Source organism: Aliirhizobium wenxiniae (genome assembly GCF_019511445.1).
In the GTDB taxonomy this organism is placed as follows: Bacteria; Pseudomonadota; Alphaproteobacteria; order Rhizobiales; family Rhizobiaceae; genus Neorhizobium; species Neorhizobium wenxiniae_A.
Genome location: NZ_JAEUAN010000014.1, coordinates 1 through 114,302, shown reverse-complemented (window position 1 = coordinate 114,302; position 114,302 = coordinate 1). Strand labels below are relative to the sequence as shown.

General features: G+C 58.8%; 107 protein-coding genes and 2 pseudogenes (1 of these 109 running past the window's edge). 45 read left to right on the top strand and 64 right to left on the bottom strand.

From position 1 onward, the window contains the following. Positions 1–3,198, bottom strand: partial view of a response regulator gene (locus JNB91_RS17845; protein ID WP_220326855.1) — the 5' portion only. The gene continues 243 nt to the left of window position 1, outside the view; 3,198 of the gene's 3,441 nt are visible here — the first part of the coding sequence; the start codon lies at positions 3,196–3,198; the stop codon falls past the left edge of the window. A 325-nt stretch (positions 3,199–3,523) separates the two neighbouring features. Here JNB91_RS17845 and JNB91_RS17840 point away from each other — a divergent pair, with 325 nt between their 5' ends. From JNB91_RS17840 to JNB91_RS17820, 5 genes are all read left to right on the top strand, one after another. Further along, positions 3,524–3,724 carry a type II toxin-antitoxin system VapB family antitoxin gene (locus tag JNB91_RS17840; protein ID WP_220326854.1) on the top strand — a complete coding sequence of 67 codons (201 nt, stop codon included), beginning with the start codon at positions 3,524–3,526 and terminating at the stop codon, positions 3,722–3,724. After that, positions 3,721–4,104: a type II toxin-antitoxin system VapC family toxin gene (locus JNB91_RS17835; protein ID WP_220326853.1), complete on the top strand. Its 384-nt coding sequence runs from the start codon at positions 3,721–3,723 to the stop codon at positions 4,102–4,104. Before JNB91_RS17840 ends, JNB91_RS17835 begins: the two co-directional genes overlap by 4 nt. Before the next feature lie 102 nt (positions 4,105–4,206). Continuing rightward, positions 4,207–4,392 (top strand): hypothetical protein, encoded by a 186-nt coding sequence (locus tag JNB91_RS17830; RefSeq protein ID WP_220326852.1) that lies wholly within the window; start codon positions 4,207–4,209, stop codon positions 4,390–4,392. Between the two features lie 83 nt (positions 4,393–4,475). After that, positions 4,476–5,375 carry a helix-turn-helix domain-containing protein gene (locus tag JNB91_RS31455; protein ID WP_220326851.1) on the top strand — a complete coding sequence of 300 codons (900 nt, stop codon included), beginning with the start codon at positions 4,476–4,478 and terminating at the stop codon, positions 5,373–5,375. Positions 5,376–5,657: 282 nt separating this feature from the next. Then, the gene (locus JNB91_RS17820) at positions 5,658–6,494 is read left to right on the top strand and encodes an alpha/beta fold hydrolase (protein WP_220326919.1); all 837 of its coding nucleotides are present in this window, start codon (positions 5,658–5,660) and stop codon (positions 6,492–6,494) included. A gap of 575 nt (positions 6,495–7,069) precedes the next feature. Here the strand turns inward: JNB91_RS17820 and JNB91_RS17815 are convergent. The 6 genes from JNB91_RS17815 to JNB91_RS17790 all read right to left on the bottom strand — a co-directional run bounded on the left by JNB91_RS17815 (position 7,070) and on the right by JNB91_RS17790 (position 13,255). After that, positions 7,070–8,146, bottom strand: a complete 1,077-nt coding sequence (locus JNB91_RS17815) for an ABC transporter ATP-binding protein (protein ID WP_220326850.1) — start codon at positions 8,144–8,146, stop codon at positions 7,070–7,072. After that, positions 8,143–8,970 (bottom strand): carbohydrate ABC transporter permease, encoded by an 828-nt coding sequence (locus JNB91_RS17810; protein WP_220326849.1) that lies wholly within the window; start codon positions 8,968–8,970, stop codon positions 8,143–8,145. The genes JNB91_RS17815 and JNB91_RS17810 overlap by 4 nt, the downstream gene beginning before the upstream one ends. Next, a complete protein-coding gene (locus tag JNB91_RS17805; RefSeq protein ID WP_220326848.1) occupies positions 8,967–9,869 on the bottom strand; it encodes a carbohydrate ABC transporter permease in 903 nt (300 codons plus the stop codon). The genes JNB91_RS17810 and JNB91_RS17805 overlap by 4 nt, the downstream gene beginning before the upstream one ends. Before the next feature lie 127 nt (positions 9,870–9,996). Then, positions 9,997–11,229, bottom strand: a complete 1,233-nt coding sequence (locus tag JNB91_RS17800) for an ABC transporter substrate-binding protein (protein WP_220326847.1) — start codon at positions 11,227–11,229, stop codon at positions 9,997–9,999. Between the two features lie 74 nt (positions 11,230–11,303). Then, on the bottom strand, positions 11,304–12,209 hold the full coding sequence (locus tag JNB91_RS17795) for a sugar phosphate isomerase/epimerase family protein (RefSeq protein ID WP_220326846.1): 906 nt from the start codon (positions 12,207–12,209) through the stop codon (positions 11,304–11,306). Between the two features lie 11 nt (positions 12,210–12,220). Continuing rightward, entirely contained in the window at positions 12,221–13,255 is a 1,035-nt protein-coding gene (locus JNB91_RS17790; protein WP_220326845.1) for a Gfo/Idh/MocA family protein, read from the bottom strand. A gap of 127 nt (positions 13,256–13,382) precedes the next feature. Here JNB91_RS17790 and JNB91_RS17785 point away from each other — a divergent pair, with 127 nt between their 5' ends. Further along, positions 13,383–14,396: a LacI family DNA-binding transcriptional regulator gene (locus JNB91_RS17785; protein WP_220326918.1), complete on the top strand. Its 1,014-nt coding sequence runs from the start codon at positions 13,383–13,385 to the stop codon at positions 14,394–14,396. Positions 14,397–14,627: 231 nt separating this feature from the next. Here the strand turns inward: JNB91_RS17785 and JNB91_RS17780 are convergent, their stop codons facing one another. From JNB91_RS17780 to JNB91_RS17730, 11 genes are all read right to left on the bottom strand, one after another. Continuing rightward, on the bottom strand, positions 14,628–16,235 hold the full coding sequence (locus JNB91_RS17780; protein ID WP_220326844.1) for a GMC family oxidoreductase: 1,608 nt from the start codon (positions 16,233–16,235) through the stop codon (positions 14,628–14,630). Further along, complete coding sequence (locus tag JNB91_RS17775; RefSeq protein ID WP_220326843.1) at positions 16,232–17,644, bottom strand: FAD-binding oxidoreductase; 1,413 nt, start codon at positions 17,642–17,644, stop codon at positions 16,232–16,234. The genes JNB91_RS17780 and JNB91_RS17775 overlap by 4 nt, the downstream gene beginning before the upstream one ends. After that, positions 17,641–18,477: a shikimate dehydrogenase family protein gene (locus JNB91_RS17770; protein ID WP_223218241.1), complete on the bottom strand. Its 837-nt coding sequence runs from the start codon at positions 18,475–18,477 to the stop codon at positions 17,641–17,643. Before JNB91_RS17770 ends, JNB91_RS17775 begins: the two co-directional genes overlap by 4 nt. Before the next feature lie 30 nt (positions 18,478–18,507). After that, positions 18,508–19,317 carry a 3-oxoacyl-ACP reductase FabG gene (gene fabG / locus JNB91_RS17765; RefSeq protein WP_220326842.1) on the bottom strand — a complete coding sequence of 270 codons (810 nt, stop codon included), beginning with the start codon at positions 19,315–19,317 and terminating at the stop codon, positions 18,508–18,510. A 2-nt stretch (positions 19,318–19,319) separates the two neighbouring features. Next, positions 19,320–20,024: an ABC transporter ATP-binding protein gene (locus JNB91_RS17760; RefSeq protein ID WP_220326841.1), complete on the bottom strand. Its 705-nt coding sequence runs from the start codon at positions 20,022–20,024 to the stop codon at positions 19,320–19,322. Continuing rightward, positions 20,011–21,816: a branched-chain amino acid ABC transporter ATP-binding protein/permease gene (locus JNB91_RS17755; protein ID WP_430736308.1), complete on the bottom strand. Its 1,806-nt coding sequence runs from the start codon at positions 21,814–21,816 to the stop codon at positions 20,011–20,013. Before JNB91_RS17755 ends, JNB91_RS17760 begins: the two co-directional genes overlap by 14 nt. A 19-nt stretch (positions 21,817–21,835) precedes the next feature. Then, entirely contained in the window at positions 21,836–22,723 is an 888-nt protein-coding gene (locus JNB91_RS17750; RefSeq protein ID WP_220326840.1) for a branched-chain amino acid ABC transporter permease, read from the bottom strand. A gap of 98 nt (positions 22,724–22,821) precedes the next feature. Beyond that, positions 22,822–24,024 (bottom strand): ABC transporter substrate-binding protein, encoded by a 1,203-nt coding sequence (locus JNB91_RS17745; RefSeq protein ID WP_220326839.1) that lies wholly within the window; start codon positions 24,022–24,024, stop codon positions 22,822–22,824. A 46-nt stretch (positions 24,025–24,070) separates the two neighbouring features. Then, positions 24,071–25,816 (bottom strand): acetolactate synthase catalytic subunit, encoded by a 1,746-nt coding sequence (locus tag JNB91_RS17740; protein WP_220326915.1) that lies wholly within the window; start codon positions 25,814–25,816, stop codon positions 24,071–24,073. Positions 25,817–25,848: 32 nt separating this feature from the next. Further along, positions 25,849–26,850 (bottom strand): NAD(P)H-quinone oxidoreductase, encoded by a 1,002-nt coding sequence (locus tag JNB91_RS17735; protein WP_220326838.1) that lies wholly within the window; start codon positions 26,848–26,850, stop codon positions 25,849–25,851. Then, positions 26,847–27,911 (bottom strand): zinc-dependent alcohol dehydrogenase, encoded by a 1,065-nt coding sequence (locus tag JNB91_RS17730; protein ID WP_220326837.1) that lies wholly within the window; start codon positions 27,909–27,911, stop codon positions 26,847–26,849. The genes JNB91_RS17735 and JNB91_RS17730 overlap by 4 nt, the downstream gene beginning before the upstream one ends. 130 nt (positions 27,912–28,041) lie before the next feature. Here JNB91_RS17730 and JNB91_RS17725 point away from each other — a divergent pair, with 130 nt between their 5' ends. Then, positions 28,042–28,749, top strand: a complete 708-nt coding sequence (locus tag JNB91_RS17725; RefSeq protein WP_430736307.1) for a GntR family transcriptional regulator — start codon at positions 28,042–28,044, stop codon at positions 28,747–28,749. 106 nt (positions 28,750–28,855) lie between these two features. Here the strand turns inward: JNB91_RS17725 and JNB91_RS17720 are convergent, their stop codons facing one another. Then, on the bottom strand, positions 28,856–29,224 hold the full coding sequence (locus JNB91_RS17720; protein WP_220326836.1) for a PIN domain-containing protein: 369 nt from the start codon (positions 29,222–29,224) through the stop codon (positions 28,856–28,858). A 23-nt stretch (positions 29,225–29,247) separates the two neighbouring features. Here JNB91_RS17720 and tnpA point away from each other — a divergent pair, with 23 nt between their 5' ends. The 3 genes from tnpA to tnpC all read left to right on the top strand — a co-directional run bounded on the left by tnpA (position 29,248) and on the right by tnpC (position 31,600). Continuing rightward, positions 29,248–29,634 (top strand): IS66-like element accessory protein TnpA, encoded by a 387-nt coding sequence (gene tnpA / locus JNB91_RS17715; protein ID WP_145162235.1) that lies wholly within the window; start codon positions 29,248–29,250, stop codon positions 29,632–29,634. Next, a complete protein-coding gene (tnpB, locus tag JNB91_RS17710; protein WP_220326835.1) occupies positions 29,631–29,984 on the top strand; it encodes an IS66 family insertion sequence element accessory protein TnpB in 354 nt (117 codons plus the stop codon). The genes tnpA and tnpB overlap by 4 nt, the downstream gene beginning before the upstream one ends. 68 nt (positions 29,985–30,052) lie before the next feature. Further along, the gene (gene tnpC, locus JNB91_RS17705) at positions 30,053–31,600 is read left to right on the top strand and encodes an IS66 family transposase (RefSeq protein ID WP_223218240.1); all 1,548 of its coding nucleotides are present in this window, start codon (positions 30,053–30,055) and stop codon (positions 31,598–31,600) included. Between the two features lie 260 nt (positions 31,601–31,860). Here tnpC and JNB91_RS17700 read toward each other — a convergent pair whose 3' ends face one another. The 3 genes from JNB91_RS17700 to vapB all read right to left on the bottom strand — a co-directional run bounded on the left by JNB91_RS17700 (position 31,861) and on the right by vapB (position 34,082). Next, positions 31,861–32,973: a nucleotidyltransferase family protein gene (locus JNB91_RS17700; protein WP_220326834.1), complete on the bottom strand. Its 1,113-nt coding sequence runs from the start codon at positions 32,971–32,973 to the stop codon at positions 31,861–31,863. Positions 32,974–33,450: 477 nt separating this feature from the next. Then, entirely contained in the window at positions 33,451–33,852 is a 402-nt protein-coding gene (gene vapC, locus JNB91_RS17695) for a type II toxin-antitoxin system tRNA(fMet)-specific endonuclease VapC (protein WP_220326833.1), read from the bottom strand. Next, a complete protein-coding gene (gene vapB, locus JNB91_RS17690; RefSeq protein WP_220326832.1) occupies positions 33,852–34,082 on the bottom strand; it encodes a type II toxin-antitoxin system VapB family antitoxin in 231 nt (76 codons plus the stop codon). The genes vapC and vapB overlap by 1 nt, the downstream gene beginning before the upstream one ends. Positions 34,083–34,268: 186 nt before the next feature. Here vapB and JNB91_RS17685 point away from each other — a divergent pair. After that, positions 34,269–35,434: pseudogene (locus JNB91_RS17685) on the top strand (IS110 family RNA-guided transposase). A 267-nt stretch (positions 35,435–35,701) separates the two neighbouring features. Further along, positions 35,702–36,742: an IS110 family RNA-guided transposase gene (locus JNB91_RS17680; protein WP_220326831.1), complete on the top strand. Its 1,041-nt coding sequence runs from the start codon at positions 35,702–35,704 to the stop codon at positions 36,740–36,742. A gap of 164 nt (positions 36,743–36,906) precedes the next feature. Here JNB91_RS17680 and JNB91_RS17675 read toward each other — a convergent pair whose 3' ends face one another. Next, the gene (locus JNB91_RS17675) at positions 36,907–37,395 is read right to left on the bottom strand and encodes a DUF1214 domain-containing protein (protein WP_220326830.1); all 489 of its coding nucleotides are present in this window, start codon (positions 37,393–37,395) and stop codon (positions 36,907–36,909) included. 90 nt (positions 37,396–37,485) lie between these two features. Beyond that, positions 37,486–38,634, bottom strand: a complete 1,149-nt coding sequence (locus tag JNB91_RS17670; protein WP_220326829.1) for a DSD1 family PLP-dependent enzyme — start codon at positions 38,632–38,634, stop codon at positions 37,486–37,488. A gap of 87 nt (positions 38,635–38,721) precedes the next feature. Here JNB91_RS17670 and JNB91_RS17665 point away from each other — a divergent pair, with 87 nt between their 5' ends. The 7 genes from JNB91_RS17665 to JNB91_RS17635 all read left to right on the top strand — a co-directional run bounded on the left by JNB91_RS17665 (position 38,722) and on the right by JNB91_RS17635 (position 46,394). Continuing rightward, positions 38,722–39,891, top strand: coding sequence for an ROK family transcriptional regulator (locus JNB91_RS17665; RefSeq protein WP_223218239.1), 1,170 nt, complete (start codon positions 38,722–38,724; stop codon positions 39,889–39,891). A 220-nt stretch (positions 39,892–40,111) separates the two neighbouring features. After that, a complete protein-coding gene (locus JNB91_RS17660) occupies positions 40,112–41,380 on the top strand; it encodes an ABC transporter substrate-binding protein (protein WP_220326828.1) in 1,269 nt (422 codons plus the stop codon). Between the two features lie 67 nt (positions 41,381–41,447). Then, a complete protein-coding gene (locus JNB91_RS17655; protein ID WP_220326827.1) occupies positions 41,448–42,335 on the top strand; it encodes a carbohydrate ABC transporter permease in 888 nt (295 codons plus the stop codon). Then, positions 42,332–43,210 (top strand): carbohydrate ABC transporter permease, encoded by an 879-nt coding sequence (locus JNB91_RS17650; protein ID WP_220326826.1) that lies wholly within the window; start codon positions 42,332–42,334, stop codon positions 43,208–43,210. The genes JNB91_RS17655 and JNB91_RS17650 overlap by 4 nt, the downstream gene beginning before the upstream one ends. 51 nt (positions 43,211–43,261) lie before the next feature. After that, entirely contained in the window at positions 43,262–44,356 is a 1,095-nt protein-coding gene (locus JNB91_RS17645; protein ID WP_220326825.1) for an ABC transporter ATP-binding protein, read from the top strand. Between the two features lie 68 nt (positions 44,357–44,424). Next, the gene (locus JNB91_RS17640) at positions 44,425–45,372 is read left to right on the top strand and encodes an N-acetylglucosamine kinase (protein ID WP_220326824.1); all 948 of its coding nucleotides are present in this window, start codon (positions 44,425–44,427) and stop codon (positions 45,370–45,372) included. A 29-nt stretch (positions 45,373–45,401) separates the two neighbouring features. Beyond that, positions 45,402–46,394 carry an SIS domain-containing protein gene (locus JNB91_RS17635; protein ID WP_220326823.1) on the top strand — a complete coding sequence of 331 codons (993 nt, stop codon included), beginning with the start codon at positions 45,402–45,404 and terminating at the stop codon, positions 46,392–46,394. Positions 46,395–46,462: 68 nt separating this feature from the next. Here the strand turns inward: JNB91_RS17635 and JNB91_RS17630 are convergent, their stop codons facing one another. Together JNB91_RS17630 and JNB91_RS17625 are read right to left on the bottom strand one after the other, a co-directional pair. Then, the gene (locus JNB91_RS17630) at positions 46,463–48,757 is read right to left on the bottom strand and encodes a molybdopterin-dependent oxidoreductase (RefSeq protein ID WP_220326822.1); all 2,295 of its coding nucleotides are present in this window, start codon (positions 48,755–48,757) and stop codon (positions 46,463–46,465) included. Positions 48,758–48,778: 21 nt separating this feature from the next. Beyond that, on the bottom strand, positions 48,779–49,471 hold the full coding sequence (locus tag JNB91_RS17625) for an FCD domain-containing protein (protein WP_220326821.1): 693 nt from the start codon (positions 49,469–49,471) through the stop codon (positions 48,779–48,781). A gap of 168 nt (positions 49,472–49,639) precedes the next feature. Here JNB91_RS17625 and JNB91_RS17620 point away from each other — a divergent pair, with 168 nt between their 5' ends. The 6 genes from JNB91_RS17620 to JNB91_RS17595 are packed head-to-tail and all read left to right on the top strand — an operon-like array spanning position 49,640 to position 56,070. Further along, the gene (locus tag JNB91_RS17620; protein ID WP_220326820.1) at positions 49,640–51,127 is read left to right on the top strand and encodes an ABC transporter substrate-binding protein; all 1,488 of its coding nucleotides are present in this window, start codon (positions 49,640–49,642) and stop codon (positions 51,125–51,127) included. Positions 51,128–51,133: 6 nt separating this feature from the next. Beyond that, on the top strand, positions 51,134–51,973 hold the full coding sequence (locus JNB91_RS17615) for an ABC transporter permease (RefSeq protein WP_183820775.1): 840 nt from the start codon (positions 51,134–51,136) through the stop codon (positions 51,971–51,973). A 3-nt stretch (positions 51,974–51,976) separates the two neighbouring features. Then, positions 51,977–52,897, top strand: coding sequence for an ABC transporter permease (locus JNB91_RS17610; RefSeq protein WP_220326819.1), 921 nt, complete (start codon positions 51,977–51,979; stop codon positions 52,895–52,897). Continuing rightward, on the top strand, positions 52,894–54,243 hold the full coding sequence (locus JNB91_RS17605) for a M20/M25/M40 family metallo-hydrolase (protein WP_220326818.1): 1,350 nt from the start codon (positions 52,894–52,896) through the stop codon (positions 54,241–54,243). The genes JNB91_RS17610 and JNB91_RS17605 overlap by 4 nt, the downstream gene beginning before the upstream one ends. Beyond that, a complete protein-coding gene (locus tag JNB91_RS17600) occupies positions 54,240–55,223 on the top strand; it encodes a hypothetical protein (protein WP_220326817.1) in 984 nt (327 codons plus the stop codon). The genes JNB91_RS17605 and JNB91_RS17600 overlap by 4 nt, the downstream gene beginning before the upstream one ends. Before the next feature lie 25 nt (positions 55,224–55,248). Further along, positions 55,249–56,070 (top strand): sulfurtransferase, encoded by an 822-nt coding sequence (locus tag JNB91_RS17595; protein ID WP_220326816.1) that lies wholly within the window; start codon positions 55,249–55,251, stop codon positions 56,068–56,070. A gap of 49 nt (positions 56,071–56,119) precedes the next feature. Here JNB91_RS17595 and JNB91_RS17590 read toward each other — a convergent pair whose 3' ends face one another. Together JNB91_RS17590 and JNB91_RS17585 are read right to left on the bottom strand one after the other, a co-directional pair. Beyond that, complete coding sequence (locus JNB91_RS17590; protein WP_220326815.1) at positions 56,120–56,821, bottom strand: SDR family NAD(P)-dependent oxidoreductase; 702 nt, start codon at positions 56,819–56,821, stop codon at positions 56,120–56,122. A gap of 24 nt (positions 56,822–56,845) precedes the next feature. Next, entirely contained in the window at positions 56,846–58,690 is a 1,845-nt protein-coding gene (locus JNB91_RS17585) for an ABC transporter ATP-binding protein (RefSeq protein WP_220326814.1), read from the bottom strand. Positions 58,691–58,863: 173 nt separating this feature from the next. Between JNB91_RS17585 and JNB91_RS17580 the strand changes: the two genes are divergently transcribed. Then, positions 58,864–59,868 carry a 1-aminocyclopropane-1-carboxylate deaminase/D-cysteine desulfhydrase gene (locus JNB91_RS17580; RefSeq protein ID WP_220326813.1) on the top strand — a complete coding sequence of 335 codons (1,005 nt, stop codon included), beginning with the start codon at positions 58,864–58,866 and terminating at the stop codon, positions 59,866–59,868. Between the two features lie 125 nt (positions 59,869–59,993). Here JNB91_RS17580 and JNB91_RS17575 read toward each other — a convergent pair whose 3' ends face one another. From JNB91_RS17575 to JNB91_RS17555, 5 genes are all read right to left on the bottom strand, one after another. Continuing rightward, positions 59,994–61,316, bottom strand: a complete 1,323-nt coding sequence (locus tag JNB91_RS17575) for an NAD(P)/FAD-dependent oxidoreductase (RefSeq protein WP_220326812.1) — start codon at positions 61,314–61,316, stop codon at positions 59,994–59,996. Positions 61,317–61,346: 30 nt separating this feature from the next. After that, entirely contained in the window at positions 61,347–63,179 is a 1,833-nt protein-coding gene (locus JNB91_RS17570) for an ABC transporter ATP-binding protein (RefSeq protein ID WP_220326811.1), read from the bottom strand. Then, positions 63,179–63,997 carry an ABC transporter permease gene (locus JNB91_RS17565; RefSeq protein ID WP_223218238.1) on the bottom strand — a complete coding sequence of 273 codons (819 nt, stop codon included), beginning with the start codon at positions 63,995–63,997 and terminating at the stop codon, positions 63,179–63,181. Before JNB91_RS17565 ends, JNB91_RS17570 begins: the two co-directional genes overlap by 1 nt. A gap of 11 nt (positions 63,998–64,008) precedes the next feature. Next, on the bottom strand, positions 64,009–64,956 hold the full coding sequence (locus JNB91_RS17560; protein WP_220326809.1) for an ABC transporter permease: 948 nt from the start codon (positions 64,954–64,956) through the stop codon (positions 64,009–64,011). A gap of 118 nt (positions 64,957–65,074) precedes the next feature. After that, positions 65,075–66,604 carry an ABC transporter substrate-binding protein gene (locus JNB91_RS17555; protein WP_220326808.1) on the bottom strand — a complete coding sequence of 510 codons (1,530 nt, stop codon included), beginning with the start codon at positions 66,602–66,604 and terminating at the stop codon, positions 65,075–65,077. A 452-nt stretch (positions 66,605–67,056) separates the two neighbouring features. Between JNB91_RS17555 and JNB91_RS17550 the strand changes: the two genes are divergently transcribed. From JNB91_RS17550 to JNB91_RS17530, 5 genes are all read left to right on the top strand, one after another. Then, positions 67,057–69,108: a hydantoinase/oxoprolinase family protein gene (locus JNB91_RS17550; protein ID WP_220326807.1), complete on the top strand. Its 2,052-nt coding sequence runs from the start codon at positions 67,057–67,059 to the stop codon at positions 69,106–69,108. Further along, complete coding sequence (locus JNB91_RS17545; protein WP_220326806.1) at positions 69,108–70,748, top strand: hydantoinase B/oxoprolinase family protein; 1,641 nt, start codon at positions 69,108–69,110, stop codon at positions 70,746–70,748. Before JNB91_RS17550 ends, JNB91_RS17545 begins: the two co-directional genes overlap by 1 nt. A 160-nt stretch (positions 70,749–70,908) precedes the next feature. Then, on the top strand, positions 70,909–71,622 hold the full coding sequence (locus tag JNB91_RS17540; RefSeq protein WP_220326805.1) for an IclR family transcriptional regulator: 714 nt from the start codon (positions 70,909–70,911) through the stop codon (positions 71,620–71,622). A gap of 171 nt (positions 71,623–71,793) precedes the next feature. Beyond that, a complete protein-coding gene (locus JNB91_RS31185; RefSeq protein WP_262928013.1) occupies positions 71,794–71,922 on the top strand; it encodes a hypothetical protein in 129 nt (42 codons plus the stop codon). A 77-nt stretch (positions 71,923–71,999) separates the two neighbouring features. Then, positions 72,000–72,422: a hypothetical protein gene (locus JNB91_RS17530; RefSeq protein ID WP_223218237.1), complete on the top strand. Its 423-nt coding sequence runs from the start codon at positions 72,000–72,002 to the stop codon at positions 72,420–72,422. Here the strand turns inward: JNB91_RS17530 and JNB91_RS17525 are convergent. Then, a protein-coding gene (locus JNB91_RS17525; RefSeq protein ID WP_220326804.1) for an IS3 family transposase occupies positions 72,356–73,575 on the bottom strand; the annotation gives its coding sequence in 2 pieces (ribosomal slippage) (positions 72,356–73,236 and positions 73,236–73,575; 1,221 coding nt in all). The two genes, JNB91_RS17530 and JNB91_RS17525, sit on opposite strands and share 67 nt — an antisense overlap. Positions 73,576–73,694: 119 nt before the next feature. Here JNB91_RS17525 and JNB91_RS17520 point away from each other — a divergent pair. Continuing rightward, positions 73,695–74,015, top strand: coding sequence for a hypothetical protein (locus JNB91_RS17520; protein WP_220326930.1), 321 nt, complete (start codon positions 73,695–73,697; stop codon positions 74,013–74,015). A gap of 14 nt (positions 74,016–74,029) precedes the next feature. Here JNB91_RS17520 and JNB91_RS17515 read toward each other — a convergent pair whose 3' ends face one another. Together JNB91_RS17515 and JNB91_RS17510 are read right to left on the bottom strand one after the other, a co-directional pair. Further along, entirely contained in the window at positions 74,030–75,115 is a 1,086-nt protein-coding gene (locus tag JNB91_RS17515) for a Gfo/Idh/MocA family protein (protein WP_220326803.1), read from the bottom strand. Positions 75,116–75,127: 12 nt separating this feature from the next. Next, complete coding sequence (locus JNB91_RS17510) at positions 75,128–75,832, bottom strand: GntR family transcriptional regulator (protein WP_220326802.1); 705 nt, start codon at positions 75,830–75,832, stop codon at positions 75,128–75,130. A 98-nt stretch (positions 75,833–75,930) separates the two neighbouring features. On the opposite strand from JNB91_RS17510, the gene JNB91_RS17505 reads away from it, so the two are divergent. After that, positions 75,931–77,088, top strand: a complete 1,158-nt coding sequence (locus tag JNB91_RS17505) for an LLM class flavin-dependent oxidoreductase (RefSeq protein ID WP_220326801.1) — start codon at positions 75,931–75,933, stop codon at positions 77,086–77,088. A 2-nt stretch (positions 77,089–77,090) separates the two neighbouring features. Here JNB91_RS17505 and JNB91_RS17500 read toward each other — a convergent pair whose 3' ends face one another. The 7 genes from JNB91_RS17500 to bglB all read right to left on the bottom strand — a co-directional run bounded on the left by JNB91_RS17500 (position 77,091) and on the right by bglB (position 86,300). Further along, positions 77,091–78,188 (bottom strand): ABC transporter ATP-binding protein, encoded by a 1,098-nt coding sequence (locus JNB91_RS17500; protein ID WP_220326800.1) that lies wholly within the window; start codon positions 78,186–78,188, stop codon positions 77,091–77,093. A 9-nt stretch (positions 78,189–78,197) separates the two neighbouring features. Continuing rightward, on the bottom strand, positions 78,198–79,262 hold the full coding sequence (locus tag JNB91_RS17495) for a carbohydrate ABC transporter permease (protein ID WP_220326799.1): 1,065 nt from the start codon (positions 79,260–79,262) through the stop codon (positions 78,198–78,200). Then, entirely contained in the window at positions 79,262–80,266 is a 1,005-nt protein-coding gene (locus tag JNB91_RS17490) for a carbohydrate ABC transporter permease (protein WP_223218236.1), read from the bottom strand. Before JNB91_RS17490 ends, JNB91_RS17495 begins: the two co-directional genes overlap by 1 nt. Before the next feature lie 287 nt (positions 80,267–80,553). Then, entirely contained in the window at positions 80,554–81,822 is a 1,269-nt protein-coding gene (locus JNB91_RS17485; protein WP_220326797.1) for an ABC transporter substrate-binding protein, read from the bottom strand. Between the two features lie 55 nt (positions 81,823–81,877). Further along, on the bottom strand, positions 81,878–84,358 hold the full coding sequence (locus JNB91_RS17480; protein ID WP_220326796.1) for a hypothetical protein: 2,481 nt from the start codon (positions 84,356–84,358) through the stop codon (positions 81,878–81,880). 14 nt (positions 84,359–84,372) lie between these two features. Continuing rightward, on the bottom strand, positions 84,373–85,209 hold the full coding sequence (gene kduI / locus JNB91_RS17475) for a 5-dehydro-4-deoxy-D-glucuronate isomerase (protein WP_220326795.1): 837 nt from the start codon (positions 85,207–85,209) through the stop codon (positions 84,373–84,375). Continuing rightward, on the bottom strand, positions 85,206–86,300 hold the full coding sequence (gene bglB / locus JNB91_RS17470) for a beta-galactosidase BglB (RefSeq protein ID WP_220326794.1): 1,095 nt from the start codon (positions 86,298–86,300) through the stop codon (positions 85,206–85,208). Before bglB ends, kduI begins: the two co-directional genes overlap by 4 nt. A gap of 145 nt (positions 86,301–86,445) precedes the next feature. On the opposite strand from bglB, the gene JNB91_RS17465 reads away from it, so the two are divergent. From JNB91_RS17465 to JNB91_RS17460, 3 genes are all read left to right on the top strand, one after another. After that, positions 86,446–87,495, top strand: coding sequence for a LacI family DNA-binding transcriptional regulator (locus JNB91_RS17465; protein WP_220326793.1), 1,050 nt, complete (start codon positions 86,446–86,448; stop codon positions 87,493–87,495). 173 nt (positions 87,496–87,668) lie between these two features. Further along, entirely contained in the window at positions 87,669–87,803 is a 135-nt protein-coding gene (locus JNB91_RS31180; protein ID WP_262928012.1) for a hypothetical protein, read from the top strand. Between the two features lie 739 nt (positions 87,804–88,542). Continuing rightward, complete coding sequence (locus tag JNB91_RS17460) at positions 88,543–88,701, top strand: hypothetical protein (RefSeq protein ID WP_220326792.1); 159 nt, start codon at positions 88,543–88,545, stop codon at positions 88,699–88,701. Positions 88,702–88,816: 115 nt separating this feature from the next. Here JNB91_RS17460 and JNB91_RS17455 read toward each other — a convergent pair whose 3' ends face one another. The 5 genes from JNB91_RS17455 to JNB91_RS17435 all read right to left on the bottom strand — a co-directional run bounded on the left by JNB91_RS17455 (position 88,817) and on the right by JNB91_RS17435 (position 94,080). Then, positions 88,817–89,578, bottom strand: coding sequence for an amino acid ABC transporter ATP-binding protein (locus tag JNB91_RS17455; RefSeq protein WP_220326791.1), 762 nt, complete (start codon positions 89,576–89,578; stop codon positions 88,817–88,819). Continuing rightward, on the bottom strand, positions 89,578–90,684 hold the full coding sequence (locus JNB91_RS17450; RefSeq protein WP_220326790.1) for an amino acid ABC transporter permease: 1,107 nt from the start codon (positions 90,682–90,684) through the stop codon (positions 89,578–89,580). The genes JNB91_RS17455 and JNB91_RS17450 overlap by 1 nt, the downstream gene beginning before the upstream one ends. Then, positions 90,681–91,748 carry an amino acid ABC transporter permease gene (locus tag JNB91_RS17445; protein ID WP_346269359.1) on the bottom strand — a complete coding sequence of 356 codons (1,068 nt, stop codon included), beginning with the start codon at positions 91,746–91,748 and terminating at the stop codon, positions 90,681–90,683. Before JNB91_RS17445 ends, JNB91_RS17450 begins: the two co-directional genes overlap by 4 nt. Before the next feature lie 72 nt (positions 91,749–91,820). Further along, positions 91,821–92,846: an amino acid ABC transporter substrate-binding protein gene (locus JNB91_RS17440; protein ID WP_220326788.1), complete on the bottom strand. Its 1,026-nt coding sequence runs from the start codon at positions 92,844–92,846 to the stop codon at positions 91,821–91,823. A 37-nt stretch (positions 92,847–92,883) separates the two neighbouring features. Next, positions 92,884–94,080, bottom strand: coding sequence for a trans-sulfuration enzyme family protein (locus tag JNB91_RS17435; protein WP_220326787.1), 1,197 nt, complete (start codon positions 94,078–94,080; stop codon positions 92,884–92,886). Positions 94,081–94,188: 108 nt separating this feature from the next. Here JNB91_RS17435 and JNB91_RS17430 point away from each other — a divergent pair, with 108 nt between their 5' ends. Continuing rightward, on the top strand, positions 94,189–95,076 hold the full coding sequence (locus JNB91_RS17430) for a LysR substrate-binding domain-containing protein (RefSeq protein WP_220326786.1): 888 nt from the start codon (positions 94,189–94,191) through the stop codon (positions 95,074–95,076). Between the two features lie 267 nt (positions 95,077–95,343). After that, the gene (locus JNB91_RS17425) at positions 95,344–95,580 is read left to right on the top strand and encodes a hypothetical protein (RefSeq protein WP_220326785.1); all 237 of its coding nucleotides are present in this window, start codon (positions 95,344–95,346) and stop codon (positions 95,578–95,580) included. A gap of 289 nt (positions 95,581–95,869) precedes the next feature. On the opposite strand, the gene JNB91_RS17420 is transcribed toward JNB91_RS17425, so the two are convergent. The 5 genes from JNB91_RS17420 to JNB91_RS17400 form a co-directional block, all read right to left on the bottom strand. Beyond that, the gene (locus JNB91_RS17420) at positions 95,870–96,397 is read right to left on the bottom strand and encodes a GGDEF domain-containing protein (RefSeq protein WP_220326784.1); all 528 of its coding nucleotides are present in this window, start codon (positions 96,395–96,397) and stop codon (positions 95,870–95,872) included. Between the two features lie 195 nt (positions 96,398–96,592). Beyond that, on the bottom strand, positions 96,593–97,141 hold the full coding sequence (locus JNB91_RS17415; RefSeq protein WP_220326783.1) for a PAS domain S-box protein: 549 nt from the start codon (positions 97,139–97,141) through the stop codon (positions 96,593–96,595). Between the two features lie 268 nt (positions 97,142–97,409). Then, positions 97,410–97,568: a hypothetical protein gene (locus JNB91_RS17410; protein WP_220326782.1), complete on the bottom strand. Its 159-nt coding sequence runs from the start codon at positions 97,566–97,568 to the stop codon at positions 97,410–97,412. A gap of 36 nt (positions 97,569–97,604) precedes the next feature. Then, a complete protein-coding gene (locus JNB91_RS17405) occupies positions 97,605–97,901 on the bottom strand; it encodes a DUF982 domain-containing protein (RefSeq protein WP_220326781.1) in 297 nt (98 codons plus the stop codon). A 95-nt stretch (positions 97,902–97,996) separates the two neighbouring features. Continuing rightward, the gene (locus JNB91_RS17400) at positions 97,997–98,467 is read right to left on the bottom strand and encodes an Hsp20 family protein (RefSeq protein WP_220326912.1); all 471 of its coding nucleotides are present in this window, start codon (positions 98,465–98,467) and stop codon (positions 97,997–97,999) included. A gap of 285 nt (positions 98,468–98,752) precedes the next feature. Between JNB91_RS17400 and JNB91_RS31675 the strand changes: the two genes are divergently transcribed. Then, on the top strand, positions 98,753–99,271 hold the full coding sequence (locus JNB91_RS31675; protein ID WP_430736305.1) for a response regulator: 519 nt from the start codon (positions 98,753–98,755) through the stop codon (positions 99,269–99,271). Here JNB91_RS31675 and JNB91_RS17390 read toward each other — a convergent pair. Together JNB91_RS17390 and JNB91_RS17385 are read right to left on the bottom strand one after the other, a co-directional pair. After that, on the bottom strand, positions 99,169–100,113 hold the full coding sequence (locus tag JNB91_RS17390; RefSeq protein WP_220326779.1) for an alpha/beta hydrolase family protein: 945 nt from the start codon (positions 100,111–100,113) through the stop codon (positions 99,169–99,171). The genes JNB91_RS31675 and JNB91_RS17390 overlap by 103 nt on opposite strands. 39 nt (positions 100,114–100,152) lie before the next feature. Further along, on the bottom strand, positions 100,153–100,911 hold the full coding sequence (locus JNB91_RS17385; protein ID WP_220326778.1) for an SDR family oxidoreductase: 759 nt from the start codon (positions 100,909–100,911) through the stop codon (positions 100,153–100,155). Positions 100,912–101,009: 98 nt separating this feature from the next. Between JNB91_RS17385 and JNB91_RS17380 the strand changes: the two genes are divergently transcribed. From JNB91_RS17380 to JNB91_RS17365, 4 genes are all read left to right on the top strand, one after another. Further along, a complete protein-coding gene (locus JNB91_RS17380; RefSeq protein WP_220326777.1) occupies positions 101,010–101,909 on the top strand; it encodes an AraC family transcriptional regulator in 900 nt (299 codons plus the stop codon). A gap of 322 nt (positions 101,910–102,231) precedes the next feature. Next, entirely contained in the window at positions 102,232–102,435 is a 204-nt protein-coding gene (locus JNB91_RS17375) for a hypothetical protein (RefSeq protein ID WP_220326776.1), read from the top strand. 42 nt (positions 102,436–102,477) lie between these two features. Next, positions 102,478–103,458, top strand: coding sequence for an alpha/beta fold hydrolase (locus JNB91_RS17370; RefSeq protein ID WP_220326775.1), 981 nt, complete (start codon positions 102,478–102,480; stop codon positions 103,456–103,458). A 71-nt stretch (positions 103,459–103,529) separates the two neighbouring features. Further along, positions 103,530–104,546, top strand: a complete 1,017-nt coding sequence (locus JNB91_RS17365) for an NADP-dependent oxidoreductase (RefSeq protein WP_220326774.1) — start codon at positions 103,530–103,532, stop codon at positions 104,544–104,546. 35 nt (positions 104,547–104,581) lie between these two features. Here JNB91_RS17365 and JNB91_RS17360 read toward each other — a convergent pair whose 3' ends face one another. Next, positions 104,582–104,983, bottom strand: coding sequence for a winged helix-turn-helix transcriptional regulator (locus JNB91_RS17360; protein ID WP_220326773.1), 402 nt, complete (start codon positions 104,981–104,983; stop codon positions 104,582–104,584). Positions 104,984–105,098: 115 nt separating this feature from the next. Between JNB91_RS17360 and JNB91_RS17355 the strand changes: the two genes are divergently transcribed. After that, the gene (locus JNB91_RS17355) at positions 105,099–105,827 is read left to right on the top strand and encodes an SDR family NAD(P)-dependent oxidoreductase (protein ID WP_220326772.1); all 729 of its coding nucleotides are present in this window, start codon (positions 105,099–105,101) and stop codon (positions 105,825–105,827) included. 292 nt (positions 105,828–106,119) lie between these two features. Here the strand turns inward: JNB91_RS17355 and prpB are convergent, their stop codons facing one another. From prpB to JNB91_RS17320, 7 genes and pseudogenes are all read right to left on the bottom strand, one after another. Beyond that, positions 106,120–107,022, bottom strand: a complete 903-nt coding sequence (gene prpB, locus JNB91_RS17350) for a methylisocitrate lyase (RefSeq protein ID WP_220326771.1) — start codon at positions 107,020–107,022, stop codon at positions 106,120–106,122. Positions 107,023–107,037: 15 nt separating this feature from the next. After that, positions 107,038–108,567, bottom strand: a complete 1,530-nt coding sequence (locus tag JNB91_RS17345) for a tripartite tricarboxylate transporter permease (RefSeq protein WP_220326770.1) — start codon at positions 108,565–108,567, stop codon at positions 107,038–107,040. Continuing rightward, positions 108,567–109,007: a tripartite tricarboxylate transporter TctB family protein gene (locus tag JNB91_RS17340; protein ID WP_220326769.1), complete on the bottom strand. Its 441-nt coding sequence runs from the start codon at positions 109,005–109,007 to the stop codon at positions 108,567–108,569. Before JNB91_RS17340 ends, JNB91_RS17345 begins: the two co-directional genes overlap by 1 nt. Positions 109,008–109,018: 11 nt before the next feature. Beyond that, positions 109,019–110,011: a Bug family tripartite tricarboxylate transporter substrate binding protein gene (locus JNB91_RS17335; RefSeq protein WP_220326768.1), complete on the bottom strand. Its 993-nt coding sequence runs from the start codon at positions 110,009–110,011 to the stop codon at positions 109,019–109,021. A gap of 82 nt (positions 110,012–110,093) precedes the next feature. Beyond that, a complete protein-coding gene (locus JNB91_RS31450) occupies positions 110,094–111,308 on the bottom strand; it encodes a sensor histidine kinase (protein WP_346269361.1) in 1,215 nt (404 codons plus the stop codon). A gap of 34 nt (positions 111,309–111,342) precedes the next feature. Beyond that, the gene (locus JNB91_RS17325; RefSeq protein ID WP_223218234.1) at positions 111,343–112,074 is read right to left on the bottom strand and encodes a response regulator; all 732 of its coding nucleotides are present in this window, start codon (positions 112,072–112,074) and stop codon (positions 111,343–111,345) included. Between the two features lie 64 nt (positions 112,075–112,138). After that, a pseudogene (locus JNB91_RS17320) lies at positions 112,139–112,643 on the bottom strand (NAD(P)-dependent oxidoreductase). 147 nt (positions 112,644–112,790) lie between these two features. Here JNB91_RS17320 and JNB91_RS17315 point away from each other — a divergent pair. Then, complete coding sequence (locus tag JNB91_RS17315; RefSeq protein ID WP_220326766.1) at positions 112,791–113,297, top strand: response regulator; 507 nt, start codon at positions 112,791–112,793, stop codon at positions 113,295–113,297. Positions 113,298–113,876: 579 nt separating this feature from the next. On the opposite strand, the gene JNB91_RS17310 is transcribed toward JNB91_RS17315, so the two are convergent. Then, on the bottom strand, positions 113,877–114,302 hold a 426-nt coding region (locus JNB91_RS17310; RefSeq protein ID WP_220326765.1), incomplete at its 5' end, for a hypothetical protein.

The following is a 114,302-nucleotide window of genomic DNA, read 5'->3' as shown; positions in this document are numbered from 1 at the left end:
AGGCTGGGAGGCTTTCTCCAAAGCAGTGATTGCTTCCTGACCGTTGCGGGCAATCGTGACGATCGCGCCTCGGGGTTCGAGGATGTTGGTCAAAGCATACACGTTGCGGACATCATCTTCCACGACGAGAATGCGGCGGCCCTCGAGAATGGAATCGCGGTTTCGCGCCTTGCGGATCATCTTCTGCTGCTCGTCCGGTAGCTCTGCGATAACCTGGTGCAAAAAGAGGCTCACCTCATCTAGCAGGCGCTCTGGAGACTTGGCGCCTTTGATGATGATGGACTTTGAGTAGCGCCTCAGTCGCTGCTCGTCGTCCTGGGAAAGCTCACGGCCCGTGTAAACAATCACCGGTGGAAAAGCGTAGGCGCTTTCCTGGCTCAGAGTTTCAAGCAGCGAATACCCTGAGGCGTCGGGCAGCGCGAGATCGAGCACCATGCAATCAAATGTCTGGTCCTTGAGCAGTTCCAGGCACTCGGCCGCCGTCCCCGCCGTCACCGTCTCCACACCACGCGAACCTAGAAGTCTCGCGACGGCATCGCTTTGTACAGGATCGTCCTCCACGATGAGAATGCGACGCACATTCTGGGACAGCTTGTCTTCCAGCTTTTCGAGCACTTCGACCAGTTGTTCTCGCATGACCGGCTTGACTGCGTACCCGACCGCGCCCAGCGAGAAGGCGGTCTCCGTATGATCTTCAGCCGAGATCATGTGGATCGGAATATGTCGGGTCTCAACGTCGTGCTTCAGGCGATCGAGGACCGCAAGGCCGGACTGGTCGGGAAGGCCGACATCGAGAACGACGGCGCTTGGCTTATATTCCTTTGCAAGGCGCAGTGCTTCTTCAGCTGTGCCGGCAACCAGAGACTGGAAGCCCATTTCTCGTGAGAGGTCCCTGACGATCGCCGCGAAGGACGCGTCGTCTTCGATCACGAGAAGAACCCTCTTGGTGCTGCTCAAAGAGGCGCGGTCGTCTTCGACGGTAGGCGCCGGTCGAGCAGGATGGTGACGTTCTGGTCCAACCGGAGGCTGCGTTCCAACTGTCACTGGGTCAACACGAGGTGTCGTATCCCTCGGCACGACAAAAGACGGATCATAGGCCTCCGGCACAGTCACCGTAAACGTGCTGCCTTGTCCTGGCCGGCTGGTAAGATCGATGGAGCCGCCAAGTAGCCGCACAAGCTGGCGTGAAATGGATAGGCCCAAGCCTGTCCCGCCATATCGTCTGCTGATTGTGCTGTCGGCTTGGTGGAATGCATCAAAAATCCGTTGTTGTTGATCGGCGGCAATCCCGATGCCTGTGTCCGTCACGGCAAAGGAGATGCGTCCCACGCCCGCGGGCTCAATCGACAATGTCACACGTCCCGAACCGGTGAACTTAATGGCGTTCGAAAGCAAGTTCTTCAGCACCTGCTCCAACCGGAGCGGATCCGTCTCGATCGCGACAGGAATATCCGCAGCGAGTTCAACGGCGAAATCGAGATTTTTATCAGTCGCCAGCGGTTGGAACATCTGGCGAAGGTTATTGGCGACGCGTTCCACGACCACAGCCTCGGGCCTGATTTCGACATGGCCTGCCTCGATCTTGGAGAGGTCAAGGATGTCATTGATCAGATTAAGGAGGTCATTGCCCGAGGACTGGATAGTCTGGGCATACTTGACTTGGTCGGCCGTGAGGTTGTCATCTGGATTGTCGGCCAGCAACTTGGCAAGGATTAGCGACGAATTGAGTGGCGTCCTGAGTTCATGCGACATGTTGGCGAGGAAATCCGACTTGTACTGGCTCGCTTGCTCCAGTTCTCTTGCTTTGAGCTCGACCGAGGCATTGACACGTTCGAGATTATCGCGCTGCGCTTCCAGCTCTTGCGTCTGCTGTTCAAGCTGTGAATTTGTCTGCTCGAGTTCGGCCTGTTGCTGCTCCAGGCGTGTCTGGGATTCTTTCAGCGCACGACCTTGCTCTTCAAGCTCTTCGTTGGACACCCGCAGTTCTTCGCTCTGCGTCTGAAGCTCTTCGGACTGGCGCTGTGTTTCCTCTAGTAGGTTCTGCAATTCGCTTCGATAAGTGGCAGAACGCACGGCAATCGCAACGGCTTCGGACGCCCGCGCGAGAAAGGTCTCGACACGCGGGTCGACGGCGCGCAGAAAGCCGATTTCAATCACCGAATTGACGTCGCCATCAACTACGCCGGGGAAGATCGCGATGTGACCGGGTTTGTGTTGGCCGAGCGCCGAGCCGAAAGTAAGATAGCCGTCCGGAACCTCACCGAACACCATAGGCCGACCTTCCGCCGCTGCCTGACCCAAAAGTCCCTCGCGCTGACGGAAGCGGGCGGGTACAGTCGTCGCGTCAGGCACACCGTAAGCCGCCACACGCTGAAACTCGTCGCCGGTCCCGACGAATGCTGCCCCCGCGACACCGCCGACGTATCGCACCAGGAACTCCAAGATGCTGTTGCCCAATTGCTCGATCGGCTGGTCGCCCATCATAGCGGCCGCGAGCTCGACCTGGCCGGATTGCAGCCAGTCGTCGCGCCGGCGGGCAAACGTCGCGCGCCGGATCAGGAAACCGATGGCCATGGTTAGCATAACACCAAGCAGGCCAGATAATATCGTGCTCGCGAGTGCGGTTTGCTGGGCGCTCTTCATTTCGGCAATCCGCTGGACACGGGCCTCGCCCTCGCGTTGCGCCATAGCGGCAATCTGCGCCCGGATCGCGTCCATCTCCTCCTTACCACGGTCGGTATTCACGATTGCCATTGCGGCATCCAGCCCCTGGCTGCGTCTCAGGTCAATCGTTTGCTGCAACTCATCGAGCTTGCCAGCGACACGCCGTTTCAACGTCGCGAGCCGCTGCCCTTGCCCAGAATTGTCAGCCGTTAGTCGGTCTATGTCATCGAACTTGACGGGTATTGCCTGCAGCGCGGCATTGTATGGCCCGAGATAGCTATCGTTGAAGGTTAAAAGAAAGCCGCGTTGGCCTGTCTCAGCATCCTGAACCCGCGACAGCAATTCGTCGAGCGCCACAATTGCAACGTGAGTTCGGACGATACGTTGATTGCCATCATCCAAAGCCTGGAGATTATAGAACGACACCAGCCCGCTTATCACGAAAAAGACGAGAGTTCCGACCAATCCGAGAGCTACGCCGTAATCGAGCCCGAGGACGCCATTTGACAGGTGGGATGGGGAATTTTTGTTCATGGGGATCTCGGGCAAGTAAAACTGGCGGACGTTTATGCGTCATAGGCAATGCGGATGGAATTGTCGAACATTGATCTCGTCAAAGCCAGGGCTGTCTTGGCTATCTGTCCCGACCGAGGGGATGGCAGCGCTCATACATCCAACGGCAGTTCAGCTCATCTGTAAATAGGCCGGCAGACTAAAGACCGGAGGGGTGGCAAAGCACTAGGTCTCGATGGGGATCGAGCGGCGACCCGAGATGGGCCTGGTGGCAACGAGCAGCTCGAGAGGCGTAGATTATTGCACCAATTGGTGCTATGGGCGTGTCACCATTTAGGAGCTGCCTATGCGATCTACTATTAATCTTGACGACAACCTCATGGAACGGGCCAAGTCCCTTACAGGCACAAAGGAAACGGCGGCTCTCGTGCGTCAAGCACTCGAGACTTTGGTACGCGTCGAATCCGGCAAACGGCTGATCGCCCTTGGCGGCACTATGCCCGAGGCCAACTTAGCGCCTCGCCGCCGGAGCGAAGTGAGCAAGTGATCCTTGTCGATAGCTCGATCTGGATGGATCATTTTCGACACGGCGACTCGGAGCTGACTAAAATCATCGGAGATGATCGGTTACTTTGCCACCCTTTCGTTATCGGCGAACTGGCTCTAGGCAGTCTGCGTGATAGGGATGCGGTATTAACGTTTCTTGGAGCTCAGCGTGAGGCAGTGGTCGCGACCCATGCAGAGGTAATGACCGTCATCGACCGCTATTCGGTATTCAGCATGGGGATCGGCTATACCGATGCACATCTGTTGACTTCAACCCTCCTCGATCGCCGATCGAGCTTGTGGACGAGAGATAAACGTCTGACGGCTGCGGCTCAGAAGGTTGGCGCGGCACTATATCCTTCTGCGAATACTCCTCACTAGACCTCCAGCGAGGAGCTTTCGAGCGCTGATAGCTTAAGCTCTTGAGCGGATACGAACCTAAAATCCGTTCAGCGGGATTTCGAAGGCTCTGAAATCGTTCCAATGCGTCGTTGGATTTACGGCATCGAGCTGCGTGCGCGAAATGATCATGTTTCCGAGATACCAAGCTTTCATCCCGACGAATTACCCATTCAATCGCGGATCCTGCGGCTGCGTGGCGTCGAGTATCGGATCTACGAGCTTGGCCGTATCTTTATCGGGCCAATAGAGATCACGCATTTATCGTGATCTGGGCTCTTTTCGTAGGCGCATGGAATGATATTACTCGATCAGATTTGCGATTTATCAATTCGAGCCAGAGACCAGATTCCGTGACCACGGCCCTCGTCAGCAATCAAAGCATGGAGTATTTTCGCGCCAAGCAACAGGATGTCGTGATCGCTCCAGTGTTCGGGAAGTCCGAGATTTCGATGGCAAGGCTGTCTTGCATGACACCCGGACACGGGGTCATCGATCCGCCCGTCCATGAAGACGCGTTCTTCCTTGCCTTCAATCTTCTTGATTACGACGGTGATCTTTGGGTCGATGGAAAGAAAGTGGACACCAAGCGCTCAAAGAGCGGTAATTTCACCATCTATGATCATCGGCGGACATGGCTGGCCGACATGAAATCCTGTTTTGATGGTCTCGGCTTTCACATACCTCGCGCCGCATTGACTGCTTACGAAGAGGACTTGGGCGGTAAGCATATCGACACACTGCACGCAGCCCCCGGCAAAGACATCGAAGATGATATCGTTCGAGGACTGGTTCGTGTCTGCCTCCCTGTCCTCAGCGATCCGCGTGGTGCAATGCGGCTGTTTCAGGACCATGTTGCAGCTATTCTGACGTTCCACCTGTGCGCAACCTATGGCAACACGAGCATTAGAACACCCGTCCAGGGTTCTCTCGCTCCGTGGCAAAAGAAGCGAGCATTGGAAATGCTGGAGGCTGATCTTGCTGCCGATCTGCCGTTAGCTGCGGTTGCCGCAGCATGCGGTCTATCCCAGGGATACTTTACAAGGGCGTTCAGGCTTTCGACAGGCCACCCGCCTTATCGCTGGGTGATCTTGAAACGGGTAGAAAAAGCCAAAGAGCTTCTCCGATCGACCAACATCACGATTGCCGAAGTTGCGTTTCTCTGCGGCTTTTGCGACCAGGCCCATTTGACCCGGATGTTCACAGCTAAACTTGGCATGACCCCTGCCCAATGGCGTAAGAGCTCGCGTTAGCAGAGCGGACTCTTCTCCTCGACGTCGGTAAAATCCAAGTTTCATCCGTTCGATCCAATAAATAAAGCGCGGCGATCAGCATAAGGGTGCGGCACCCTAGCTCAGCAGACAGAAAGGCTCAGATCGCAGGACGCGAAAATGACTGAAACCTTACCTTACCTAACCCGCCGCAACGCACTTATCAGCGGAGCAGCGGCCGCAGCTTACGCGACCCTTCCGGCCGGGCTCGGATCAGCGGCACGTGCTGCATCCCTCAAACATTCCACTGAAGGAAACAAGACCATGGCTTATGTGACCACCAAGGACGGCGTTGAAATAATCTACAAGGACTGGGGTCCGAAGAACGCTCAGCCGATCGTCTTCCACCACGGCTGGCCGCTGTCGTCGGACGACTGGGACGCACAGATGCTGTTCTTCCTCTCCAAGGGTTATCGCGTAGTCGCCCATGACCGCCGTGGTCATGGCCGCTCGGCCCAGGTGGCGGAAGGTCACGACATGGACCATTATGCAGCCGACGCATTCGCCGTCGTCGAACATCTGGATCTGAAGAATGCAGTCCATATCGGCCACTCCACCGGCGGCGGCGAAGTTGCCCGCTATGTCGCCAGGCACGGCCAGAAGGCCGGCCGCGTTGCCAAGGCCGTTCTCGTCTCCGCCGTTCCGCCGCTGATGCTGAAGACCGAAGCAAACCCGGAAGGCCTGCCGATCGAAGTGTTCGACGGCTTCCGCTCGGCGCTCGCCGCCAACCGCGCCCAGTTCTTCCGCGATGTTCCGGCCGGTCCGTTCTACGCCTTCAACCGTGACGGCGCCAAGGTGCAGGAAGGCGTGATCCAGAATTGGTGGCGTCAGGGCATGATGGGCGGCGCAAAGGCTCATTATGACGGCATCAAGGCCTTCTCCGAAACCGACCAGACGGACGACCTGAAGGCGATCACCGTGCCGACGCTGGTCCTTCACGGCGAAGACGACCAGATCGTTCCGATCGCAGATTCCGCACTGAAGTCGGCCAAGCTTCTGAAGAACGGCCAGCTCAAGACCTATCCCGGCTTCTCGCACGGCATGCTGACGGTGAATGCAGATGTGCTGAACCAGGATCTTCTGGCATTCGTTCGAACCTAGAGCCCGAAAACGGACGACCGGCGCGATTCTTTGCGGCGGTCATCTGAAGTTAGGGTCGTGATGGGATCAGAACCTGTGATCCGATGTCGCTTCGCTTCCATCTCGTCCGAAGTTTTAAGTACGTTAGGGACGTATAAATCTCAGTTTTTGGTCGCTATCTCGTTGCCTGTGAAATCCACAATCCGTTTCAGCGTCTGCTGGCAACCATTCTCGAACATCTTCCTTTGTCTCGCTGAAGAGGTCTCGACCCGCTCTTTCGTACACTGGCGGATCGCCCGGCGCACAACCCGCGGGCAGATGACATCACTTATTAAAATTTGAGAGAAATGGATGGAAAATAGTGCATAACGGGTGAGAAGACGCGGCGACGGATTATGACTGGACGCACCACTATCCATGACCTCTGTCTTAGATATCTTGGACAATGAGGCATTTGGGCAGGTTTCAGAGTACATCGGGACATCAGGACAAAAAGCGCTATCGTCAAGCTGGAGAAACCTTAATCGGCCCCCGACATTACGCTGGACGAGGCTACTTTAAGCGACAAAGCGAACCCGCATCGGCGGCGAAGAAGATCAATCTCCACTCAACCGCTGCTCTGACGCTGCATCGAAGATATGCACGTTCTCAAGTGCAAAGCCCAGCCGGACGGTATGGCCGGCTTGAAGCGACGAACGCCCGTTCTGCACGAAGACGATCTCAGGCGAAGTCTGCGTCGTGACGAACGTTGTAGCTCCCGTCGATTCAATCGCAACGATCGGGACATCGAAGCCGAGCTGATCCGGCGGTGCGATCACAAGATGTTCCGGACGAACGCCGACCAGCACTTCCCGTCCGGGCTGTAGGGCGAGATCAAGATCGAGCATCTGGGTACCGGGCAGATCGAGAACCAAGGACCTGCCATTCTCACCAATTTTGGCAGGAATGAAATTCATCGCAGGCGAACCGATGAAGCCGGCAACGAAACGATTGGCCGGACGGTCGTAAAGATCGAGTGGCCTGCCCTGCTGTTCAATCACGCCTGCGCGCATGATCACCACATGGTCCGCCATCGTCATGGCCTCCACCTGATCATGCGTGACATAGACGGAGGTCGCGCCCAGCCGGTCATGCAGCGCCCGGATTTCCTTGCGCATATGCACGCGCAATGCAGCATCAAGGTTCGAGAGTGGTTCATCGAACAGGAAGGCTTTCGGATGGCGTATGATCGCCCGGCTCATGGCAACGCGCTGACGCTGGCCGCCCGAAAGCTCGCGCGGATAACGGTGCAACAGGTCCGACAGGCCGGTAATCGCCGCCACTTCCTCTGCCGCCTTTTTCGCCTGCGCCTTTTTCACGCCCTTGATGCGAAGGCTGTAGGTGAGGTTCTGCTCCACCGTCATGTGCGGATAGAGCGCATAGGACTGGAAGACCATGGCGAGATCCCGCTTTCGCGGCGGCATGTCGTTCATCCGCTCGCCTGCAATCACCAGATCGCCACTGGAGATGGTTTCGAGCCCGGCCAATGAGCGTAGAAGTGTCGACTTTCCGCAGCCGGACGGTCCGACCAATGCGACGAAAGCACCCTTCGGAATCGACAGGTTGATGTCCCTCAGCGCATGGTAGGCGCCATAATATTTGTTGATACCGGAAAGTTCGATTTGCTGGGTCATTTGAGGGCTCCCGATGTGAGGCCGGAGACGATGCGCCGCTGCAGAAGCACGAAGATCGCAAGGATGGGGGTTACGTACATCGTGGCGTAGGCCATGATGTTGTTCCATTCGCTGGTGTTCGGCCCCATGAAGGAATTGAGGCCGACGCTTGCCGGCTGCAGGCTGACATCCTGAATCATCGACTTCGAATAGACGAACTCGCCAAAGGCCTGCATGAAGATAAGGATGGCGCTGACGAGGATGCCGTTGCGGGCAAGCGGTAGGACGATGTTGAAAAAGGCGCCGACACGCGAATTGCCGTCGACCAGCGCCGCCTCTTCCAGTTCCATCGGCACCGCCATGAAGGTGGCGCGAACCAGAACCACGAAGAACGGCATGCTTTTGGCGGCTATCGCCAGAATGACCGCCAGCCGCGGATAATCGAGCAGGCCGACCTGCGTGAAACCGACGAAAATAGGCGTCACCATCAGCGATGCGGGCAGGACCTGCAGCATCAGGATCAGGAAAAGTCCGAGATCGACCCAGACATTGCGGTAGCGCGCCAGAACATAGGCGCAGCCGGTGCCGAGCACGGCGATCAGGGCCACGGAACCGAAGGCGATGACCGTCGAGTTCCAGAGATAACGCCCCAGGTTCCGGCTTTCCCAGACAAAGGCGAAGGTCTGCCATTGCGCCGAGGACGGCAGGAAGCTTGGCGGATTAGCGAACATTTCCGAGCCGCTCTTCAGGGACGTGACATACATCCAGTAGAGCGGGAACAGATAGATGGCCGCCATTATGAGCGCGATCATCAGCATCAGGCGATTGCGGGCGGTCTCGCTCATCCGCGCACCTCATGACGTGTGGAGCGCACATAAACGGCAGCGGCGAACATCACGAACACGGTCATGATGACGGAGATCGTGGCACCCCGGCCGAAATCATACTGGCGGAAGGACAGGTCCCACGCCCAGTATTGTGCGACATTTGAAGAATTGTTCGGTCCACCATCGGTAATGGCCGCGAACAGATCGAATTGCTGCAGCGTAAAAATCAGACCGAGCGCGATGATCGCGCCGATGGTGGAGCGCATCATCGGCAGCGTGATCGTCCAGAAACGCTGCCATGCATTGGCACCATCCATATCAGCCGCCTCGTAGAGGTCACCGGGAATGGCGGAAAGACCGACCGACAGCAGGATCATGTTGAAGGATGTGCCGAGCCAGATATTGGCGATGACAACTGCCCACAGCGAGAAATTCGGATCCGAGCGCCAGAAGATGTTGGCCGTGATCAGCCCGCTTTCGCGCAGGAAGAAATTCAGGACACCAAAATCGCCGGAGAGTATCCAGTTCCAAATTGCGCCGACGACAAGGCCTGGCATGACCCAGGATACAAGAAACAGCCCGCGCAGCCAGCTTGCACCCGGAAAACTCGTCCAGAAAAACAGGGCGAGACCGAAGCCGATGACAAATTGTCCGGCAATCGAGCCGACGACAAAGATCAGCGTATTGGTCAGGATCGGCCATGTTTCCGGCTGCCGGAACAATGCCACGTAATTGTCGATGCCAACAAAGGGCCGGATGAAGCTGCCGAGGCTGAACATGTCCACTTCCTGAAAGCTCATCAGGATATTGTAGATCAGCGGCAAGCCGGCCAGCGCGAACAGGAACGCGAAGGGCACGCCGACAAGCACGAAGTCGAAACCACGACCATCTCTGACGCTTGCTATAATCCGTCTCATCAAAACCTCATGTGATCGCTCGGAACCACCCGGCACGTCGCCCACCGGGGGCGTGCCGGGCAGAACCGTCCGGGAGGAAACGGGATTTTTGGCCCGCAACAGCGGAGATGGCGGGCCAATGGGCGTGTCACCCTTCGATCGACTTGATCTTTTCAGCCGCCTGATCAAGCGCTGCCTTCGGCTCCATCTGGCCGGTCAGTGCCGCTTGGATAGCATCCTGGATGGCCTTGGAAATCTTTGGCCATTCAGGTGACGGGCCGCGCGGCTGTGCATATTTCATCTGCTCGAGGAAGGTTGCTAAGGCCGCATCCTTCACCGCATTGCCGGTGGGCGGCACGGGCAGATCGGCACGCGCCGGGAGCTGACCGAAATCCTTGTACATGGTGGCATCCTTCGAGGCGAAGAATTCGAGCGCCTTGAAGGCCTCTTCCGGATGTTTGGAACTGGAGAAGATCGCCCAGTTGTAATCGCCCATGGCCGAGGAACGCTGTGCCCCGTCCCGCGGAACCGGCAGAAGCGCGGTGCCCCATTCGAACTTGGCGTCCGTCAGCATGCGGTCGATTTCCCATGGACCGGAAATCGCCATGGCGGCATTGCCGGCGTTGAAGGTCGCGGTCGAATCCCACTGGCTGCGGGTGAGCGTATCCGGCGAGGTCAGCTTCTCGTCCAGAAGCTGTTTCCAGGTGGTGAGCGCGCGCACCGCACCTTCGCCGTTGATGGTCTTGTAGGTGGAGCCGCCCATCTGCGCCCAGGGAAGGAACTGAAACGTCCCCTCCTCATTGGCCTTGGCGCAGAAGGTGATGCCATAAACGTTTTTGGACGGATCGTTGAGCTTGCGTGCGGTCTCGACCAGTTCATCCCAGGTCTTCGGCGGCTTTTCCGGATCAAGACCCGCCGCCTTGAACAGATCCTTGTTGTAATAGAGCGCGATCGTGTTGGTCGCCTTCGGCACGCCGTAATATTTTTCGTCCCAAGTGGCGGATTTCAGCGGCCCCTGGAAATAGTTTTCCGGCTTGATGACCGTCGATTTCTCGATCATGTCCGTCAGGTCGAGGAAGGCATCGCGAGAGGCAAACATGGCGTGGTTCGGATTATCGATGGCGATGATATCGGGCGCTTTGCCGGTGGAATAGGCGCGCATTGCTTCGCTCACTACATCGTCGAACTGGATTTGCCGGTACTCGATCTGGATGCCGTTTTTCTGTTCGTTGAATTCCTTGATCAGGTTGGGCGCCGGCTGTATATCGCGATCCAGCGACCACAACGTCAATTTCACGTCTTCAGCCCTTGCCTGAAAGCTGACGAGCGAGGCACATGTCAGAGCCAGTGCGATGGCAATCGAATGCTTTCGGATACCCATGGTTCTCCTCCTTTTCGGTTATCCTTGACGTCATGCCGCCGGCCGCACCTCCTCATGCGATCGGCGCATTTTCCTTATTGCGGATCAACGACAAAATTTCCGCCGCGTGCTTGTTTCAGGTGATTGAGCGCATGGACCTGACCGGTCATCTCCAGCGCATCACGATAAACCGGATCGTGCCAGCCCTCGATATCGATGGAGCCGGACCAGCCGGCGAGCCGCAGTTCCGAAATGATGTCCGTCCAGTTGCTGTCGCCGAAACCGGGCGTGCGCATGAAGACGAACGGATGTTTGCCAAAGATGCCGTGTTCGCGGATCACATCCCAGCGGATCGTGGCATCCTTGCCGTGCACGTGAAAGATCTTGTGCGCCCATTTGCGGATCTGCGGCAGCGGGTCGATCAGATAGACCATCTGATGGCACGGTTCCCATTCCAGGCCGATATTGTCATCCGGCGTCTCGTTGAAAATCAGTTCCCAGGCATCCGGATTATGGGCGATGTTCCAGTCGCCGGTCTGCCAGTTGCCATCCATGGCGCAATTCTCGAAGGCGATCTTCACCCCCTTGTCGGCGGCACGTTTGGCCAGTTCGCCAAATACTTCCTTGTATCGCGGCAGGCTTTCCGGCAGCGGCCGGTTGCGGATGCGACCGGTAAAGCCGGCCACGCAGGTGGCACCGAAATGATGGGCATTGTCGATGCAATCCTTCCAGCCCTGCAGGGTCTGAAGGTCGATATCGGTGCCCTCAAGCGGATTGCCGAACATGCCGATCGTGGAGATGGTGATATCCCTGTCACCGATCGCATCGACGCATCGTTTGCCAAGTTCGGCGATATCCTGACCATTGGTTGTCTGCCAGAAAAACGGCTCGAAACTTTCAAAACCCATGTCTGCGATCTGCGCAATACGCTCGGCCGCCTGCCCCTTGGTGGCGCTGACCATCGTGCCGACGCGGATGGAGTTGCTAAAATCTACGCTCATTATTCTCTTCCCTATGCTGCAAGCTCGACACTGCGCCCGAGCCGGGCGCTTTCGATGGCACCAAACACCATGGCGAGGCTCCGGATATTGTCTTCACCGGCCGTTTCCGGCGGCCTCCCCGTGCTCAAGGCGTTGAGGAAATCGGCGATGACGCTGGCATGCCCGTGTGTTTCCTCCTCCCGCGATGGCGGCGGCACGTCGACCGGTGAAAATCCGCGCAAAAGGCCATCATCACCGCCCGCGACAGAGGCCCGGAAACCGTCCTCACCATCCCAGGTCAACATGCCTTTCGTACCGACGATGCGCCACGCGCTTTCCCAGCTGGTCCGTTCGCCTTCCGCACACCAGGAGCCGCGATAGGTAAAAACGACATCGTCGGAAAAGCGGAAGACGGCGTTCGCCGAAGCGCCATGCGCATACCAGGAACCGGGCGGATTGGTTTCCAGGCAATAGACCGAAAGCGGCGTCTTGCCGGAGACATAACGGGCCGCATCGAATGTATGGATCGCCATGTCGAGCAGCAGGACATTGTCCATCTTCTCGCGAAAACCACCGAAATGCGGACCGATGAAAAAGTCGCAATGGATTGCCGTTACGTCACCGATGGCACCACTCTCTACCAGGCGGCGCATGCGGCGCACGCCCGATATAAAACGCCGGTTCTGGACGACGGAATGGATCTTTCCGGCCTGTGCCGCAGCCTTCAGGAGATCGGCGGCTTCCTCCATGGAATTGGCCATGGGTTTTTCGCTCAGCACGTGGCATCCCTGGGCCAGTGCCGCCGTAACCACCGTATGGCGCGCCGCTGGAATGACAACGTCGAAAACGATATCGGCTTCAGTCTGAGCCAGCACTCTTACAAGGTTTGTGCCAACAACGGCATCCGCAAGGCCGAATTCCTCCGCCAGTGCGCGGGCGACACGCTCATCAAGATCGACAAGACCCGCGATGCGGAGCGCCTCTCTCAGTTCCGGAGTGGATTGGACCGCGCGGAGCCAGCCTTTGGCCATAGCTCCGCATCCACACAAAACGACATTGTATGACACGAACACCTCCCAGACATTTCCGGTGCAGCACCTCCTGCAACGACCGTAAACGTTTACGGAAACTATGGACATGTCTGGTATTTTGTCAATACTGGTTCTCGGCAGAGCGATAAAAGGCGGCATTCGCATGAAGGGCATACGGCAACTCGCGGACCATCTCGACATCTCGATCGGCACCGTTTCGCGGGCGCTCAACGGTAAGGCGGATGTCAATCCGCAGACACGAAAGCGTGTGTTGGAAGCTGCTGAAAAACTTGGATATGTCGCCAATCAGTCGGGCCGTTCGCTGCGCAAGGGCTCGACCGGCGTGATCGGTTTCATGATGCAGACCGGGCCGGAGATCACCGGTCAGGGCGACACGTTTTTCATGAGCGTGTTCGACGGCGTCCAGACCGTTCTGGCGCGACACGATCTCGATCTCGTTGCCCTTCTCTGCTCGTCCTCAGAGGATCCGGATGCCTATCTGCAGCGCACGGTGGCACGCGGATTTGCCGATGCGATCATACTTTCAGCGACACGCCGCAACGATGCCCGTTTCGAACTGCTTGAACGGCACAAGATCCCCTTCATCTCGCTTGGCCGCAGCCTGACCGATGTGGGCCAACCGTGGATCGACCTCGATTTCGAGGGGATGGCCGAAGCCGCGATGGAACGGTTTATTCTCGCAGGGCACAAAGACATCGGCGTGATCTGGCCACACGGCGATCTCAATTTAGGTTATCTCTTCATCGAGCGCTGCCGCAGTATCCTTGCCGCAAACGGAATCCGCCTGCGCGAAGAGAACGTTTTTCGAGCAAAGCCCAGTGAAGCCGGCGGTTATGCGGTCGCCAAGGAGATCGCGGCTCGGCCTTCGCGCCCCTCGGCAATCGCACTCGTAAACGAGACATTGGTGACGGGTCTCTACAAGGGACTGGAAGACGCAGGAATACAGCCCGGCCGAGACATCGCCATCGTCGGCCGCCACAGCCCGCATACGCAATTCCTGTCGCCGTCGCTGACCGGATTCAGCCTTTCCCTTCACGAGCTCGGAATTGCGCTGGCCGAAACACTGCTGTCAGTGATGCCCGCATATCGGCAAAGCTACGGCGACCTGCGTCGCCGAATATGGCCAATGGTCATGATCGAGGGAGGTAGCGGTTGATCCGAAGGAAGAGAAGGAATGAAATCAATCCTCATCAACGAGTGAAATCGCGGAGATCGGAACAGCATAATTCCGTGTCGCGTATTCCGGCTGGAGAGAGATTATTCGGACCTGCTCGGTGATTGGAGGAGTGAGGTCGATCGCTCCTTCGAGATGATAGCTGTAGTTGAGTTCGTTGCTGAAAACCTGATAGTCTGAATGGAGTATACACCCATCGCGTTGCCTTCCGGTCTATTTTGCCTCCGAAAGGATCAGGTCAGCTCCCTTCTCGGCAATCATGAAAACGGCCGCCTGAGTGTTGCCAGAAACCATGGTCGGCATGATCGAGGCGTCAACAATGCGCAGCCCTTTCACACCGTTCACTTTCAGTGTCGGATCTGTGACGGCGACCGGGTCGCTGCCCATACGGCAGGTGCCGCAGATATGGTAGATCGTCTGACCGTTGGCACGCGCGAAGGCGAGCCAGTCCTCGTCGCTGCGACAATCTTTGCCGGGGCTCGTTTCGCTTTCGCGGAAACTGTCCATCCCCGGCTGTTCGACGATATGCCGGGCAAGCTTCATACCTTCCACAATAGCCGTTCGATCTTCTTCGACTGCGAGGAAGTTCGGGCGGATGACCGGTCCCATATCGGGGTCGGGTGAGGCGGCATGGATGGAGCCGCGTGACTGCGGCCGGAGCTGGGTGACGCCGATCGTCATCCCCGGATGTTTGTCGAGTATACGCTCAGCGGCATTGGCATAGCTTGCATGCATGAAGAAATACTGGACATCCGGCCCAGCCAGTCCCTCGCGGGTGCGCACGAAGCCATGCACCAGCCCGGTGCCGAGCGTCAGAATGCCTTTCCGGGTCGCGGCATATTGCGCAACCGCGCGCGCCAGCTGGAGGCCCCGCGTCTGCTCGTTGAGTGTGAAAGGCTGCTTTACGCGCCAGTTCATGCGGGTGCAAAAATGGTCGATATAGTTTTCGCCGACGCCTGCAAGAACATGTTTCACCGGAATGCCAAGGTTTTGGAGAATGTCAGGATTGCCAATACCGGAAAGCTCCAGCAGTTGGGGTGTCTGGGCCGCGCCAGCCGCCAGGATCACCTCGCCCTTTGCAACGAAGTGACGCTCTGTTCCACCGACCCGGGCGGTGACGCCGGTGGCGCGATTGCCGTCGAGATCGACACGCAGCACATGGGCATCGGTCAGCACCCTGAGATTGGAGCGCTTCATCGCTGGTTTCAGGTAGGCGTCCGCCGCACTCACCCGGCGGCCTTCCTTCTGGTTGACCTGATAATAACCGAACCCGTCCTGGCTCTCAGCATTATAGTCTGGATTACGCGGGTAACCGGCCTCTCCGGCTGCCGTGATGAAGGCTTCGCCGATCGTCGGCCTCAGTGCTACCGTCGTTAGCGGCAGCGGCCCGCCGCGAGCGCGCAATGGGCTTTTTGGCCCGTCGAAATCCTCTACCTTGCGGAAGAAGGGCAACACGTCTTCGAAACTCCAGCCACGGCAGCCCGCCTGCGCCCAGCCATCGTAATCCTGCTGTTGCCCGCGGACATAGATCATTCCGTTGATCAGCGTCGAACCGCCGAGCCCCCTACCCCGAGGTACCGAGATCACCCGATTGTTGGTCGCCTCTTCCGGCTCCGATTTGAAACGCCAGTTATAGACCGGATCGACGAGCAGCTTGGAAAAGCCAGCTGGTATGCCAATCCAGATGCTGCGCGCGGGACTTCCGGCCTCGAGCAGCAGGACCTTGTGGCGACCGGATTGTGTTAGCCGGTCGGCCAGCACGCAGCCGGCATTTCCACCGCCGACGATGATGTAGTCCCAGGCTTCTGGTTCTGGGGTCATTCTGCGCCTTCCTCGATCGACGTTTTCGGCAACAGCTTACCGGGATTGAACAGGCCGCCCGGATCGATCGCCTGCTTGATCGCCCGCGACAGGCGCTGTTCCGGCTCTGCCTTGGTGCGCAACCATTCGGCAAGCCGGTAGCGACCGATCCCATGTTCGGCCGAGATGGAACCGTTATGACGGACGACCGTGTCATGGACGGCGCGATTGACGGCCTCGTGATCCGCCGCGCCGTTCAGCAAGACATTGTAGTGAAGGTTGCCGTCACCCAGATGGCCGAAGACGTTGAAGCCGGCACCGGGGCAGCCTGCAGCGACGGCCTCTCCCGCCTCGATGAGAAAGTCCGCCATGGCGCCGAGCGGCACGGAAATATCGTGTTTCAAGCCGCCACCCTCGCGCGCTTCGGCTTCGGTGACGTGTTCGCGCAGCGCCCAGAGTGCCTGCGCCTGCTGGCGGCTGGCGGCAACGACGCCATCCAGCGCCAGATCTCTTTCAAAGGCATCCGTCAGCAATGTTTCCATGGCCGGTTCAAGCCCGGAGAGACTGGAAGATGCCTCCACCAGCAGGTACCACTCGCCCCCGGCGATCGGGCTTTTCAGTCCGGCATGTTTCTCGACGAGACCGATCGAGGTCGCGGAAATCAGCTCGAATGCTGAAAGCGCATCGCCAACCGCGTCCTGAGCCAGTGCGAAGAAGCCGAGCGCCGCCTCGGTATCGGCGACCGACAGCAGTGCGGTGACACTTTCGCGCGGTAAAGGCACAAGACGCAGAACCGCCGCCGTAACGATGCCGAGCGTCCCTTCGGCACCGATGAAAAGCTGTTTCCAGTCGTAGCCGGCATTGTCCTTGCGCAGATGACGCAGCCCGTCGACGACAGTCCCATCGGCCAGCACGACCTCGAGCCCAAGCACGAGCGCACGGGTCATGCCGTAACGCAGCACGTTGATTCCGCCGGCATTGGTGGACACGATTCCGCCGATCATCGCCGAGCCTTCGGCGGCGAGACTGACGGGCAGCAGACGGTTATGTTTTTCCGCCTCTTGCCTGACCGTCTGCAGGATGGCGCCGGCCTCCACCTCGACGGTCATGCTGACCGGGTCAAGATCACGGATCGCCTTCATGCGGCCAAGCGAAAGCACGATCTCATCGCCTTGATTTCCCGGTGTCGCACCGGCTGCCAGACCGGTATTTCCACCCTGTGGCACGATCGGCATCCCGTAGCTGCCAGCCGTTTTGACAATCGCGGCGACCTCTGCCGTGTTCGCCGGCCGCACGACGCAGAGCGGCGTGCCTTTGACACTCCGCTTCCAGTCCGTGGCGTAAGCTTCGACATCGGAAGCAGTCGTCAGAACATGGTTTTCACCACATATCCTACGCAATTCGTCGAGAAGCGGACGGAAGTCCGTCATGCGATTGCCCCCATATGCCGAGCCATCAGTTCGATCTGGCACTGAAGCATCGGCAGACCACGCTGGATGCGGCAGCCCTTGGCCTCCGCGGCGCTGAGAAGCGGCGTCATCACCGGGTCCATGATCGCATCGGCGACGACCTGATCCGGGGAGAGAAGCGAGAAATCAAGCGACTGGGCATCTTCCGACTTCATCCCGAGCGATGTGCCGTTGACGACGAGATCGTGGTCGGCAACCGATCGTGTATCGGTCGAAAATTGCAACGATGGATGAACCTTTCTTAGCCGACCAACCAACGCTTCTGCCTTGCCGACTGTTCGATTGGCGATCGTTAGGCGCCGCACACCAGCGCCTGCAAGGGCGAAGGCGATGGCGCAGGCCGCTCCGCCAGCGCCGGCCACAAAGGCCGCCTTGCCGGCGGGATCGAACCCGGTGACGTTCTTGAGCGCAACGACGAAACCGATGCCGTCTAGCATCGTGCCGATCATTCGCCCATCCGCTTCGCGGCGCACGCAATTGACCGCTCCGATATGCCGAGCTTCGTCGGTGATCTCGTCGCAGATTTCGAGCATGGCAGGCTTATGCGGCACGGTGGCGATGAACCCGCCGAAATTTTCCATCGCCGACAGGCCCTGGACCAGCGTCGCCAAACCCTCCGACTTGACGTGGAAGGGGATCAGCACCGCATCCAGTCCGTGATGACGGAACACTTCGGCCATCACCTGCGGCGTCTTCACATGATAGATCGGGTCCGCAAGGATGCCGTATATCCGGGTACGGCCGGTGATCTGATGGTCGGCTTTATCATGCATGTCGGCCCGCTCGATCTTCATTGGTGTGATGTCCATTTCGCCCGGCGCGGCTCAGGTCATGTATAGCCCACCGGCGACATCAATTGTCTGGCCGGTGACGAAGCTCGATTCAGGCGACGTCAGATAGATCGCAAGATCCGCCACCTCTTCCGGCTGGCCAAGGCGCGCGAGCGGCGTCATCTTCACCTGCTCGTCATTGATCTCCTTCGCCACCCCACGCACCATCGGCGTCTCGATACGGCCAGGCGCCAGCGCATTGACCCGGATGCCGAACGGCCCGAGCTCCGCCGCCAGATGTTTGGTGAAGCCAATCAGCGCCGATTTCGTCGCTGCATAGTGGCAGGCGACGATCGGCGAATAAGTCTTGCCGGCAACCGAGGACAGGTTGACGATCCAACCGCGCTCGGCATGCCGCATCGATGGCGTCAACGCTCGGATCGTATTGAAGGTACCCGTGAGATTTACCGCGACGACACGGTTCCACTCGGCCGGGTCCATTTCCCAAACCTTGTGGGCGACGCCGTCATGCTTCGGAGAAATACCGGCATTGTTGACGACTGTATCGAACGCTCCGCCCATTTTGGCCGCGGCCTTGTCAAGCGTCAACGATACTGCGTCATAATCGGCTACATCGAGCATCAGCGGCACACCGCTTCCGTAACCTTCCGTCTCGATCAGCCTGACCGTCTCGGCAATATCCGCCTCGTTCATGTCGGCCACACCGACCGTCGCGCCCCGGGCGGCGAAGCCGAGCGCGATTGCACGGCCGATGCCTCGACCGGCCCCGGTGACGAGGACACGTCGGCCCGCATGGCTTGGACGATTGGCGATAGATTGCGGATTTTCTTCTCTCAGCGGCATGATCAGATTCCCAGATATGCTTGGCGGACATGGTCGTTGGTCAGCAGCGATTCCGACGTGTCGGAGAGTACGATCTCGCCGTTCTCGAGCACGTAGCCGCGGTCGGAGGCCTTCAGTGTATTGAACACGTTCTGTTCGACGATCAGCACGGTCGTGCCGGTCGAGGTGATCGCTTCGATCACCTCGAACACCTGCTGGACGATGATCGGCGCAAGGCCCAGCGACGGCTCGTCGAACATCAGGATGCTCGGCCGCGCCATCATTCCGCGGGCGATCGCGACCATCTGCTGCTCGCCGCCGGAAAGCGATCCGGCGCTCTGCGAAAGCCTCTCACGTACCCGTGGAAACAGGGAGAGCACATGTTCCAGAGTTTCAGCCTGTCGGCTGCGGGCCTCCCTGCGGTAGGCACCCATCAGCAGGTTCTCCTCGACCGTCATGTCGGCAAAAAGCTGACGTCCCTCGGGGATGAGAGTAATGCCGAGATCGACGACCTCATGGGCCGGCATGCTAGTTATGTCTCGGTCTTCAAAGAAGATGCGCCCCTCTGTTGGCTGGATCAGCCCGGCGATAGTGCGCAACGTCGTGGTCTTGCCGGCGCCGTTTGCGCCGACGATCGTCACGACCTCGCCGCGTTTCACCTCCAGCGACACGTCATGGAGGATTGTCGTCGGCCCGTAACCGGCGTGAATGCCCTCAAGCCTCAGCATGGACGAAATCCTTTCCAAGATAAGCTTCAATCACCTGTTTGTCGCGCACAACATCTTGCGGTTTGCCCTCGGCGATGATCTGGCCCGAGCTCAACACGATCACCCGGTCAGACAACGACATCACCGCCTGCATCACATGCTCGATCGCGATGATCGAAACGCCGGTGTCGCGGATCGACAGCATCAGGTCGATGGCACGGCGAACATCCGTCTGGTTGATGCCGGCCATCACCTCGTCGAGAAGCAGGATGCGAGGTTTCATCGCCATGACGCGGGCGACTTCGAGGCGCTTAAGCCCTCCGATCGTCAGCCCTCTCGCCTCGGCATCGAGATAATGCCCAAGCCCCATCCGGTGTGCCGTCTCGCGCGCAACCTCGCGCGCTTCTCTCACATCCGAATGGCGATGGAAGGCGCCGACCATGATGTTTTCCTCCACCGTCATGGCAGCAAACGGCTGGACGATCTGAAAGGTGCGACCGACACCGATGGCGGCGAAATCGCCCGGCGTCACCGGCATCATCATTGATCCATCTTCCGAGCGTACCTTCACCGTACCACTGGAGGGTTTAAGGAAACCGGAGATCATGTTGAAGACGGTCGTCTTACCGGCGCCGTTCGGACCGATAAGGCCGAGGATCTCACCTTCCTTCAAGGTCAGGCTGACATCGCGTGTCACATGCAGCCCGCCAAAATGTTTGTCGAGATGATCGACAACCAGAATATCGTTTCCGATCGGCGGCCGGCTGGCGCGTGCAGCGGCTGCGATTGGCGCAGCCTGCGCCTTCTTCTCATCATTCTTGCCGTTGAAGAACCGCCCCGTCAGGCCGACGATGCCGTTCGGCATGAACAGCACGACCAGCACCAGCACGACGCCATAGACGAAACCGTGCAGGCCAAGCGCCTGTGCGCCGAGCCAACCGCGCGCAAGCTCTGACAGCGGGACGAGGAAGAGGGCACCGACCAGCGGGCCGAAGATCGTGCCGATGCCACCAATCAGTGCGAACATCGCGATCTGGATCGACGTCGTCAGCGAAAACACCGAGCTAGGATCGATGAACGTCAGATACATGGCGTGGAACGTGCCGATCATCGCCGTCAGTGCCGCCGAGGCGGCAACCGCGATCAGCCGCACCCTGACCGTACTGACGCCAGCGGCCTGGGCCGCACTTTCACGCTCGCGGGTGGCGACGAGATAGAAGCCGAGCCGGTGCGAGCGGATCCACCAGGCGACGCCGAGTGCCACCATCAGCATGCCGAAGGCGATCAGGAGCCCCGGCGTACGATCGCGAAAGACCATCCATTCCCAGCCGAATTTCAGCGGGATCATCAGACCGGTTGCGCCGCCGGTCAATTCGCGGAAATGCAGCGCAAGGACGCGGAACACTTCGAGGAATGCGATTGTCGCAAGCGAAAAGAACGGCCCGCGCAGCCGGAAACAGGGATAACTGATTGCAACAGCCACGACCATCGAGACAGCCGCGCCGACGAACATGCCGAGCCAGGGCGATATGCCTAGATTCATCAGGATGATCCCGGCATAAGCGCCGATGCCGTAGAAGATCGCATGGCCGAGCGACAGCTGGCCGGCATAACCGCCAACGATGTTCCAGGCGGTGGAAAGGCCGGCGAAGATGAAGATGGTGACAAAGATATGCGAAACGAACTGATCGCCGATCAGGATCGGGATGATCAGAAGCGCGAGCATGCCTGCGGTGAAAAGGCCGATCCGTTTCCAGGGCAGGGTATTCGGACGGGCTTGTGTCATGGCGGTGTCGAGCGTGCTGTCTGTCACGGTCTTCCTCATGGCGCCCTCAGGGCGAAACGTGTGAAAGGGAGAGGCGATTGCTGAACAGCCCCGAGGGTTTCAGGATCAGGATGAGCAGGAACACGCCGAAGACGACGACCTCCCTGACGTCCGATCCGATGTAGAAGCCGGCGAATGAATCGATCAGACCAATGATCATCGCGCCGGCAAAAGCGCCGGTTAGCGAGCCGAGCCCGCCAAGAACCACGACGACGAAGGCCGTCAGCACGAAATAGGTGCCTATATTTGGCGAGGTCGGATAAAGCGGTGCGACCATCGAGGCGGCAAGCCCGACACAGGCTGCGCCGATGCCGAATGTCAGCATGTAGATGCGGTTGACATTGATGCCCATCAGCTGCGCGGCGGCCCTGTTCTGCGCTACCGCGCGGATGGCGCGCCCTGTCTGGGTGCGTTTCAGGAAAGCCTGCAATCCGATCACCAGCATGATCGACACGGCGAGGATAACAAGCTGGCCCAACAGCACGCGCACCGGGCCGAACGTGATCGGCGTCCGAAGTCCGGATGACGGGGTGTTGGCGATGTCGGCACCGAACAGGAGCAAGGCCAGATTGATCAGTGCGGTAGAAAGGCCAACGGTTGCAAAAATCTGGATATGGTCATCCCGCGCCGACATCAGCGGCTGGATGATGAACCTTTGCGTCACAACACCAGCGACGAACAACAGGGGGGCCACGATCACCGAAGTGAGCAGCGGATGGATGCCGAGTTTGGTGGTGAACAGATAGACCAGATACATGCCCAGCATCAGGAATTCGCCATGGGCGAAGTTGACCACCTTGACGATGCCGAAGATCAGGGTCAGTCCAACGCTGACGATGGCAAACAGTGCGCCCAGCATCAATCCGCTGACAAGCACTTGCAGAAACGTTTCCATGATGCCTCCTCCGGCAAAACGCGGGCCGAGCGGCTGCCGGACCGAAGCCCGGCACCCTGTCGTCGGAGCGGTGCAAGCTGCTCCCCGAGACGCCCCGCTTAATTGGCGATGTTGAGCTTGCTGACGGCAGCGGCATCGGGATAAACGGCGACGAGCTTGCCGCCCTGCCACTGCATCCCCATCATCGCGGCGCGCTCATTCTGGCCGTTCTCACCGAACTTGATGCCATAGCCAGCAGCCGTCTGGCCGTCCGCAATGTCTATTGCCTTTACCGCTTCGACGATCGTGTCGGGCTCAAATCCCTCGGCTTTGCCGATCGATTCCATAAGCGCCTTGGCACCGACATAGTTGTTGAGCGAGTGGCCCGAGCGCGGCGCGATGCCGTACTTCTCCTTGTAGGCTTCGACGAAGGCTTCGAGACCTGGTGTCGCCTTGGTATTGACGAGGAACTGAGTGAAATCGACGTCCAGCACGTTTTCGATCACGTCATGGCCCACGGCGTCGGCTGTCGGCTGCATCGAATAACCGCCACCGCCGCCGATGACCGCGGCAGGCTTGTAGCCGGCCTCGTTCGCCTGCTGGAGAAAGAGAACGGAATCGTTCTGGTAGGAGGTCTGCAGCACCACATCGGCTCCGGCCTGTTTCAGCTGCAGCACCAGCGACGACATATCGACCGTTGCTGCCGGATAACCGGAAGAGAGCACGATGTTGAGGCCCTTTTCCTTGGCAAAGTCCGCCTGGTGTTTGGATACCGAGGTGCCATAGCTCGAATCCTCGTAGATGATGCCGATCTTGAGATCGCCTGGTTGCTTTCCGAGACCTGGCGCAACTTTTTCGACCACCATGTCGACCACCATCTCGCCCATGTCCTTGGCATAGGGATTGGTTCGGAACATATATTTGAGGCCGCGGCTCGTTACTTCGTCGGCAACGGCTCCGAGTTCGAAATAAGGAATGCCGGAAAGCTCGGCGACCTGGCTTGCTGCGATCGAACGTGCCGAGGAATAGGTGCCAAAGATGGCGGAAACCTTTTCCAGCGAGATCAGCCGGCGAGCTTCGCCGATTGCCTGGTTGTTATCCACGGCGTCGCCCTTGACCAGAACAACCTTTTCGCCCTGGATGCCGCCCGCAGCATTGATTTCATCGACGGCGATCTCCAGACCTCGTGCACTCTCCTCCCCGAGAAGCGCGAGCTGACCGCTGAACGGATAAAGCGCGCCGAACTTGACTTCGGCATGGGCTGCGGATGCCGACAGCACGATGGCTGCGGCGGTCATTTTCAACAAGTTCGGCAATTTCATGTTTTCCTCCCGTGAAAAGCCGTGATCTGCTGCAATGTGACTGTTGTCAGTAGTCCAGCGCCTCCTTGCCCTGGAAACTGGTGATCGGCGGATGCGCCCGTTCGTCGGTCACGACGTCGATAACGGTCAAGGTATCGGCCGCCAGCGCTTCCTTCAGGGCCGGCAGAAAGTCTTCTGGCCTCTCGACGCGCACGCCACGGCATCCGACCGCCTTAGCGATCGCGGCATGATCGACGGCCTCAAAATCGCAGACATCCGTGAAGTTGCCGAACAGGCTGAGTTCGGCGTGTTTCTGGTAGCCGAGGATTTGGTTGTTGAGTACGATCAGCACGACCGGCAGCTTCATGCGCCGCGCTGTTTCCATTTCCGACCAGACATGGCCGAACCCTCCATCGCCGGTGAGGCATATCACCGGCGCATCGGGATGCGCCGTCTTGGCTCCGAGCGCGTAGGGAAGCCCCCAGCCGAGTCCGGCAATGCCGCGCGGAGTGATGAAACGCTGGCCAGCCTTGCGGGCGGTCAGGAAGTTGGCAATCCAGATCGACGAGTAGCTTGCATCGGCAACGACGATGCTTTCCGGCGTCAGCACAGTATCGAGATCGGCCATCAGCCTTTCCGGGCGGATGGGCATCGCATCCATGTTCACAAGAGCCTTCATGTCGTCCTGATGAGCGGCACGACCTGCGGCGATCTTGTCCTCCAACCCCCTGCGACGGTCGGCAATAGCGGAAAGATCTTGGCTTTTCAGTGCCTCGGTCAATGCTGCAACGGTCAGCTTGGCATCGCCCGCGAGACGCAGCGCTTCGTAATTGCGGCCGATCTCGCCACCATCGATATCGAGATGGATGAATTTTGCGTTCTTCGGATAGAGCGACCAGCTGTCGGTGCCATTCTGGTTGGTGCGGTTGCCGACAAGCAGAACAACGTCCGCTTCTGTGACGAGGTCGCGCAGATGCGACGTACGTCCCCGCGGTGCCATGAAATAACCGACCACGCCGACGGAGAGCGGATTGGTCTCATCGACCGATCCCTTGCCCATCACCGTCGTCGCCACCGGAAGACCCAGAGCCTGCAGGGCCGCGATTTCAGCCGTCGCCTGCGAAGCATGCACGCCGCCGCCTGCAATGACGATCGGCCGGGCAGCCCCGGCGATCAGCTTGGCCGCCTCGGCAATGCGGTCTGGATCAGCAACCGTACGATCCAGCGGGAATGTGCCAAGCGTCGCATCGCGGCGTGGTGCAGCGGGGTCGATGTCCGGCCGTTCATCCAGCACATCAAGCGGCACGAGCAGGACGACAGGTCCGGGCCTGCCGGTCGCCGCAGCGGCGAAAGCCATGTCGACATAATCGTCTATACGCGCGGGATCGGCGATCCGGCGCACCCATTTTGCTACTCCGCCAAACAAGGCGAAATGATCCAGTTCCTGGAAGGCATTCTTGTCGGTAAACCGGCGAGCGACATCCTGCACGATAGCAACGATCGGGATCGATGCCTTCAGTGCTTCGGCAAGGCCGGGAACCAGTAGGGTCGCCGCCGGGCCGTTCTGCGCGGTCACTACGGAGACCTTGCCGGAGACGCGGGCGAATGCGTCTGCCATCGCAGCACCTGCGTTTTCGGTACGGTAACCGATCTGCCGGATGCCGTAGTCGGGTGCGGCGAGAAACAGGGCGGACGGAATGCTCTGCCCGAAAACCTCCTTCACGCCGTGACGGCTGAGGGCGGCGGCCAGAACATGCGCTCCGGTCATGTTGTTGGCGGCTGTCTGCGCCTCTGGTTTACTCATGACGTTCATACTCATTTCCTCTCCCTAAACAGGACATTGGTTCAGCCCTGTTCCTCCATGACGAGAACGATCTTTCCTGTGTGGCTGCCGCCATCCATCCGCGCATGGGCTTCGGCAACCTTGTCGAACGCGAAAGTGGAATCGATCAGCGGCCGCGCCTCCTCCCTGGAAAGCAGCGGCAGGACATTTGCCTGGAGCGCCGCAGCAAGCCGCGCCTTCATCTCGATCGGCCGAGCCCGAAGCGTCGATCCGGTCAGGGTGACGCGCTTCATCAGAAGCGGCAGCAGATCGAGCTCGGCTTTGGGTCCCTGCTGGAAGGCGATCTGGGCGATACGCCCATCCGCTGCGATCGCTTCGAGATTGCGCTGGATATAGCTGCCGCCTACCATGTCGAGAATGACGTCCGGGCCCTTGCCGTCCGTCAGCTCTTTCGAAACTGCAACGAAATCGTCTCGGCGATAATCGATGGCGGCATCGGCGCCGAGGTCGAGGCAGGCCTGGCATTTTTCGGCGGAACCGGCTGTAACGATTACCTTTGCGCCGAAAGCCTTTGCAAGTTTCAGCGCCGTCGTGCCGATCCCCGATGTGCCGCCATGAATGAGTAGCGTTTCGCCGCGCTTGAGGCCGGCACGTTCAAAGACATTGCTCCAAACAGTGAAATAGGTCTCGGGAAACGCGCCCGCCTCGACGAAGGACATGCCTTCGGGAATGGGCAACGCTGCGCCTTCCTGGATGATCGCCCGCTCTGCATAAGCGCCGCTGTGGACCAGCGCCATAACCCTGTCACCCGCCTTGAAACGCGTGACGCCCGGCCCGACCGTTTCCACCACTCCGGCAAGTTCGAGGCCCAAAACGTCGGAAGCCCCCGGCGGCGGCGGATAATTGCCTTGCCGCTGCATGACGTCCGGGCGGTTGATACCGGCTGCATGCACACACACGATCATTTCCCCAGTGCCGGGAGCATTCAACTCGCGTTCTACGATTGCAAGCACATCCGGCCCGCCCGCACCCTTGGCGATTACGGCTCGCGTCATTCCGCTCATGCGTCTTCCCCTTCGAATGTCACATCCTGTCCTTGCGGAAACAGCAGCACCTTCACCGCCTGTCGGCCGCGCGCCAGCTCGAATGCCTCGATGCCGCTCGATAGTGGACGCCGGTGAGTGATAAGCTTCGACAGGGCATCGGAATTTTCAGCCAGAAGTTGGATCGCTTCGCGCAACGCCCGGTCCGTCGTGTCATGGGCACCACGCAACTGCTTCTTCTCACGCACAAATCGCGTCAGATCGAGTTCCAGCGGTTTGGAATGGATGCCAGCGACGACTAAGATGCCTCCCGGTCGCAGGACAGCTAGGCCGTCGGATACGGAGCGAGCTACGCCGGTTGCCTCGATGACGCGATCGGCAGACTGGCCGAAGGCGTCCGCCACCGCCTGTTCGAGGCTTTTGTCAGCGAGATCGAAGGCATCATCGATGCCCATCTGTAAAGCCAGCGACAGGCGCAGCGGATCGCACAATCCGGCAATCAGCACCTTAGCGCCGCGGTGTTTTGCGACCCAGGCGATGCCGAGCCCGATCGGCCCTGGTCCGAGCACGACGACCCGCGCTCCCGGTCGGACATCAGCGATATCGACAGCGTTGACGCCCACTGCCAGCGGCTCGCTCAAGGCGGCGATGGAAAGATCGAGCTCGTCTGGAACATGCCGGCAATTGGCTACCGGCACCGTTACCATGTCTGCAAAACCGCCATCGCAATGCAGACCGATAATGCTGCGGCGGCTGCAGTTCTGCGGCTCATCGGCCAGACAGGAACTGCATTTGCCGCACGTCTTGGTCGGCCAGCAGACGACACGATCGCCTGGCGCGAAATCCGAAACATCCTTGCCAACGGACCGGATGACGCCGGAAAATTCATGACCGACCGTAACCGGCAGGTTCGCGGCCATGAATTCGTAACCCGGCGTCCATTCGTACGCATGGAGATCGCTACCGCAAATACCAGCAGCCGCAACCTCGATTAAAACATCACCAGCTGCTGGCGACATCAGGCCATCGAGCGGCACTAGCTCAAGCCCGAAGGCAGCCGCAGTTTTGCGGAGCGCAATCATGAACTTCCTCCAAGTTCATTCCCATCTACGACTGGCCTCCTCGCCCGTCGTTGTGTACGATTCCTCTTCGCACAAGCCGGAATTTGCTATATGTTATTTGTTATAACAGTATCTGCATGATGGGTGATAAGTGTCAAGAACCGCAATTGAAAATAACCTGATCACCGCATCCGAAGCCGACTGGGCTCAACCGATTGTGAAGGAAAACCTCAGCGATCGCGCCTATCTTGGTCTTCGGCAGGCGCTAATGCGTGGCCAGCTGAAGCCGGGAGAGATGCTGCGTCTGCGCCCGATGTCCGCGCGCTTTGGTATCAGCGCGACTCCTATGCGCGAGGCATTATTGCGGCTCGTCAGCGAAAAGGCTTTGACGCTAGATGCCCGCGGCACAGTAATGGTGCCGACCCTCACGCTTGATCAGTTGCTCGAGATTCGAGCGATCCGCATGGACCTCGAGGGCAGAGCGGCGGGGGCGGCAGCGACGGTTGCAAATGCAGAAGAGATTGATGCTCTAGAGAAGATTCACACTCGCATTTCCGAATGTCATGCATCTCAAGCATTCGTGGAGGCGATCGATCTCAATACCGAATTCCACCTGACGCTATGCCGCATGGGACGCTTACCGATCGTCTACGACATTGTTGAAACGTTATGGATTCGCTGTGGTCCAATCTTGTCGCATCTCTATGATGCCGGATTGCCGGACTGGGAGCCGCACCCTCACCGACGCATCGTTAAGGCTCTCCGCGACAAGGACGCGGAAGCGGCTCAGGCTGCAATGCGTGACGATATCGAGCATGGCGGCAAAGGCTTGTTGATGCACGCCACGGGCGGCACCTGAGGCGCGAACAGTGTGAGTTCGGAAGTAAGTTTGGATTAAATGATATGTAAAGGTCTTGAGCGGACTCGAACTTCCGACCCGCAGGTTCAGAGATTTCTTAGCTTGATCAATCAGTCTTGAAGAAAACTGGGAGATCTACCGCGACGTTCAAAGGTTCGAAGTGCCGCATATTCTCGGTAATAACCGTCAGATCGTATGCTCGAGCTGTCGCAGCAATAATGATATCGCCAAGGCCCGGGTTCTGGCCTCTCCCTTTGGCTTCATCCTCCATAGATCCAGCGATGCGAGCGACGACAGTATCCATCGGCAAGGCACGATCATCAAAGGTGCCCGTGATAAAATCCAGCCAGAGCGAAAGCCCTTTCGCCCGTTCGAAACCGCCACGGCGATAAAGTGATCTTAGACCTCTTTCAATGTAACCGGTGTCCCGCTCCCACGTTGTCCTCGCCGCTCTGATCTGTGATCGCCTATTCATGGACGAGCAACGGGAGTTTCTCCATGGATACTACATTGGAGTTTCTCACGGCCAGGAAGTCTGGGCGTGAGCCACAGCGGCACTGGCCGGACGAAGTGAAGGCCCAGATCGTTTCGGAGAGCCTTCGGCCCGGAGCGTTGGTGAATGAAGTTGCAGAACGCCACGGCCTGAAGCCAAACCACCTCTCGACTTGGCGAACGATGGCACGGCAGGGCAAGCTGGTTCTGCCAGCACCCGAGGATGCGGTGGAGTTCGCGGCGGTTGTCGTCGATCCACCCGTTGCGGAGCCGCCCCTCAAGAAAGCCAGCCGCCCTGAGATCATCGTCGGCGCTGTCACGATCAGGTTGGAAGAAGGCGCGTCCGCCGCCCGGATCGCCGCTGTCGCGCGTGCCTGTGCGGTTCCGGCATGATCTTTCCATCGAACCGGGTTCGGATCATGGTGGCGACCAAGCCCGTCGATTTCCGCAAAGGCCATGATGGACTGGCAGCGCTGGTCAGAAACGAGTTGCACAAGGACCCGTTTACAGGAACGATCTTCGTATTCCGATCCCGCAAGGCGGACCGATTGAAGCTGATCTATTGGGATGGCAGCGGTTTGGTGATGGCCTACAAGCGCCTGGAGGAGCATACGTTCACTTGGCCAGACATTCGGGACGGCCTGATGACCTTGGGCCATGCCCAGTTCGAAGCGCTGTTTGCAGGACTTGATTGGCGTCGAGTCCGCTCCGTGGAGGCACGTGCGCCAACCGCAGTCGAATAGATGCGTCACGATGACTCGGTTCGCAAATTCCGACAGCGAGGCGACCCCCAATTTGATAGACTTTAAGCATGTTGGATGCGGTCGATCTCCCAGACGATATTGCTGCCCTGAAGGCGATGCTGATTGCCTCCCAGCTTCGGGAAGTCCACAAGGACGAGCGGATCGAACGGCTTGAGAAACTGGTCGCCGCTTTCAAACAAGCCGCCTTTGGCCGCAAATCCGAGAAGGCCGATCCTGAGCAATTCGATCTTGCACTTGAAGACTTGGAAACGGTCATTGCGGCGATCCATGCCGAAGACGAGGCCGACAGCGCCCCAGGTAAGTCGCAACCCAAACCACGCGCCGCCAATCGGGGCTCTCTTCCCGCCCATCTTCCTCGTGTCGAAGAGGTCATCGAGCCGGATAGCTTGATCTGCAACTGTGGCGGCGGTCTGCATTGCATCGGGGAGGACGTGTCCGAGCGGCTGGATATCATTCCGGCGCAGTTCCGTGTCATCGTCACTCGTCGTCCCAAATATGCCTGCCGTGCCTGCACCGACGGCATATCTCAGGCTCCAGCGCCCGCACGATTGATCCACGCCGGATTGCCGACAGAGGCGACCATCGCGCATGTGTTGGTGTCCAAATATGCTGATCACCTGCCGCTCTATCGGCAGGCCCAGATCATGAGCCGACAGGGTATTGATCTCGACCGTTCCACGCTTGCCGACTGGGTCGGTCGCGCGGCATTCGAACTCCGCCCAGTCTTCGACGCTCTCCTCGCCGACCTGAAGCGGTCCACCAAGCTCTTCATGGACGAGACCCGTGCGCCAGTGCTCGATCCTGGCTCCCGCAAAACCAAGACCGGATACTTTTGGGCCTTGGCCCGTGATGATAGACCGTGGAGTGGCGGTGCTCCGCCCGGTGTGGCCTTCACCTATACGCCCGGTCGCGGGGGACTACATGCCGAGCGGATACTGCAAGGATTTACGGGCATCCTTCAGGTCGATGGATATGCCGGGTATAATCGGCTGATCGCATCGGATCGGGTTGGTCCCGACATCCGGCTGGCCTATTGCTGGGCACACGCCAGGCGCAAGCTGGTCGAGATCACTCGCACGGGCTCGGCACCAATCGCTGAGGAGGGTGTGAAGCGGATTGGTGAACTCTATCGGATTGAGGCGGAGCTGCGCGGTCTTCCCGCCGATGCTCGCTTGGCTAGGCGACAGGAACGATCAGTGCCATTGATCGCAGACATGCGGGACTGGCTCACGCATCATCGTGCTCGCGTCGCTGGCAAGTCGCCGCTTGGCGAAGCGCTTTCCTACATCGCCAAATACTGGGATGGCCTCTGCATCTTCCTGACCGATGGCCGGATCGAGGTCGACAACAATACCGTCGAGCGGACCATCAGGCCGATTGCGTTGAACCGGAAGAACGCTCTTTTTGCCGGACACGATACAGGTGCAGAGAACTGGGCGACTATCGCTTCGCTCATAGAGACCTGCAAGCTCAACGCTGTCGATCCATTGGCCTATCTGAGCGCCACCCTGACCGCTATCGTCGGAATGATGATACAAGCTGGTGATCTCAGGTTAATCGGTTCGAGTTCGCAGTTGTGTGGGTCTGGACGGTAAGGCTGCTACACTGGCCACGTGCCTCAAATGTGGGTTCACCTTGAGGCGATGCAATCGATCGACAACATCGCCGAGCGCGCCGGCTTCAGCTCGACCCGCCAGTTTCGGAGAACCTGGAGCCGCTTCAATGCGGCTGCGCAGCACCAAGCACGGGACGAGAGATCACGGGGTGGAGGCCTAATTTCGGTTTTGATGCTAGCGACTTAGTCTGGCATCACTTAAAACGGATAAGCCAGCTGTTCTGCGGAGTTTGTATAAGGTCAATCCTCATTATGATCGAGGCCGTATCGCTCTCTGGCTGCGGCTGACGCGAGCATCTCCTGCCCGTTCTTCAGATTGAACTCGGCGACCAGTCTTGCCTCTTCCGTCATCATTCCGATGCCTTCGATGATTGCCGCCTGCCATGACGGACCCCGTTCCCAGGCTTCACCGAATGCAGCGGCGACGAGATCCCGCCTGTAGAATTGTCGCATACCAAGTAGCAACAGCTCAGCTTGTCTGATGTCTTTCTGGCGTTTTGCTTCGCCACCGGCATCATTTTGGCGCCGACCTGCAATAATCATTTTATGGACGGCATATCGCTCGGGAGATGGGACAACGACTGTGATACCAGGACCATATAGAAGGATTGATCGCACCGGGTCCCGGATCAGGAAATCCATGAACCGTAATGGTTCAGCCGAGGCCCCGCCGAGTGCGGGCATCTTTGCCGGTTCGTCGGCATTTTCCTCGCTCCCTCTGTTCGTCGTTAGAAACTCGATGCGATAGCCGGCCAGATTTCGGAAAGCATTTGATCGCGGCGAACCAGAGATGTGGGGGACGGCTCGAAATGAGGGATCGAGATCTTGCAGGAGGTCGAGGATCGGGGGGAGCGTGTCCGAGACTTCCGCAGAAATCGCATAATCCTGGGCAATGTCAGCATCGCCGGTAAGGATAGAGGCCATTGGTAGACGGACACCCAGATAGGTTGAATAGCACTGGAACGCGACTGTTCCAACGAGGATACCTCGCAGTCGGAACAGGCCGGCTTTAGCGAGCGCCTCGACGACATCACCAGTGAAGGGATCCGGAGCGATCAAACCGACATCTCGTGTCAAAACGGACACGATCTTTCGGCGGCCCTTGTAGTCGGCTTTCTCTCTTTTAAAGTCTTCAGCCCGCGCCGAGATGTCGGGATCATCAGCAGGACCTACGTACTTTCTCTTTTGCCCGCCTTCGTCATTCGGTTGATCGAAATACCAGTATTTGCGATTATCGACTTTGACAGGGACGAAACGACCAACTGGTGGGAAATCCTCGGACCAGGCGTCGTCGAACGCTCTCTGTTGAAGCTCCGCGATCATCGTGCGGAAAACCATGTCGATTTGTTTCACGGCATTGCCCTTATATCATTTGTGCAATTCTAGTATAGTGAGGCTTGGCTTTCAATGTCTGAAATTGTGCGCTCCCAGAACCTCTTAACGAATATTTCGCGCGCTATACTAGTTTTGCGGAAGCAATATAGTTTGTAGCGTATGGCTCTTGGCAGGCATGTCGTCGGAGGTCCGGCAGGAGGGATTTCGACGTATCCGGACGCTTTTGACGGAATGTGCGCTTCCGCCCGTGAAGGTGCTTCCTATTCAACAGTTGCGTGACGCCTTGGCATTTCACAGCCCAGCCCGGGCAGTCGAAGGCGGTATTATCATTCGATGAGTTACACGGCCGATAATAGTCTGGGACCCGGTACGGGTGCAGCTATGAGTAAGCTTAGAGGAGGCTGTCTTGGTCTTGATGGGATCAGAACCGCTAATCCGGTAGATTTATGTCTAACCCAGTCAGATTGTAAAGCCAGTCAGGAACATCTCAGTGAGTTAGAGGATCCAGTCTTCGACGCGTAAGCCCGCCACGCGATCAAACTCGCGGCGGTTGTTTGTGACGACGATCAATCCGCGCGACCGAGCGTGTCCAGCTATAAGTTGATCATATGGACCAATGGGCGTTCCGTTTCGTGCAAGTTCAGCACGCAGCTGGCCAGTGTGAGTCGCCGCTATCTCGTCATAAGATAGCACTTCCAGGCGGGCGGCGAACCCCTCAACGACGGCCAAGTTGCGTTCTGAGATAGCCGATTTCTCTGCTCCATATATCAGCTCCATCAGGCTGACTGAACTAATACAAAGCTGACCGTGGTGGCGATTGAACGCATCTCGCATGTGCTCTGGTTTGTTCTTGATGGTGAAGATGCAGATGTTGGTGTCCAACATGTATTTCAACATCAGAATGCCTCACGCTCCTGCAGGGCAGGCTGATCACGTTCGCTCATGAAGTCGGAAGTCGCAGCGGCGCCGTCAAACCAGCTATCCCAGACCTCCCCGGCGGGGGCGATAATTCGAGTACGCCCAACCGCGACGATATCGACTCGCTTCACATCATCCGGAAGAGCGACTGCCTTTGGAAGCCGGATAGCCTGGCTACGATTACTCTGAAATACCGCACCCTGCTCCATAACTTACTCCTCTGGCATCTACAGATGGGATATACCGAAAGCTAATGCGCAGCCAAGGATATGTCAATGGGATATACATCGACACTCGATAGGCTTGCGTTGAAGCTCTTGAGATCCCATCAGGGGTGAGTAGCGGCCTGCACCGTGGCAGAGTGAGGTCGCTAGAAAACTCTCTGGAGGCCAATCATGCCGATGACAGCAGATCCAACTCAAGCACAGACCGCTACCCCCGTCGATCTTGGCGCAATTTTCGTCTCGTTGGAATTGAGTGAATCGACGTGGCTGGTGACAGCTCTGTCGCCAAGCAGCGAGAAGATGTCCCGCCACTCCGTTATTGGAGGGGATATTGCCGGCTTGTTCGCATGCTTTGCAGCGCTTCGTCAGAAAGCCGTTCGACGAAAGAACATACTTTACCCACTGGTAGTGATACAGGAGGCCGGACTGGACGGCTCTTGGCTGGGACGAGTGCTCAGCAAGGAAGCTTGGATCGAGGGCCACATTGTAGAGGCCGCATCAATTACCATGCCGCGCCGGCACCGCCGGGCGAAGACCGACCGCATCGACGGCGAAACACTGATCCGCGCATTGATGGCATGGAAACGTGGCGAGCCTCGCGCGTGCTCAATGGTCAAACTTCTTTCACCCGAGGAAGACGACAATCGACGGATTGGACGGGAGCGGAAAACTCTGATTGCGGAACGTGTCTTCCACGTCAACCGCATAAAGGGGCTGCTCTACACGCAAGGGATTCGGGATTACCAACCTGTCAATGGAGATCGCCGCCAACGTCTGGAAAAACTTCGGACTGGCGATGGTCGGCCGCTCTCAAAGCATTTGAAAGCGGAAATCTGCAGAGAACTCGATCGTCTCGAATTGTTGCTCACACAAATCAAGGCTGTTGAAGCCGAGCGAGATGCCTTGATCGTTCAGGATACGCCGGAAACGCCGAAAGAGGCGACCGCGCTTTTAGGCATCAAAGGAATAGGCCCAGAGTTCGCTACGATACTTTACACGGAAGGCTTGTTCCGACACTTCGACAATCGGCGACAAATCGCATCCTATGCGGGCCTTGCGCCCTCCCCTTGGCAAAGCGGCAACGTCAATCGCGAACAAGGGGTCTCGAAAGCGGGAAATCCGCGATTGCGGGCAACGATGGTCGAACTCGCCTGGCTATGGCTGCGCCACCAACCGAGATCGACCTTAACGCTATGGTTTAAGGAACGCATCGCGCGGAACGCCGGCCGCTTAAAGACGCCGATGATCGTTGCGCTCGCGCGTAAGCTGCTAGTGGCCCTGTGGAAGTATGTGAGCTTCGGCTCGTCATCGAAGGTGCAATCATGAAAGCCGCCTGAATGACAAACTGCGAAACACAGTTCTAATCCTCAGGGCCTGATCAGCCCTGACGGACCCAGGTGGACGAACCGGGAATCCTTTTGGCCTTGAAACGCCGATCTTGAGTTTGGTCCCGTTCTCCTGAGCCCGTACCCGTCGAAAGCGGGATAATGGTGCAGCCGCGTGAGAGCGGCGACCGTATGTGATGAGGTGGAACGGCCCGCTCCGACAGCATCTAGTGCTAAAACGTGGTCGTTGCTCGAACGCCACAAAGGAGGGACCGTTCCATGAAGCAAGTTAGCACAATCGGGCTGGATTTAGCCAAACACGTCTTCCAAGTTCACGGTGCCGACAATGAAGGTTCGGCCCTGTTCAATCGGAAACTGCGGCGCACGGAAGTGCTGCGCTTCTTCGAAAGACTGCCTCCGTGCATGGTTGGCATGGAGGCATGTGGTGGCGCGCACTATTGGGCGCGGGAGATTGCTCAACTTGGTCATGATGTGCGTCTCATTCCGCCGGCTTATGTCAAACCTTTCGTCAAGCGCGGCAAGACGGACGCGGCCGATGCGGAAGCCATCAGCGAAGCGGTGATCCGCAAGACCATGCGCTTCGTCCCCATCAAGACCGCCGAGCAGCAAGCGGATGCGATGGTCCTGAAGACCCGTGCTCTTCTGGTGCAGCAGAGAACGCAATCGGTTAATGCCCTACGAGCACATCTGGCCGAACTGGGCATCATCGCGGCCGGTGGCCTTGCCAACGTAGCGGCACTGATGACCATCGTTCGGGAAGCTGAAGATACCCGACTACCCACAGCGGCACGATTCGCCCTCACAGCTATTGTCGATCAGATCGACGCCTTGGCCATTCAGATCGGCGTGCTCGAGCGTACAATCGTTACGGAATCGAAGCGCGATGAGAGCATGCGTCGACTGACAACAATCCCCGGGGTTGGTGCCATAACCGCAGCGACGATCAAAGCCGTGGTTCCGGATCCCGGCGGGTTTAAGTCCGGGCGGCACTTCGCCGCTTGGGTGGGACTGACCCCCAGGCCTCATTCCAGCGGAGGCAAAGAGCGATTGGGTAGAATATCGAAAATGGGGAATCCCGAACTCCGTGTTCTCCTGGTCCTCGGAGCGACAGCCGTTCTGCGGATTGCCCGGAACGATGAAGAGGCACGACCTTGGTTAAAAGCGCTGCTTGCCAGACGTCCATTTAAGGTGGCCGCTGTCGCGTTGGCCAACAAAATGGCTCGCATCATCTGGGCCCTCTTGAATAAGGGCGGAATCTACGCCCCTCTGGAACCATCCCAAAATTTAGCGGCAATCTGAAGAGTATCAGGACTTATAACTGATCTGACCGGCGTCGGCCGACAGATGCAAGGTGCAACAGCAAACGATGAAGCCATGGGACGAAATTCCGGAACGAGCGAAGCCGCCAACCTCAGTGCACTCCAAAGTGCGTGGATGTGATTCAGCTCCTCGTTTCGCGGATCTCATCGAGGCCAGCGGTCACGCACCGCCCTCACAGGCCGTACCACGACTACGGGCGGCGGCGTCCACGAACCGTCGACAGTTTGAGTCTTCGGCCAGTAAGCCCGCAGGTAGAGTGAAAAATCCCCATTCGGCGCCGGAGGCCAATTGGCCTCGTTCTCTTTGCCTGGGGACCTCTCCTGGACATAGATGGTCAGCGACCCGTCGGGGTTCGTCTTCATGCCCTTGTTCTTGGTGGCAAGAAAAAACCGGGAGAGTTCGTTCGGGACGAAGAAGTGCTTGTCGTGGTAAAGCGTCAAAGACCAGAGGCCTTCGACGGGCGGCGTGGCGTCCTTGGCGAAAGTGACTATGTATGATTTCGCTCCGTTCAGCCGTTCGCCGTCTCCGCTGAGATCCTGATAGAAGTACTTGCCCACCGAAATAGTGGGGCAAGCTAATGCCGGGCAAGCGAGAACCACTCCTATCAATGAGCTTTTGATGAGATACGACAAATCTTATGCTGCCATTATCCGCTCGCGGCTCTTTTGCGCTCTCGATGGGAGGAGGACCGTCCAGCAGCAGCTACGAGCTACCGGATGCAGCTAGTAAACCTTGCCACGTGCGGTCACCGGCCAGAGTGTTTCCACCCTATCGTGCCGAACACCGACGAACCAATCGTAAAGATTACATGTGGGATCGCAGTGACCAGGGATTAGCCTTAGCTTCGAGTTCAACTTCAGGCGATGGCCGGGATCCTCAATCACACCGTGTTCGTCGGAAGCCGAAACATAGGCCAGATCGGGCACCTCGAACACGATCGGAAGCCCGCTGTCGATGGAATGAGCTTTCAAACCTGCATCGCAGACGGCGCGCCCCGGTTCGGGCTTGCTCATGATCGACGTTAGCACAAATAGAGCATGCTCGAAACCGCCGACCTGCATATTGTTTTCGCCTCGAACGCGGCCATAATGGGCATCCATGAATATGTAGGATCCGGCCTGTAACTCGTTATAGATGCCGGACTTACCTTCCAGGTAATGGCTCCCGGTTCCCGCACCACCGACGATATCGCATTCAATGCCATTGGCACTGAGAAGCTCGATCGTCTTGCGCGCGAGTTCCGTCGAACGTTCGATCGCAGCCCGCCGATTGATCGGGTCCTCGATATGCTGGGCTGGGCCGTTATAGGCCTGCAAACCGGCGAACACGAGCCTTTCGGCTACGGATACCTTTCGGGCTAACTCCAGCGCGGGTTCGCCCGGCTGCGTACCGCAGCGCCGTGCACCACAATCGATCTCGACCAGCACCTCAATCGTCACATCATTGGCGACGGCAGCGGCCGACAGTTCTTCGACATTTTCGGCATTGTCGACGCAGACAAGAATTCGTGCCTTTTTCGCCAGCCGCGCCAGCCGCTCGACCTTGCGTCGGCCACTCACTTCGTTTGCAATCAGGATATCGGTAACGCCTGATCTGATCAGGGCTTCGGCCTCTGACACTTTCTGGCAGCATATTCCGCAAGCACCCCCGTGAGCCATCTGATGGCGGGCAATGTCCGCTGATTTATGGGTCTTGGCATGGGCGCGAAGCCTGACCCCCATAGCCTCGGTATAATCGCGCATTCTCGTGCAATTTCGCTCGAAGGCATCAAGATCAATGATCAGCGCCGGAGTCTCGATATCCTCGATCCGATCACCTATCATTGCAGGTACGTCATAACCTACCTCGATTTGCTCTACCGCCTGTGTCATGTGCACGCCCAAAATGGTTGAATTGCCATAAGCAAGCTGATCGTGTAGCTATTTGTCAAGCAGCTTTACTTTATCGAAAGGCAAACGTTGAAAGTCGCGGGAACATCCGGCCAGATCAGTCGAAGTGGCTTCACCTCGAGCGCACGCGCGGTCTTTCGCATGCTGTTTTCCGAAGGGCAGGCGACTCGTCCGCAACTCTGCGAGGCATTGGGCCTTTCGCGCCCAACGATGTCGTCGTCCATGGCTGAACTTGACCGGTTCGGCTATGTGGAGAAGATCGGGGAAATCCAGGGCGCCGTCGGCCGCAAGGCCGCGATGTACCGCCTTGGGGAGAAAGTTGGTCACATCATTTCCGTCGACGCGGGTTCAACACATATTCGCCTGCGCGTGTCGACGCTCGACCGGCGCCTGCTCCACCACCGCACTTATCGGCTATCATCGAGCCAGCGGTATCTCGGAGATGAGATCAGTGTCGCGGTCGCCGAGGAAATCGAGGCCTCCCGCCAGTTGACGGAGGCGGCATGGGGTCCGCTCCGCGCGATCGGGATTGCCCTGCCGTCACGCGTCGTCAATGACGATGGCGATGCCAGAACCACGCGGCAGGAGCAGATATTCAGCCACTTTACTCCGCCTGCGGATGTTCCTGTTGTTCTTGAAAACAACGTCAATTGCGCTGCGATTGCCGAGCACAGCCACGGCGTGGCGCAAGGAAGACAGGACTTTGCCTATGTTCAGGTGGGCCTGAAAATCGGCATGGGCATCGTGTTACGCGGCCAGCTTTTGCAGGGCAGAAACGGCGCCGCGGGCGAAATCAGCCACATCGCATTTCCATTTGGGCCGAACGCGCTGCCTGCCAACGCAGCCGAGCTTGAATACTATCTCGGCACCGAGGCGCTGATGGCGCGCGTTCACCAAGCCTGGCCTGCGAATGCGGGGACGCCGCCGCAAGATACGGCACACTTGCTCACATTGGCCAGAGACGGACATGAGGCAGCCAATGCTGCAGTCGAGCGGCATGCCCGGGATATCGGCGCTGTCGTTGCGACCTGCGTGAGCATTGTCGATCCAGGTCTCGTCGTCCTGGGCGGTGGCATCGGCACAAGTCCGCTCATTCTTCCACATGTCCGCGATATGGCAAACCGTCTCAGTTACCCGACAGAGATCCAATCGAGCACGCTCGGGGCTGATGCGACAGTGCTCGGCATAGAAAAGCTCGCGGCAGAACATGCCTGCAATCTGATTCTGGGCGCCGAATAGCCACCAGCGACAACCAATCTGGTCTGATCAATATGGCCCGCAAGATAGGTGTTGCGCGGCCTAACACGCCTATTTGACCTTTTTGGCAAAAAAGCAATTGCGCATCTGGATTTGTTTGTTAGGCTACGTAACATAATCAAGAGAACAAACGGGACGTCTCGGCTTTCGCGACGCATCCCGAACCTGGAACAGCAAAATCAGCCTTATTCGGAGGGTAACTATGCGTGCCGTACGACTTCTCGCAGGGTGTAGTTTTTTCGCGATTTCCCTTGCTGCCACTACTGCCAGTGCGCAGACACCGGTGACATTGCAATATTGGGTTTATTCCGACTTCGCCCAGGGCGAAGCTCTCAAGCTCCAGCAGGAATTCATTGCAGAATTCGAAGCGGCTCATCCGGGCGTCAAGATCAGCATATCGGGCAAGGGTGACGATGATCTGACGACAGGTCAGGTAACCGGTGCTGCCAGCGGCAATCTCCCGGATGTGTTCATGAACGGCCTGGCATCCGGCGCGCAACTCGTCGAAGCCGGCGCGCTGGACAACATCTATTCGAAATGGATGGCGATGCCGCAGTCCTACCGCGACCAGTTCGACAAGGATGCGATCGCAAGCTGCATGCCGAAGCCGGACACCATGTATTGCCTGCCCTATACCGGCTTCGGCGAGATCCTTTTCCGCAATCTTACAGTGCTTCAGGAAGCAGGCATCGATACGTCCACCCCTCCCAAGGACTGGGCCGAATGGTTGGACCAGATGAAGAAGGTGAAGGCTGCCGGCAAGTTCGCCATGCCGGACCAGACCCAGGTGTTCAACTCGGTTGCCAGCACCTATGCGGTTGTTGGACCCGACAGCGACTGGGGCATCGACTTCGCCACCAACAAGACTCTTGTCAAACCCGAAAGCTATGCCAAGGCACTTCAGCTCTTCGTTGACATGGCGCCGCTGACCAGCGGCACGAGCCGTAACGATCAGGCAACCAAGGACCTGTTCATCACCAACCAGCTTGCATTTCATGTCGTCGGCCCCTGGGTAGATCCGACCTATAAGCAGGCAGCAACGGATTCCGGCCTGAAATACGACTTCGTGCTTGTGCCGGCAGCCAAGGAAGGTGATCATGGCGGGGTAAAGAGTTACGAAATCCTGTCTGTCGCTCCCGGCAAGAATGCCGATATCGCCTGGCAGTTCGCATCCTATGTCGCCGAAAAGAAACAGATGCTCCGCTGGGCCAAGCTTTTGTCACGCTATAACGGCAATGCCGCGGCAATGGCTGATCCGGAAGTGACGTCGCTGCCCCTTGTCGCGAAATCCGTCGAGGCGGTGAAATACGCACTCGAAGTCCAGCCGCCCTATTTCGTCGGCGCTTATCCCAACTGCTACAAGTCGATCGTCACGGACAATGCCGCCGCCGTCGCCGACGGCGACATGACGCCCCACGAAGGCGCCAAAGATCTTGTCGAGCAGCTGAACGACTGCATCGCCAGCAACTGATCTGGTTTGCTCAAGCACATGGCCGGTCCCATCGGGTCGGCCATGCCTGGTTCAGCGAGGTGCCCCGATGATCGCCAAGAAATACATACCCCATTACATGATGGTTCTGCCATTCATGTGTCTTTTCGCCGTCTTCTTTCTCTATCCGATCGCAAGCGGCTTCTTCTACAGTTTCCACGATTGGAACGCGACGACGACGGTCCGTTTCGTCGGACTGGACAACTATAGCCGGATCATCGGCTCGCGTGATTTCAACAAGGCGATGTGGAATCTGGCGACCTATATCTTTATCACCGTGCCGCTCGGGATCTTCGTTGCCTTCTGCCTTGCCCTTCTGGTCGACAGCTTCAAGGGCGCTTGGTCGAATATCTTCCGCAGCGCCTTCTTCATGCCCGTCGTTCTTCCGGCATTTCTTGCGGCAACCGTGTGGCGCTGGATCTACACGCCGAACTTCGGCCTGCTGAATATGATGCTCGGCTGGTTCGGTCTTCCCTCCGTGAATTTTCTCAATGACACAGGAACCATGCTCTACTCGCTGATAGCGGTCGATGTCTGGGTGTCGGCAGGCTTCAACATGGTGATCATCCTTGCCGGACTGAAAAATATTCCGAAAGATGTCTATGAGGCCGCCCGCCTGGACGGGGCAAGTCCACTCCAGCAGGTCCGCTACGTGACCATCCCGATGCTCTATCCGGTACTCTTTTTCGTCACCACCTACGGCGTCATTTCGGCCCTGCAGGTCTTCGATGTGCCGTGGCTGCTTACCGGCTCTTCATTCGCCAGCTATGGCGGCCGCTCCAATGCTCTGCTTTTCCCGGTTATGGACATGATGGGACGAGGGTTTGGCTCGCTCAAATTCGGCCAGGCATCGGCCTACGGGTTCATCCTGACGGCAATCATCATCCTGTTTACCGCCGCAATGTTCGTCTTTCGCAGGAAGGGTTATGATCAATGACCATTGATGCTGTCGCCGAAGCACCTGCCAGCCGGTCGATTGCCCTGGTGATTTCGCCTTGGGCCGTGCTCAAATGGATCGTCGCCATTTGCGTCGCCATCGTTGCGGTCTTCCCGATCTGGTGGATGATCAACGTGGTGTTTTCGGATCCCGGTACGCCGGTTTCACTCAATCCGCGGCTTTACCCGACGTCGTTCAGCGCCGGTTTCGGCAAGATCATGATGATCATGCGCGAAACCGATTACCTGAAGGCCTACTATGTCTCGATCGCCTACAGCCTGTTGACGATTGTCGGCGTGCTCCTGATCGGCTCGATGGCGGCCTTCGAATTCGCGCTGTTCAATTTTCCCGGCAAGCGACTGATGTTTGCGGTCGTCATGCTGTCGCTCATGGTGCCGACCGCGGTCTCCATCATACCGACTTATCTGCTCACCGCCGAACTCGGCTGGCTGAATACGATGCAGGGGCTGGTCGTTCCCGGCCTTGCATCCGCCTTCGGCCTGTTCATGCTGATCCAGTTCATGAAGACCCTGCCGAAGGAAATGCTCGAAGCCGCAAGGCTCGACGGTGCCAGCCACTTTCAGCTCTATCGCTATATCGCGCTGCCCCTGTCGAAGAATGCTCTTGTGACGCTGGCGATCCTCACCTTCATGAAGACATGGGGCAACTTCATCTGGCCGCTTATCGTGGCTCCCAATCCGGAGCTCTACACCGTCGGCCAGGTGGTCGGTCTGTTCAACTCCCCCTACTCGCATCAGACGGTCGACGTTGTCATGACGGCAAACCTGCTTGCCGCACTGCCACCGCTGATCTTCTTCCTGATTTTCCAGCGCAAAATCGTCGAGGGCATCGCGATGTCCGGCACAAAGGGCTGAGGCCGGAGATGCACCCGGCCCCCTACAACACCCAATCCCAAGGTTTGGAACATGGCTCAGCTTGAAATCGTGAACCTATCAAAATCGTTCGGCAAAACCGACGTGCTACGGAACGTCAACCTCGACATTTCCTCCGGTGAATTCGTTGTCTTTGTCGGGCCATCGGGGTGTGGAAAATCTACCCTGCTGCGCACTATATCCGGGCTGGAAGAGATCGGCTCCGGCCATATCCGGCTTGACGGGAAGTCGATGAACTCGGTCGATCCGGCTCATCGCGGCGTCGCTATGGTGTTTCAGTCCTACGCACTCTACCCGCACATGACCGCCTTCGAGAACATGGCCTTCAGCCTGAAGCTCGCAAAGGAAAAACGAGACGTCATCCAGGGAAAGGTGGCGAAAGCCGCAGGCATCCTGCGCCTTGAGCATTTACTCGAGCGCCGGCCGGGCGAGCTTTCCGGCGGCCAGAAACAGCGTGTCGCGATCGGCCGCGCGATCGTGCGGGAACCGAAAGTGTTTCTCTTCGACGAACCGCTTTCCAATCTCGATACCGAATTGCGCGTTCAGATGCGCGCCGAGCTGATCCAGCTTCATGCGAAGCTGAAAACGACGATGATCTACGTCACCCATGATCAGGTCGAGGCGATGACATTGGCCGACAAGATGGTCGTGATGAACGGCGGCATCATCCAGCAGTGCGGTCGCCCGCTCGATCTCTATGATGACCCGGACAATGAATTCGTCGCGGGTTTTGTCGGCTCACCGCGGATGAACTTCATGAAGGCGGAGGTCGTGTCCGTCTCGAAGGACGAAATTTTGGTCGACGGCGTCGGCGGCGAAGGCCGTTTCGCGATACCGTTCACGGGCTTTGATCCTGCGCTGCGCAAGATCAAGCTCGGCATACGAACCGAGAATGTGGGCTTCACCAATGGGCAGGCCGGCCAGGTGTCGCTACCCGCAAAAGTCGCCTTCGTCGAAGAACTCGGGGACGTCAGCCATATCCACACCGATCTCGTAAGCGGCGAACGGATGGTCATCCGAAGCTCCGGCAAACGTTATTCCGGCTCGGGCGACTGCTCCGCCGTTATCGACATCAAGGGACTGATGATCTTCGACGAAGCCGGCCAGCGCGTCCGGCCGGCTCGATAAGAGATGCTCTGCGCACAGAGCGGCCGCGAGACGACCATGCTGCGCAGGATCGCAGAAAGAGACATGCAATGAAAACAACGAACAAGGTCGCAACCGAAATCGGCATCGATATCGGCGGAACCAAGACCCACCTCCGACGCTACCTGCCGGACGGGACTGCCAAGGATCTGATCTTGCCCACCACCGAATGGCGGGTCCGCGACTGGACAAGCGATGCCAAGGCATTGCTTGCTCTCGTCGAGCGGTTTTCCGATGGCGCAACCATCGCCTCGATGGCCATTGGGGCACATGGATGTGACGATGCGGAAGAATGCAACGCGTTTCAGGTGGCCTTTGCCGAGCGCGTGAATTTTCCCGTGCAGGTGGTCAACGACGCCGAACTTTTGCCTGCCGCCTTTGATCTCTCCGACGGTATCGGTGTTGTTGCCGGCACCGGATCGATTGCGGTCTGCCGCAGCCCGGATGGCCGTATGCTGGTGGCCGGCGGCTGGGGCTGGGTTATCGGTGATGAAGGCAGTGCCTCGGGCCTGATGCGCGAGGCAGCCAGGGCGGTTGCCCTTTATCTCGACTATGGCGGCATCCCCGACGAACCTCTGGTTCGGGCTCTCTTCGCGGCGCTTGAAATCAAGTCCTCTGCACGCATCGGCAGCGCAGTCGGCAGGAGCGGTAGCGCCGCGCAGCTTGGCCGCCACGCCCATATCATATTCGAAGCGGCTGAAGCGGGGTCGCTCCTTGCACGGCAGGTTGTACGAGATGGCGCCAAGGAGCTTGCCGATCTGATCGCGCGGTTGAGGCACAATGGTGCCGGAGCGACGACAGTCGTGGCCGGCGGCAGCGTGATTGCATCCCAGCCCATGCTGTGGAGCGCCTTTTCCGAACAGATCACCAATCGTTTCGACGGCAGCGTGACCGCCAGATTGTTTTCCGGACCGCCTGTGGAAGGCGCATGTCGCCTGGCCGCGCGCCTCAACCCGGCAGCAACCAACACCCCTCGTCCCGTTTCCTCGTCTTCCTGAACCCTGCAGAAATACCGAAAGGACTATATATGAGCTATCGATCCACAATCGCACGGCAGCCGGAATCGCTTGCCGACAGCTTTGCCGCAGCCACTACAGAGCTTCAGAACCTCGATCTCTCCGCATTCAAGTCCGGGCTGATCGGGATCACCGGCATCGGTGCCAGCTATGCAGCAGCAACAGTGGTTGCGGGCGAGTTGACGCGCCGTGCTCGCCGGGCGATTCCGCTGCGTCAGGTCGACATGATGGGCGGCGACATCGTCGATGCGATCATTGCCCTGTCCCATCGCGGCCGCAGCGTTGAGACGGTCGATGCGCTCAATGCCAATCCGAAAGCGGCAAAGCTCGCCATCACCAAGGATCCGGAAAGCCCGCTGGCAATGGCGGCCGGCAAACATTTGATGATCAACAACGGATCCGACGCCACGCCGTCAAGCACGGGCTATACCGGCACACTGGCGGTTGCGGGACTGGTCGTCGATAAGCTCTGCGGAAGCATCACTGCAGACTGGAACGCAATCCCCCAGCTTGCAGCGGAAGTGCTGTCGAACGCCGGCCAGAAAATGGAACGTCTCGGCGAGCTTTTCCATGACCGCCGAGCCATCGATTGCGTCGGCGCAGGCGCGTCGCTCGGAACGGCAGACGGTGCTTCGCTTCTGATCCGCGAAGCATCCCGAATTCCGGCAGGTCCGTCCGAAACACGCCACTATCTGCATGGACCGATGGAATCAATGGACGGCAGAACCGGCGTCGTGGTCTTCGGTGATGGACGTGAACTGCAGATGGCGCGCCAACTCGAGGAGATCGGCTGCCCTGTCCTGCTCGTCACTGCAAACCCGGATATTCAGGACGGATCGCTTCTGACCGTCATGCGTGTACCTGAACAGGAAAACCACATCGCACGTGCCATCCTCGACATTCTGACGGCACAACTTTTTGCGGCCCAGCTCTCCGATGCTGCCGGCCTCACAGATACCAAGTTCCGCTATCCGCAGACGGACACCAAGATCAAGGCTGCATAGTCAGTCAGCGCGCGCTTATTGATGAGGCGCGCGCTTTCTTTGGACTCAATCGGCGCAGACGAATGCGGTTAAGGCCGAGTTGCCGCGATTGCCAGTTCCGGATGCTCAAACGCCTGTACAGAGGGCGCATAGTCATCGTCGATCTTGCGAAGCCGGACAAGACACGTTTGGGCGCTGCAGCCTTGAGACAGTGATGACGACGGCACATCCAGCGTCAGTGCGTTGGGATTGCCGTGACGCTCCAGATTGCGCTCAAAATCCATGTCAAACCATGCGCCTGTCGAAAGCCTGACCACACCCGGCATGATCGCATCGGAAATCACCACGGCCGAAATAAGCCGGCCACGCTCGTTGTGGATCTCGACGAGATCGCTCTCGCTAAGATCACAACGCTCGGCATCCGATGGATTGACCAGAACCGGCTCGCGGCCTTTAATCTTGCCCGCCTTGCTGTGAGGGCTTGCATCCAGCTGGCTATGCAGACGCCGCACGGGCTGGTCGGAAATCAGATGGAACTGATCCTCGCTCTGCCGATTGCCCAGCCATTCCGGCGGTTCGAACCATGTCGGATGACCGGGGCAGTCACTGAGCCCAAAACTGTCGACGGTCTCGGATAATATCTCGATCCTGCCGGAAGGGGTCGGAACCGGGTTCGCCTCTGGAGCGTCGCGAAACTCCTGCAGCATCACTACCGGCCGCGCCTCCGGCTGAAGGTCGAAAACACCCTCCTGCCAGAACTGGTCGAAATTCGGCATCTCGACACCCTTTTCGCGGGCATTCGCAGCGGTCACGCCATAGAGCCGTCGCAGCCAGCCTTCCTCGTCGAGATTTTCAGAGAAATTGACGCCCATGCGCAGCGCCAGTCCACAGAAGATATCGAAATCGTTGCGTGCCTGCGCATAAGGCTCGGAAACCTTGCGCATCGCCACGATGAGATCCTCGCCGCCGGATGACGCAATATCGTTGCGCTCCAGAGGAGTAGTGACCGGCAGGACGATATCCGCAAGCTTGGCCGTCGGCGTCCAGTAGGGTTCGTTGACGATGATCGTCTCCGGCTTCTGCCACGCCTTCAGCAGCCGGTTGAGATCCTGGTGATGGTGGAACGGATTGCCACCCGCCCAATAGACCAGGCGGATATCCGTATAGCGATGCTCCTTGCCGTTGTAGCTGAAACCCTCGCCCGGATTGAGCAGCATGTCGGTGATGCGCGCCACCGGAATGAACGCTTTAACCAGATTTTCGCCCTGAGGAAACGCTCCCGACTTGAAGCGGACATTGTCATGGCCGACGGAATTGAGCGCACCGTATCCGACCCCGAACCCGCCGCCCGGCAATCCGATCTGTCCCAGCATCGCCGCCAGCGTCACCAGCATCCAGAACGGTTGCTCGCCATGGACGGCACGCTGCAGTGACCAGGAGATATTGAGCATGGTTCGATGGCAGGCCATGTCTCGGGCAAGCGAAGCGATACGGTCGGCACCGACACCGCAGAGTGCGGCCGCCCATTCCGGCGTCTTGGCGATCCCATCCGCCTCACCCGTCAGATAGGCTGCAAAACGGTCATACCCGACACAATGGGTAGTGAGGAAATCCAGCTTCGCCAGCTCCTCAGTGTGAAGCACATAGGCCAGTGCCAGCATCATCGCGACATCTGTATTCGGCCGCGCGGCAATCCATTCGCTGTCGACCGGCATATTGTCGGAAACCGGACCGATATTGATGAACCGCGTGCCGTTTTTCTCCATAGCAAGCATGCCGGCCACCACGCGGTGCCGCCCTGCCCCGCCGGCCGACATTTGGGCGTTCTTGACCGGCACGCCGCCAAAGGTGACGAAAAGCTCGGTATGCTTGGCCATCACGTCGAAGGATGTATGCCGGTCCAGCAGGAACTCGGTCGAGCCGATTGCATGCGGCAGGATCACCCGTCCAGCGGCAAGGCTGTAATTATCGACCGACGACACGTAACCGCCGATCAGATTGAGAAATCGGTGGACCTGGCTTTGAGCATGATGGAAGCGCCCCGCACTTGCCCATCCATAGGAGCCGCCGAAGATGGATTCGTTGCCGTGGTCGCGCCGCACCCGGTCGAGTTCGGCCGCCAGAAGATCAAGCGCCGTATCCCAGTCGACCTCGACGAAAGGCTCGCGCCCGCGCAAATGCGGATTGGCGCCCGGCCCTTTCTCGAGCCAGCTCTTGCGGACCGCCGGCCTGCGGATCCTCACATCCGTCAGGTCCTCGGCCGCCATATGCATACCGATCGGAGACGGATCGGGATCCTGCGCAAAACCTTCAAGTCTCAGACCGGCCTCGTCGGCGCTTACTTCATAGACGCCCCAATGGGCTGCAGTGAATGTCTTACCCATTGGTGAAGTCCGCCTTCTCTCTTACTTGGCCGCAACCGGCTGCGCCTGCCGCCGCTGCAGAGCCTCGATGACGATCCGCGCTCCATCCTGGATCGCGTGTTCGATCGCCTCGCGAGCTGCCACCGCCTGCCGCTCATGCAACGCAACCAGCAGATCATCGTAATTTTGATGTTCTCCGGTGCCTGACTGAGTCTCCGGATAGAGATAGTTGAACCCTGGACCGGCCCTTAGCCACAACAATTCGATCACCCCGAGAAGCGTCGGCATCCGGGCAGCCGCATAAAGAACAAAACGGAATTCCTTGTTCAGCGTCAGGGCGAGATGCTGATCCTTTTCGGCCTTCGCGGCGAGATAGCGTGTGAGCAGATCCTTCATTGAAGCGATCTCTTCGGCGGTAATCTGCGAAGCGGCGTTGAACGCCGCAAGCCCCTCCACCGATTTACGGATCTCGGAAATCTCCGAATATTGCGCCACCGTCATCGTCGGCACCCGGAAGGATTGCGCCGGTTCAGCCGTCAGAACGCCGGAGGCAGCAAAGCGCACCAGCGCCTCGCGCACCGGGGTGATGCTCATGCCGAGCGAATCCGCCAAATCCTTGGTGACAAGCCGCGTCCCCGGCTCTAGCCGCCCCTCGATCAGAGCCGCACGGATTTCATCTTCAACATGGGTGACTAGGCTCCTTCGAGGCGCCGCATTGAACAAAGCTGTACTCACGTAGACCTCACCCTTGGAAAAATTGCCCGTTTTTTGGCACTCAATCGAAAATGCCCATATCTTGCCCACACAGAATATATCATATATCTTAGCATATAATAATAGCCCCCCCTGACGAATACATTGTCAGGATATCAGATACCAACTCCAGAGGAAGTGAAGGCCCCCATGAAAAGACTTGCTGCCATTGCGCTCGCTGCATCCATGCTGCTGCCAATCTCCACGGCCATCGCTTCGGCGGCCGATATTGTCGTTGGTCGCGGCGCCTCGACCACCGCGATGGACCCCGGCTTCCTCAGGGAGAGCGCCACGATCGTCGACAACATCTTCGACACGCTGGTTATGCGCGACAAGGAAATGAAGCTGGTCCCAGGCCTTGCTACGTCCTGGACAGCGATCGACGACACGACCTGGGAATTCGAGCTGCGCGACGGCGTGAAGTTCCACAATGGTGAAGCGATGGATGCAGAAGCGGTCAAGTTCACCATCGACCGCGTTATCGATCCTGCAGCCAAGTCTCCGACCGTATCCTATATCCGCACGGTCGAAAGCGTCGAAGTCGTCGATCCGCTGACCGTCCGCATCAAGACCAAAGGTGCCGATCCGCTACTGCCCACCCGCATGAGCCGCTATCCGGCCTATATCGTGCCGCCGAAATACGTGAAGGAAGTCGGCAACGACGTCTTCGCCCGCAAGCCGGTCGGCACCGGCCCTTACAAATTCGTTGAATTCGTTCCTGACCAGCACGTCATTCTTGAAGCCAACAAGGATTACTGGCGCGGGGCTCCGTCGATCGACAAGGTGACCTGGCGCGCCATCCCGGATGGCACGGCCCGCATCACCGCGCTTCTGACCGGCGAAGTCGACCTGATCGAAAACGTCCCCGTCGATATCGCTCCGATGGTCAAGGACAGCCCGGATACAGATCTCGTCCAGGTCAAGAATGGCGGCCTCACCATCTATCTCGGCCTCGTGATGAACGAAAAGCCGCTGGATAACGTCAAAGTCCGCCAGGCACTCAACATGGCGATCGACCGCCAGTCGATCGTCACCAACATCCTGCAGGGCATGGCATCGCCGCGCGGCACGCAGGTCGGCGCCGCCGACTTCGGCTACAAGGATCTGCCCGTCACGCCATACGACCCGGCAAAGGCAAAGGCCCTGCTGGCCGAAGCCGGCCTGCCGAACGGCTTCTCGATCAAGATGCAGTCCACCCATCGCTACATGAAGGACAGCGAAGTCGCCCAGGCGATTGCCCAGCAATTCGGCGATATCGGCGTCAAGATCGATCAGGAAGTGCTCGACTGGTCCGTCTACACCCAGCAGGTTCCGCGCAAGGGCCCGATCTTCATGCTCGGCTGGGGCTCCACCCAGACTCTCGATGCGGATGCCGCCGTCTACGCCATCTTCAAGACCGGAGAGCCCTATTCGACAGCTTCCATTCCGGAACTCGACAAGCTGCTCGATGAAAGCCGCTCGATCGTCGATCCGGCAAAGCGCGAAGCTGTCCTTGCAGAGATCCAGGATCTCGCCGCAGAGCAGGTGCCGGTCATACCGCTCTACCAGGAAGATGCCCTTTACGGTAAGGCTAAGTCGGTCACCTTCGAAGGACGTCCGGACGCCCGTATCCCGATCTTCGACATCAAGAAGCAGTAATCGCGCATGACACGGTTTTGGAATGTCAGGGACAACGCAGATGCGATATTTGCCACGTTCCTTCTGATCGCGGTTCTGGCGCTTTGCGTCCTCGTGCCCCTTCTCTGGCCGATCGACCCTGTGCGCGGAACCCTGACCGCGACATTCAAGCCACCGCTCTCCGTCATCGGCGGAGAGCTTCATCCTCTGGGAACAGACCAGCTCGGGCGGGATCTCCTCGCCCGTCTCGGGCTTGGAACGGCGATCTCGCTGTCGATCGTGCTTGCCGCCTCGGTCATCTCCGTTGTGCTCGGCACAACGCTCGGCATGATCGCCGGTTATTACCGCGGTTGGTTTGATATCATCATCATGCGCGCCGTCGACGTGCAGCTCGCCATCCCGTTCATTCTCCTGATCCTGCTCATCGTTGCCGTCATCGGCCCAAGCATGGGCAATCTCGTCGTCGTGCTCGGCGTGACAGGCTGGGCGGTCTTTGCCCGCGTCGCCCGCGCCAAGACGCTCGAAATCCGCGAGCTGGAATATATCGACGCCTCGCGTTCCATCGGCCTGTCCAACATGGTCATCATCTTCCGCCATGTCTTGCCCAATATTGTCGGGCCGATCACGGTGCTGATGACGCTCGATCTGCCGCGCCTCATCATCCTCGAAGCCTCCGTCGGCTTCCTCGGCCTTGGCGTGCAGCCGCCGACGCCAACGCTTGGCAACCTGATCGGCGAAGGCCGCTCCTTCATCCTGCTTGCCAACTGGCTGGTGCTCTATCCGGGCCTCGTCATCGGCGCGCTGGTGATCGGCTGCAATCTGATCGGTGACTGGCTCGTAAGACGTGCCGACAGCAGGAACGCATAAAACATGAAGACCTTGAGCTTTATCACCGGCCGCGCGCTTCAGGGCCTTGTCGTCATGTTCGGCGTCTCAGCCATTGTGTTCTTCGCGCTCTTCCTGACCGGCGACCCGGCAGCCCTGATGATGTCGCCCGAAGCTTCGCGCGAAGAGATCGAGGCTTTCCGTCAGGCGATGGGCTTCAACGATCCGATCTGGGTTCAGTATGGCCGGTTTCTGGCAAGTGCCGTGACCGGTGAACTCGGCATGTCACTGCGCTTCCAGCGTCCGGCACTCGATCTTCTGATCGAACGCTTGCCGGCAACAGCGCTTCTGGCCATGACCGCACTCGTCTGGAGTTCGCTCTTGGGCTTCCTGCTCGGCACGATCGCCGCCGTGCGCAAGAACAGCGCCATCGATTTCGCCATCCGGGTCATCTCGCTGCTCGGTCAGGCCATCCCGGTCTTCTGGCTGGCGCTGCTGCTGATCATCTTCTTTTCGCTGAAAATGCGCTGGCTGCCGTCGAGCGGCATCGGCTCGGCCTGGCACCTCATCATGCCGTCCATTGCGCTCGGTGCCTATTATCTCAGCGCCATCACGCGGCTGGTCAGAGCAAGCCTCATTGAGGTTCTGGGCGAAAACTACATCCGTACCGCCCGCGCCAAGGGCATCTCGTCCTGGCGGATCATCGTCCATCACGCACTGCGCAATGCGCTGATTCCGGTCATCACCGTGCAGGGCATGTATTTCGCCTCGCTGCTCGGTGGTGCGCTGGTGACGGAAATCATCTTCGCCTGGCCGGGCATCGGACGGCTGGCGGTCGAGGCAATCCAGAACCGCGACTTCCCCGTCGTTCAGGCGGTCGTTCTGTTTGCCGCAGCCGTCTTCGTCATCGTCAACTTCCTTGTCGATCTCGCCTATGTCTGGCTCAACCCGAGGATCAGACTGTGACTTCGGACGCCACTTTCGACGCAGCTCTGGACCTTACCCGGCAATGGTGCGCAATCCCGTCGGTTAAGGGCGATGAACGGCAGATCGCCCGGCAGGCGGATGCGGTCGTTGACTGGCTGAAGACCGAACTTGGTGCGACGATCGTCTCGGCGGCTTCCTCGAACGGCCGCCCCCCGTTCATCCACGCCCGTATCGATGTCGGCGCTGAAAAGACTGTCATCCTCTACAACATGTATGACGTCATGCCCGCTTCGCCGGAAGGCTGGTCGGTCCATCCGTTCAAGGGCGGCATCGTCGATCTCGAAGGCATCGGCGAAAGTTTTGTTGCCCGCGGGGCGGAAAACAACAAGGGGCCACTCGCCGGCATGCTTATCGCCGTCAAGGCGCTGGCAGATGCCGGAAAACTTCGCGTCAATGTCGAGATTCTCGTTGATGGCGAAGAGGAAAGCGGCAGCGGCGCGATACGCGATTATCTCGCCGCCCCGGATTGCCCGGTACGCAAAAGCGCGTCTGCGATCTTTCCCTCCTTCTGCGAATATGGCGGTGGCGCGCCGCGCGTCTATCTCGGCTTTTCCGGCATCGCCAAGGGCGAGGTGCGGGTCGAGGGCGGCGCATGGGGCGGCCCGAAAGCGGCCATCCATTCCAGCAACGCCCCGTGGATCGCCAATCCCGCAAGCAGGCTGGTCGAAGCCCTGTCTCTGATCGGCAAGCCGCCGACCGGCGAACTCGAAAAAATCGCGATCGACGCGGAAGCCGCCGGCATCGTCTCAGATCTGGCAAAAGCCTTCGACCCCGCCGCCGAACTGCGCTTCCGCAAGACGGAGGCTTTCTCTCTGGAAGGCGATGCGCAGACGCTTCTTGAGCACGTCCTGTCGACTGCATCCTTCAACATATCGAGCCTCGAAAGCATGCCGCTCGGCTCCGATGGCGTGATCCCGCATGGCGCGCGTGCCGCTTTCGAACTGCGCACACCGCCCTCGCTCAACCCGGCGGATTTCCTCGATCAATACCGGACGGCGCTCGGAAAGGCGCCAGGAGCGATCCTCACTGTTGCCGATAGCTATCCGGGCTTCCGTTTCCTCGCCGATGCGCCCGGCGTTTTGGCTCTCCTGAAAAGCTACGAGACCACCGCCAACGCCCCGCCGCAGATCTGGCCCTGGGCAATCGGCGCAGCACCCGCTTATGCATTTGCGCGCCATGCAAACTCCTTCCTGCTCGCCGGCGCCGGTCGCGGCGGCAATGCGCATGGCATCGATGAATTCATGACGCTTGAAGGCTTTCGACGCTTCATCCAGTCGATAACGCTCTGGCTCGAACACGTCGCAGACGAACCGGAGGCCGTGTGAGCACCATCCGCCATCTCTCTCGCAAGGATGCAATCGAGGCCGGTGCGCTGGATTGGGCGGCAGCGGTCGAGGATATCAAGGCCACGATCCGGCTTTTGCGCAGCGGCGAAGCCGGCATGGTCGCCGAAAGCGTCATGCCGCTCGGAGCCGACCCGCGCAACAAGGCCTATGGCCTGCCGGCCTTCGTCGGCGGAGCATTTAACGCGGCCGGTCTGAAATGGACCGTCCACCGCGCAGAACCGATCGGTGACCTGCCGAGCATCAGCAGCACGACCGTCATCAACCGCCTGTCGGATGGCGCACCGGTCGGCAGCGTCGAAAGCGCGCTCCTGACCTGCATGCGCACCGCAGCCGTCTCCGCAGCGGCGATCAACGCCCTTAAACCCGATGGCATCAGAACCGTTGCCCTGCTGGGAGGTGGCGCACATGCGCAGACCCATCTGGACATGCTGCTTGCCCTTTTCCCCGGCCTAGAAGCGATCCATCTCTGGAACCGCACACGATCAAACCTCGATCCCCTGATCGAACAGGCCGGGCAGATTTCCACCCGCATCCTCCGCCATTCCGATTGGCGTGATGCTCTGGCCGATGCGGATGTCGTCATCTGCTGCACGTCTTCACCGCAGCCGTTTCTGGACAGATCCGCCGTCCGGCCCGGTCGGTTGATCATGCAGATCGGCTTTCACGAAGTCATGTTCGAGACGATCGCGGCGACCGATCTCGTTACCGTCGACCTTTGGGGCGATTTTGCCGACAAGAGCGCCAAAAGCCTGTTCCAGATGTATCGCGTCGGTGAATTTTCGCCCGAGCGCGTTGCCGCCGACCTCCCGGCCCTACTGCTCGACGGCTGGCGACCACCGGCTGACGCATCGCTATATTTCTCCAGCTTCGGGCTCAACGTCTTCGACATCGCCTTTGCCGCGCGCGTGCTGGCCCGAGCGAACGACCTGAATATCGGCACTCTTCTGCCCTCCATCTGATACGCATTCCCGAAAGGATCCGGCCATGATCATCACCGCCGCCGAACTCATCAAGTTGCTGCCCGAAGGCCGCCTCGTACCAGTCGATGTACGCCCGGAAGCAGCATGGCGCGAAGCCAGTATTTCCGGTGCGGTGAGCCTCAATGTCTACGACTATTTCATTCCCGAAAGCGATGAGGCTGGCATAACCGGCATGGCCGCCGGCGCACGCGAAGCCTTTGATCGGCTGGGCCTCGGCGATGATCGCATCCCCGTGTTTTTCGAGGAACAGACCGGCATGATCTCCCCGCGCGGCCTCTGGTTCTATGAACTCGTGGGTCTCAAGGGCGGTCTCATCCTCGATGGTGGCATTCAGGCCTGGATGGAGGAAGGCGGCGAAACCGCACCGGGCACAGGAACGCCGGATGCGATCAGCCAGTCGGCAACCACGGGCCTGAGTTTTCACCGTGAACTCGTCGCCTCGACGGATGACGTACTGAACCACGCGGATCACAACGCCGATATCTTCGACGTCCGCCGCAAGACGGAATTCGAAGGTACATTCCACCACGCCTGCTGCGCCCGCCCGGGCCGCATCCCACATTCGCATTTCGCCTTCTACGAAGACGTGCTGAAGAACGGCAAATACCGCCCGGCCGAAGAAATCCGTCGGATCGCCGAAGAAGCCGGCCTGTCGCCGGATCGCGAGATTATCACCTATTGTCACCGCGGCGCACGCGCAGCGACTGCACTTTACGGCCTGAAACTCGCAGGTTTCGACAAGCTGAAAATCTATGTCGGCTCATGGCATGAATGGGCTGGCAATGCTGCCCTGCCGATCGAAATCGGTCCGGCCGAAGAGGTCTGACTAGCGCTAGGCCGGGCCGCATAAAGCGGCTCGGCAAACGACACCGGATTCAGTAACAGTCTTCGACGGTGTAATGGACTGGAATTTCGGCAATGCTCGCCGTCTTCGGCAGTTCGAGAACCATGTGCACGATCTTGGCAATGTCTTCCGGCTGCGTCAGCTCCGCACTGTCGCGGCTAGCCAGCGCATTGCCCATGTCGGTGGCGACAAAGCTCGGGCAGATGATCGTCGAACGAACACCATTCTCCTTGCCGCATTGGCGCAGGCCATGTCCGAGCGCCACCGCCGCAAATTTCGACATGGCATAAAGCCCGGAACCTGCGGATTTCACCCGCTTGCCGGAAAGCGAGGCGAGCGTCACGATCCGTCCGTTCGGCGCCTTTTCGAGATGCGGCCAGGCAAGCTGGCTGAGCCGCATCGGCGACTTCACGTTGACATTGAAAATCAGATCGAAATCGTCGTCGCCGGCCTCCAGCACAGTCTTCGGCGTCATGATCCCGGCATTATGCACCAGACCGTCGAGACGGCCGAAACGAGCGATCGTCTCCTCCATCCACGACCGTTCGCTCGCAGGATCGAGCGCATCGAAACGGCAGACAAGCGCGTTCGCATTGCGCTTGAACGATGAAGCTTCCGGGCTTCTGACCCCGAGGCTCACCGCCCAGCCCTCGGAAAGCAGCTTTTCCGCAATCGAGGCACCGATGCCTCGCGATGCGCCGCTGATCATTGCCACCCGGTTCGACACTGTCATTCTCACATTCCCTGCCAATTCACATCACGCCGCGGCATCGGCATTGCCCCACTCATCACCCCAGGACTGGACGAGATGCCCCGGCGAAACCTCGACATAATCCCGCTTCGGCGGAACATATGAGACCGGCCGGACCGGGCTCTTGATCTCTTCATTGCTCAAACCACGGCGAATGCCGCGACGGGCGGGATCCGGAATCGGAACGGCGGCCAAAAGCCGCTTTGTATAGGGATGCTGCGGGTTTTCGAAGATCGCCTGCCGCGGACCGATCTCGACGATCTCGCCGAGATACATCACGGCAACGCGATGGCTCATCCGCTCCACCACCGCCATATCGTGGGAAATGAACAGGTAGGAAAGCCCCATGCTTTCCTGCAGGTCGAGCATCAGGTTGATCACCTGCGCCTTGATCGACACGTCGAGCGCTGAAACCGCCTCATCCGCCACGATGATCTGCGGCGCCATGGCAAGCGCGCGGGCAATGCACAGGCGTTGCCGCTGGCCGCCGGAAAACTCGTGCGGAAAACGGCTGGCCATATCCGGCTGCAGGCCGACCTTCACCATCAGATCCGCTACCCGATCGCGGGCATCACTCTTGCCGGATGCAATCTTATGCGCCAGCAGCGGTTCAGCCACCGCATCACCGACCTGAATGCGCGGATTGAGGCTGGCGAACGGGTCCTGAAAGATCATCTGAATATGCCGGCGCATGGCGCGCATCTCGTCGCCCGTCAGGCCGAGTATCTCCTTGCCGTCTAGCTTCACCGAGCCGGACGTCGCGTCCTGCAAACGGATGATCGTGCGGCCTGTCGTCGATTTTCCGCAGCCGGATTCACCCACCAGCGCCAGCGTTTCCCCGGCCTTCAGATCGAAGGAGACGTTCTCGACCGCATGCACGCGGCCCGATGTGGAGCCAAGAAACCCGCTTCCGATATCGAAACGCGTCATCAGATCGCGAACCTGCAGAAGCGGCACCGGCTCGGCAGACACGGTGTCTTCCACCTGTGGCATCGCAACCGGTACGCCCGTATCGACATCCACCAGCGGGAACCGGGCCGGACTTGCTTCGCCCTTCATCGAGCCGAGCTTCGGCACGGCGGAGAGAAGCGCCTTGGTATATCCCCGCTGCGGCTCGGCAAAAATCTGTTCGGTCTCACCGCGCTCGATCGCCTCGCCCTTGTACATGACGAGCGTGCGATTGGCGATTTCGGCAACCACGCCCATGTCATGGGTAATGAAGAGAACGGCCATGCCTTCCTCTTCCTGCAACAGCTTGATCAGTTCGAGGATCTGGGCCTGGATCGTCACGTCGAGTGCCGTCGTCGGCTCGTCGGCGATCAGCAGTTTCGGGCGGCAGGCGAGCGCCATGGCGATCATGATGCGCTGGCGCATGCCGCCGGACATCTGATGCGGATATTCTTCGAGACGCTTGGCAGCGGAAGGAATGCGGACCTTCTCCAAGAGGCCGCGCGTCTCTTTCATCGCGTCCGTCAGGGAAAGGCCGCGATGCGCAACCAGCACTTCGGAAATCTGGTCGCCGATCGTCAGCGACGGATTGAGGCTCGTCATCGGCTCCTGAAAGATCATTGCGATCCGGTCACCGCGCACGTCGCGCATTTTGCGCTCCGGCAGCGTCGTCAGCTCCTGGCCCTCAAGCTTAACAGACCCTTCGATCCGGCAGGTCTCGGGCGCATAGAGCCGCATGATCGACATGGCCGTGACGCTCTTGCCGGAACCGGATTCGCCCACCAGCGCCAGGGTTTCACCCGCATGGATATCGAAGGACACGTCGCGCACGACGGGAAGCCAGACACCCTTGCGACGGAAGGAGGTTTTCAGGCCCGACACGGTCATCAATGGTGCGCTCATGGACGGGTCCTTTTTCTCCGAAATTCGGGTCCGGTGCAATAATTTGCCTCTTTATATTGCATGCCACAAATGAAAGCATCTTGCCAGTATCGATATAGGATATATTATATATCTATTGATCATTGCCGGTCGTGCACGACCCGCTGCACCCCGTGATTCAAAAGGAAATCTGCATGAAACTCGAAGCGATCCCTAGGCTCTCCCTCGGCTATCTGCCGACGCCGATCGAGAAGATGGAGCGCCTGAGCGCCGAGCTTGGAATTACGCTTTCGGTCAAGCGGGACGACTTCACCGGATTCGGCGGTGGCGGCAACAAGGTGCGCAAGCTCGAATACCTGATGGCCGATGCCGTCGCGCAGGGCGTCAAGGTGCTCATCACCACGGGCGGCCACCAGTCGAACCATGCCCGCATGACGGCTGCTGCTGCCCGCAAATATGGCATGAAGCCCATTCTCGTTCTGCGCGGCAACCGCCCCGATCTCTTCCAGGGCAATCTCCTGCTCGATCATCTCTTCGGTGCCGAAATCGACTTCCTCGATCCCGATGCCTATTTCACCGAGATCAACCCACGCATGTCCCATCACGCTGCTGAAGCCGAGGCGCGTGGCGAGAAGGCCTATATCATCCCGCTTGGCGGCGCGAGCGCACTCGGCGCCATGGGTTATGTCAACGCGGTCAAGGAACTCTCCGAACAATATGCCGCCGCCGGCACGCCCGCTCCGCGCTATCTCGTTGCTCCGGTCGGCTCCGGCGGCACGCTTGCCGGCCTGCATATCGGCTGCTCGCTCTATTGGCCGGAAACGGAAGTCGTCGGCATCGCCGTCACCGGCAGCGCCGTCCCGTTCAGTGAGCGTATCGCCGTCATGGCCAATGCCGGCGCAGAACTGCTCGACCTCGAAAAGCGCTGGACCGCTGACGATATCCGCATCGAAAACGATTATATCGGCCCCGGCTACTCCATTCCGTCGGATGCCGGTAATGCCGCGATCAAGCTCGCCGGCAATCGCGAAGGCATGCTTCTCGATCCCGTCTACACCGGCAAGGCCTTCGCCGGAATTATCGGTTGCGTTGAAAAGGGCAGCATCGCGAAGGGCAGCTCCGTTCTCTTCATCCATTGCGGCGGCTCCCCTGCCCTCTTCCCCTATGCCGGCCTGCTGACCAGCGATCTCGCCGGATAAATCATCGTCTCGGCGAAACGGATTGTGAAAGCCGGACACCCCTCCCCAACTAACCTCCCATATTGCCCGAACGGCTATGGGAGGACTTTTTTTTGCCCTGACGGGAGAGAAGGACCGTCCGTTTCTTAAGCGGCAATCGCCAGCTTTGGGCGAAGTCTCGAAATGTGGAAGGGCGCGGGGTCTACAAGCGTATCGCCGCCCATGACGATATCGGCCATCAGATGGCCCGCACCCGGCCCGATGCCAAAACCGTGGCCGGAAAAACCGGAGGCGATGAAGAAGCCCGGCGTCGAGGGCACGTCGCTGATCACTGGAACGGCATCCGGCGTCACATCCATCATGCCCGCCCATTCGTTGACGACACGCGCTTTGGCGAAGGCCGGATAGGCACGCGCCAGATTGGCAAGTGCCTTGCGGTTGAAGGATTTCGTCGGCAGCGGATCAAGCGTGCGGATCGTCTCGAAGGCCGTCTTATCGTCCAGCTGCCAGCGCCTCGGCATCACCAGCTCATCGACGAAGGATTTGCCGACACGCAGTTTCAGCTCCCGCCATGTCTGCACAAAGGACGGCATATATTCGAAGAACAGCCGAAAGCTGTCCGGCACGATATTGGCGATATTGGCATTGCGCAGCGCCACCGAATAATCACCATCCAGACGTTTTCTGTAGGCGAAATCACCGGCGCCGACCGGCATGTCGGAAATGCCCTCAATACCGGTGACGCGGGCAACCGTACCCATCACCTTCAGCTGCGGAAAATCGATGCCCATATTGCCGGCAAACAGCCGCGACCAGACACCACCCGCCAGCACCACCGACGAGCAGGTGATCCGGCCACGTTCTGTCACGACAGCGGAGATTTTTCCCGCCGAGCGCTCGACACCACGCGCCGCACATTGCGTCAGAATGTGAGCGCCGGCGCGTCTCGCCGCATTCGCCATGGCAACCGTCGCCAATGCCGGCTCGGCGCGTCCATCACTCGGGGTGTGAAGACCGCCGATCAACCCGCCCGACGATCCCGGCAGCAGCGCCTCGGTCTGCGCACCGGTCAGCATTTCGGAGTTCAGCCCGTAAGCCTTGCCCTTTTCATACCAGCCGCCCCAGATCTCCATGTCGCGCTTGTTGTAGCAGAGATAGGTGATCCCGGTGCGCCGCCAGCCGGTTTCCTCGCCGGTGCGCTCGTTCATCTGCGACCACAAACGCAGGCTTGCCATGGTCAGCGGAATTTCCGCCGGATCGCGGCCCATCTGGCGTGTCCAGCCCCAGTTGCGCGCCGATTGCTCGCCGCCGATCACGCCCTTTTCGACCACCGCGACGGAGACGCCGCGCTCCGCCAGCGTCAGCGCCGTGTTGATACCGATAATGCCACCGCCGATGACGACAACATCGGCATGTGCCGGCAGTTCGGCATCGCCTTGAAAAGGAGAAACGGGAATGGAGAGTGACATGGCCTTTGCCTCAATTGTCTATGCGAAAATTCAAGCCGCCCATTCCGGGCCGGCATCCTGCACCAGATGGCCCGGCGACACTTCGCGGTAGGTCCGTGCAGGTGGCACGTAGTCTCCGGGCCGCACCGGGCTGCGGATTTCGCTGTCGGTTATCTTGTGGCGATCGCGCCGCCGCGACGGATCGGGCACCGGAACGGCCTCTATGAGACGGCGCGTATAGGGATGAACAGGATTGGAAAAGATCGCTGCCCGTGGCCCGATCTCGACGATTTCGCCGAGATACATCACTGCCACCCGGTGGCTGATCCGCTCGACCACGGCCATGTCGTGGCTGATGAAGATGAAGCCGAGCTGCATCTCCTGCTGCAGTTCCAAGAGCAAGTTTACCACCTGCGCCTTCACCGAAACGTCGAGCGCCGACACGGCCTCGTCGGCAATGATCACGCTCGGCTTCAGAGCCAGCGTACGGGCAACGCAGATACGCTGCCGCTGGCCGCCGGAAAATTCATGCGGATAGCGTTTTGCAATCTCCGGCGAGAGACCAACGCGTGTCAGCAGCGAAGCGGCAATCTCGTCCTGCTCCTTTTCGCTCGCCAGCTTGTGGATGCGCAACGGCTCGGTGATCGCCCGACCGACCGTCAGGCGCGGATTGAGGCTGGCGAACGGATCCTGAAAGATCATCTGCACCGAGCGGCTGAGCGATTGCCGTGTGTCTTGGCGCATCGGCTTGCCGCAGATCTCCACCTTGCCCGCCGTCGGATGTAAGAGACCGGTGATCAGCTTGCCGGTCGTGGATTTGCCGCTGCCGGACTCCCCGACGATCGCCAGTGTTTCCCCGCGCGCAAGCGTCAGGCTGACATTCTCGACCGCATGGACACGCGCGGTAACCTTGCCAAAAATCGTCTGCTGCACCGGGAAACGAACCGACAGGTCCTTCACATCGAGCAGGATTTCCGACGTATCGACGGTGGATTTCAACACCGAAGCCTCGGCGGCAAGGCCGGTATTGATATCGTAGATGGCAAAGGGCTGCGGATCGCTTGAGCCGCTCATCGATCCCAGCTGCGGCACGGCGGAAAGCAGCGCCTTGGTATAGGGATGGCGGGCATTGGCGAAGATTTCGGTCGTCGTCCCCTCTTCCACCACATCGCCGCGATACATCACCACCATGCGGTCGGCGACTTCGGCCACCACGCCCATGTCGTGGGTGATGAAGAGAACGGCCATGCCTTCTTCTTCCTGCAACTCCTTGATCAGGTTCAGCACCTGCGCCTGGATCGTCACGTCGAGTGCCGTCGTCGGCTCATCGGCAATCAGCAGCGCCGGCTTGCAGGCAAGCGCGATGGCGATCATCACACGCTGGCGCATGCCGCCGGAAAACTGGTGCGGATATTCACTGTAACGACGCGCGGCGGACGGAATATGCACCTTTTCCATCAGCCGGATCGCCTCGACCTTGGCCTCCGACTTGGAAATGCCGCGATGGGCGATGATGGATTCGGCAATCTGCTCGCCGATGCACATGGTCGGGTTGAGCGACGTCATCGGCTCCTGAAAGATCATGGCGATCTCGTTGCCGCGCAGCGCCTTCAGGTCTTTCGGCGAAAGGGAGAGTAGCTCTTTGTCTCCGAGCCGGATCGAGCCCTCGATCCGCGTCGACTGCTGCGGCAAAAGGCCTAGCAACGACAGGGCGGTGACGCTCTTGCCCGAACCGGATTCACCGACGATCGCGACGGTCTCGCCCGGCGCAATATCGAAGCCGAGGCTGCGCACGACCGAGGTCCATCCATCCTTGTTGCGGAAGGAGATGTTGAGGTCAGAAATCGACAGGCCGGGCTTGGTTGCGGTTTCGGATATTGACATCACTGCCCCCTGATCTTGCTGGATTTCGGATCGAGCCTGTCACGCAAGTCGTCGCAGAAGGCATTGAGAATGAGGATCATCGCCGTCAGTGCAGCACAGGGCCAGACAAGCAACATCGGCGCCTGCGCCAGCGTCGCGCGGCCCGTCCCGATCATCAGCCCGAGCGACGGGGCCGGCGGCAGCACGCCAAGCCCGAGGAAGGACAGGCCGGATTCCAGCACCACGGTCACAGCGACGGTGAACGAGAACTGGACGATCAGCGGACCGGCGATATTGGGCAGGATGGTGGAAAACATCACCCGCGCATTGCTCGCCCCCATGCTGCGCACGGCCTCGACATAGTCCTGCGAGCGGACGGAAAGCACGCTGGCATGGGCGACACGGGTGAAACTCGGCACGAAGACGATCGCCAAAACCGGAATAAGCGTCACCGGTCCCGGACCGTAAAGCGTCACAGCCAGCATCGCGAGCAGCAGCGGCGGGAAACACAGTACGATGTCGATAAACCGCATCGCCAGCATTTCGGTCAGCCCGCGGGAATAGCCGGCCAGAACACCGAGCGCCGTACCGATGAAGCCCGCCAGAATGGCGGCGGCAAAGGCGACGATCAGCGAGTTTCGCAGCGCGAAGATTAGACGCACGAGAATGTCACGGCCAAACTCATCCTGACCGAACAGATGCTGAGCTGAGGGACCGGCAAAGCGGGCCGCGGTATCCATCGCAAGCGGATCCTGTAGCGGCAGAACCGGAGCGAGAAGACTGACGATGAGAAGCAGGGCCAGAAGATAGGCCGGGATCAGGCGTCGAGTGAATTTCAAGGAGGTTCCGGTCATTTGCGCACCCGCGGATCAGTCAGGCCGTAGAGAACATCGACCAAGAAATTGAGGCCGATGAAAAGCGCCGAGATCACCAGAATGACGCCGGTCACGGTCGGGTAGTCACGGGCATTGACGCCGCTGACCAGCATTCCCGACAGCCCAGGCCAGTTGAATACATATTCGACAAGTACCGTGCCGCCGAGCAGCGAACCGATCTGCAGCGCGAAAATGGTGATGACGGGAATCAGCGCATTGCGCAGGATGTGGTGGAGCACGATACGGCGATCGCCCAGACCCTTGGCTCGAGCGGTGCGCACGTAGTCGAGCGGCAGGACTTCCAGCGTAGAGGCGCGGGTGATCCGAAAAACGATCGCGGCAAGCCCGATACCGATCGAAAGCGACGGCATGAGTAGCAGCATCATGTGCCTGCCCGGCGCTTGCGAAAACGCCACGAAACCGCCCGCCGGCGTCAGCTTCAGCATCTGCGAGAAGACCAAGATGAGAAGCGTACCGAGCACGAAAACCGGAATGCCCTGGGCAAAACCCGCGACATAGGATGCCGCGCGATCGAACGACCTGCCTGTGTGAAGTGCAGCATAGATGCCGGCCGGAACTCCGATCACCAGACTGATCAGCGCCGCAAGCCCGATCAGTTCCAGCGTACGCGGCAGCCGTCGCGCGATTTCGGCAGACACAGAGCTGTCGTCAACCATCGAGCGCCCGAGATCGAAGGAGGCGAGGCCCTTCAGCTTCTCCACATACTGCTCGACGATCGGGCGGTTCAGCCCGAGGTCCTCGCGGATCATCTGGACCGTCGCCGGATCGGCCGAGCCGCCATCCTGCGACAGAAGCAGCTCGACGGGGTCACCGGGTACGAAGTGGATGGACATGAAGACCAGCGTCACGATCACCCATAACATGATCAGACTGGCAATCCCGCGTCTCAGAAACCAGAACATATAGCCCCTATTCTCTTTTCGTCACGGCACGGGCCGCCGCAATCATGCGGCCAGAGCCAATGCCATTACCGCTTCCGCCCAAGCCGGAAGGCAGGCGGAAGCGCTGGGGGAGATGGTGTCAGGCAAGCGCCAGCTTGTCGAACAGCGTTGCCGAGAAGGGCGACATCTGGTCCGGCAGCAGTTCGAGATTGCTGACAGTCTTGTTGCGCGCAAAGCCCGTCGCGCGATAAGCAAGACCGCAGAAGCTGGTATTGTCGCAGACGAGCTTGTCGACTTCGGCATAGAGCACGATGCGCTTGGCCTCGTCGCCTTCCTGGCGACCGCGCTGCAGCAGGTCGGAAAGGCCCGGCACCTCGAAATTGCGGCTGCGAAGGAAGGTTTGGGTCAGCGACGGATCGATGACGGTTGCCGCCGCATCCGGATCGAGCGTATCAATGCCGATGCCCTGAACCGCGAAATCGCCGACGCCGCGATTGCCCATCGTTACACGTGTTGCCCAGTCAGGCATGGTCAGGTTCACCTTGATGCCGATTTCGGCCAGATGCGACTGAACCAGGACGGCGATGCCGGAATGCATCGTGTATTGCGAGGTCGCCAGCAGCGAAACCTCAAGACCGTTCTCGTGACCGGCTTCCTTCAGCAGGGCCTTTGCCTTTGCCGGATCATAGGTCCAGTAATTGGCCAGTTCCTTGTTATAGTAAGGCGAGACCGACGGGCGCGGAACGCCGGAAAGCGGCGCGCCGCGGCCATAGAACACGGTGTTGACGATTTCCTCGCGGCGAATGCCGAAGGCAACCGCCTGGCGCAGCTTCGGATCCTTGAACACGCCCGAACCGTTGAAGCTCAGATACATGAACGCACCGGAAGCCATGGCGTCGAGCTTCAGATTGGAGTCCTTGTCGATCGTGTCCATCGCGCTCCACGGCACGTAGTCGATCAAGTCGACATCGCCTGCAGTGAGTGCCGCAACGCGCAGGTTCTCGTCCGCATAAGGGGTGATCTGAACATCCTTGAAGGAGGGCAGGCCTTCCTTGAAGTAATGTTCCGATGCGGCGAGCGAAATACCGACGCCCTTTTCCGTGGAAACGATGGTGAAGGGTCCGGCACCGATGCCCTGTTCCTGTGCATCGGTGGAGCCGGCCGCAATAATGGCGAGGAAGGGATAAGCCATGACCGAGGGAATGGTTACGTCCGGCGCCTTGGTGACGAGCTTGAAATTGCGGTCGTCGACAATCTCGATCGAGGCAATCTGGGTCACCGGATCGCGCATATAGGCACCGGAGCCTTCGGCCGCGATCTTTTCCAGCGTCCACTTCACGTCGGCTGAAGTAACCGGCTGGCCGTTGGAAAACTTCACGTCCTTGAGCACGAATGCCCAGGTCAGGTCGTTTTCGCGCGTCCAGCTTTCCGCCAGTTCGCCGACCAGTTGCCCCTTAGCGTCATAGGTAACGAGGTTGCGGTTGATCAGGGCCGAAACGAGCTGGCCCGCATAGCCGACATTGATCCACGGGCGGAAATGCGACGGATAGGTGGAGAGGCCAACCCGCAATGTCTTGGCTGCCGGAGCAGCAAGAAGCTGACCGGGAAGTGCTGCGGCGGCGCTGGAGATAGCGAGATATTTCAGGAGATCTCGGCGATTAACAATCATAGCAGTTCCCTCTTTTATGATCTGTCTGTTTCTGGCTTCAAGGCGCGGCGCGCATGTCTTCATGCTTTCGCGGATGCCTTGCTATCAAGCATCGACCTGTCTTGCCGCGCTCCCTACATCATCCATTCCACCCGATGACGAAGCTGCGGCATTGAGAAAATCCGAAAGGCTTGCGGCCGATGGTTTCCGTTGGCTCAAGCTAAGGACCAGAAATGAAAATCGTCAAGCTCAATTCCAATAAAAGGGCCAAATAATTGCCACAGGTCCGATTATAGGAATAAGAAATCTCACTCACAGCTAGCAATCATCAAAAATCTCTGTATCATTCCTATAATCGGTCCACTGAATATTACATGGTCCATTTATTGGAATTTAGTTGACAGTTTTTTTCTTCGGTTCTTACATGAAGGCACCTCGGGGCAACACGGCCTCAAAACAAGAAGGGGAACTTCATGGTCTGGCGCATTGGCGTGGATTCCGGCGGTACGTTTACCGATGTATGTTTGTTTGAAGAGACCACCGGCGAGGTGAAGATCTGGAAAGTCTCCTCCACGCCGGACGATCCGTCCCGCGGCATCACGCAAGGCGTGGAAGAAGGTATTCGTGAAGTCGGCACCACCGCCGCAGACGTTGCCTTCCTCGGCCACGGCACGACTGTCGCCACCAACGCGCTCATCCAAGGCCGCGGCGTAGAAACAGGCCTTATCACCACCGACGGTTTCCGCGATCTTCTCGAAATCGGTCGCCAGAAGCGCCCTGACCTTTACGACATCCAGGCCGACAAGCCGGATACGCTGGTCAGCCGTGATCTGCGCATCGGCGTCAAGGAACGTGTGCTGTCGAATGGCGAAACCGAGACTTCGCTCGATGAGGAAGAATTCCGCGCTGCCGTTCGCGAGCTGAAGAAGGCCGGCGTCAAGTCGGTTGCCGTCTGCTTCCTCTACAGCTTCCTGAATTCCGAACACGAGGCGATCGCCGGCCGCATTCTCGAAGAAGAATTCCCGGAAGCCTTCTCCGCACTGTCACACAGAATAGCCCCGGAATTCCGCGAGTTCGAGCGCCTGTCGACCACGGTCGTCAATGCCTATCTCGGCCCGGTAATGAAGGGCTATGTTAATGCGCTCAGCGGCAAGCTGAAGAACCTCGGCATTTCCGTCGCCCCGCAGCTGACCCAGTCCAACGGCGGCGTCATCGGCTTTGATGCAGCAGCCGATCTTCCGGTCCGCACCGTACTTTCCGGCCCGAGCACCGGCGTGGTTGCCGCACAGGCGATCGGCCGCATGACCGGCATCGAGAACCTCATAACTTTCGACATGGGCGGCACGTCAAGCGACGTGGCGCTTTTGACCGGTGGCAAATGCCAGGTCGTCAACGAATCCGTCGTGCACGGTTATCCGATCAAGGCGCCGATGCTCGACATCCACACGGTCGGCGCCGGCGGCGGTTCGATCGCCTATGTTGATAATGGTGGCTTCCTCAAGGTCGGCCCGCGCAGCGCTGGCGCTAATCCCGGACCCTCCTGCTACGGTCTCGGCAACCCGGAACCGACGGTGACGGACGCCAACGTGCTTCTGCAGACGCAGAACCCGAAATACCTGCTCAACGGCCGCATGAAGATCGATCAGGAGCTTTCACGAGCAGCCATCCAGACGCTGGCCGACAAGCTCGGCATGGGCGTTCTGGAAACGGCAAACGGCATTCTCGATATCGTCGCCGCCAACATGGCCAAGGCCATCCGCGTGATCAGCGTCCAGCGCGGCCATGATCCGCGCGAATACACAATGGTCGCCTTCGGTGGTGCCGGCCCGGTTCACGCCGCGCGGCTTGCCAAAGAACTCGGCATGAAGCGTATCCTCATTCCCCGCACGCCCGGCGTGCTTTGCGCGCTCGGCCTGCTGATGACCGATCTGCGCACCGATTTCTCCTCCACCCAGCTGACCCGCCTCGACGAGGCAAGCGCTGACGGGATCGGTGAAATCTACGCAGCCCTCGAAGCCAAGGCCTATGCCTGGTTCGATAGCGAAGGCATTGCCCCGCAGGCACAGCAGATCTCCCGCACGGTCGACGTTCGTTACGCCGGCCAGAACTACGAGATCTCCGTCCCTGTCCCGGCAGGCGCGGTCACGACCGCAACCTTTGCAGCGATCGAGGAAGCCTTCCTGAACGCCCATCGCCAGCTTTACGGCTTCATCGCCGAAGGCGAGCCGGTACAGATGGTGACCTTCCGCCTCGCCGCCAGCGGGCTTGTCGAAAAGGCACAGTTCCAGCCGGCAGAAATCGAAGGCCCGGATTCATCTGCGGCGATCACCGGCTCGCGCGAAGTCTGGATGATGGAAGCCGGTGGCTTCGTCACCGCGACGCTTTATGACCGCGCCAAGCTGAAGGCCGGCAATGTCGTCCATGGCCCCGCGATCATCGACCAGATGGATACCACCAGCGTTGTGCCGATGGATACGACCGCGACCGTCGATGCCTATCTCAATCTCATGCTTGAGGCGAAGTGATGCTGAACGTCAATCAGGAACAAACCACGGCCATCAACCCGATTACCGTTGAAGTGATTGCCAGCGCATTTGCTTCGACCGTCGAGGAAATGGGCGAAGCGCTCGTCCGCGCCAGCTATTCCACCAACATCAAGGAACGTCGCGACTGCTCGACGGCTCTCTTCGATGCCAATGGCGCGATGCTTTGCCAGGCCGAACACATCCCCATGCATCTCGGCAGCTTCATCGGCTTCATCCCCTATGTGATGAAGACGCCGGGTCTGGAAAACATCAAGCCCGGCGACATCTTCATCGGCAACGATGCCTATGAAGGCGGTGGCACCCACCTGCCCGATATCGTCATGGCGTCGCCGATCTTCGTTGAGAACCGGCTTATGGCCTGGGCTATCAACACCGCCCATCATTCCGACTTCGCCGATCGCGGCCACGCGCATATCTATCAGGAAGGCCTGCGCATTCCGCCGGTCCGTCTCTACAGGGAAGGCGTATTGCAGGAGGATATCCAGCGCCTCTTCCTGCTCAACTGCCAGGTTCCGCATGAGCGCGTTTCCGACCTTCGCGCCCAGATGGCGGCAAACCGCCTCGGCATCACCCGCGTCAACGAACTCTGCGAGAAATACGGTCTCGACACGGTTTTGGCGGCAGGTGCGGAGCTGATGAACTATGCGGAGCGCAAGATGCGCCTCGGCATCGCCGCCATTCCCGACGGCACTTATTCCTTCAAGGATCGTTTTGACAGTGAATCGCTTGTCGGCGAACTGGAATTCGGCGTGACGATCGAAGTCCGGGGTGATGAAATGCATCTCGATTTCGTCAGCCCACCGCAGGTCCGCGCCGGCCTCAACGTCGTCTACACCGCGCTTCTGGCCACCGTCTACTATGCGGTAAAGTCGATCGTCGATCCGACGATCCTCCCGAATGCCGGCCTTGCCCGCCCGATCCATGTGACTGCGGAAGAAGGCAGCCTGCTGCGCTGCGGCCACCCGGCGGCCGTCGACGGGCGCATTACCGCCTGCCAGCGTGTCGTAGACCTGATCCACGGCGCCTTTGCCCAGGTGATCCCGCATCGGGTAACGGCCGCCTCCAACGGCTCTGTCGGCGTCGCAAGCTTCAACGGCACAAGGCCCGACAAGAGCCTGTGGGTCTATCTGGAAACCATCGGCGGCGGTTCCGGCGCCCGCTGCAACAAGGATGGTCTGGACGGCGTACACGTTCATATGACCAACACCTCCAACCTTCCCGTGGAAGCGCTGGAGAACGAATACCCGATCACGCTTCTCCGCTATGAACTGGTGGATGGATCCGGCGGTGCTGGCACGTTCCGCGGCGGCATGGGTCTTCGCCGTGTCTACCGGGCGCAGGCCGATTGCCGCGTGCAGGTCATGGGCTCGCGCCTGATCTCGGCCCCATGGGGCATCGATGGCGGTCTCGAAGGTGCACGCGGTTACTTCTCGCTTAACGGCAACCGCGACGTTTTCGTTGATGGTTCTGTCGACCTCAAGGCCGGCGATCTTCTCGAAATCGTCACGCCCGGCGCCGGTGGCTACGGAGCCCCCGCTGGCCGTGCAAAGACCGAGGTCGAACGTGATGTGCGTGAGGGACGCATGACCGCAGGCGAAGCAGCCTCGCTTTACAGCTGACCTCATCCCGGTTGCATTTCACCCGGATTTGACAAGCCGGGTGGAAACGTTTCACAGCTTGAACTCGTATCGGCCTGCACTGTCGATGACCGTGCAGGCCGATACATTGCCTTTGGAGGAGTTGGAATTGAGCGCGGAAAAGAAATCGTCGAGCAACGTCATGCGCGCGGCCGAGATCCTGATGGCGCTCGGTGATGCCAATCCGCCGGGGCTGACGCTGTCCGATCTCGCGACGCAACTAGACGATGCCAAATCCGCCGTCCACCGGGCGCTCGTCGCGCTCAGCCAGTTCGGCCTAGTCGAGCAATCAGGAAGGCGCGGCGCCTATCGCTTGGGGCCTGGCATCTATGCGCTGGCAAACAAGTCGCACAGCATCAATGACATGGTAAACTTCTATCGTCCGGCGCTGATCAGCATCAGCGCCGAGACGGGACTGTCGAGCTACCTCATGGTGCGCTCGGGGCTCGATTCCGTCTGTCTGGATTTCGCATTGGGCACCCTTCCCATGCAGGCCATGTTTGAAGGTGTTGGAGGCCGTCTCCCCCTCGGCGTCGGCCTCGGTGGCGTCTGCGTGCTGGCGCAGATGGAAGAAGCTGCCCGCGACAGGATCATCGAGATCAATGCCGAACGCTATGGGCAATGGGGTGTCGATGTCGATACGATCATGCAGGAAATCACCATGCTGAAGACGGAGGGCTACGTCTTCGGCACGAGAAAACATAGCGGCGGTGGCGAGATAAAGACGATCGCCTTTCCCGCCGAAAAAGCAAACACATTCAACAGCCAGGCCGCTATCTCGCTTCTTTTGCCAACAGACACAGATAGCTCCGACTTGAAGGCCTTGGTAAAAAGCTTACAAGTTCGTCTTGATTAGGGTTAGGCTAGCGGAACGTGTGTTCGTTTCGAACTCACTTCGGCGGGTTTGGCATAAGCAGACATGCGCCGCCGACCAAGAGTATGGAGCAGGACAAAAACGTAGCTCGGACCAGAAGACCCATTTTGGCGCTTCCTTCTTGGCCTGTGACACCGCGTTTCACTGGAAGAGGTGAGGGGCGAAGCGTCTGACCTGACGCTCAGGCAGATGGCGATCCTGTTGCAGATTGGGAGGATCTCGCCCAATGGTCGTCGTCTGTCGATCGGCATCTTCAGCAGCTGCTGGCAGAAGGATACCTGACCAAGCTATCGACCGGCGTCTATCACCGGCCGAAGCAGACCGCATTCGGCAAAGCCCCCGCCGAGGATGGCGCGCTCGTGTCGGCCTTACTGAAGGATGACCGTTACCTCGTCACCTCGCCCAATGCCTATAACAGTTTGGGTGTCGGCGCGACGCAGCTCTATAACAAGACCATCGTCTATAACCATAAGCGCCACGGCAACTTCATGCTGGGCGGCCGAGAGTTCGAGTTCCGCAAAAAGCCAGCCTTCCCCAAAACCCTGACCAAAGAATTCCTACTGGTCGACCTGGTCAACAATCTCGACCAGCTAGCCGAGGACCGCGATCAGGTGCTGGCGCGCGTGAAAGAACGTGCCCTGCAGGGCAATCACGGTGCCCTCGCCCGTGCCGCCAAGGATTACGGCTGGAGTTGCCCCTTAAAAACCGGACAGGATCAGGTTTCGGTTTGGCGGTTTAAGAACTCACGAGGCGAGCGATACCCCAATGCCTTGTGTGGGTGAAGGGCATTGTAGTGTTCGAACCATGAAGGCAGTTGCGCGATGACGGTTATGGCGTCCGGCAATGGGTTGACCGAAACATAATCGCGCTTGAAGGTTTTTACGAAGGCTTCGGCCATTCCGTTGGACTGGGGGCTTCGGACGGGTGTTGAACACGGCTCCATCCCGATATCCATGAGCAGCGACCTAGTGTCTTTTGCAATGAAGCAGGAGCCGTTGTCCGTCAACCATTCGATTGGCTTTGGAAGGGTGTTGACGAGACCGAAGCGGTTCTCAACAGCCGTGATGACAAGGTCCTGGACGTCCTCGCTCTTGATGCCCTCGGTGGTCGCGACATGGGCGATGGCCTCGCGATCACAGCAATCGAGAGCAAAGGCAACGCGCACCTTCTCCTTGTTGTCACAGCCGATTTCGAAGCCATCTGAACACCATCGCAGGTTCGATTGCTCCACAGCCACGCGACCATCGTGACGGCGGGTATCGATTGCACCGGTGTGGCGCTGAAGGAGCATGCCGTGAACCTTCATCACGCGGTAGACGCGCTTGGCATTCGGCCATAGGCGGTTTTCGTTGCGGGCTTTACGGCGCAGGATCGCGTGAACCCGGCGATACCCGTAGGTCGGCATGTCGTCGATGATCGTCTTGATCTCATCCACCAGTTCCTGATCGGCGAGCGGCGGCCGCCCTCGGGTTTTGGAAGGACGTTGCTTCACACGTTCCGCGATGTTGGATCGGGCGACACCCAAGGTCTCGCACACCGCCGTCATCGCGAACCGTCCTTCGGCAGCGAGAGCGAGCGCAACAGGTGTTTTTTTGACCCTGATGCTATCTCAAGCGCTTCTTTGAGGATTTCGCCTTCCATCGTCTTTTTGCCGAGGAGGCGCTGAAGCTCTTTCACCTGGTTCTGAAGTGCCCTGTATTCGGATGCCGGGACGACCTCTTCCTGCGATGCCGTCGCCGTCAGCGCACCTTGTGTCGCTAATTTGCGCCAGGCGAACAACTGGTTCGGCTGAATGCCATGCCGTCGCGCAACGATGCTGACCGTGACGTCAGGCTCGTAGGTCTCCTGGACTATCGCGAGCTTCTCCGCTGTCGACCAGCGACGGCGGCGCTCAGGGCCGGACAGCACTTCTATCTTAGATATGTGACTGGTCATAATGGGCACATTACTCCTAACACTTAACAAGTGGGAGATCGTGTCCGGGGATTTAGGGGGCCACTACAACGGCATGGTGCGCACCCGCAAATTCTTCAACGCTCTCGTAGCGGATGCGCATGCCAACTGATTTCCTGCATAACCATAAGGATTTCGGGGCACTCCTGCGCATCGTCGCGGAGGAGATGAAAGTTGCGCCGGTGCTGGATCAACTGGTACGCGCGCCAAAGGGACGGCTTGGTTGTCCGGTGCACGGTCTAGTCATATCGCAAATCCACAGCGGAACACAGGTCACAACTCAGACCGACGCCATTGCCGAGCGGCCTTTTGCCTTTGCTCTTGATAGGACTCGAACTATTGACCCATTCGCCAAAGTGGCTAAGCATCCGAAAATGTTACCCGAGGGTGTCTATACAACTCGGGTTATTCATCTCGCATGAATCTGTGCTTCAGATCAAAACTCCACGACCTGACCAGTCATAGCGGCTTTTTGTGCCGCTAACCCCATCGCCACGGCCCATCGCCCATCGTCCACCGTCACCTCTACGGGACCCTCCCCTCTTACCGCGCGAAGAAAACGCTGATGCTGGTAATAGGTCGATCCGTTATGGTCACCGGCGTCCAGAAGTGTCGGATCGACTGGAATGTCGATCGCACGCGGACCCTGCGGTTCGCGCGGCGAGACGATCACTTTGGCAACCGGCGGGCTCCCGAGATGCTGCGGCCAGAAACGCCCCGGCCCCGGCACCTTGCATTCGATCTTGCCGTTCGGCCCGATGGCCGAAATCTCCTCCTGATAGCGCGATCCTTCAGCGAACATGCACAGTTCCAGCATCGCCCGGGCACCGGAGGCAAAATCGACGATCGCGTACCCATGGTCCCAGATATCTGGCCGCAGACCGTCATACCGCTCGTCGGCATGGTTAACTGCCTGCCCACCGGATGCCATGATGCGCACCGGATCGGATTTCAGGATCAGCCGCATCAGATCGAAGAAATGGCAGCATTTTTCCACCATCGTGCCGCCAGTGCGTTCATTGAACCGGTTCCAGTCGCCCACCTTCTTCAGAAACGGAAAACGATGCTCGCGAATGGTCAGCATGCGAATGCCGCTGGTTGCGGCTTCAGCCTCCGCGATCAGCCGCGCCACCGGCGGCATGTAACGATATTCCATCGCCACCCAGATCGGCGCCGGGTAGTTTTCACGCAAGGTCTCGATGCGGGCCATGTCACCGGAGCTGGTGAACAGCGGTTTTTCCACCAGAACCGGCAGCGGCCGGATCGCCGCGATTTCCTCCAGTTGACCGAGATGGAAATGGTTGGGACTGGCGATCAGCAGGCAATCCAACGCCTCGACGGCCAGAAGCTCCTTGACCGATCCGACCAAACGCGCGTTTGGAGCAAGCTCGGCGGCGCGCGCTCTCATTCCCGGATCCGGCTCGAAAATCGCTACCACCTCCGCATCCGGTAGCAGCGCCAGATTGCGCAAATGCTCCTGCCCCATCATGCCGCAGCCGATCACGCCATAACGCACTGCCATCTCTCCTCCCGATTATTTCAGCCGCGACACATAGCGAGCGACCGAATGGTCGATCCATGTCCGCGAAACCTCCGCCCGTTTTCCGTCCTGCGCCTCGCTGATGCGGAGCACCTGCACCGCCGGGTCTCCCGCCCGACGGCCAAAATTTTCCGGTGCCCAGTCCGGCACCGTATCAAGACCGATCCGATCCTCCGCCTGCACGATCCAGAGACCGAGAGCCTCGCGATAATAGAGGTAAAGCGACTCCGACAGGTCTTCCGCGGCAATGGTTTCGACATAATCACCGTCGAGCCAGACCTCTTCCAGCGCCGCCACCTTGCCGGACAGTTTGCGGATACGGCGGATGCGGTGCGCCTCTCTTGACGAACCGAATGCCGGCAGATCGGCGGGTTTTGGCAAACGCCGCACATCCAGGATATCAGCAGTCGGCAGGCCGCCGCTCTCCAGCAATTCCAGCCGGAACATCGCGTAAATACTTTTCGGATCGCTGACGGCGCGCACGTAATTGCCAGAGCCCTGCACCCGCACCAGCATGCCTCGCGATTGCAGTTCCGCCAGCGCCTTGCGCAAGGTGCCGGTGGCGATGCCGATCCGTTCCGACATCTCCCGTTCCGGCGGCAGCTTTTCACCGTCGATCAGCCGGCCGCTGGCGATGTCACGGATCAGAAGTTCGGTGATCTGCAGCCAGATTGGCAGGCTGCCGGATGTCTGCTGCATGCCCCCTCCCGTCGCGCGCAGCCAAATTGATACACTATTGATTTACATCAATCGCAATGTTACGCAACAGGCAATCGATCTCGGGGAGGAGAATTCCGATGACCGTTGTGCCCGTCCGATCCGCCGATCTCGATGCATCGGAAATTTCGTGGTTTTCCGCGCTGTGCTCGGATGATTACGCCTTTCTCGGCGTGCCGGATGGCACCCTGCGCTCCAGCTTTGAACACTGTTTTGAGATCGTGAAAAAGGCGGAGGTGCTTGGCTTTCGCAACATCCTCTGCCCCTCGTCCTATCAGGTCGGTCAGGACACGCTGAGTTTTGTCGCCGCCTGCGCGCCGATCACGCAAAACATCAACATGCTGGCAGCGATCCGTTGCGGCGAGATGCAGCCAATCATGCTGGCGCGCACCGTCGCCACGCTCGACCACATGCTGAAAGGTCGCCTTACGCTCAATGTCATCAGTTCGGATTTTCCGGGCGAAGTGGCCGACAGCGCCTATCGGTATCGCCGCAGCCATGAGGTGGTTGAGATCCTGCGACAGGCCTGGACGCGCGACGCGATCGACCACGATGGCGAGATCTACCAGTTCAAAAACGTCTCCACCGAACCCGCCCGCCCCTATCAGCAGAATGGCGGGCCGCTTCTCTATTTCGGCGGTTATTCACCTGATGCGCTGGAGCTTTGCGGGGCACAGTGCGACGTCTACCTGATGTGGCCGGAGCCGAAGGAACAGCTGGCGGAACGCATGCGCGCCGTGCATGCGCGCGCCGAAGCGCATGGACGCGTGCTCGATTACGGTCTGCGCGTGCACATGATCGTGCGCGACACCGAGCAGGAAGCGCGCGAATATGCGAACTATCTTGTGTCCAAACTCGATGACGAATACGGCAAGCTGATCCGCGAACGGGCACATGACAGCATCTCGCTCGGCGTGTCGCATCAGGCGCGCGCCCGCGAACTGGCTGACCAGTTCGGTTATGTCGAACGACATTTGTGGACCGGTATCGGCCGCGCCCGTTCCGGCTGCGGCGCCGCCATCGTCGGCTCCACCGATCAGGTCCTGTCGGAAATCGAGGCCTATCGGAATATGGGCATTCGCGCCTTCATCTTTTCCGGCTACCCGCATCTCGACGAGGCCGAGCATTTTGGCAAAAAGGTCTTGCCGCACTTAAAGACCTGCTCACTGCCGCATGCCTATGGCCGTGTACCGAAAGAGACGCCCGCCACGCCACTGGGGACGGGCGAACGCCGCTAGTTTTATTCACTGCTTCCCGGATGGGTGAACAGGCGGTGGCCATTGTCGTCGAAGACATGCAGAACCGGTTTCGACAGGTCGAAATGCACGGTATCGCCGGCATTCAGCTTCTGCTGGCCCGGCAGGACCGCCAGCAGCTTTTCCCCGCCGATCTCGCCATGCACGACGGTTTCCGATCCCAGCGCCTCGACCAGATAGAGTTTTGCCGTCGGATGCTGCGGATCATTGCTGACGACCAGATGCTGCGGCCGAACGCCGACCGTCACCTTGTCGCCGACATGCAGTTTCGCATGCCCGATTTTTAGCTCGGCGCGATGACCACCGGCGAACGACAAGGTCGCCGAACCGGCGGACACGGCCAGCACATCGGCCTTCAAAAAGTTCATGTGCGGCGCGCCGATAAAACCCGCCACGAACCGGTTGGCCGGCTCATTATAAAGCTCCAGCGGCGTCCCCACCTGCTCGATTTTTCCCGCGCGCATGACGACGATGCGATGTGCAAGCGTCATCGCCTCCACCTGATCGTGGGTAACATAGATCATCGTCGACCCCAGCCGCGCATGCAGCGCCGCCAGTTCTGCTCGCGTCGAAACACGCAATTCCGCATCGAGGTTGGACAGCGGCTCATCCAGCAGGAAGGCCGTCGGGCGGCGCACGATGGCGCGGCCGATGGCGACTCGCTGCCGCTGACCGCCGGAGAGCTGGCCCGGACGACGGTCCATATAGGCCTCGATCTCAAGCATCCGCGCCGCCTCAATGATGCGCTCGGTGATTTCCGCTTTCGGCATGCTGGAATTTTCCAACCCAAAAGCGAGGTTCTGGCGCACGCTCATGTGGGGATAGAGCGCATAGGACTGGAACACCATGGCAAGCCCGCGATCGGCCGCCGTCACCTCGTTAACGCGCTTGCCATCGATCTGGATTTCGCCGCCCGTTACTTTTTCAAGCCCGGCAATAGTGCGCAGAAGCGTCGATTTTCCGCAGCCGGACGGGCCGACGAACACAACGAATTCGCCATCCTTAATATGCAGGTCGATGTCTTTCAGGACCGCGAGTGCGCCAAACGATTTCTTGACGTCGGTGAGTTTGATTTCGCCCATCGGTGTCCCTTACTTCAGGCCGGTGCCGGCAATGCCGGTGGTGATGAAACGCTGCAGGAAAATGAAGACCAGCACGACCGGGATCATGGTGACGACGGTCATCGCCAGAATGAAGTGCCATTGCACATTGAGTTCGCCGGAATAGATGCTCAGGCCCACCTGCAGGGTGTAAAGCTCACGCCGCGACAGCACGATCAGCGGCCACAAAAAATCGTTCCAGCGCCAGACGACCGAAAAGATTGCCAAAACCGCCAGCGCCGGTGCCGTCAAAGGCAGCACAATGCGCCAGTAGATCTGCCATTCCGACGCCTTATCCATGCGCGCCGCGTCGAGCAACTCGTCAGGAATGGTCAGCATGTATTGCCGCAGGATGAAGACGCCGGTCGGTGTCGCCACCGTGGGCAGGATGACACCCCAGAGACTGTTGAACAGGCCGAGTGTCGAGATGATCGAATAGAGCGGCACCATGATCACCGACAGCGGCACCATCAGCGTGGCGAGGATGACCAGCATGGCGAGTGACCGGCCCTTGAACTCGTATTTCGATAGCGCGAAGGCCGCCATGGAATTGACCACCAGTGTGATGACAGTCGCCACCACTGTCACGAAAACCGAGTTCCAGAGATAGTGCAGGAAATCGAAATGCACGAAGGGTTCGGTATAGTTGTTGGTGGCAAACGACATGGTGCGCACCGGCGTGCGGTCGTTGATATTGACCTTGACGATCTCGCCCGGCGCCTTGGGATCGACCATCTGCGCCACCAGCCCGATACGTCGCACTTCGGCGAGAACCCGCGTCGAACCATCCGGCATTTTGGCATCATAGAGCATCAGCGGCTTGTCATAGCCTTCGATGGTTGCCTGGCTGGTGACATAGGGCAGGATCGTCGGCGGAAATTCGGCGAGCGCCGCCGGTGTTTTCAGCGAGGAAAACACCAGCCAGACAGCCGGGCCGAACATGATGATCAGCCCGCCGATCAGCCATACCCAAGTAAACACATCGGTCCAGTGCCAACCCTTGCCGCTGCCATGGGCGCCTCGCCGGCGCAGGATGAAATGCGCGACCTTTCCCATCAGCGTTTCCCCTTGTTTTCGCCACGCTTGCCGATGCCGAGCTGGATCAGCGTCAACACCACCAGCACCGTGCCCATCAGGATCGAGGCGGCGGCCGCCAGACCCGGATTGCGCAGCGCCGAGGCAAAGCCGGTTTCATAGATATATTGCGTCAGGAACAGCGTGCTGGTGCCCGGCCCGCCACCGGTCAGCACGTAGATTTCGTCGAACACCTGCACCGACTTGATCAGCGCCAGCACCACAACGACCAGAAGGTTCGGTGCCAGCAGCGGCAGCGTGATGCGCCAGAAGACGCGCGCCGGTTTTGTGCCATCCATTTCGGCGGCCTCGTAGAGATCCTTGGGGATCGCCTGAAGGCCGGCCAGAATGATCAGCGCATAAAAACCCATATGCGCCCAGAGCGACACGCCGATCGTGGCGGCAAAGGTCCAGTTGCGGTCGGTCAGCCACGTATATGGGTCCATGCCGAACTGATAGAGACCGAAATTAAGCAGCCCCTGCCGCTGCAGAATCCATTTCCAGATCAGGCCCACAACGACCGGCGACAGCAGCACGGGAAAGAAGAACACGGCGCGCCAGAAAGAGCGGGCGGCCAGCTCGCGGTTGAGGATCAGCGCCGTGATCAGCGCCGTCAGGATCATCAACGAGACCTGCAGCAACACGAACCAGAACGTGTTGCCGACGGCGGTCCAGAAGGCGTCTTCCTGACACGACATCGGATCGAGATAGTTCTGGCACTCGAACAGGCGCGAATATTGCGCCCCACCGACGAAATCGCGCTCGGAGAGGAAAAAGGCAGTCCCACCGGTCATCGAATAAACGAAGTTGATGACCAGAGGCAGCAGCACGAAGATGCCGAAAATCAGCATGTTCGGCGCAAGGAAAAACGTCGCCATGCCACCGATACCGGTCGCCTTCTGCAGGCGACGCAGCGGCGCATCGATGATGCGCATGACGGCATTTATGGGACCCAATAGCAGGCTGGCGAGAGATGGTGTGGTCATGCTGTTCTGGTTCTCCTCCATCGCCGTCGAATATTATTGCTTGGCCGTCTGCTGCCGGCATGTTCTCCGACCTGCGGCAACGCTATTGCAAGTGAAGCAAGTCCCCCTCTGGCCTGCCGGCCATCTCCCCCACAAAGGGGAAAAAACGCGCGGCAACCGCCTGCCTCAAATGTGCTTCGACGGACCGGCTGGGTTAGGCCCCTCCCCCTTGTGGGGAGGGGTCTTTTTAAAAGGAAAGGCCCTGCCACCTACAGGGAGAGAAGCTGGCCCATATGCTTTAGCAAAGACTACTGCCCCGCATCCTTCACCTTCTGGGCGATATCCGCATCAATGCGCGTAAACGCATCATCGATCTTCAGCTCACCCGCCAGTGTCTGGCCGATACGGGTGACGATCGCCGCATAAACCGTATCGGACCAGCGCCAGCCCGGCAGTTTCAGCGCCGCTTCGGATGTCGTCTTGGTCGATTCGACGAACACGTTCAGCGCGGCCTTGGCCTGCTCATTGTCCGACTTGAAATCGAGGCCGCCCTTGTCGACCAAGGCCTTGTGGCCGGGCAGGAACAGCGTGCGTTCGGAAAATTCCTTGACGATCTTTTCCTGCGCGAACCAGTCCATCACGGTCGCGACATCCTTCTGGTTCTTGGTGTATTTCACCGCAACCAGCGCTGCTCCGCCCGGCATGCCGGTGCAGGCCGCAGGACCGCAGGGACTGCCGACCGCGACCCAGTCAAAATTGTTGCCGATCTTGGTGGCAAGGTTCGCCACCTGCCAGGAACCGGAATAATAGAAGGCGAGCTGGCCGTTGATGAAATCATCGGCAGCAGCCCGATAGGTGCTGCCGGCGGCCGACACCCAAACATCCTTGCTGACAGTGCCGTCTTCAGCCCAGCCGACGAACGTGGTGAGATAGTCCTTGGCGCCCTTGTCGAGCGGCGCCGGCTTGCCGTCGGAGCCGATATAATTGGCGCCGTAGGAGAGAAGCGGCGCGGTGATGCGGTGGCCGGAACGGTCGATCGCCATGGCGAACGGCACCTGCTGGCTTTCCTGCACCCTCTTGGAAGCGGCAGCCCAATCTTCCCATGTTGCCTTCGGACCGGGGATCGGCACACCGGCCTGATCGAACAGCGTCTTGTTGGCATACCCGCCGGTCAGCGTGATCTGCGTCATAAAACCGGAAATCTGGTTGGCCCCGTCCGGGCGCATCCAGTCAGCCTGCAGGCCAAAATTGTCGTCCCAGTATTTGGCGTCCTTCACCAGCGGACGCAGATCCAGCCAGTGTTTCGACAGTTCCTTGATGGCGGTGACGCGGGCGATATCCGGCCCGTTGCCGGCCTCCAGCTGCACCGGCAGCTGTTCCTTGATGACGCTATAGGCAACGTTATCGAGAATGACGTTGATGCCGGGATTTTCCTTCATGAAACGCCCGACAAGGTCTTTCATCACCTCGCCTTCAACGCCATCGGAATACCACATGATGCGCACATCGCCGGCATGGGCCGCCGTCGAGGTGAGAAAAGCGAGCGCGAGGCCCGTAAAAAGCGGTCTGGTCTTCATGCGCATTTTCCTCCTCTGATGGACCAAGGCCTCCCAACCCGTCCATTGACCAATCTCAAGCGCCAAGCAGCGTTGCTTCGCCCTTTACGTCATAGTCTCCGCGCGTTATCACGCGGCCTTCAGCCTCCACCGTGCCATCGGCGCGGAAGGATACGCTACCATATTCCGGGTCCGCGACAACGAGTGTGCCGTCGCCCGTCCGTTCAACTTGCAGAGCGCCGAAGCGGCTTTCGACCGAGGTGAGATCACCGGCCTCGCAGACCCGCACGATCCAGCTTGCTTTCTGGCCATATTGGCGCAGTTCCGCACCGGCGGAGGGGCCTTCCTTCGTTGCCTCAAGATCGGAGCCCGCGCGCAAAAACACAGCGCCTTCACCCGAACGCGCCAGCGCCAGACTGCCCGAGACACGGCTTTCGTCGAACTCCGCCGCCGGGAACCAGGCATGGGTAAAATCCGGCTGTTCCTCGTAGGTTGTGAATTCCAGCACCGCGAGGCCACGATATTGCTGCACGCGCGGAATGGTACCGCAACCGCCCCAATAGGACGGGCGCCCATAACCGAACTGGATCGTCTCACCCGGATGATTGATCCAGATCGCCGCTTCCGGCTTTTCTCCAATGCGCAAATGCAGCACGGTTTCCTGATAACCCCATTCGTCCCAGCGGTAATGCACCGTGGAACCCATGGCGAAATTCCTGCCCTTATAATGATACAGTGCGGCAAAGGAATTTTCGCCCTGCGCAAACCGCCATTCCTGATGTTGATCACCCTGATGATCGGCAATCGCCGCAAACTCTTCCGGAATGACCAGCCCATGGTCGCGCAGGCACACCGCCATCTGCGGCAGGCAATGTACGCGGCGGCCATAACAACCCTTGCCCCAGAGCAGGCGGGCAACCGCCGAAAGCTCCAGCGAACGACCGGCGCAGAGCGTGTGTTCGTAGGAACGCCCCTGCGCCGCCGTCACCATGCCGTGATGCGCTGAACGGGCGATGATTTCGGCCAACCGCACGATGCCTGCCTTGGCGCGGTCAGCGATATCCTTGTCCGGCGAAAGCGCTGCCAGCGCCGTCAGGCCCTTGAGATCGATCGGGAAATACGGAGCCGAGTTGAACTCCGCCATTTCCCAATTCTCGAAATGATCGAGCCATGCCCGCACCCTCGCAGCACCTACTTTTGCCTGCTCAGCCCCCTTGCGGCCGGAACGGACAAACGTGGCCTCGGGGAGAAGATGACCGGCGAGATAGGCGGAGGTGTGGAAGAGCAGCGCGTGGTTTTCCGAAAAATACCACTGCACGTCATTGCCCGGCTCATCCATCCAGTAACGATAGTTGAGGATGGCGGCATCGATGCGCGCGCGGGTTTTCTCGTTGATATCACCGCCCCAGCGCGTGCGCGACCAGATCAGCGGCACCAGCGAAAAATCGGCGCAGTCATGGCAATCCTCGATCGACGGCAGGATTTCCTCGATCATCGCATCGGTATCAGCACCTCCACGACCACTCGCCAGCCGCGCAAAGGCGCGAACCGTATCGCGCTCGGAATAGTCCGACACTTCGGTAAGCGTATCCGCGATACGTTCAGCCAGCGATCCCGAGGCCTCGCCCTGACGCGCCGTATGGCAGATTTCCACGCCCACCGAACGCGAGGCGACAAACCCACCGGCATTCAGCGTCACACGCAGATGGCGGAAATCGGCTGGCGCGTTTTCCGATGGCCCGACATTGAGGCTACCGACACCCGCCGGCAGCTCGAAATCGTAATCGAAACGTTCGCGCGACATGAAATCGCCTTCGATGGCGACATTAACCTTGGCCTCCACCGGCAAGGTTTTGGCAAACAGCACGGTGATGTCGCCGCCAAGATAATGCTGGCGGTCGAGATGCATGCCATCCAGCGCTTCTTCCAGACTGTCCGCCACGCTACCCGCGACTGGAACCGGCAGGGCGATGTTCGCGGCGGGGCCGGAGAGGTAATCGAACTGGTAGAAATAACGGGCATCACGCTCGGCGAGATCATCGAAGAACAGCACGATCTCGTTCAGACCGGCAGTCAGGCGCAGTTCGAATTCCTGCTTGGCTTCGAGATTGCGGCTATAGGGCGCCATCCAGCCCACTTCCGAACCGTTCAGCCACAGAACCGCGCCGCCGCAGGTGCCGAGCCGGATTTTTGCCGTCCCCGCCTTTTCCGCCTCGATATAGGTGCGTGTCCATGTCGCGAGCCGCGTCGGGCGGAACCAGAAACCGGAGAGATCGAGCCGGGGCGAGCCGAAGGGCAGCCACCAGCGCAGGGCCTCAAACTCGCCGCGCACATCCGGCCGCTTGCCGCGAAAAGTCTCGGCAAAAATGGTGCGGCAGGGATATTCGTGCGGAATGAAATTTTTCACCTTGGTGAGGAAGAAGAACGGGTCCATCTCGCCCTTCATCGGCGCATCGGGCACGTCGAACCGTTCCTCGGCGATGCGGCCAAGCTGCCAGTAACGCACCGCGTCACCCGGCTTCAATGTCTTGCGCATCCAGTTCTGTTCCGGATTCATCTTCGCCTGCCGCCTTACCTGAGTTCGCTTAAGGCCACCGGGGCCACGTCGTTATATTCCTGGTTTTCGCCGGTCATGCCCCAGACGAACGCGTAACCATCGGTCCCTGCCCCCATATGGATGGACCATGCCGGCGACAGAACCGCATCGAGATTTTTGACCAGCAGATGCCGGGTTTCCTCCGGCCGCCCCATCAGGTGGATGACACGCTCTTCCGGCGCGAGATCGAAATAGCAATAGGCCTCCATGCGCCGCTCATGCAGATGCGGCGGCATGGTGTTCCAGACAGAACCTTCGGCCAGATCGGTAATGCCCATCAGCAGCAGGCAGGAGGGCGCCACCTGCGGATGGATATACATCCGCAGATTCCGCTTGTTGGAGCGTTTTGCCTCGCCGAGATCGAGCGGTTTCGATTCCGCTTTGCTGATCAGCCGGTGCGGGATATCCGCCCCGGCCGGAACCGAATTCATGTAAAACCGCGCCGGCCTGTCCGCCGAATGACTGGCGACCGAAATTTTCTGGGCACCCCGGCCGATATAAAGAATGTCGCGGTTTTCCAGCTCGAATTTTTGGCCATCGACCGTGATCGTGCCGGTGCCGCCGAGATTGGCAATACCCATTTCACGCGCCGACAGAAGATAGGGCGTGCCGATATCCTGGCCCGAACCAAATGTCAGCGACGCATCGAGCGGCACCGCGCCGCCGAGGATCAGGCGATCGACATGGGTATAGGTAAAACTCAACTCGCCCGGCTCAAAAAGGTCCTCGACCAGAAACTCCTTGCGCAACCGTGCGGTATCGAATGCCTTGATGTCATCCGGGCCGGCGCCATACAGAACCTTCATCGTCATGACGTTTCTCCTTCGACATGGCGCAGCGCCTCGGACAGGCACAGGATCGCCAGCGCCTGCCCGTAACCGGTCGGCTGGATCGGAATGTCGCGATAAAATTGCAGATCATGGCCCATGCGCGTGCCGTAAGAAACGTTCAGCACAGTGCCGCTATCATCGATATTGGCAAGCAGCGCATCGACGGCGCGCAAACCGGCCTTGCGCCATTCCGGCGTGCCGAGCCCCAGCCGATGGCCCTTGAGCAGGCCGTAACCGAAACCGGCCGTCGCCGAAATTTCCTCATAGGAGGTCGGATCGTCGAGCAGCGTGCGCCATGCGCCGGATGCCGTCTGCAATGCGAGGAGCGCATCCACCTGCGCCACCAGAACGCCGGTCAGATAAGCTTTCACGGCTGCCGGAATGTCGGCCAGATCGAACAGATCGAGCAGGCCGGCGGTGATCCAGGCATTGCCGCGCGCCCAGCGGGCCTCTGCGAAATTGTGGTACCCCTGAAACGTCCAGCCATGGAACCACAGGCCGGTCTTTTTGTCGGCGAGATAACGGGTATGGACGAGAAACTGCTTTACCGCCTCATCGACCAGCTCGGCCCGGCCACTGGCCTGACCATAGGAAGCAAGGAACAGCGCCACCATATAAAGCGTGTCGTCCCAAAGCTCGTCGTCATTGACCTTGTCGGAGACGTGATGCGCAAAAGCGCCTTCCCGCGTGCGGCCCATTTCGGTGACGGCGCGGTCCGCCCACGCATCCAGCACAGGCTTCCAGCGCGGATCGCGGGTTTCCCGCCAGAGAACGGAAAGTCCCAGCATCGGCGCCGTCGTGTTGACGTTCAGCTTCGGCAGACCCGCCTCAATGCGCGCGGCATACCAGTTCTCGATCAAAATCTTGAGGTCATCACGGCCGGTGAACTGCCACAGCCGGATCAGGCCATAAAGCCCAACTCCCTGCGGCCATTCCCAGCTGTCGAAGGAAATGTAATCGCCGGCCGAGCCATCGAGATTGGGTTCGTGAAAGCGACCGTCATCGCGCAGGCCGGTCATGCCGGTGACGAGCAAATCGAGTTTCTCACGGATATGCCGGGCTGAAAGGCCCATGCCTGTCTCCTCCTCATCCGATGCGTTGCGGCACCGGCTCCTCCAATCCGCTTCTCCCTAGCGGTGACGCGATGTAAACACTGGATTTGCGATTGCGCAATCTGAAAATTTTTTGCAGTCTGGTGACGATTACCGGAGAAGGTCGATGGCGGACGCAGCAATTCCCAACAAGCGCGGCAAGAAAAGCCGGCGTGTGCGGCTGGAAGATATTGCCGAAAAAGTCGGTGTTTCGCTGAGCACGGTGTCACGTGCTTTGACTGGTGAAAAGGGCGTGCGCGACGATATCCGCCAGCGCATTCGGGAAGCCGCGAAGGACGCCAACTACCCGATGCCGGCGCCCGTGCCGGGCAAAAAGATCGTTATTGCCGCCTCCAGTGCGGCGATGATCGATTATGTGCGCAACCAGTTCACCCTGCATGTTCTGGAAGGTGCCCGCGACCGCGCAACCATGCTCGGCCTCGACATCATCACCCGCCCTATCGCCGATGCCAGCGACGAACGCTCGGTTCTCGATGAGGCGGGCAGCGATCCAGACGTGACGGGCCTGCTGTTCCTGACGGTGGATGACGAACGCATTCTTGCGGCCACACGCGCCTTCGACAAGCCGGTCGTGCTGATCAATGGCGACGATCCGCATATGCGGCTGTCGAGCGTCACGCCCTGCAACCGTTCGGCCGCACAGCTGGCCACCGATCGCCTGCTCGATCTCGGCCACCGCCGCATTCTGTTCCTCATGCGCCCCGGTCGTCGCACGATCGAACGTCGCCAGGAAGGGTTTTGGGATGCGCTACGGCATCGCGGCATCACGCCGACACCGGACATGACCGTCACCGTCGATGACTGGCTGCCGGAACTGGCCACACAGGCGATCGCGGACCGTATCGCCGAAAAAGGCCTCGACTTCACCGCCATCCTGACGGCCGGCGACAGCCTTGCGGCCGGCGCGATGATGGCGGTGCAACAGGCGGGTTACAGCGTGCCAGACGATGTGTCAGTCATGGGCATGGACGACTTGCCGCAGGCCGCCTTTCTCAACCCGCCGCTGACCACCGTGCATATCCCCATGCGAGAAATCGGCATGACGGCGGTCGACCTCTTGCGCGATCTCTGTTCCGGCGTGCCGGCTTTGTCACGCCGCATCGAACTTGCCTGCCATGTGGTGGAGCGGCGATCGGTGAGCGCAGCGAGCTCCTAAGCTGCTTTGGAAGCCATTGAGCGAATATGCCAAGATAGATAACCACGCAGGCCACAGACGCCTGGACCGAAATGGAAGCCATACATTTCCGAAAATTGCATCCCATCCCGATAGGCCGCGACTTGCCTCGCCGGTCTAACCCCCGGAGTTCGTCCCTTGAGAAAGCTACGCTCGTGGCTGCGGCCCTCACTTTTGCCGCAGCATCGTCCGCACAGGCCCAAATCGATTTCGCCGACGTGCTCGGTCGCCACGTTTCGCTTGAAAAGCCCGCCGAAAGGGTTAGGCTCGGCTTCTTTTTCGAGGATTAGATCGCCATTACAGGCCCGGCCGCGATCGATCGCCTCAAGGCTGTTTCACTCAATTATGGGAAAGGCTATCGCCTGCCCAATACGACGCCTATATAAAGGCCTTCCCGAAGATTGCCTAACTTGTCGATGTTGGTGACGCGAGTGCCGGTGCGCTTTCGGCAGAAAAGATCATCGCCGCACGGCCTGATGTCGTCATTCTCTCCGCTGGCCAGTACAAATATCTCGGCTCTGCGGCCCAGACGATCGAGCAGGTCGGCCTTCCGCTTGTCGTAGTCGATTACAACCCCAGACCGTCGAAAAGCATGTCGCCAGCATTCTGATCATTTGTCAGGTCATGGGGACGGAAGATCGGGCACAGAAGCTGGCGAACCAGTAAAAGGACAAGATCGCCGACACCGTCGCCCGCGTCGCAAAGAAAACCAAGCCAAAAGTCTATGTGGAACTCGGCCAGAAGGGTGCTGGGGATACGGCAACACCTATGTCTGCTCAATCCGGAATATGTTATCTCGACAAAACCGGATGCGATCTTTCTGTCAGCTCTGAATCGTCACCGCCGTCGTCGGCGTGCCGGTGCTGTTCGCGCTGATCATGCGCAATAGCGTTGGAGGCATGCGATGAGCATATCCTGTTCACTTGAACTGCACGACATTCATCTCGCCCGTGACGGCTTGTCAACCTCGCGGACGACCGTGAGGCGCTGATTCAGTTCGTCGACAGATGGAACGATCACGAGGACGGGATGCTGAAGAAGGCCGAACGACCGGTCAGCATGCGCAAAAAGGTATCGGGCCGATTGCCGCCACTCGCAGAGATTGAGCAGCCGATGCGCAACACGTCCGAGCTCCTGACAGCAACGGCGGCGGCAATGGATGGTGCGAGCGGCGACCGTAGCGGCTGACAACCGCGCTGTAGATAAGCTTTATATAAGCTGTCACAGCGCTTTAATTTATTTGGCCACCCGCCATTTCCAACACCTCTCGGCTGGTGACAGAGCGGTGTTCTTCTCTTACGCCTTAATGTACGATTTGGCTCAGGAAATTCCTAGTTCGCTCATTGCTCGGCGTATCGAAAAACAGATCGGGCACGTTACTTTCGACGATCGCGCCCTGATCCATGAACACAACGCGATCGGCGACCCTTCGCGCAAATCCCATTTCATGGGTCACGACAATCATCGTCATGCCCTCTTCGGCAAGCGACACCATGGTGTCGAGGACCTCCTTGACCATCTCGGGGTCGAGCGCAGAGGTCGGCTCATCGAACAGCATGATCTTCGGCGTCATGCACAACGCCCGGGCAATAGCGACACGCTGCTGCTGCCCGCCGGATAGTTGGCCCGGAAATTTCTGCGCCTGTTCCGGGATCCTCACCCGCTCAAGGAATTGCATGCCTTTCTCTTCCGCAATCTTACGAGGCGTGCCTCGAGATAGGATCTGCGGCAACGCGCAGTTCTCAAGAACAGTGAGATGCGGAAAGAGATTGAAATGCTGAAAGACCATTCCGACATCGCGCCGGATCGCATCGATGCTCTTCAAGCTATCGTTCAAGGTCACGCCGTTGACGACGATCTCTCCTTGTTGATGTTCCTCCAGATGGTTGACGCATCGAATGAGGGTAGATTTGCCAGACCCCGACGGACCGCAGATAACAATTCGCTCCCTCGCATTGATCGACAGGCTGACGTCCCGCAAAGCATGGTAGTGACCATACCACTTGTCGACATTTCTGATCTTGATCGCGAGTTGGTCGATCGGATTGATTGACTTGAGCGACATCAACGATAGTCCTTCGCTTTGACGCGCAGTTCTAGCCAGCGCGCGTAATATGAGATGCCAACGCAGATCGCGAAATAGATCATGCCGACGAAAAGATAGGCTTCCGCATAGGGCGCCGGCCAAACCGGATCCATTGCTGCCGAGCGTCCCGCGCTCAACATGTCGAAGACGCCGACGATCATCACAAGGCTGGTATTCTTCACCATCACGATCGCCGTATTCGTCAGCGGTGGGATCACCTTCTGGATGGCCTGTGGCAGAACAATGTGCTGGACCGCCTTCCAATGTGGAATCCCAAGAGCCTTGGCCGCTTCGATCTGGCCGGCTGGGATCGCCTGCAGCCCCCCGCGTATCACTTCCGCAAGATAAGCCGCAGCAAACACGGTCAGCGCTGCAAATGTCCGGCCGAGTTTGTCAATCGTCCAGGTCGGCGGCAGCAGAAGCGGAAGCAGAATTGAGGCAACGAAGAGCAAGCCGACCAGGGGAAGGCCGCGGATCGTCTCGATCACGCCGACGGATAACAACCTCGGGATCGGTAGCTTCGAGCGCCGCCCGAGCGCGAGAAAAACTGCAAACGGGAAACCAAGGCCGAGTGATAGCAATGCCAGGAGCAGGGTGACGGGCAGTCCACCCCATTGGGACGTGGGCACGAACGGAAGACCCGCGACCCCACCCCACATCAAAGCCAGCATGACCGCGACGGCGCCAAGCCAACCAGCTGCCAGTTTCCGTCCCCAAAGCGACGGCGACAGAGACGCCAACACCATAACCAGGATGAGCACCATGACGATGGCGGGCCGCCACTGCTCATCCGGCGGATAGAGGCCGAAAAGGATAAAGCGAAGTTTTGCTCCGATGAATGCCCAGCAAGCACCTCCAGATCGGCACGCGCCTGGATCGTTGGTTGCCCACGTGGCGTCAATGACACCCCATTTTATCGCCGGAAATAGCGAGACAAATACTGCGATTGCTCCGACAGTCAGTGCAGCGCTCAGAAAGTCACTGAACAGCGTTTTGATAATAGGGGACCGCTTGCTTGCAGGCGCCGTCTGCGCTGGCCGGATTTCCGTTGAAACGTAAGCTTCGTTGATCGAAAGACTTGTCATCGCGTCACCAGAGCCACACGGGCATTGTACCAGTTCATGAACATCGAGACTCCGATGCTGATCGTCAGGAAAACCGCGAGCAGGATCGAAATGCTTTCAATCGCCTGCCCTGTCTGATTGATCACGGTTCCAACCACCAGTCCCAACTCGGGGTATCCGACAGCCAGCGCAAGCGTGGTGTTTTTGACTGTCGAGAGGTATTGCGAGGTCATCGGGGGGATGATGATCCGCAGAGCCTGGGGAATGATGATACGAAACATCGTGTGGCGCTCAGACAAGCCAAGCGCCCTACCCGCCTCCCATTGCCCTCGCGACACTGCTTCGATCCCCCCGCGGATAACTTCGCTTATGAACACCGAGGTGTAGAGAACAAGGCCGAGCATGAGCGCCGCGAATTCGGGCGACAAGCGCAGGCCACCGACGAAGTTGAAGCCCTTCAATTCCGGTACACTGACTGCCGGTTTGATCAGAGCAAGTGCAGCAATCACGATTACTACTACTGCGCTCCATCCCAGAGGATCGCGCAGTGTCGCTGAAAGTTGCCGTCGGAGAATGGCAAGGCCAACAATCACCGACGCCGCGAGTAGAAGAAAGACATTGCCATGCTCGCCGAGCGATAAAGATGGCAGATAAAGGCCGCGAAGCGACAGGTAGACGCCGGGCAGAGGATTGAATGCGAGCCGAGGTGCAGGCAGCAGTGTCGTTGCGAGCGCGTACCAGAAAAGAAGCTGGACGATCAGGGGCATATTCCTGACCCCGCCCACGAAGACCGCAGCGATAGTGGATGCTAGCGGGTTTCGTGAAAGACGAACGAGCGCAATCAGTAGCCCGAGAAGAGTTGCGGCGACGATCGACGTGAACGAGATCGCGGCAGTGTTCGCGACCCCCACAAGATAAGCCCACCCGAATGTATCGGAAGGGTCGTATGGCAGCACGCTTTCCGATATGGGAAAGTTCGCCTGTCGGTCCAGATAGTCGAAGCCGACGCGGATCCCGCGTGCAGCCAGATTGGAGGCCGTGTTCGACCAAAGCCAGTAAAGAAGACCGGCAAAACCTGCAAACAACAGGGCCTGCAGTGCGAGGTTTCGTGTGCGGCGGTTGTCCCAGAGCGTTAACAGCATGCCGGCCTCCGCGTTTTACTGGAAGGCCAACGGGAACATCAGGCCGCCATCCGAGAAGAGGCGATTGGCGCCGCGATCAAGCTTCAGCGGGCTGTCCTTTCCAACGTTCCGGTCAAACATCTCGCCGTAGTTGCCGAGCTGCGTGACAATGTTGGCCGCAAATTTTTCATCGAGACCAAGCGCCGAACCATTGCCGGGTTCTAGACCGAGAAAACGCTTAACGCGCGGGTCTTCGGACTTCTCCATCTCCGCGACGTTAGCTTGTGTGATGCCGAGCTGTTCACCAGCGATAAGCGCCTGAATCGACCAATTGACGATATCCAGCCATTGATCATCGCCATGTCGAACCGCCGGCGTCAGCGCGTCCATGAACCGCGTTGCCGGGAAGATAACGAAATCATCCGCGTTCTCAGCTTTTGTCGCACGGATCGAAGCGAGGGCTGCGGCATCCGTGATCAACGCATCGCATCGGCCAGAAAAGAAAGCCTGGCTGACGGCGGAGCTGTTTTCGAAGACGACCGGCTTCAGCCCGAGGTTATGCTCCTTCGACACATCATTCGCCACGACCTCAGTGGTCGAACCGGTCTGGACGCAGACGGACGCACCCGTCATGTCCTCGACCTTTGTAACGCCGAGCGATTTCGGCATCATGAAACCGGTGAACTCATAGTAGTTTGGTGTCGTAAAATTGAGACCATTGGCATCGCGACGCAGCGTCCAGGTAAAAGTCCGCGGCAAGATATCGATTTCGCCTGTCTGCAGCGCCGGTACGCGCTGCTGGCCACTCAATGGAACAAACTCGACCTTGTCCTTGTCATTGAAGATCGCAACGGCAACGGCGCGGCAGGTCTCAACATCGAGACCGCGCCAATAGCCCTTGTCGTCCGGCGCACCAAAGCCGACAGTTCCTTGGCTGGAGGCGCATTTCAGAAAGCCACGCGCTTTGACGGCATCAAGTGTCAGCCCTGCTAACGCCGGCGACAGTCCGGCACCAAGAATTGTGGAAAGCGCGAGACCAAGTACCAGAAGATGTGAACGCATTTTATTCCCCTTTTTTGTGTTGCGAATATGAGGTCGTCTAGCTTGCGCGTGCGATTGCTCCGCTTTCAGTGCGCGAAGAGATGTCAGCAAAGAATGCCTCGATATCAGTCTGCAGGTCGCCTGCATCCTCCAGTCCGACGCTGATCCGCAGAACGAGGTCATCATCGGCCCAGCCCGTAGCACTGCGATTTTGCCGCACGGGCATTGGAGCAACAAGGCTGCGCGTGCCGCCCCACGAGGCGCCGATGGCGATCGTCTTCAGGACATCGAGCGCGGCGGCAGCGTGCGGTACGGCCTGCGGCTTCAAGACGACACTGAACACACCGCTTACGCCATGGAAGTCGCGTTTCCACGTTTCATGACCAGGGAAGCCGGGGAGAGATGGGAAAAGAACGCGGTCGACCAAGGGGTGACGTTCGATCCACTCTATGAGTTTTGCGGCTCCGTCGGCCGCATGCTTCAACCGTACGCCGAGTGTCTCCATCCCGCGCAGCACCAGCTGCGCGTCATCCGGCGAAACTCCAATACCAAAACGACCAAGGAGCGACCGGATCGGCGTAATCAACTCTTCGCTTCGAATGGTGATCGACCCCATAAGCAAGTCGGAGTGGCCTGATATGTATTTGGTCAACGCTTCGGTGACGATATCTGCGCCAAGCGCTAGGGGCTTGTAGTTCAGCGGTGTCGCCCAGGTATTGTCGCAGCCGACCAGGGCGCCGTAACGATGAGCAACCTCTGCGATGGCTGGCAAATCCTGAATTTCCATCGTCGTCGAACCGGGGGATTCGCACCAGACAAGTTTGGTCCGATCGTCGATCTTGCTAGCGAGATCCTCGACCGACACGGGGTTATAGTATTCGACATCGACGCCAAAGCGGGCCAGATCTCGGTTCGCGAAATCGCGCACCGGTGGGTAGGAAGTGTCCGCGATCAGGATTTTGTCACCAGCATTCACAAACGGAAGTATTGCGATCGAGTTTGCGGCCTGGCCCGAAGGCACGAGAAACGTTCGTACGCCTTGCTCCAGAGCGGTTAGCTTAGCTTCCAACGTCCGCGTGGTCGGGGTGCCATAGAGACCATAGGTATATCCCTCATGACCGCGCTGCCCGCGCGTGGCATAAGCTTCAGCGCTTTTGAAGACGATAGTTGAGGCCCGGTGGGTGGCAACGCCGAGAGCTTCGAACCCCTCAGTTTTGACGTCCGGCGTAACGACACATTGGGTCAGATCTTTCATGAGGCTTCATCCCGAGCAATTTCTTTGCAGGGATTAAATCACGGGCATATCAATTCCGTCCAATATCATTATCCTCGAACTTCATTCTCACAGGTTATGGGGCAGGGCATGAACATCCGTGAAATTGAGGTCTTCTATGCGGTGATGACTAATACGACGGCGTCTCGCGCAGCAGAGGTCCTCCGGATATCCCAACCTGCCGTCAGTAAAGCAATTCAACAGCTTGAACGCGATATTGGCTTCCCGCTGTTCCGGCGAGAGCGCGGTCGGATGTTCCCAACCGCTGAAGCCAACATCTTCTTTAAGGAAGTCGAGGGATCGTTCACGGGGCTCACCAAACTTAAAAGTGCAGCTGCCAGGATCCGAGACTTCGGGTCGGGCGAGATCAAGGTTGCCAGCCTATCCGCACTTAGCACCAACGTTCTCCCGCGAGCCCTGAGTGCTTTCCAGTCCCGGCATCCCAATGTTGCAATCACGTTCCAAGCCCAGCTCTCATCGACCGTCAAGGACCTCGTTGCCTCTGGACAGGTCGACGTCGGGCTTGCAGCAGATGAGATCGAAACGGATGGCGTGGATGTCAGGCCGTTTGCACGCTACCGGGCCGCGATCGCGGTGCCCGAAGGTCATAAGCTGGATGGAGCGAGTGCTCTGACGCCCGAAGATTTGCAGGGCGAGCCGTTCGTGGCACTTTCGCCCGAAGATACCACGCGGAGAGCCGTCGAGGCGATATTCCTGGATCGAGGCGTCAAGCCAAAGGTTGTCTTAGAGACCCCGTATTCGACAACCATCTGCGCGATGATCCAGGCCGGCATGGGCGTGGGTCTGGTGAATCCTATGACGGCTGAGCCGTATATCGGCCGAGGACTGAAGATCATCCCGTTCGAGCCGGCGGTGTATTTTCGGACTTTGCTTGTCCTGCCCCAGAATAGGTATCCTCCGCGCATCGTGTCAGACTTCGTTGATGAGATAATGCGTCATTCGGTTTTCCAGCAGTAGTGCCGGCAATTGGAGGGCAGGCACGCCCACGAAAACAACTTAAGCCTTGATTGGATGTGAACCGGAGACCCGCGTCTCGGGATAGGCTAAAGTGTAGAAATTCCTGCCCAAGGCACTCGGCGAGCGTCACGCTGCCGAGATTTCCGCCACCGAATGGTGTGATGGAGTTCTTTGGAAGTCGACATGATCAAGATCCGAATGCGATCGTCTTGCAACCGAAAGGAGCAGGCATATTATGGGATACGAACAATCATCCGCAGTGACCCAATGAACCAGCATCAGCCGCTTTCTGAACGTTCCGAACTCTCCGGCCGCTACACCGACAACGGGACGACGGTCCTCGTGGAAATCTTCCGCCGCTCAGGCGGCGATGATTGGCGGATGGAGGTGACGAGCCTAGAAGACCAGCTTACCGACTGGAATGAACCATTCGCATCTGCTCATGAGGCGTGGGACGAGTTCATCTACGTCGTCAACACAGAAGGGATCGCAGTTTTCCTGTAGCGCTTCCGTTTTCAAAGAGGTGCAGAGTGGCGACTGATAGCGACGGGCGGCGGATGATTTTCGATCGGGTTCGCACAAAGGCCGCGGTGCGGGGCATGCCTATCGACGATGACCCAGAATTCCTGGCTTGGGTCGAGCTCTGGATCAGTGGCGAATACGAGATGTCCGAGTTGAGGTCTCGGTACAATGACCTCACAGCACGCCGAGCACAACAACTACGCCGTTCCGCTCACGACGCCAAGACGACTGACATTCTCGGAACAGATCCAGATCTCTGTCAAAGCACCGATCAGGACGCCGACTGAAACATGATGGTGTCCTTCCCGGCCGCCTTCGCATCGTACAGAAGCGCGTCGGCCGCCTTCAGGAGCTCGGACACCTCACGCTTTTCGCCGGTCCAAACCCCGCCGATGCTCGTGCGGACATCGGCGATCTTATCGTCAATCAAAAGAGGCTCCCTCATCCGCGCGACTATCCGTTCAGCTGCTGCCTCCCCTGTTGATCGATCGCCGGCGACAATAACGACGAATTCGTCCCCGCCGGTACGTGCCACGAGATCCTGGCTCCTGACGGCTGAAGTCAGCCGCTCGGCGGTAGATTGCAGGACGAGATCTCCCATTGCGTGGCCAGAGGTATCGTTCACCTCCTTGAACCCATCCAGGTCTAGCGCGAGGACGGCGAACCCGTCGGCAGACTGCAAGGCAGCGTAATTGATCGACAATCCACGACGGTTCAGCAGCCCGGTCAGAGCGTCTGTGCGCGCCGTCTCCTCCAGCATCTCGATCCGAAGGCGGTCTTCCGTAAAATCGATTGCCATCCCGACAATCTTGACCGGTCGGCCATCGCTGTCACGCAAAAGCCGCCGATCACAGCGCATCCAGCGCTCGCCGTGAACGGTGTCAAGACGATACTCGGCGACATTCTGATCGAGCTGACCGGCAATCAGCGGCGTAAGATCGGCTTGCGCCCCGTCGTTTACGTTGACCCTGTTGACATAGCGCTCAAGGTCAAGTCACGCCGCCATCGGGCCACCGATGAACTGAGCTAGCCGATCCGAGGTCTCAAACTTTCCTGTCAGGATGTCCATCTGCCAGAAGCCGCCGCGGACAGCTTCAAGCGCCAGTTCGAGCTGCGCTGCACGCTCGGCGAGCTGACGCTCATGCTCCTTGTGGCGAGTGATGTCTTCGATCTGCGATATGAAGCGAACGACCTTGCCCTCGGCATCGCGCATCGCAGCGACATGGATCAGCACGTGAACGACTTCTTCGAAAGGTCGCAGGTAACGCTTCTCAATCGTATAACCGTCCCGCTTTCCCTGCAGCACTTGCTGGAACAAGATCAGGTCCGCCTCGATATCGTCTGGATGCGTGAAGTCCCTGAAATGAGTGCCCAGGACTTTCTCGGTCGGAAGCCCAACCAACTTGGCGAAAGCCGCGTTGCCGCGAATGATGCGTCCTGCAAGATCGACCAGAGCAATCCCGATCGGAGCATTCTCGAAGGCGAAGTCGAACAGTGCCAGTCGGGTTTCAGGATCATCGGCCGTATACCTTTCCGCTGCCATCCTTCCTCCAAAGACAAGAGCATCACGGCGATAGGTGTGTTTTCGGAGATGATAATCAAGGTGACGGCCAGCATCGCCGCGCAATGAAAGGCAGCATTGCGCAGGCTCCTTGATGTCAGACACTGTCGCAATTATCTCGGCTACAGCGGGACATTATGCAGGAGTTGACAGTGGTCAGCCCTTATGGACTGATCAATTCAGGGAGGAGAATATGGATAGGAGGAGCCCGGGTCTTTCCGCGAGCGACATGCGCATACTCAGAACGCTGCTAGGCCGTTACGCCGCGCGTTACCACCTCGCGGGCCCAGAGCGAGACGATCTGATTGAGCGAATGTTTCAGGCTTTGGCGAGCAATCCGGACGTTTTCTTCGAAATCCCGGTCGAAAAAGCCGCCGCAGAGACGATGCACCGGATCTATAGCGGCCATGAGCAGTGAACCCGGCGAGGCTGTTGCTTCTGACGATCACGCCCCGCTGATCTTCGCGCCAGTGTCACGCCTGAGATGAGGCGGGACATCCCCGAGCTCGGCAAGCTTATTGTTCTGCTTCAGAAAAATACGAAAGTTCTCGCGAGCCGCATCGATCGGCCAGTGACCACTCGCCGCCTCACGACAGTAGCGAACGAGGGTGTCGTAAGCCAGGTTTCGCTTATCTCGGGGCCATTCGTCGAGAAAATCGAACACGTCATCCAGTCCGGTTATCTCCTGCACGAAATACCGGCGCTGTGCGTAGATCGGCTTGTCAAATTGAGCGAGCAACATAGCAACCTCCTTCGTGTGCTCGGCAAGGACAGATAACTGAAGCCGGCCCAGACGGGCCGGCTGATAGCAAGAGGCGTTTTATCTCGGTTAAGCGGTCATGCGACCTGGCGGTCGGCTCCAAGTCGAAGCGGCTCGCCGGCAGACGAAACGACGCCGATTTCGATCTTGCGCGGTTTCATGGCTTCGGGGACCTCGCGCTTCAGGGCAATCGTCAGCAGGCCATTCTTCAGATCGGCACCTTCGACCCTCACATGATCGGCAAGCTCAAACTTGCGCTCAAAGGACCGGCCAGCGATGCCGCGGTGGAGATATTCGCCCTGTAGTTCTTCGGCTTTCCCGCCTTTGATCACCAGGACGTTGCGCTCCTGAGTGATATCCAAATCGCCTTCGCCGAAGCCCGCCACTGCCATTGTGATGCGATAGTCGTCTTCGCCGGTTTTGACGATGTCATAGGCAGGCCAGGTTTCGATTGCGTTGAGACGCTGCGTATTATTGAGCAGATTGAACACGCGGTCGAAGCCGATGCTCGAACGATAGAGTGGTGCAAAATCAAGTTCAGTTCTCATAACCATATCCTCCGTAAAGCAACATGGAAGGAAGCAAAGTGCTCCCCTGATTAACCGGCTCCCTAATGGGCCGTCGGCGCTGGACGATTTGGTTTTTGAGTTTTTGTCGTTCAAGACCTGATCCGAAATTTTTTTCAGCTCTCCGGAGGTTATCTTGTTCGTTTGAAAAGCGATCCTATCTCGATTGCGATTTTCGACTTGGGAGCATCGGGATGGGTGACGCAATGACTGGGATGTTTTCAGACGCGGACATTGAGATTTTGGCTCCAAAACGCATCAATCAGAATGAGTCAGCCGGTTGCGTCTGCTGCTGCTGCCAGCGTCCGAGCTCCGCCATGGACGAAGACGGCTGCGGCATTTGCGACGAATGCTTGGCGCCGTGATCCTTCGAGCGAGACAAGCGTTGGAACCGATGCCACCTATGACAGTTCTGAGCGTACGATACCGTACACAGACAACAGAGGGTCATCTTGCATGCCCAAAGCAGATGCTATCCTTGTCGTAGAGGACGACCCGGTCCTGAGATTATTGCTGGTCGAGGAACTCGAACAAGCAGGATATGAGATATTTGCAGGTCAAAATGCTCAAGAGGCGATCAACGTCCTTGAAAACAATCCCGACATTCGCCTTATGCTCACTGACATCGACCTTCTCACTGAGGCCGAGGGTCTCCAACTGGCGAAGCAGAAGCCGAGCGCCTGTCAAAGATGCTTCTCCGAGACAGTGGCGAGCGTTGCCGCATCCTGGAAAAGCGCCGAAGTTGCTCGTTCCCACGCCCCGTCGTCTGCTTTGAGAGCCGTCTGAAGCCACGCAAGCGTCAGGCGCCGCGTCGCTTCCAGCACGTCTGGGGATTCTGTTTCTGTTTCCTTTGCGTCTAGTGCGGCGATCCCGCCTAGGCCGTGACCAACGCCGTGCATGGTCAGCATTGCTTTAGCGCCCGGCGCATCGTGAAACGCATCTGCATGCCACTCAGGGCCACGGGTGGTGAAATGCGGCTTATCCATATCACCACAGACAACCAGGCTGTGTGTCGTTAAGGTCGAGAAGTCGACATCGAAAAACGGAAACCGAGCAGCGTTCTCTTCGGTCATATCCTTGCCGCCGCGGCCCGGCGTTGTCAGGAGAGTGCCCGCCGAGATGCGAGGATCGGAAAAATCCTCACCATTGAGCTGCGCTCCCATCAGAAGTCCAACGGTATGGCCGCCAAGGGAGTGGCCAACGGCAGCGATGCGTAGATGATCCATCCGGCCAGCAACGGCGGGAGCCTGTCGCTCGATCTCGCGCAACTGGTCGAGGATTGCCTTTACCTCCTCAACACGCTCGCGCCAGAAAAATGGTGCGCCGGGAGAATCCTTCGGCAGGCCACCAACCCTCGAACTCGCGTGGGTCGGCTGGATCACGACAAACCCTCTCTCCGCCCAGAACTGTGCAAGTGGCGCGTAGCCGTCCTTTGAAGGGACATAGTTGGACGGGCCAAAACCATGTGAAAGAATCACGATGGGCAAGTCAGCGCCATTGGCTGGTGCTGTCAAACGCAGCTCCAGCGGCTGGCGACCGGGCATAGAGAGGCGGATCGGCGTGTAGGCAACGGTGAGCGTGGCTTCAGTGGTCGGAATATGCTTCGCGAGATTGATCAGATTGTTCATGGGTCTCGATCTTCAAAAGTGGATTTCGGATGGTGATATTCAGGCGAGCGAATGACCCGCTTCGCGGAACGAGGTTTCCGCGTCGGCGCCGGCGGGGATCTTCATCGGCGCGTCGATCTCTGTCACAGACCGCCAGACGGCCTCTGCAACAGCTTCCGGCGTAGTGACCTCAGTGCCCGAACGCAGCTTCTTCATGTAGTCGTGGACGAAAACTTCATAGGGCTCGGGGATTTCCATGCCCATGCGCGAGACGGCATTCTTGCCGAAGCCGGTCGTCGGTGCAGAGCCAGGTAGGACGATTTTAGCGCGGATGCCGAACATCGCCGCCTCGAGCGCGAGGCTCTCCGTGAAGGCATTGAGCGCCGCCTTGCTGGCGCTGTAGACCGAGAGAGCGGGCAACGGCCTTATCGTGACGGCGGAGCTGACGTTGACTATGACGCCTGAGCGCCGGACCCGCATCTGCGGAAGGACGGCTTTTGTCATCGCCATTGCGCCGAAGACGTTTGTCTCGAACAGTTCGCGAACCTTCGACATCTCCGAGCCTTCGAGCACATTGAGCATGCCGACGCCGGCGTTGTTGACCAGAGCATCGATCGTGCCGGCAGCTTCGACCGCCTCAGCAATGCTGTCCGCGCTGGTGACATCTAGCGGCAGGATTTCGAGCCTGTCGTTCGAAGGAAGAAGGTTGTTTCGCGGTGTGCGCATGGTTGCGACGACGTCCCACCCGGCGTCCAAGAATTTCTGTGCGGTGGCGAGGCCGAAACCGGACGAGCAACCGGTGATGAGGATCTTTGGCATGTTCCGTCTCCTGACATTTAACTCGGCTGAAGATGGACCTAGTCACCCGGACCTGCTATAGGCGTACGTCCAAAAGCGTTTAGCGGAAGTCCGAATTGATGACCGATCCGGTTGCTGAAGTTGTTTCCTTGTTGAAGCCGAGCCCGTCGATCTCAAAGCTGGTGACGGGCGGCGGTCGGTGGCTGGTTGAGCGCACGGAGCTTGGAAGCCCCTTCTACTGCGCGGTGGTCGAGGGCCGTTGCCTGATGACGATAGCCGGCCGTGAGGCCATGGTGCTGGCTGCGGGCGATTTTGTCCTGGTTCCGAAGATTTTCTCGTTCACGATGAGCAGCATGGAGGCGCCGCCACGGGGCGCACTTGCCCAGCGCCTGGAGACCAGCCCCGGTGTCTTTCGTCTGGGCGATCCGGAATGGCCGACGGAGATCAAGGCACTGGTTGGTCATTGTCAGTTCGGCTCGGATGACAAGGCCCTTCTCGTATCGCTGCTGCCGGAGGTCATCCATGTTCATGGTGAAGAGCGACTGATGGCTCTCGTCCGGATGATCAACGAGGAGACGAGGGCCGACCGTGCCGCGCGTGAGATGGTGCTCCATCGGTTGCTCGAAGTGTTGTTCATCGATGCAATACGATCGGCCGCAAGCGCCAAGGCACCGCCGGGTCTCCTGCGTGGCATGGCCGATCCATTGCTGGCGCCGACATTACGCCGGATACACGCAAATCCAGGTCGCAGCATTACGGTGGAGACGCTTGCCAAAGAGGCTGCCATGTCTCGTTCGACCTTCTTCGATCGCTTCCGCAAGGAGGTAGGCGTCGCGCCGATGGAATACGCAACGAGGTGGCGGATGGCCTTGGCGAAAGAGCTTCTTCGCGACGAGGTCGCGATGGCGGAAATCGCTGAACGCGTCGGCTATGGCTCGACGAGCGCTTTCAATGTCGCCTTTAGTCGGCATGTGGGGATGCCGCCCGGGGCTTATTCTCGCGCGATTGCTGCCACGTAAGCATGTATAACCTTTTGAAAGGCTGGCTAGCGAAGCTCCAGCAGCCGGCCGCGGGTCATGAACTCGTGACTGCTCCAGCAGCTTAACTGGTGGCGAGGCGGCCATCGCGTCGTCGATGCGATGAAGTCGATATACTTTCCGAAACATTGTTTACGCAAAGTGCGTAATTGACCGTAGATAACCCACGTATATCTTAAGCGAGCGATTGCGCCCGTTTCTGCGGATGAGGCCGATCAGGTCTCCCAATCGCCCTCGCAAGCATGGGCTGTGCACAGCACCCCCGCGCGAGGTCTATTCTGAATTGAACAAACTGGAGTGTCTTATGCATGCCTCGACATTAAGACGGGCGGTCACGCACGCGCTCGTCATGACGATCCTTAGCTCCACCGTGATGATCGCCGGTTCCACCGTTCCCGCCCTGGCTGTCGAAGAAGCGGCAACGTCCGGAGCGGTGATCTCCCATAAACCGCACAACATTTCACCACAAATCAAGGGACACGCACAGCTCATGGTCCACACCATGTAGTCGGTGTCCGGAGACCTCACAACGGCATCAACCCTCCTGTTGGTGCCGGACGGAAAGGCGGCACCCGGTGGATGGCCAGTAATTGCCTGGGCACATGGGACGACGACACCTGGCAATAAGCTATGCGCACCCAGCCTGACAGGTGAGCTTGATGGTGGCCTTACAAAGGACGGCTTCAATAGCGATTACCTGTTCGAAATCTCGACGCTTGTAAACGCGGGCTATGCAGTCGTTGCTCCTGATTTGGAAGGTCTCGGCGAAGCCGCAACGGTTCCTTACCCCTACTTCAGTGCCAGCAGTCTGGCGCGTTCGCTGATCAGCGGCGTGGTTGCCGCTCACAATGTCGACGGCAACCTTTCGAAGCAGTACGCCGCGGTTGGGCATTCTGACGGCGGTCACGCGGTCCTCGGCGTCGAAGCCTATGCCGATGAAGCCCCGCAGTTGGAATACATCGGAACGGCGGCAATAGCGCCCTACACCTCGATCGATGCTTTCGTCAAAGAGCTAGGCCAGCGAGCCGTAGCGAACCCTGAAAAGGCAAGCGACTATCGCCTTCTCCAGAACTTCAACGTCGCCCTCATGACGACTGGGTTGAAGGTGATTGATCCTTCGTTCAAGGCTTCATCCGTCATGGGCGCTGATCTTGAAGCGCAGCTGAAGGAATTCACGACACGCTGCTCGGTTCCTGCCATCGGTGGCCTGTCTAAAGCAATTGCCGCAAAAGGTGCGACCTTCGATGGCTTCAGACAAGATTGGGCTAGTGATCCGAAGATGGCCGCGTTTCTTACTGCGAACGACCCGGCTGCCAACCCGAACTTCCGCCTCAAAAAGCCGACCTTCATCTCGCTTGGCCCCGACGACTCCTTTGTCTTTTTGAACACGACGCGGGCGCTGGTCGCGCGATTAAAGGCAGACGGAACACCTGTGACATACAATGAGTATCCGCACACGGACCACTTCACCGTCATCCGTGCCGCGCAGCCTGACACCATGAGCTTCCTGAAGCAACTTTTCGCAAACTGAAACGCGATCGCGACCGCCGCACCGGAAAGAAACGCGGCGGTCTGTCACGACACACTTTGAGGAAGCCACCCATGTCACAGACCAACAGACGGATCGTGCTTGCATCAAGGCCGGCGGGACCGCCCAAGCCTGCTAACTTTCGTCTCGAAGAAGCGCCTCTGCCCGAGGTGCCCAATGATCACGTTCGGCTCGAAACCATCTACCTTTCGCTAGACCCGTACATGCGGGGACGCATGAGCGACGCCAAGTCCTATGCTGATCCGATCGCGATCGGCGACGTGATGGTTGGCGCCACGGTCTCCAGGATCAAACGGTCCCGCAACCTGAATTGGAAGGAAGGCGACATCTTTGTTGGCTACTCGGGTTGGCAGACCCATGCCATCTCCGACGGAAGCGATTTGCGGAGGATCGATCCGCATGCCGCTCCGATCTCTACCGGACTTGGCGTCCTGGGCATGACCGGCTTCTCAGCCTATGCAGGCCTGCGCAACATCGGGCGCCCGAAGCCCGGAGAGACTGTTGTCGTCGCCGCAGCAAGCGGAGCGGTTGGCTCAGTCGTTGGCCAGCTCGCCAGGATCGACGGGGCGCGCGCCATTGGGATAGCCGGGGGTGCTGAGAAATGTGCGTTCGTCAAAAACGAACTGGGCTTTGACGCCGCGATCGATCATCGTGATCCACACTTCGCGCAACAGCTCGCCGAGGCCTGCCCGGTCGGGATCGATGTCTATTTCGAAAACGTCGGCGGCGCCGTCTGGGATGCGGTCCTGCCACTTTTCAACAATTTCGCGCGTGTGCCCCTCTGCGGGATGATCTCCCACTACAATGACGAAGCGTTAGGCCCGCCATCCGTTGACCGGCTTCCTTCTTCCATGAAGGTCATCCAGCACAAGAGCATCACAGTTCGAGGTTTCATGAACGTGGAGTTCATTAAGCAGCAACCGACATTCTTAGAGGAAGCCGCTGGTTGGATCGCTGACGGCAGGTTGAAGTATCGAGAGGACATCGTGGACGGGCTTGAACATGCCCCCGCAGCATTCATAGGTCTTCTTGAGGGCCGCAATTTCGGCAAGCTGCTCGTTAGGGTCTAGGACCGCTAGTAGAAGGCAGCGCGATCGTCAGGGAGCTAGTCTCGCTGGCGATCGTATTCTATTTGCGCGCGCTCAAGCTCCGGGCCGTAGGTCATGGACCAGGCGTACAGCGCCTCGAACGGCTGCTGAAGCGAGCGGCCGAGCACGGTAATGGTATATTCGACGCCGACCGGCGTCGTCGTCGTCAGAACTTCACGGCGGATGAGCCCGTTGCGCTCCAGTCTTTTCAACGCTTCGGAAAGCGCTTTGTGCGTGATCCCGTCAAGGCGCCGCATGATCTCGTTGAACCGTGACGGTCTGGTGCATAATACAGTCAGGATCAGCACAGACCACTTGTTGGCGATCTGCTCCAGCACCGGCCGCGCCTTCTCGACGTCCAACAGAGCCTCAACCGAGACAGGCTTGGGCCGGCGAGGCATGCTGGCTTTGGTGGACATTCCTCCGTCATCCAATGACATAGGTATACTCCTCGATATCTGCTTTACTCATAGTGCGTAATTGACCGTAGGTATAGACATTATATCTAATCACATCATTATTGATGGAGTTAGCATGAACAGATTAGCAAACAAAATCGCCCTCGTTATCGGGGGCGTCGGTGGCATCGGCGGAGCCATTTCGCAGAGATTTGCCAGCGAGGGCGCACGGGTCTACGCGACCAGCCGCAAGGGTGGGGAGAACATTTCAGAGTCGGAGGGCTCGGGGAGTATCCGGGTCATTCAAGCGGACGCCAACGAAAAGACCGATCTTAAGCGCGTCATCGAGCATATCCGCTCGAAAGAAGGCCGCATCGACGTGCTTGTCGTGAACGCGGGCTTGTCCGAATATGCACCGCTCGAAGAGATTTCGGACGACCATTTCGATCGAGCATTTGGGCTGAACGTCCGATCCCTCGTGTTCGCAGCGCAGGGTGCGGTTGACCTCATGCAATCCGGCGGAACCATTGTACTCATCGGCTCAATCGCGGGCGACATCGGCACCAAGGGCTATGGTGTCTACGGTGCGACCAAAGCAGCAGTCCGTTCGTTTACGCGTACGTGGGCCAACGAACTTGCTCCCAGAGGCGTTCGCGTCAACGTCGTCAGCCCTGGACCGACCGACACCGCGATGATGGCAAGCGCGTCGCAGGAGGTGCGAGATGCACTGTCCAGCATGATCCCTCTTGGACGCATGGGGAGGCCCGAAGAGGTGGCCGCGGCCGCCCTCTTCCTCGCAAGCGACGAGAGCAGTTTCACGACGGGTGCAGAACTCGTTGTCGACGGAGGCATGGCACAGGTCTGACGCCAGCTCCACACCATGGTCATAAGGGCCACCAGACTCCTCCAGAGATGTGGTGTGCAGTGTCTCTGGAGAGACTAAGTTCATTATCGGCCGATGGCGATGAGAGCCGACCACAATTTTAGGTCTTGAGCGGACACGCGCCAAGAGCCTAGTGGTTTCAGTCCGTGATTTCTGTATATCGAGCGCGGGACTGCGCTTTCCGGCAGATCCTCCCAACGCCCTGGCAATGGCCTTCTCCGCTTCGAAGTCCACGATGGTCAAATTCTTCCCTGTTGGGACGGGCTGATAATCACTATGGGAGCCTGGTTGGGACGATATTCGCGTCGAGCGCCTCATAGCCCTTCAGATCAAGCAGATTATAGAGTTCGGCTCGAGTTTGCATCGAAGCGAGAAGGTGGCCAGTCGAGCCTAGACGGGCGATCTCCGCGAACAGTGCGTCTTGCGACTTGTTGGCAACCCGCAGCGATGATACCGGCCAGATGACAATTTTGTAGCCTATGGCCTGCAACCGTTGCGCCGTCATCGGTGGCGAGCGGCCAAACTCCGTCATGTTGGCAAGCAGTGGCACGTCTCCCATCGCCGCTACGAACTCCGAGAACATCGCCTCGGACGTTAACGCTTCGGGAAATATGGCATCGGCACCTGCCCGGACATACAGACGCGCCCGGTCTATCGCTTTGTCGATGCCTTCGTCGGCAGCGGCATCGGTGCGGGCAACAATCAGCAGCGAGCGCCGGGCCCTGGCGGCGGCAGCAACCTTAGCTGCCATATCCTGCGGCGTTGCCAGCTTCTTGTCGTTGAGATGCCCGCACTTCTTTGGCAGGATTTGGTCCTCGATCTGGATGGCGGCAGCCCCGGCTTCCTCAAGACGACGAACAGTGTTCATGACGTTGAGCGCTTCGCCGAAGCCCGTGTCTGCGTCCACAAGAAGCGGAAGCCCGGACGCCCGAACGATCTGCCGTGTAAAGAACAGTACATCGTCCAGGGTTAGAATACCAAGATCTGGCAGGCCCATGGAGGCGCTCATCGCCGCGCCGGACAGGTAAAGTGCCTGGAAGCCGCTCGCCTTTGCCTGCAACGCAGCTAGTCCATTGTGGGCACCAGGCATCCGGACGATTTCGGGGCCGTCAAGCATCCGACGCAGCCGAAGACCTGACGGCACGTCCTCATCGGGTGAAAGAACAAGATACGACATGCGGTAGCCCTTCTCTTAGTCCGTCTCAACGATCGTCTTGTGGCGCCAGCTTCTAAACTTCGGCATCAGCATGGGGACCAGCAGAACACCCGCAGCCATGATCCAGAGCGTTATGGATATCGGGCTTGACCAGAGGATGGACACATCGCCAGCCGACAAGGACAGCGCTCTGCGAAGGCTTTGCTCAAGGATTTTTCCCAGTACCAACCCGAGGATCAGGGGCGCCATCGGCACGCCGACGCGGCGAAGGAAATAGGCTCCGACCCCGAGCGCGACCATCAGGACGAGGTCGAATGTCGTCGATTTCCCCGAATAAACGCCGATCGCACTGACCACGACGATGAACGGGACAAGGACCCACGCCGGGACCGATAGCATCTTCGCAAACAGCCCGACGAGTGGGATGTTTATGGCAAGCAGTATGATGTTGCCGATGAAGAGCGAGGCAATGAGGCCCCATACGAGGTCGGGCTGCGACCGGAAAAGGGCCGGTCCGGGGGTCAAGTTGTAGAGGGTGAGAACACCGAGCATGATCGCCGTGGTTCCGGAGCTTGGGATGCCCAATGTCAGCATCGGAATGAAGTTGCTGTTCGACGCGCTGTTGTTGGCGGCCTCAACTGAAGCAAGTCCACGGAGGTCACCGTTACCGAAATGGCTGCCTTTCGGGTCGCTTTTTTCCACAACACGCTTCTCCGTGGTGTAGGCGAGAGCCGATGCGACCGTGCCGCCAGCACCCGGAAGGATACCGACGAAGAATCCGATCAGGGACCCGCGTAGCGTCGCCATGTTGGTGAAACGCAATTCAGCGCGGTTAAAGAGACTGCGGCCGAGTTGCTCGATGCGGATCGACGCGCCGCCGTGCATCGTGTCCAGCATGATCAGCAGTTCGCTAATGGCGAAGAGGCCGATGACGACGGTCGCAAACTGAACGCCGTCTGCGAGGTTCGGCGAGCCGAATGTGTATCTGTAGACGCCGGAGTTCGCATCGATGCCGATCGTCGAGATGGCGAGCCCGAGCATGATCGCCAGCAGCGCCTTCACGGGCTGGTCAGTAAGCAGGCCCGTCAAGCAAGAAAAGGCGAAGACCATCAACGCAACATATTCCACCGGTCCAAAAGCGAGCGCCCAGCGCGCGAGCACGGGTGCGGCGAGCACGATACCGAATGTCGCAATCGCCGAGCCGACAAACGAAGTCCAAGCCGACAGGGACAGCGCAATTCCCGCCTTTCCCTGCCGCGCCAGCGGATAACCTTCGAGCGCCGTCATGACGGCCGAGGCTTCGCCGGGGACGTTAAGCAGGATGGCGCTGATGCGGCCGCCGTATTCGGAGCCGATATAGATGGCGGCCATCAGGATCAGAGATCCCTCAGGCGGCAGTCCAAGCGCGAAGACGACCGGGACAAGCATGGCGACGGCGTTGATCGGACCAAGTCCCGGGAGGACGCCGACCATTGTGCCGACGATGGCCCCCAGGGTTGCAAGAAGAAGATTGGTAGGAGCCAAGGCAACACCAAAGCCATGGGCAAGAAAGCCGAGAGTGTCCATCAGATGATCCCTCCAAACGGACCGACCGGTAAAACCACATCGAGAACGCGGTCGAATAGAAGATAGGAAGCAAGGCCAAGAACCACCCCTGTCACCGCCCCCTGCCACCACTTGGCTCCGAAGATCATAGCAATCGGAACCATGAAGATCGCCGTCGAGATCACGAAGCCGAGAGGCTGGAACAGAACCGTATAAGCCAACAGCGACGCGGAAAGCGCAGCAATCGCCATTCCGGAGCCGGCCTTGTGAGCCTGATCAGGCTCTTCGGGCTTCAGCAGCAACATGATGCCGCAGATGGCTATCACCCCCGCGGCCAGAAGCGGGAAGGCCCGGGGACCGACAGGTTCATATGCGAACGGTGCCTGAAGCCCATAGCCGAAGGCGAGCATCAATGCTGCGACCGCGAGTGCGGTCGCTCCCAGGAGACGGTCGGTATTCATGGCAACTGCCCTTACTTGGTGGCGAGACCGAATTCGGTCGCAAGCGTCTTGTATGCAGCGACCTGCTTCTGGACGAAGGCTGTCGTCTCTTCGCCTGTCATGGGCAAGGGCAGGAGGTTACGCTTCTGAAGAGCGGCCTCGTAGCCAGGTGCCTTCATGGTCGCGGCAAACGCATCGGACCACCACTTGTAGTCCGCGTCGCTGACATCAGGTCCGACATAGAAACCACGCACGATCGGCCATTTAATATCGAATCCCTGTTCGGCGGCGGTCGGCACTTCGGCAAGCTTGCCCGGCAATCTTTTCTCGGAGAAGATCGCCAGAAGCTTGAGCGGCGCGCCGCCGTCGATGGCTGCCTGGCTGTCCCCGACGTCGTTCATGCAGACATTGACATGGCCACCCTGTAGGGCTGTTGCGCAGTCTCCGCCGCCCTCGAAGGCCACAAATCGCATAGTCTTGTAGTCGATGCCGGCCGCACGTGCCGTCATAGCCGCCTTCATCCAGTCCTGGCTGCCGATCGTGCCCCCGGCGCCGATGATGACCGACGAAGGATCCTTCTTGATCGCCTCCATCAAATCCTTGAGCGACTTGTATTCGCTATCGTCCTGTACGACGACCGCGCCATAATCCGTGCCGACGCTAGCAACCCAGCGCACGTCCTTCTCAGTATAGGCGCCGAACTTGCCCTGTGCGAGGTTAAGGAGCGATCCGGCCGAGAAGGCGACGATCGTTCCTGGTTCTGCACGACGCTGGCCAACTATCGAGTTGTAGGCGACCGCTCCGATGCCGCCCGGCATGTAGGAAACGCGCATCGGCGACTTGACGGCACCAGATTCCTGCAACGACGCCTGGGCAAGCTTGCAGGTGATGTCGAACCCGCCGCCCGGCTGAGCCGGAGCAACGCATTCGGGATTCTTCGGTTCGGCATGCGATGTGGAAGGCGTGACTGAGAACGCAGCCGACGCGAGCGCGGCCGCAAAAGCGGCGCGGTAAATAGAAGTCATAGTTCTCTCCTCCATATGACGTGTGCAGACCTCCAATCTGCAACGCATGTTTTAACCTACCCAAGCTTTCAACTGGCTTTCATCAAGTCGCCGGAAGCACAATTCGTACGATAAGCCCCGATCTGTCCTGGCGGTTTTCCGCCGTCATCGTGCCTCCATTTGCCCGAGCTACGGTCATGGCAATTGCCAATCCCAGTCCGTTGCCGCTTGATTTGCGATTTCCACTCCGGAACCTGGTGCCCGCGAATGCGAGTTCCTCCGCATTCATTCCGGACCCCTCGTCAATCACCTCGATAGTGCAGCTGTCGCGCTGATTTTGCACGGTGACAGTGATCAGCGTGCCTTCCGGCGCGTATGTAATCGCATTGTCGATGATGTTCATGCAGGCTTCTTGCAGCAGCCCCTCGTTCGCCCTAACGTGAACAGGTTCGTCCGAAGCTTCCAGCACGCATTCCATCCGTCTTGCGCGGATCCTTGGCCATAGCATGCGTATAGTGTCGGCAGCAATCTCCGTGACGTCGAGCTGCACTTGGGGATAGATATCTGTTCCTTGCGACGTCCGCGCCTTGGCGAGAGACAGAAGCTGGTTGGTGGTTCTGATGGAGCGATCGAGAACGTCGCGTGACGCGTGCAGTGTCTGATGGACGTCCTTGAAGTCCGTTTGATGCAAAGCATAGTCGATTTGAGTTCTGAGGATCGCCATAGGCGTCCTGAGCTGGTGCGACGCGTCGTCGAGGAACCGGCGTTGCTGCTCGGCCTCATCAACCGTCCGCTGTATCAACCGGTTCATCGCCTGCACCAGCGGCCTTACTTCCAAAGGCAGTGACGCAGCCTCGACCGGTTTGAGATCGTCCGGGTCCCTTGCATCGATCGTTTCCCGCAATCGGTTCAAGGGCTTCACCGCCACATAGACACCAATACCAAGAAGGGCAGTGAGTACGACAACAACAAGAAGATCGCGCAGCACCGCCCGCAATATCAACTCGTTCTGGAAGGAGGTCCTTGAGACCTTCGTTTCCGCCACCTGGATCGTGACCTGCGTGCCGTCGCGTTTCGAAGGATCGAGCGGCCGTGTTAGCGTCCCGATCCGAACCTCCTTCCCGAAGTATAAGGCATCTTCGAAGCTGAGCTCGCCACTCCTCGAACTTCGCGCCTTTGGCAGCAGGACGTCTCCAATCTGCACGAAGCCATCGCTTGTCGAGATGTTGAAGTAGACAGCACCCTGAGCCGTCAGCTGGAAGAATTCGAAGAGGTTGTAGGGAAGCTCTACGCCCACCCCTCCGCTCTCGGTGGAAATATTGCCGTTGACTTTTCACTAGGCGAATGCCCGGTCATGTCCCGGCCTCCTCCAGAACGTAGCCGATACCTCTCAAGGTTTTGATCTGTGCCGAGCCGGCAAGTTTCTTTCGAAGTCGATGCGCGATGACCTCTATCGCCTCAAGCTGTATTTCGGCATCGTAGGAGAACATGCGGTCGAGGATTTTCTGCTTCGACATCGGTTCGCCGGCATGCTGGATCAGTATCCGGAGCATCGAATGTTCTCTGGGTGTCAATTCCAGGGCGGAGCCTGCAAGTGTGAACCTCTGTTCGGATGAAGAAAACGACAGGTCTCCGCAGGTGAACATCCCCGCGTGGCGGCCATGGGCGCGGCGCACCAATGCAACGAGACGTGCTTCCAGCTCCTCGATTGCAAAGGGCTTGGCCAGAAAGTCGTCGGCACCTTGGTGCAGACTGTCGATCCGCTCGGTTAACGTGTCGCGTGCGGTCAGGATGAGAGCCGGTGTGGTGTCCCGCCTAGCCCGCATAGCGGACAGAACCGACCGGCCATCCATAAAGGGCAGGCCGAGATCGAGAATGACGATATCAAACTCCTCGTTACGCAAGCGAGCGTCAGCGGCGCGACCATCTTCCGCCCACTCGATGATGAATTCGTATCGCTGGTTCATCGCCTTGATGAGCCATTGGGCCAGCTCAGCATCATCTTCCACGAGAAGGATTTTCACATGAGCCCCGAGGCGACGTTTCGATGCCTCACTTGAAGCAGCGGTCTTGTAAATCGTCAAGTCACGGCTATCCCTCGTCTACCGCTCAATTGATCATTTCGACGACGGGACGTGGTATGGCGGACTAAGTTCTTGAAATGGTTCGAACCGGTGGCCCGTTGTTTTGATCCAAGGGCTTCAGGAAAATCCCGCTTTTCATATTCGAGGGCTCGGTCGCCCTAAAGGGTTCTAATCGGAGCTCGTCGAGCCACGCCAATAGATTCTCGGCAGTCTCCCGATAGAAGATCCTATACGAACGCTCGGTGACAAAGCCGATATGCGGAGTTGCAATGACATTGGGAAGCGATAGCAGGCGGTGTCCCGGACGAACAGGGCCGTCATCGAACACATCAAGAGCAGCGCCACCAATCGAGTTCGTCGCCAAGGCTTTCGCAAGCGCGTCCTCGTCGACGCGGGCCACGCGACGTGTTCACCAGCCAGGCTGTTGGCTTCATCATATTGAGTTTGTCGCGACCTATGATGCCCCTCGAGCCATCGGAGAGGACGAGATGGAGGGTGGCTCGGGTCGATGTCAGTTCCCAAGAAGCTGATTTGGTGCCTCTCAGGGTAATTTGCAGACCGGCAGCCACGGCGACGCTGCGTTAAGCTTTTGGTTAAGTCCCTGCTTTGCGAGAGATTGCCCGCCTCTTTTTTGCACAACGAATATCTGAAAAGAGGAAGTTGAAATAAGCTGATCCTGAATTAGTTTTTGCAGATAAATTCTGCGGAGGGGTCAGATGAAAGACAAGTCACTAATCAGAAGTCAGAAACTCATTGGCCGGATTATCGACCAGCGTAAACGACGACAGTATCAGTCGGCTCTTGCGGAGCATCTCCAACATGTTGGTGCCTTTAAAAAGCACGCTTCGATAACGGAACCAGATGAACTCAACCTTCGAGGCCGGCGTGTATTGATCGCAGAGGATAGCTACGAACAGGCTCGCGAATTGGCCGACTTATTGAGGTCGATGAGGATCGAGGTGGTCGGACCTTTCCCTCGAGCGCGGGAGGCACTCAAATATCTCGAGCATGACCAGATAGATGCTGCTGTGCTGGACATCTTCCTTGCTGAAGGAAACGCTCTGGGCTTGGCAAAGGCTCTCTGCGAAACGCATATACCATTCGCGTTTCTCACGGGCTACCAGCGAGAGGTGATCCCCGCAGAATTTCGGGACGTACCTTATTACTGCAAGCCCTGCAGCAGCAAAGAAATAACCTCTTTCCTGAGTTCCGCTATTCGGTGACCGCAGACGGTTTCACGAAGATTGTCTATCCCGATTGGAGTGTTGAACCCGGTGGTACTCCACAGGCAAGTTGCTTGACCGCAACAAGGAGAAGCCGTTGAAGAGCGCGTGTGCTCAGCCTAAGAAATAGTAATATTCCTCCAAGGAACTATCGGGCCTCGTCCCAGTTGGTGGACACTGTCAAATTCGACCGCAGTGACTAGCTCCTAGCAATCGGTGCGCAAACGGCCTGCTTCAATCTGATAGTATCGCTTCTTTTTACTAGGGGGAGTTGACATGTTGCTCGGAAGCGTAAAGCTAGAGACCGCAATTTACCGTCTGACTGACGAGGAAAGGCGACTATTTTTCAGGAATTTGAAAAAAGAGGTCGCTCGCATCTTCTGCGAACTGGATCCGGCAGCAAGATCATGATGGTCAATCTCCGCGCGCAAGCTTGTTGACGTCCTGGAATTTTTTGAAGCTGATCCCAATGACACGCTCGCCTGTACCATAGAGCAAGCGGTCCACCTCGCATGTGAATTCATCGCACAGGTTAGTCTTAGAACCCGCGCTGGGTTTTGCACCACAGTGCACTGAGATTTATATCGTCGCATCGGATCTTCGCTCAATCTGACCTAGCCATCTTTCAGAAACGAACAAAGGCGACTGGACTGGCAAGTTTCTCGCGTAAACCACCATCGTCTTGCCGTTCCCCTGTTCGGGCGAGACGTCAATCGTTGCTGTGTATTGGCACAGGGCCTTGATTTCGCCCATCCACGCCATGCGAAGGCACTCATCCGTTCGATCGGCGCCGACAATCGAACGCTGCAGGCCACGCGATGCCGCCCGCGCGTAAAATGTGTTTGCAGTGCGCATCGTTGATATCTGTGCGTCTAGATTGACCTTGCCCCGTTGAAATAATCCATTTTGAAGTAAGCTCTGGCCCATCGAAAGGACCAGAGAATGAAGCGCACACGTTTCACGGACGAACAGATCATTGGCATTCTGAGGGAGCACGAGGCTGGC

Excerpts from the sequence above, each read along its gene's own strand:
- JNB91_RS17840 (WP_220326854.1), top strand. The coding sequence starts at position 3,524 with ATGCGATCTACTATTAATCTTGACGACAACCTCATGGAACGGGCCAAG.
- JNB91_RS17830 (WP_220326852.1), top strand. The coding sequence starts at position 4,207 with ATGCGTCGTTGGATTTACGGCATCGAGCTGCGTGCGCGAAATGATCAT.
- JNB91_RS17820 (WP_220326919.1), top strand. The coding sequence starts at position 5,658 with ATGGCTTATGTGACCACCAAGGACGGCGTTGAAATAATCTACAAGGAC.
- JNB91_RS17815 (WP_220326850.1), bottom strand. The coding sequence starts at position 8,146 with ATGACCCAGCAAATCGAACTTTCCGGTATCAACAAATATTATGGCGCC.
- JNB91_RS17810 (WP_220326849.1), bottom strand. The coding sequence starts at position 8,970 with ATGAGCGAGACCGCCCGCAATCGCCTGATGCTGATGATCGCGCTCATA.
- JNB91_RS17805 (WP_220326848.1), bottom strand. The coding sequence starts at position 9,869 with ATGAGACGGATTATAGCAAGCGTCAGAGATGGTCGTGGTTTCGACTTC.
- JNB91_RS17800 (WP_220326847.1), bottom strand. The coding sequence starts at position 11,229 with ATGGGTATCCGAAAGCATTCGATTGCCATCGCACTGGCTCTGACATGT.
- JNB91_RS17795 (WP_220326846.1), bottom strand. The coding sequence starts at position 12,209 with ATGAGCGTAGATTTTAGCAACTCCATCCGCGTCGGCACGATGGTCAGC.
- JNB91_RS17785 (WP_220326918.1), top strand. The coding sequence starts at position 13,383 with ATGAAGGGCATACGGCAACTCGCGGACCATCTCGACATCTCGATCGGC.
- JNB91_RS17780 (WP_220326844.1), bottom strand. The coding sequence starts at position 16,235 with ATGACCCCAGAACCAGAAGCCTGGGACTACATCATCGTCGGCGGTGGA.
- JNB91_RS17775 (WP_220326843.1), bottom strand. The coding sequence starts at position 17,644 with ATGACGGACTTCCGTCCGCTTCTCGACGAATTGCGTAGGATATGTGGT.
- JNB91_RS17770 (WP_223218241.1), bottom strand. The coding sequence starts at position 18,477 with ATGAAGATCGAGCGGGCCGACATGCATGATAAAGCCGACCATCAGATC.
- fabG (WP_220326842.1), bottom strand. The coding sequence starts at position 19,317 with ATGCCGCTGAGAGAAGAAAATCCGCAATCTATCGCCAATCGTCCAAGC.
- JNB91_RS17760 (WP_220326841.1), bottom strand. The coding sequence starts at position 20,024 with ATGCTGAGGCTTGAGGGCATTCACGCCGGTTACGGGCCGACGACAATC.
- JNB91_RS17750 (WP_220326840.1), bottom strand. The coding sequence starts at position 22,723 with ATGGAAACGTTTCTGCAAGTGCTTGTCAGCGGATTGATGCTGGGCGCA.
- JNB91_RS17745 (WP_220326839.1), bottom strand. The coding sequence starts at position 24,024 with ATGAAATTGCCGAACTTGTTGAAAATGACCGCCGCAGCCATCGTGCTG.
- JNB91_RS17740 (WP_220326915.1), bottom strand. The coding sequence starts at position 25,816 with ATGAACGTCATGAGTAAACCAGAGGCGCAGACAGCCGCCAACAACATG.
- JNB91_RS17735 (WP_220326838.1), bottom strand. The coding sequence starts at position 26,850 with ATGAGCGGAATGACGCGAGCCGTAATCGCCAAGGGTGCGGGCGGGCCG.
- JNB91_RS17730 (WP_220326837.1), bottom strand. The coding sequence starts at position 27,911 with ATGATTGCGCTCCGCAAAACTGCGGCTGCCTTCGGGCTTGAGCTAGTG.
- JNB91_RS17720 (WP_220326836.1), bottom strand. The coding sequence starts at position 29,224 with ATGAATAGGCGATCACAGATCAGAGCGGCGAGGACAACGTGGGAGCGG.
- tnpA (WP_145162235.1), top strand. The coding sequence starts at position 29,248 with ATGGATACTACATTGGAGTTTCTCACGGCCAGGAAGTCTGGGCGTGAG.
- tnpB (WP_220326835.1), top strand. The coding sequence starts at position 29,631 with ATGATCTTTCCATCGAACCGGGTTCGGATCATGGTGGCGACCAAGCCC.
- tnpC (WP_223218240.1), top strand. The coding sequence starts at position 30,053 with ATGTTGGATGCGGTCGATCTCCCAGACGATATTGCTGCCCTGAAGGCG.
- vapC (WP_220326833.1), bottom strand. The coding sequence starts at position 33,852 with ATGTTGAAATACATGTTGGACACCAACATCTGCATCTTCACCATCAAG.
- vapB (WP_220326832.1), bottom strand. The coding sequence starts at position 34,082 with ATGGAGCAGGGTGCGGTATTTCAGAGTAATCGTAGCCAGGCTATCCGG.
- JNB91_RS17680 (WP_220326831.1), top strand. The coding sequence starts at position 35,702 with ATGAAGCAAGTTAGCACAATCGGGCTGGATTTAGCCAAACACGTCTTC.
- JNB91_RS17670 (WP_220326829.1), bottom strand. The coding sequence starts at position 38,634 with ATGACACAGGCGGTAGAGCAAATCGAGGTAGGTTATGACGTACCTGCA.
- JNB91_RS17660 (WP_220326828.1), top strand. The coding sequence starts at position 40,112 with ATGCGTGCCGTACGACTTCTCGCAGGGTGTAGTTTTTTCGCGATTTCC.
- JNB91_RS17655 (WP_220326827.1), top strand. The coding sequence starts at position 41,448 with ATGATCGCCAAGAAATACATACCCCATTACATGATGGTTCTGCCATTC.
- JNB91_RS17650 (WP_220326826.1), top strand. The coding sequence starts at position 42,332 with ATGACCATTGATGCTGTCGCCGAAGCACCTGCCAGCCGGTCGATTGCC.
- JNB91_RS17645 (WP_220326825.1), top strand. The coding sequence starts at position 43,262 with ATGGCTCAGCTTGAAATCGTGAACCTATCAAAATCGTTCGGCAAAACC.
- JNB91_RS17640 (WP_220326824.1), top strand. The coding sequence starts at position 44,425 with ATGAAAACAACGAACAAGGTCGCAACCGAAATCGGCATCGATATCGGC.
- JNB91_RS17635 (WP_220326823.1), top strand. The coding sequence starts at position 45,402 with ATGAGCTATCGATCCACAATCGCACGGCAGCCGGAATCGCTTGCCGAC.
- JNB91_RS17630 (WP_220326822.1), bottom strand. The coding sequence starts at position 48,757 with ATGGGTAAGACATTCACTGCAGCCCATTGGGGCGTCTATGAAGTAAGC.
- JNB91_RS17620 (WP_220326820.1), top strand. The coding sequence starts at position 49,640 with ATGAAAAGACTTGCTGCCATTGCGCTCGCTGCATCCATGCTGCTGCCA.
- JNB91_RS17615 (WP_183820775.1), top strand. The coding sequence starts at position 51,134 with ATGACACGGTTTTGGAATGTCAGGGACAACGCAGATGCGATATTTGCC.
- JNB91_RS17610 (WP_220326819.1), top strand. The coding sequence starts at position 51,977 with ATGAAGACCTTGAGCTTTATCACCGGCCGCGCGCTTCAGGGCCTTGTC.
- JNB91_RS17595 (WP_220326816.1), top strand. The coding sequence starts at position 55,249 with ATGATCATCACCGCCGCCGAACTCATCAAGTTGCTGCCCGAAGGCCGC.
- JNB91_RS17590 (WP_220326815.1), bottom strand. The coding sequence starts at position 56,821 with ATGACAGTGTCGAACCGGGTGGCAATGATCAGCGGCGCATCGCGAGGC.
- JNB91_RS17585 (WP_220326814.1), bottom strand. The coding sequence starts at position 58,690 with ATGAGCGCACCATTGATGACCGTGTCGGGCCTGAAAACCTCCTTCCGT.
- JNB91_RS17580 (WP_220326813.1), top strand. The coding sequence starts at position 58,864 with ATGAAACTCGAAGCGATCCCTAGGCTCTCCCTCGGCTATCTGCCGACG.
- JNB91_RS17575 (WP_220326812.1), bottom strand. The coding sequence starts at position 61,316 with ATGTCACTCTCCATTCCCGTTTCTCCTTTTCAAGGCGATGCCGAACTG.
- JNB91_RS17570 (WP_220326811.1), bottom strand. The coding sequence starts at position 63,179 with ATGTCAATATCCGAAACCGCAACCAAGCCCGGCCTGTCGATTTCTGAC.
- JNB91_RS17560 (WP_220326809.1), bottom strand. The coding sequence starts at position 64,956 with ATGTTCTGGTTTCTGAGACGCGGGATTGCCAGTCTGATCATGTTATGG.
- JNB91_RS17555 (WP_220326808.1), bottom strand. The coding sequence starts at position 66,604 with ATGATTGTTAATCGCCGAGATCTCCTGAAATATCTCGCTATCTCCAGC.
- JNB91_RS17550 (WP_220326807.1), top strand. The coding sequence starts at position 67,057 with ATGGTCTGGCGCATTGGCGTGGATTCCGGCGGTACGTTTACCGATGTA.
- JNB91_RS17545 (WP_220326806.1), top strand. The coding sequence starts at position 69,108 with ATGCTGAACGTCAATCAGGAACAAACCACGGCCATCAACCCGATTACC.
- JNB91_RS17540 (WP_220326805.1), top strand. The coding sequence starts at position 70,909 with ATGCGCGCGGCCGAGATCCTGATGGCGCTCGGTGATGCCAATCCGCCG.
- JNB91_RS17520 (WP_220326930.1), top strand. The coding sequence starts at position 73,695 with ATGCCAACTGATTTCCTGCATAACCATAAGGATTTCGGGGCACTCCTG.
- JNB91_RS17515 (WP_220326803.1), bottom strand. The coding sequence starts at position 75,115 with ATGGCAGTGCGTTATGGCGTGATCGGCTGCGGCATGATGGGGCAGGAG.
- JNB91_RS17510 (WP_220326802.1), bottom strand. The coding sequence starts at position 75,832 with ATGCAGCAGACATCCGGCAGCCTGCCAATCTGGCTGCAGATCACCGAA.
- JNB91_RS17505 (WP_220326801.1), top strand. The coding sequence starts at position 75,931 with ATGACCGTTGTGCCCGTCCGATCCGCCGATCTCGATGCATCGGAAATT.
- JNB91_RS17500 (WP_220326800.1), bottom strand. The coding sequence starts at position 78,188 with ATGGGCGAAATCAAACTCACCGACGTCAAGAAATCGTTTGGCGCACTC.
- JNB91_RS17495 (WP_220326799.1), bottom strand. The coding sequence starts at position 79,262 with ATGGGAAAGGTCGCGCATTTCATCCTGCGCCGGCGAGGCGCCCATGGC.
- JNB91_RS17490 (WP_223218236.1), bottom strand. The coding sequence starts at position 80,266 with ATGACCACACCATCTCTCGCCAGCCTGCTATTGGGTCCCATAAATGCC.
- JNB91_RS17485 (WP_220326797.1), bottom strand. The coding sequence starts at position 81,822 with ATGAAGACCAGACCGCTTTTTACGGGCCTCGCGCTCGCTTTTCTCACC.
- JNB91_RS17480 (WP_220326796.1), bottom strand. The coding sequence starts at position 84,358 with ATGAATCCGGAACAGAACTGGATGCGCAAGACATTGAAGCCGGGTGAC.
- kduI (WP_220326795.1), bottom strand. The coding sequence starts at position 85,209 with ATGACGATGAAGGTTCTGTATGGCGCCGGCCCGGATGACATCAAGGCA.
- bglB (WP_220326794.1), bottom strand. The coding sequence starts at position 86,300 with ATGGGCCTTTCAGCCCGGCATATCCGTGAGAAACTCGATTTGCTCGTC.
- JNB91_RS17465 (WP_220326793.1), top strand. The coding sequence starts at position 86,446 with ATGGCGGACGCAGCAATTCCCAACAAGCGCGGCAAGAAAAGCCGGCGT.
- JNB91_RS17460 (WP_220326792.1), top strand. The coding sequence starts at position 88,543 with ATGCTGAAGAAGGCCGAACGACCGGTCAGCATGCGCAAAAAGGTATCG.
- JNB91_RS17455 (WP_220326791.1), bottom strand. The coding sequence starts at position 89,578 with ATGTCGCTCAAGTCAATCAATCCGATCGACCAACTCGCGATCAAGATC.
- JNB91_RS17450 (WP_220326790.1), bottom strand. The coding sequence starts at position 90,684 with ATGACAAGTCTTTCGATCAACGAAGCTTACGTTTCAACGGAAATCCGG.
- JNB91_RS17440 (WP_220326788.1), bottom strand. The coding sequence starts at position 92,846 with ATGCGTTCACATCTTCTGGTACTTGGTCTCGCGCTTTCCACAATTCTT.
- JNB91_RS17435 (WP_220326787.1), bottom strand. The coding sequence starts at position 94,080 with ATGAAAGATCTGACCCAATGTGTCGTTACGCCGGACGTCAAAACTGAG.
- JNB91_RS17430 (WP_220326786.1), top strand. The coding sequence starts at position 94,189 with ATGAACATCCGTGAAATTGAGGTCTTCTATGCGGTGATGACTAATACG.
- JNB91_RS17425 (WP_220326785.1), top strand. The coding sequence starts at position 95,344 with ATGAACCAGCATCAGCCGCTTTCTGAACGTTCCGAACTCTCCGGCCGC.
- JNB91_RS17420 (WP_220326784.1), bottom strand. The coding sequence starts at position 96,397 with ATGGCAATCGATTTTACGGAAGACCGCCTTCGGATCGAGATGCTGGAG.
- JNB91_RS17415 (WP_220326783.1), bottom strand. The coding sequence starts at position 97,141 with ATGGCAGCGGAAAGGTATACGGCCGATGATCCTGAAACCCGACTGGCA.
- JNB91_RS17410 (WP_220326782.1), bottom strand. The coding sequence starts at position 97,568 with ATGGCCGCTATAGATCCGGTGCATCGTCTCTGCGGCGGCTTTTTCGAC.
- JNB91_RS17405 (WP_220326781.1), bottom strand. The coding sequence starts at position 97,901 with ATGTTGCTCGCTCAATTTGACAAGCCGATCTACGCACAGCGCCGGTAT.
- JNB91_RS17400 (WP_220326912.1), bottom strand. The coding sequence starts at position 98,467 with ATGAGAACTGAACTTGATTTTGCACCACTCTATCGTTCGAGCATCGGC.
- JNB91_RS31675 (WP_430736305.1), top strand. The coding sequence starts at position 98,753 with ATGAGTCAGCCGGTTGCGTCTGCTGCTGCTGCCAGCGTCCGAGCTCCG.
- JNB91_RS17390 (WP_220326779.1), bottom strand. The coding sequence starts at position 100,113 with ATGAACAATCTGATCAATCTCGCGAAGCATATTCCGACCACTGAAGCC.
- JNB91_RS17385 (WP_220326778.1), bottom strand. The coding sequence starts at position 100,911 with ATGCCAAAGATCCTCATCACCGGTTGCTCGTCCGGTTTCGGCCTCGCC.
- JNB91_RS17380 (WP_220326777.1), top strand. The coding sequence starts at position 101,010 with ATGACCGATCCGGTTGCTGAAGTTGTTTCCTTGTTGAAGCCGAGCCCG.
- JNB91_RS17375 (WP_220326776.1), top strand. The coding sequence starts at position 102,232 with ATGCATGCCTCGACATTAAGACGGGCGGTCACGCACGCGCTCGTCATG.
- JNB91_RS17365 (WP_220326774.1), top strand. The coding sequence starts at position 103,530 with ATGTCACAGACCAACAGACGGATCGTGCTTGCATCAAGGCCGGCGGGA.
- JNB91_RS17360 (WP_220326773.1), bottom strand. The coding sequence starts at position 104,983 with ATGTCCACCAAAGCCAGCATGCCTCGCCGGCCCAAGCCTGTCTCGGTT.
- JNB91_RS17355 (WP_220326772.1), top strand. The coding sequence starts at position 105,099 with ATGAACAGATTAGCAAACAAAATCGCCCTCGTTATCGGGGGCGTCGGT.
- prpB (WP_220326771.1), bottom strand. The coding sequence starts at position 107,022 with ATGTCGTATCTTGTTCTTTCACCCGATGAGGACGTGCCGTCAGGTCTT.
- JNB91_RS17345 (WP_220326770.1), bottom strand. The coding sequence starts at position 108,567 with ATGGACACTCTCGGCTTTCTTGCCCATGGCTTTGGTGTTGCCTTGGCT.
- JNB91_RS17340 (WP_220326769.1), bottom strand. The coding sequence starts at position 109,007 with ATGAATACCGACCGTCTCCTGGGAGCGACCGCACTCGCGGTCGCAGCA.
- JNB91_RS17335 (WP_220326768.1), bottom strand. The coding sequence starts at position 110,011 with ATGACTTCTATTTACCGCGCCGCTTTTGCGGCCGCGCTCGCGTCGGCT.
- JNB91_RS17315 (WP_220326766.1), top strand. The coding sequence starts at position 112,791 with ATGAAAGACAAGTCACTAATCAGAAGTCAGAAACTCATTGGCCGGATT.